The sequence below is a fragment of the Deinococcus taeanensis genome (assembly GCF_020229735.1).
Classification (GTDB): Bacteria; Deinococcota; Deinococci; order Deinococcales; family Deinococcaceae; genus Deinococcus; species Deinococcus taeanensis.
In genome coordinates this window covers 169,535-284,877 of the sequence record NZ_CP083457.1, presented here as the reverse complement: position 1 = coordinate 284,877, position 115,343 = coordinate 169,535, and the positions used below count along the sequence as shown (strand labels likewise).

Here is a 115,343-nt window from a genome sequence, read left to right as displayed (position 1 = left end):
CCGCAGCCACCACAGCGCCGGGTGGGGAAGCGTGGGGAAGGCGTCACCCGCCGACGAGGAACACCCAGGTGAGATCGCCCTGAAGCGGCGTGCACTGCCCACTGCGCGGCCCTCCAGGCCGCGCGCCCGTAAGCGGCTGAGCAGCGCCCGGCGCGGTGCTCAGCCGGTGCCTGCGGCCCTCTGGTGTGGTCCCCAGTGATCAGCGCGAACGCGAAACTGCGCCCGAACGTCCAGATGGACGTCGGCGCTTGCCACCACTCCGGGCAAGACCGACTCGGGGGAAGAACCAGGTGCAGGGCTCCAGGATCATGTGCGTATCTGGTGCGGTGAGTCATGTTCAACCTCATGCTGGAGACGCGCGTTGATTTGTGGCGGCAGAGCGTCTGCGCGTCTATGGCGCCGGACGAGCGCCGTCCATCGTTTCCCCGTCCGGGCGCCGGGGGAAGGCTCTGACGACCCTGCGGACCGAATCTGGAGAGGACGGCGGCCGTGACGGTTTCGGCCCCGATACCATGCACTTGAATTACGTCAACCCATGGCGTCCGCCTCGAAGCCGAGTGCGTCGAGCACCCGCTTGAACGCCTCCGGTGGGAGCTGGCCTCCCGAAGCCTGATCGTGGCCGTGCCCGTAGCTCTCCGTCGCCCCGCCCACGTCGACGCTCTGAAGAAGCGCAGAGAGGTTCAGGTCGGTGCGCGCAGTCCGCACCGCGAAAGCCACCTTGCCCGGCAGGTAGCCTGTGTTCGCAGCGATGACGGCGTACCCCGGCAGTCGCCCCCGCCACTGCTGCGCGATCAGCGGGTAAATCTGCGCGCCGGAGTGCAGCCGGACCAGCGCGAACGGCCCCGTGGCGCTGAACCGGGGAGCCGTCCGGCGAGCGACAGCGAGTGCTGCGTTCACTTCGGCGCGGGAGGCGCGCAGGCGGTCCGCCCCGCGCGCGTCATCGGTCGCCAGTTCTTTGGGGCCTGCGGCGTGCATCAGCAGCTCCAGCGCCGTGCCGATGTCGAAGGCGCCCGACCGCCTCGCGGCGTTCACCAGTGCGGCCGCCTCTTTCAGCCACCTGGCGGTGTACCGCTTCTTCAAGCCCGGCAGCGCGTCCCACGGGGCCCGTTTGCCCAGGTCGCTGATCGTCCCGACCGCCCCGATCCACCCCAGGTCCTCGGTGCTGGCGAGCGGCGCGAGAAGGTCGTGGGCAAGCCACGCGCTCGCGGGGATCGGGTCCCAGGCGTAGCCGCTGACGACCGTGACCGGTCCGGCAGGCAGGCCGTCCGGCTGGTGGTGGTCCACAAACAAGGTGGGCACCTCCGGCAGCACACCCGGCCCGGTTACCCCCAGGTCAGTGACGATCAGAGCTGCGGGTTCCAGGGCGCGCGGCCGCGTTCTGGCCAGCTCCGAAAAGGCCGACGCCCCGCGTCCGGAGGGCACCACCTGCACGTCCTGGAAGCCCAGGCGGGGGAGGGTGCGGCCGAACAGGGCCCCCGCGCAGAGGCCGTCGGCGTCGAAGTGGCAGAACACGATGACCCGGCCGCCCGGGTTGAGCCTCTCGAGAAACGCCCGGGTCTCCGCCCGCGCCGCGGGAAGGGCCGTCTGGAGGGGAATGCCGCGCATGACCGAGTTGATCCAGCCGGGCCATCTGGCTGGTGAAGGGCGCGCCCGCCAACGTTCATGGTCAGCCGACTCCCCATAACCTTACAGGCCTCAGTCCAGCGTCGCCGTGGGCGTCAGGACGTTCGGCTCGGGCGGGGTGGAGTGGTGAGGGCCGGCACCGAGGTGGGTGAGCGCGAGCAGGCCGTGCAGGCTGCCCAGGGCGGTGTGCAGGTGGGGGGCCGTGAGGACGGGCGGGGGAGAGGCGAATGGTACTTTGGCGCTCAGTGGAAAAGAGCGGAGCAGTCAGCGCTGTTCCCGCTCCAGCCGCTGAAGCAGCTGGGCGAGCTGGGCCTGTTCCTCAGGAGAAAGGACACTGAACCGCCCGACCAGCCAGTCCTCGTGGGCGGGAATCAGTGCGTCGAACAGGGCCTGGCCGCCGGGCGTCAGGTGCAGCTGCTTCTCCTTGCCTGCGGGGCGCCGCTCGATCAGCTGCCGTGCAGTGAGGTTGAGCAGCAGTTGGCTGGTGTTGCCCTGGGTGACCAGCAGCTTTTCGCTCACCTCGCGCTGGGTAAGGCCCGGTTGCCCCCCAATGGTCGCGATCACGTTGAACTGGGCAGGACTGAGGTGATGCGCTTTCAGGACCTCGCTCCAGGCTTTGCCAACGTGCTGGGTGATCCGCACCATCCTCAGCCACGCCAGGACCGCTGGGCGCCCGGTCATGGCCCGGCGGTGGGTGAGGCGAAGGGGTAAGTCAGGCACAGAGACACTTTAGAACTAAAGCGTATTCCTGTCAACGTCCCCGCGAACCCCAGCCGACAGGTGACTGCACGGCGGTTGAGTGGTCACCCTCCAGCCTCGCGCCCCCTGCCGTAAGGTTCATCGCCACCGCCGGACCACCCGGTCACCCACCAACCCCTGCTGCCAGGGAAGCGGATTAAGCTGCGAGCATGAGCAATGCTCGCCTTCCTGTTTCATTGGACCACTGCGTCATTCACGTCACTGACTGGGAACGGTCCAATGCCTTCTACGCGGCTGTGATGGGCGCTGAGCTGATTTCCATGCGCGGGGGGTATGCCTATCGCTTCGGCGCGCAGCAACTCAACGTGCACGGTCCTGGGGTGACGGTGAATCAGGTGGCGCGTCTTCCTGTACTCCCTGGTGGGTCTGATCTCTGTTTTCAGTGGAACGGCCCAATCGAAGACGCGGTGCAGCACCTGCAGCGCTACGGGGTGGCGGTGGAAACAGACGTCGTGCAGCGGCGAGGAGCGCAGGGACAGGGACAGAGCGTGTACTTCCGGGACCCAGACGGCTCACTGCTCGAATTCATCAGTTATGACTGAAGGTGCCTCGACCTGCCGCCTGGTCGACCCTGGCGTCCCCCACGGTCTGTCCGCTTGAGGCTGCGCCGCAGCTCTGAACTCTCACCAAAAACCGGATCAGGTCGGGTGGTCGTCGCTGAGAGGCGGCCGGCCGCGGACAACGCTCTGAGCGCAGGGATGGTCGGCCCGGAGTGCCGCCTGAGAGAGGGGGCCCCACCAATCGGTCCACTCCCAGGCCCGGCGAATGAAGGTGGCACTGCGTGTGCCGGTCCTCGTCCGTGTCGCCACCATTGAACGCCTTGAGATGAGCAGGGGCCTGCGGTCGCGCAGAGAGTGCAGGCGCAGGGCCCATTTCAGGCTGTGGGCAACCAGGCTGCCCTGGACGCCGCCGTCCTCCGAGCAAGACATGAGTGGACTGCTTTGTTGTCTCACAGGTTTTGGCAGGGAAGCTCAACAGCAAGACTCACCGGAGAGAAGGCGCTTCGTCAGGTGTGTCAACAAGGCGCCGGTGGTTCTCCGCTCAATCAGGTCGAAGGACAGGCTGAGGGGTCCTCGGGCGCAGCATCCCTGCGACGATTCGGGCGGTCAGGGCGCGCGGGAGGAAACGGTGAACCTGGGCCAGAAGAACGTTGGCCGTTCCCGGAATCACGTGACTCTGCCCACGTTCCAGGGCGCGTAACCCCACCCTGACCACGTTCTGCGGGGTGTCACGCCGGCCGACTGACGCCTCTGGCGCCCCCACCACGTCGAAGAACGCTGTGTCGGTGGCGCCCGGACAGAGCGCCGTGACCGTCACGCCGCGCCCGCGGGTTTCAGCCCACAGCGCCTCGCTGAAAGACAGCACGAAGGCTTTGGTCGCGCCGTAGACCGCCATATACGGGTCGGGTTGCAACCCGGCCGTTGAGGCCACATTGATGACGCCGCCCAGACCGCGCGCCAGCATCTCCGGCAACGTGGCGTGCGTCAGTTCGACGAGCGCAGTGATGTTGAGTGAGATCTCGTCCTGTTGCTGCGCCATGGGGAGTTGCTCAAAGCGGCCGTGGGTCGCAAACCCTGCGCTATTGATCAGCAGGTGAACGGAACGGCCGAGGTGGTGCACCTGCCTGGCAACCTGCGTTCCAGCGCCAGGGCGTGAAAGGTCCATGGGGACCACGTCAATCTGAACGTGGTGGAGTTGCTTCAACTCATGGGCAAGTTGCCGGAGCCGGCCTTCCGAGCGCGCAACGAGCACCAGGTTCATGCCCCTGGCGGCAAGCTGCCGGGCGAACATCTCACCAATGCCGCTGGACGCGCCAGTGATGAGGGCGGTTTGACCTGAGTACGTGAACATCTGGTTCTCCTTTGGGAGCATTTCTGCTCCTGAAGGCAGCCTACGATCCCAGACTTTCCTAAATCCAGCACATTTTTTGACAGGATTATCCTGAAAGCGCTACATAATCGTTATGGAGTTGCGTCAACTGAAGTATTTCGTGGCTGTGGCCGAGGAGCTGCATTTCGCCCGCGCCGCCGAACGGCTGCACCTGGCACAGCAGCCTCTGAGTGCCCAGATCAAGAAGCTTGAAGGGGACCTTGGGGTGCGACTCTTCGAGCGCACCACGCGCAAGGTGGAACTGACACCAGCAGGCGCAGCGCTCCTGCCTGAAGCGAAAGCCGCGCTGTCGCATGTGCAGCGCGGGACCCAGTCGGCCCGGCTTGCTGCTCAGGGCAGCCTCGGTCGCCTGACCGTCGGCTACGTCAGCACGACGGTGTACAACGTCATGCCAGCCACCATGCGGGTGTTCCGGGAGCGTTTTCCTGACGTCAAGGTCACCCTGCGCGAACTGTGCCCGCCGCACCTGGAGGCGGCCATCCTTGCCGGGGAGGTGCAGGCCGGCTTCTTAATTCCGCAGCAGGGCTATCCCGATCTCCTGATTGAACCCCTGGTCCGCGAACGCGTGATGGTGGCCCTGCCCAACGGCCATGCGCTGTCGCTGCCCGGGCAGGTTCCCCTGAGGAGCCTGGCGCAGGAAAGCTTCGTGAATTACGACCGGGACGTGGCGCCACATGTGCATGACGAAGTGATTGCCCTGTGCCGTGCCGGGGGATTCAGTCCACGGGTGGTGCAGTCCGCAGGATCGGACCAGGCGGTCCTTGGTCTCGTGGCCGCCGGGGTGGGCGTCGCCTTCGTCGCGGAGTGCCTGACGCGGGTTCGTGTGGACGAGGTGACTTACCGCGAGGTGGTGGACCCCTCCTCGTCCGTGACGTACGGCTTGGCGCTGCGGCGCGGGGACGCCTCACCGCTGGTGAAAGGCTTGCGGCAGGTGGCCCGTGCGGTCGCGAAGGCCAGCCCCACTCCCAGGTGAGGGTGCGGCCCGCCCTGCTGAGCCTCAGGCAAGGCCCGCCTGAACTCCCATGACCTGACGCCATGCCACTGGCCCGGGAGAGGCGGGGACGTGATGATGGTCACCGCCTGGGTGCTGGAGAAGAAACGCTGTGGTGAATCACAGAGGCGGACGCCAGCGGCGTCTCACAGACCCAGACCACGTGGGTGCGCCAGGGAAGAAGCGGAAATCGGTTGCGGGCTCGTGCCCCCTTGACCTGAGCAGGCTTCGGCGCCGTGAAGGACCAGACACGGCGCCGCCTCCCGCCTCGCCTGAGCCTCATCCGTACACATTCTGTCGCTGCGTGGCCGTTCCCCAACTCCGCCGGTGGAGTGACGAGGCACCTGTGGTTAAGCGCAGCGCTCAGCTGACGGACGAGGCGCTGTGGCAGGGACGCTGCGCACCCGTGCCCTGGCCCACTGAGGCGCGCCGCCATTGGGCACCGGGCGGGGCCCGCGGCAGCGGCCCGGACCTTCTCCACGCCCGTGTTCAGCGCAGACGAGCCTCACGGGTTCATCCACACCATCAACCTCAGGAAGTCACGGTCGACCCGTCCGGGGCCTTTCCGTGTTTCACAGCGTGGCGCCCGTCCAGGTGGCCTTGATTGCACGGCAGGACGACCGTCCCTGAGGGCGGATCTCTCTTCCAGAGAGCAGGCGCGGCATCACCTGGGCGGCGGCGACCGCAAACCCAGGAATGCCCCGGCATGTACGCTCGAATCTTCAGCCTCACCACGCAGTCCCCACGCCTGTTCGTCTCTGACGCCGTGACAGGAGGACGGCTGGCGTGAGGTGAGTCGGCCTGATGGCCTCTCCAGCGGTGAGGGGCCGGCCCCCCTCGTGGCCGCCGTTGCGACGTCAGTCCGCAGCAGGCAGGGTGAAATGAAAGGTGCTGCCCACGCCAGGCGTGGACGCCACCCAGATGCGCCCGCCATGATGCTCGACGATCTTGCGGCACAAGGCCAGCCCTATCCCCGTTCCGTCAAACCGGTCACGGGTGTGCAGGCGCTGAAAGATCACAAAAATCCGCTCGTAATACGGCTCTTCAATGCCAATGCCGTTGTCGTGTACGGAGAAGTGCCACATTTTTCCTTCAGGCGCGGCGCTCACATGCACCTGTGGCGTCACCCCGGCATGACGGAACTTCAGGGCATTACTCACCAGGTTCTGAAAGAGCTGGGTCAGGTGCCCCAGATCACCTGAGACGTTCGGAAGCGGATCATGCGTGACCGCTGCGCCGGTTTCGCTGATCACCAGCGCCAGCTGCGCCTGGGCTGTGCGCAGCGCCTCCTCGACTGGTACGGTGCGGCGGCGCTGCGGAACCGTGTTGAGCCGTGAGAAGCTCAGCAGGTCCTCAATCACGCGTTTCATGCGTTGCGCCCCCTGCGTGATATGGGCGATGTACTGATCGGCCTTCTCGTCAAGCTGGCCCTCATAGCGCCGTGCGAGAAGCTCCGCAAAACTTGACACCATCCGCAGAGGCTCCTGCAGATCGTGGGAGGCGACATAGGCGAACTGCTCGAGCTCTGCGTTGCTGCGGCGCAGCTCCTCATTGATCTGGCGCAGCGCTTCTTCAGCCTGCCTGCGTTCGGTGATGTCACGGAACATCACGACGGAACCTTCGATTTCGCCGTTTACCCCACACAGTGGTGTTGAAACGTACTCGACCGGGAAACTGGTTCCGTCCTTGCGCCAGAACACCTCATCGTCAACCCGGCGCACCTGACCGTCCCGCCCGGCGGTGTAGATCGGACACTCAGATGAAGGGTAAGGCTCACCGTTGGCTGTGGAGTGATGAACCAGGGCATGTTGCGGCTGGCCAATCAACTCCTCGTGTGTTCGCCCGATCATTCTCATGGCGGCCGGATTCACGAAGGTGGTCACGCCCTGTGCGTCCACGCCGAAAATCCCTTCACCCGCTGAATCAAGCAAAAGGCGGTTAAAGGCACTCACGCGCTCCAGTTCCGCATGCGCGGCGTCCAACCGGTCATGCGCGGCGCGTTGCTCCGTGATGTCATGCATGGCCACCACCGCTCCCAGCTTCTCGCCGCCCGAGCTGTAAATGGCGTTGCCGTTCGTCCGGAGGTACCGGCTTTTCTCCTGCCCGCTCCTGGGCACCACCACCATGTCCACGTTGCGCACCTGCTCGCCTGAAAAGGCACGAAACAGGGGGATTTCCTCTTTGGGCAGCGGGGTCACCCCATCTGGCCGGTACAGCTGGTAGTGCTCTGACCAGCGCTCGGGCGCCAGGGGTTCGGCAGGCAGGCCGTGGAACTGCTGCGTGGCGCGGTTGAAGACTGTCAGGAGACCGTTGGCGTCGCAGGCGACAATACCTTCGGTGAGGCTCTCCAGCAGGGCCTGCAGAAACTTGCGCTCCCGTTCCAGCTCATACGTGCGCTCCTGGACACGCCGCTCCAGGTCCTGGTTGAGCACCTGAACGGAGTCGTACAGGCGGGCGCGCTCCAGAGCCTGCGCGCACTGCGCGGCAAGCGTCATGAGAAAACGCCGGTCCTCATCCTTGAAGGCCCGGTCTTCCCTGAAGCCCAGAATGAGCGATCCGATCACGCGGTCGTGCAGCCGCAACGGCAGCAGCACCGAGCTGCGCAGGTCGCCGCGCTGACCCACCAGGTGCGGATACTGTTGATCAATCTCCTCGCCGGTCAGGAACCGCGGCACACCGTCCCGCACTACATCAGTGACGGGGGTGGGGAGAGAAAGCGGGATGCTGGAGAAACGCTGCACCATCTCTGGCGGGTACCCCCGGTGAGACAGCGCCTCAAGGGACTCCCCGTCCGCGCTGACGAGCATAACGCCACCCACGCTTGCGTGGAGTACCCCCCGGCCCTGACTCAGGATGATCTCGACCACCTCTTCCTGCGTCTGCGCGCCTGTCAGTGCGGCCGAAACCATCTGCCAGCGTTCCGCTTGTAATTCGCTGCGAACCCGGTCGGTAATGTCCCTCGAGACTACGAGAAACTGTTCCAACTGTCCGGTGACGCCGTACAGCGGGGACACCCGAACACTCCACCACTTTGGCGCACCAGCGAAGGTCGGGCAGAACCCCTCAAAGCGCCCGGTCCTGCCGGCGCGGGCCTCCGCCATGGCTGCTTCCACCTGCGGCCGCATGGCATTGTCCCAGAACTCCGTCCAGAAGGCGTGATCGCACACCCCGAAGTCCGGGATGTCCATTTCCGCCATTCCCCCGGCATTCATGTACACGAGGCGCCCCTGCAGATCAATGAACTTGATGCAGTCACGACTGGTCTCGATGATGTCTGCCGCATACTGCAGGCGCTGACGCTGCGCGTGAATGTCCGTGCAGGTCCCACACCACATGAAACCGGCGCGTTCTGCGCCGGGCACTGGCTGGTACTGACAGAGCATCCAACGGAAGAGCCCATCGTGCCGGCGCAGCCGGACCTCCACTGCGCTGGCCTGATTCGGTCGCCCCGCCTGCTGCCAGCTGTCCAGCACACGTTGCCGGTCATCCGGGTGAACGAATGAGACGAACTCTGAGCGGGTCAGGTCGGTGTGATGACCCGTAAAGTCTCGCAGGCGCCGGTTGGTATACACCCAGTTGCCGTTTCTGTCTGCCCCCCACACCAGCTGTGGCAAGGCTTCAAGAAGAACCTGCGGACCGGTGGTGAGTGCAGGGCCCACAAGACTGTCAGACGACATACATTTAGTATAAGAGATTGCCGGCTTCACTGGTCCTGAACGCCGTGAACGAGGGCCCTATAAAGGCCTCGGGAGGTTCGGGAAATGTTTATTAAACCTCTCCCCGGGGGCAGCTGCGAGCTTGGCAGCCTGGGGAAGCGCGTCCCGCGCCTCCGCTCAACGCGGCACTTTCCGCCCTGGTGTTCGCCGCTCCTCACGTCCTTCCGTTTGCAGACTCGAGGTTGTTGGCACCCGCGGACAGTCAAGGCATGCGGAGTCCGGCAGATCAGAGCAGCCGACCAAGTGGCCCCATTCTGAGTCTCCTTCAAAACGCAGCGGGAAGCCGACCAACGTCCGCCAGGAGTCCAACACTGGGGGAGCCGATGTTGCAGGTGGTCGGGGGCCTTCTGGAAGACAGGCGTCACATGATGTCTGTGTCCGAAGAGCTGCACCCCTGGCAGGCTTTCCTGGCGTTCACCCATGCCTCACACCCGGACAGACGCTGTGAAAATAACCGTCAGAAGCGGAAAGATGCGTTCGACCTGAGTCAGCTGGGCTTCAAGGCCCTCTGCGGCTCAGCGCTGCTGGCGGCTGTTATACCGGCCAGCGCAGAACGTAGGACCGAAGGGTGCTGCTGGCGTGTCCCGGTCAGGCCAGGCAGAACGGTTTTCTGCCCGGATTGGTGATCGCGGTGACCCGGAGGGTGACGCCGTCGATCGTCACCGGCCGGTCCCAAACACGCCCTTGACCGGGGTGCACTGTTGTACACGAGGTCCGGAGGGACCGGCAGACCGCGACGTAGCCGGCGCACCCTGGTGTGGGCGTCGCTTCCCTCTGCGCGACGAGGGGCAGCAAGGAGTCAAGCCGAGGGCGCACCAGTTTCCCCTGACCCACGAGGTCAAGGCGCACTTCGAATATGGCGCGGCGGTACTTGCGGCCTTGCACAGCACGGCGTGATGTCAGACTACAGTCGTCTGAGATGCGGTTCTCTTGGGTTCTGACTCCGTTTCGAGCGCCGGACGCGCGTCTCCGACAGCCTTTTGAACACGGAAAGAGGCCTGCTGATCCGCGAAGTTCGGGCCAGTCATCGTACAGCGTGCAGTTCTTCACCTTTGTCCTCGAGTCTTACGCTGGGTTGGTCAGGAGTTTCCCCATGACACTTGTTGCAAGTTGGCTGCTTTTCCTTCTGGGTATCGCTCATGTTCTTTTCGGGATGGCAAGGTATCGACCTCACTTTCAGGAGGCATTTTCAGAGGGATTTGTCGGTCGATTCAGTGGAGAGTACGGTCGCGCACTCGCCTTCTGGTTTACGATCATGGGCCTTCCCCTGGCTTTGATTGGCTTTTTGGCGGCCCACCTGGTATCGATTGGCGATCTCGGTACCGTTAAAATCATTGGATTCGCCCTTTTGATGACTGCCGTCACTGGCGTGTTGGCCTTTCCAAAGTCACCTCTCTGGCTCCTTGTTCTGCTCTCGCCCATTTTTGTTCTGGGCGGATATGAAGTGATTTCCTGAGCAGTGACATGGGAGTTCACCCACTGCCCACTCCGCCCCTCACTCCGCTGTGTGCACCGCCCGTGCCCAACTGAGGGCGTTGCGGCCTGACATTGATTCTCTGGGGCAGGCCCCGCTGGCAGCTCACCTGTCCCCCTGTGCTCAGCTCGAAGAGCGCCACTTTGCGGCGCTGGAATGAATGGCGCGCAGCGCGCACCGCTATCTCGAGAGGACCGGTCCCCAACGTCTACAGCTGGAAGGGCTGGCTCAACTGTGACGGCCGTCTCCAGGCACAGTGGCCAGAGGCCTGCCCCCTCCGGGATGGGGAGTTCCTGCTCCCTGTATCCTCTGCACTCTGCTCAGGCTCCCAGCCGGAGTTGAAGCGCCAGTGCTCCCGTGCAGCATGGCCCAGGGCAACCCGACCAGTGACCTAAAAAATGAAGAGGCGCGGCGAACCTGATTCGCCGCGCCTCTTGTGACTCTTCACTGCACTTGAACAGGCTGGAAATATAATCGATACACGTGCAGAGGTTTTCGTTGTGGCCGAGCTGATTCCGTGAAAGGGCCCGGGCTGCGTGAACGGGCGCCGCTCCGGAGTGGGTGGGGTGGCCTCTGTTCAGTGGCCGAGGATCTTGCTGAGAAAGGCCTTGGCGCGGTCATGCTGGGGGTTCTGGTAGAAGGCTTCCGGGGTGGTGTCCTCGACGATCGTGCCCTGATCGAAGAACAGGATGCGGTCGGCGACCTCCCGCGCGAAGCCCATCTCGTGCGTGACGACGAGCATGGTCATGCCGCTGCGGGCAAGTTCCTTCATGACGTCCAGAACCTCCTTGATCATCTCGGGGTCCAGGGCGGAGGTGGGCTCGTCGAACAGCATGACCTTGGGGTCCATGGCGAGCGCGCGGGCGATGGCGACGCGCTGCTGTTGGCCGCCGGAGAGCTGGGCGGGGTACTTGTGGGCCTGCTCCTCGATGCCGACCCGGCGCAGCAGCTCCAGGCCGCGCGCCTCGGCGTCGGCCTTGCTCTGGCGGCGCACCCGCATGGGCGCGAGCGTGATGTTGTCCAGCACCGTCAGGTGCGGAAACAGATTGAACGACTGGAACACCATCCCCACCTCCCGCCGGATCGCGTCCAGGTTCTGGCGTCCGTTGAGTGGAATGCCGTCAATGGTGATGCTGCCGCTGTCGTGGGCGTCCAGGGCATTGAGCGTGCGGATAAAGGTGCTTTTGCCACTGCCGGAGGGCCCGATCACCACGACGACTTCGCCGCTGCGAACCTCGAGACTCACCCCCCGCAGGGCGTGAAACGTGCCGAAATGCTTGTGAACGCCGCTCGCTTGAATAATGGATGCCGTCATGGTTCTTTTCCTTCCTTACCGGGACGCGATTTTCAGTCGCCGTTCAAGAACGTCAGTGAACAGGGTGAGCACCGTGGTCAGGGTCAGGTACACTGCCGCGATCGTGATCAGGACTGGCACCGGCTGAAAGCTCTCACTCGAGACCCGCGAGCCGGCCAGGGTCAGCTCCAGCAGGGCAATCGACGACGCCAGCGAAGAGTCCTTAAGAAGCGCGACTTTGTTGTTGACCAGCGGTGGCGTCACGATCCGCAGCGCCTGAGGCATCACGACCGTCATCATCGTCTGCGTTCCGCTGAGCCCCAGGGACCGGGCCGCTTCGTTCTGACCGCGCGGCACGGCCTGCAGCCCGGCGCGGATCACCTCTGCGTTGTAGGCGCCGACGTTCAGGGCCAGGGCCAGCACTGCCGAGGAAAACTCGTTGAGTTCAGCGCGGATGCCCACGGACTTCAGCATGATGGGCAGCGCGTTGTACACGAACAGCAGTTGCACCAGCAGCGGCGTCCCGCGAATCACCCAGATGTAGGCGGCGGCCGGTACGCTGAGCAGCCGCAGCGGCGAGGTCCGGGCCAGGCCGGCGAATGCACCCACCACGAGACCCAGCGCGCCGGAGATCAGGGTCAGGATCAGCGTGGTGCGCGCGCCCTCAACGAACAGCGACGCTCTTGACCCGATCGGATCCGGGATTCGCGTCAGCACCGCGCTGATCACGAGAAACAAGGCGAAAAAGGCCGCGATGCCCAGGGCCGTCCATCCGGTGGCCGTCAACGCTGCGTGGGGCGTTCCGGGCAGCACGCGGCGGTCGCTTCTTACTTGCACCGGACGTCCTCTCCGAAGTACTGCTTGGACAACCTGGCGTAACTGCCGTTGTTTTGAGCGGTCTTGAGGCTCCTGTTCACCGCTTGAAGCAGGGTGGTGTTGCCTTTCGCCACGGCCATGCCCAGCTGCTCCTGAAAGAGCAGTTCGCCCTGCTGGAGGCGGCCTCCCGATTGTTTGAGGGCCTCCAGAGCGTAGAACTTCTCATTGACCATGGCGTCTACCCGCCCGCTGGTGAGGGCCTGCAGCGCGTCGCTGTTGTTCGGGTACAGCCGCAGGTTGGTGCTTCCTGTTACCGTCCGGATCTGCTCGGCATAGGTTGTACCCACCTGCGTGGCAATGACCTTGCCTTTCAGGCTGGCTACGGTCCGGGGGCCACCCGGCAGCGAGACGATCAGGCCGCCGCTGCAGTAATGCGGCGCGGTAAAGTCCACCGCCCTGGCCCGTTCGGGGGTGATGCCGTGGCTGGAGATCACCAGATCGAAGCGGTCCTGGTTGAGCCCGATCAGCAGCGAGTCGAAACGCTGGTTGATCCACTGGGGTTTCAGGCCCATCTGCCGCGCCAGCAGGTTCCCCAGGTCGTACTCGAAGCCTTTCATGGTCTTGCCCTCAAAGTACGTAAACGGCTTGAATTCGGCGTTGGTCGCGATGCGCAGGACGCCGGAGGCCTGAATGTCCTTCAGGGTGCCGGCCTGGGCGTGTCCCAGGGCCAGAACGGCGCACAGCAGCAGTGACGGGGTGGCACGCAGCATAAACAACTCCAGAGGGGGCCCGCGCCGCTGGAACGGCTCGGGAAAGGAGGCGCCCTGAGGGTCGCCGGTGACGGGGTTGGATGGGCAGACAGCAGAACCTTGGTTGACGGAGGTTATAGCTGCGGACTGGTTGCCTCACAAGGCCAGTTTTGTGCGAAGTTCACCAACCAGTTTGCACCTGCGCCTGCGGTCCCCCTGAAGTGCCGGGGCCTCCGCGGGTCGGCGCAAAGCGGCGCCGCGCTGCGCCAGTGCGGGTGGCCGGCGAGCTGCACTGGCCCCGGCGCGGCCACCCGATCCAGGCCGGCAGAACGTGCGCGGCCCCCCAATGGGGGGGCCGCGCACGTCGCTGAAACCTAGTCGGTCAGGGCGCGCGGGTTTCGCCGGCCGCCTGGGCAATCGCAGCGCACAGCACGCCGGCGCTGCGCTGAATCTCCGGGACGGTCAGCCCGCCGTACCCGAGCAGCAGCCCGTTCCGGTCCGGCAGGCCCAGGTAGTACGGGGCCAGCGCCGGCACGATCACGCCCTGCCTGAGGGCCTCCTCGATCACCTGCTGGGCGCTGACATCCGGGTTCAGTTCAAGGTGGGCGTGCAGGCCGGCGTCCAGGCCCATCAGGCGGGCATACGGGCGGATGGGCTGCAGGGCCAGGTTGACGGTCGCCCGTTTCAGGGCATAGGTCTTGCGCATCCGCCGAATGTGTCGTTCCAGATGCCCCTGGGTGATCATCAGGGCCAGGGCCCGCTGCACCGGCCAGGAGGTGTGAAAGTCCGCCTTGCTCTTGATGCGGAGCAGCCGGTCTCGCAGGGCGCCAGGCGCTACCACATAGCCCACCCGGACCGCGGGGGACAGCACCTTGGAGAAGGTGCCGAGGTAAACGACGTGGCCGCTGGTGTCCAGCGAGGCCAGGGAGGGCAGCGGTGAGGCGCCGTAACGGAATTCGCTGTCGTAGTCATCTTCGAGAATCAGAACGTCGTGCTGCCGGGCCCATTCCAGCAGCGCCAGGCGCCGCGGAATGGACAGCCGCACCCCCAGCGGAAACTGATGTGAGGGGGTGGTGTACACCATGACCGGCGCCCCCGCGCCGCTCGGCAACGCACTGAGCTGCAGGCCATCCTTGTCGACAGGCAGGGGCAGAATCTGGGCGCCACTTTCCTGCAGGATCTGACGTGCGAGGCGGTAACCGGGTTCCTCGAAGCCCACCTGGTCGCCCGGCGCCAGGACTGCCTGAGCAATCAGGTTGACGCCCTGCACAGCGCCCGAGGTGATGATCACGTCGTCCGGTGAGCACACGAAGCCCCGGGCACGTTTCAGGTACTCAGCGACCGCCTCTCTCAGCAGGCTGTCGCCGGCCGGCGCTTCATAATCGGTCGGCAGGTCACTCTCGGCAACCTCCCGCCACACGCGGCGCCACTCACTGTGTCCCAGGGTGGAGGTGTCCGTCTGGCCGACCCGGAACTCCACCTGATCACGGGCGATGGCGTCTTCCACCTGCGGTTCAGGGACCTGGCGCTGCAGCCAGCGGGCGGTCGGTTTGGGCGCGGGCCGCGTGGCCCGCAGGTCCAGCACCTGTGGGGACAGTTCCTGAGCCACGAAGGTACCTGAGCGGTCCTTACCCACCAGGTAGCCTTCGGCCAGCAGGTCCTCGTACGCTTCAAACGCAATGTTGCGGCCGATGCCCAGGGCGCTGGCCAGCGCCCGCGTGGACGGCATGCGCTGGCGTGGTTCCAGCTGCCCCTGAGCGATGGCGGCGCGCAGTTGCCGGGCGAGCTGTTTGGTCAGGCCCACCTCGCTGGTGCGGTCGAGGACCAGCGGGAGGTCGCCGGGCGCCACAGCCACCTGCCGGCTTCGCCGCTGAACTGGCTGGTTTATTTGAGTCTGATCTGGCACTTTCGCTCCTCCCAGATCATGCTTACTCTTTGCGAGACAGGAGTCAACCAGCGTCCCACTCACCGTCCAGCGTCACCCCGCTCCGTGCGGGGTGAGGAGGCCCCATGCCCACCCCACGCCCACAGCCGGAGTGCTCTGCGCCCACGCCCCCGCCTTTCCCTGCCTGCGCCAGCCATCCGGCGCTCCGGTCCCTGCTGCCCCGGGCCCTCACGCACGTGTCGGTCTACCCGACCGTGGCGGCCGCCACGCGCGCAGCCCTGCACCACGCCCGGCGCAGCACCGGCCGGCGCGAACTGATCTCCACGGTCCCCGCCGACGGCCTGAGCGCCACGGCGCCGGACGGAAACCTCCGGCACCTCGCCTACGGTGACCTTCACGCCCTGGAAGCCGCTGCCGGTCCCGAGGTGGCCGCCGTGATGATCGAGCCGTTCTGCGGTGAACGCGGCCTGGCGCCGGGCAGTGAGGCGTTCATGCGGGCCGCCCGCGCCTTCTGCCGCCGCTCGGGCGCCCAGCTGATCATCGACGAACGACACACGGGGTTCGGTCAGACCGGCCGTGTTCTCGCGCTGGACCACGCAGCGGTCGCGCCTGACCTGCTGCTGCTGGCCCCCACCGGCCCGGCTGGCCCCGGTCTGCTCGTGAGTGGGAAAGCGGCCGGCAGCCCGCCGCCCGACGAACCGGCCGCGCAAGCTGTCCTTCAGGGCCTGAACACCCTGCGCCGCTATCAACGGAGCTGGACAGGCCCCGGCGGTTTCAGTGCCGGGGCCGCGCTGGCCCGCCAGCTGAGGGCGCTGCCTCACGGCGCGTGGGGCCGGGTCCAGCACATGGGCAGCCTCGTGAGCGCCGAGCTGCCCGACCCTCACCACGGGGCCGGTCGCCGCTCCATTCCGCCTGCCCTGGCCGCCCTCACCGCGGCGGGCATTCACACCACCCGCTGCGGCCGTGCGTTGAGATTCCACCTGCCGCCCGGCACCGACGTGCTCAACGAAGTGTTGCCGGCCCTCAGGCACGCGGGGGGCGCCTCATGAGCGCAGCGCGGCCCGCCCTGACCGGAGCAGGCGCCGAGCCACCCGTCACCATCGTGTATGGGCGCGGCCCACGGGCGGCGCGGCTCACCGCCCGCCTGCGCCGGCACCTGGCCGCCCTGGGCCTCACCCCCGACCACGGGCAGCAGCGCGTCCTGCTGGTCGACGAACGGGGCCTGGTGTTGCGTGACCGCCTTGGCCTCGAAGCGTACAAGGTGCCCGTGGCCCTGCCCGATTTCCCGCTGCGCGGCTGGCCAGCCGGTGGTCTCGGTCCCGGTCTGACGGAAGTGATCCCGGCCGCCCGGGCCACCTGCCTCATTCACGATACGCACCTGCCGCTGACGCCCGCCGCTCTCAACGCCCTGCGCGCGAACACCGGCGCGCCGCTGCTGCACGTGCTGCGCGGTGACCACTCCCTCTGGAAAGGACTCCACCCATGACCCTGACTGCCCCCACCCCACCCCCGCGCAGGACCGCCCCCGCCCCCCACACCCCGGACGCGGCGGCAGGCCCGCTGTCCTACCTGGACCCGCAGCATCCTGGGCCATACGCGATGTTCCTCGATCAGGTCGACCGGGTCGTGCCGTACCTGGGCCCACTGGCCGTCTGGGCCGAGACGTTGCGCCGGCCCAAGCGGATCCTCGTCGTGGACGTGCCCATTCACCTGGACGACGGGTCGGTGGCCCACTTCGAAGGCTACCGCGTGCAGCACAACACCTCCCGCGGCCCCGCCAAGGGGGGCGTGCGCTACCACCAGGACGTCACCCTCTCGGAAGTGATGGCGCTGTCGGCCTGGATGACGGTGAAGAACGCGGCCGTCAACCTGCCGTACGGCGGCGGGAAAGGCGGCATCCGCGTGGATCCCCGGACCCTGTCCCAGGGTGAACTGGAACGCATGACCCGGCGCTACACCAGCGAAATTGGCCTCATCATCGGCCCGGACAAGGACATCCCCGCGCCGGACGTCGGCACCGGCCCGCAGACCATGGCGTGGATGATGGACACGTACTCCATGAACGTGGGGCGCACCACCACCGGCGTCGTGACCGGCAAACCGGTGTCGCTGGGCGGCTCCCTGGGCCGCGCCGACGCCACCGGACGAGGGGTGTTCGTGACCGGTGCCGAGGCCATGAAGAAACTCGGCATGTCAATGGAAGGCGCACGTATCGCCGTCCAGGAGTTCGGGAACGTAGGAGAAGCCGCCGCCCGCATCTTCCACGCGCACGGCGCGAAGATCGTGGCCATTCAGGACGTCACCGGCACCATCGCCTGCGCCGCCGGAATTGATCCGGCCCTGGCCCTGACCCACCTGCAGCGCACCGGGGCGATCACCGGTCTGACCGGCACAGACACCCTGCAGCCCGATGAGTTCTGGGACGTGGCGTGCGACGTGCTGATTCCCGCCGCCCTGGAAAAGCAGATCACCCTGGAAAATGCCGGGCGCCTGAAGGCGAGGCTGATCGTCGAAGGCGCCAACGGTCCCACCCTGCCCGCCGCGGACGACCTGCTGGCCGACATGGGCGTGACCGTGGTGCCGGACGTCCTGGCCAACGCCGGCGGGGTCACGGTGTCCTACTTCGAGTGGGTCCAGGATTTCAGTTCGTTCTTCTGGTCCGAAGAAGAAATCAACCACCGGCTGGACCGCCTCATGCGCGAAGCGTTCCGCAGCCTGTGGGACGTCAAGGAACACTACAACGTGACGCTGCGCACCGCGGTGTACATCGTGGCCTGCACCCGGGTCCTCGAAGCCCGCGCGCTCCGGGGCCTCTACCCTTGACTGCGGCGCCCACGGAAGAGTCGCGGCCTGCTGCACGCGCCGGTGCCTGCCCGTTACACGACGTCCTGCTGAACCTGCCCCAAGCCGCGCAGCGCCTGAAGCTGCCCGTGCCCAGCGTCCGGGCCCTCCTGCACCAGGGCACGCTCCCGAGTGTTCAGATGAACGGCCAGCTGCACGTGACCGAAGGCGCACTGAAAGCCTACCTGAGCCGGCCAGGCCCGGACCCGACGGTCCGTGCACTGCAGACGTGGGCGCTGAATGTGCTGCATTTCCTGCGCGTCCTTGAGGACCACGACATGCGCCGCACGCTGCCAGAACGCCTGTACCGGGTGCGGCGGCGCCTGACCGGCCCGCTGCGGACCTGTGCGGAGGACCTCCTGCGCGGCGCTGCGGACCACGACGTCCTCAGGGTCGCCGACTGCGCCTGGGCGGCGTGGCTGCAGGTCAAGGCTTTTGAGAAGGAAAACGGTCCGTTCAGCGTCGAGTTGCGCGCCACACTGACCCCGCCCGACCCCCGGACGGGGGGATGGAGCCCGCAGCACCGCGCGACCAGGCCGTGGAGACAGAACCTTCTGACGTCTGAACGGTACATGACCGCGGTATAACCCCGCCGCAGGCCCGTGAGGTCCCCGCGCATCCCGCAAGGGGGGAGCTGACCTTGAGCTGCGCCTGTCCGGTTATCAGTGCGCGCCCCCCTGCTTCCCGGTGTGCCCAGGGGTGAGCGCATCGCTCACCCCATCCCCTCTTCCCGGCAGATCGGAACTGCGCGGTGATGGCCGTGCTGGCACACGCAGCGGAGAAGCAGAGCGCGTCTGCGCAGATGCACGGCAGTGCTTCAGACGGCAGGTCACCTGGTCCCGAGGACGCTGACGGTGATGGGCCGGGCGACCAGGTCCGCACTGTTCAGGTGGACGGGCGCATAGGGAGAGCTGGAGCCACACGGGCCTGGTGTCAGCCCGGGTTGGCCCACGGTGCATTGGCGGTGCGGTGAAGGTGCGGTGAAATGGTCTGGTGATGGGCCGACTTGCTGCGGAGCTGGAGGTCAAGTCTTGTGGAGCGGGAGCTTGAACACTGACCCGCACCGAACGAAGTTGAGGCCGCGACAGCAGGGGCGCGGGAACAGACGGTCAGCCTTTGCGCAGGCCAGGCTCGGTTCCCCGTTCGAGCAGCCGGGATGTGGAGGTGGAGCGGTGCCGGCCGCCATCCCGCAGACTGCGCGCCGCTGCCTTTATTCCCATAAATCCGAGCGGAATGGTTGACTTTACGGCAGGCCGTTTCATAAAGTGCAGGCCATGATTCGTCACGCCTTCCTTGCCGTCCTTGGCCTCGCCCTCACGAGTGGCGCCCTCGCCGCCCCCAAGGACCACGTCAAGTTCGCCGTCACCCTCGAACAGATGCGCGGCCACTACGATGCCAGCCTCCTGAACTACCGCAACGGTGACCTCGCCATGGCCGCCAAACATGCCAAGCACCCGGCGAACGAGCTGTACGCCGCCGTCCAGAGTGATCTCACGCCCGCACTGCGGCAGAAGTTCCAGGCGGACTACACCCGCATCAACCAGACGCTGGCCACGAAGAAGCCCTCCGCGGACTACCAGAAGGTCCTGAATACCTTCTATGCCGATGTCGACGCGGCGCTCGCCCTCCTCGGCGACCTGCGCAATGACCCGAAATTCGCGGCGCAGGTGATCGCGCAGATCCTCGAAAGTGCCGAGCACGAGTACGAAGAAGGCGTGCAGGGCAGCAAAGTCACCAATCTCGCCGAATACCAGGACGCCGTGTATTACGTCGCCCGCGCCCAGATGTGGTTCGACAGGAACGCGAAAAACTTCCCCCAGCACCAGCGCGAGGAGACCAGCGAGGCGCTCAAGGACGCCGTTGCCGTCATCGCCCGCAAGGGTGACATCAAAGCGCTGGAAAAGGCCATTGACCAGGCAAAGGAGGAACTCGCGGAGATCAGCGGCGTGCAGCAGGCCGCGAAGGGCAGCAACGCCACGTATTTCGCCGCCATCGACCGCCTCCTCGCCGCTGCGAAGAGCCACTACGCGGGCGGGATGGGTGGCGCCGCTGAGGAGGCCCTCATCGACGCGTACCTGGAGAACTTCGAGTACCTCGAAGGCCCCCTGGGCCAGAAGGACAAAGTCCTGGAAACAAAACTGGAGAAGACGCTGCGCGAGGACCTGCGGGCCCTCCTGAAAAGCAAACCCAGCGCGCAGAAGTTCAACGCCGCGGTTGACGCCGCCCTCGCGGACCTGAAAAAGGCCCGCGCGTTGCTGGGCGAGTAAGACGTGAGGCGCTTCCTCGTCCTGCTCCTGGCCCTGCTCGGTGTGGCCCTGGCCGCGCCCGGACAAGTCAACGTGCCCGGCGAACTCCGCACGGCGCATGATCTGGTGACCCGCAGCCTGCACGAGTACGCGGCCGGTCAGAGAGAGGCGGCCTACAGGACGGCCCGCGCGGCGTACCTCGATCACTTCGAGTACGCCGAGCCACCCCTGCGCGTCCTGAACCCGGATCTCATTCTGGAAATGGAGTACCGCTTCGCGGACCTTCGCAACGCCATGAAAAGCGGCGCGAATGTAAGCGAGTTGCGCGCCATCGCGGGCGATATCGACGACAGCCTGCGCAAGGCCGAGAGCATCGTGAATGGCACCGGCGTCCTGGCGCCCACCCTGGCCGCGACCGGAGGCTTCACCATCCTCTTTCGCGAGGGGCTGGAAGCGGCCCTGCTGATGGCCGCGATCCTGTCGTATCTCGCCAGCACCCGCAACGACCGCCTGCGGGGCGGTGTGTGGTGGGGGGCCGGGGCGGCCCTCGCGGCCACCGCCGCCACTTGGTTTGCAGCCACCTACCTGCTTTCCATCGCGCCCATCTCACGTGAGCTGATCAGCGCGGTCACCAGCGTCATCGCCGTGATGATCCTGTTCTACCTGTCGTTCTGGATGCTGCAGCAGAGTGACCGCAAGCAGAGCGCGGAGTTTATGCGGGCCCGCGTGTCACAGGCGGTGCAGAGCGGCAGCCTGGCGGCCGTCGCGCTCGTAACCTTCACGACCATCTACCGCGAGGGCTTCGAGACCGTGCTGTTCTACCAGGCGCTCGCGGTCGCCAGTGGTCCGGTCCTGGGGTATATGTACCTGGGGATTGCGCTGGCCGGTCTCGCGCTCGTGGCTGTGTTCGCGGTGATCTTCCGACTGGGGCGCCGGGTGCCCACCCAGCGCCTCTTCCCGGCACTGGTCACCGTCACGGCGCTCTTTGCGGTCGCTTTCGTGGGCAACGGCGTCCGGGCCTTTCAGGAGGCAGGCTGGCTGCCCGTGACCAATCTGTACGGAAAGATGCCGACGCTCGACCCCAACGTGGCGGCCCTCACCGGCCTGCATCCCACCGCCGAGACACTCGCGGCGCAGGGCCTGATGATCCTCGTGTACGTGGTGGGCTTCATCCTGTTCCGCGCCCGGGAGCAGCGCCGCCCGCAGCGTGAGGCACCGGTGTGACGCACCGGCCCCTGTCAGTCCGGATCGGCATCGACGTGGGCGGTACCTTCACCAAGGGTGTCGCCCTCGGTCCTGACGGACAGATCCTGGCCGTCTCCCACGTGCCCACCACCCACCGGCACAGGCTGGGGGTGGCTGCCGGCGTGCTGGATGCCCTGCGCACCCTGCTGGGTGATCTCCCCCCCGGCGCCGTCCCAGCCCTCGTCGCGCACTCCACCACGCAGGCCACGAACGCCCTGCTGGAGGGGGACACGGCCCTCGTCGGCATTCTCGCGCTCGGCGAGGCCCGCGACGAACGGCGGGTGCAGTCGGTCACCCGGCCGCCGGCGGGTCTGCAGGCGCGGCACGCCTTCATCGCGACGGACCTGCCGGAGTTCGGCGTCCGGGTGCAGGCCGTCCTGGCCCGCTGGCGCGCGGAGGAGGTGGGCGCCGTCGCCGTGTCGCAGGCCTTCAGCGTCGATGACGCGCACTTCGAGCAGCGCGCCGGGGACCTCGCGCGGCAGGCGGGCTTCCCGGTGAGCCTGGGAAGTGACCTCTCCGGCGCGTACGGGTTGGAGATGCGAACCCTGTCCGCCACCGTGAACGCCAGCATCCTGCCGACCATGGTCCGCACCGCCCGGCACGTCCGCGACGCGGTGAGTGAGCTGCTCCCGGGCACACCGCTGCTGATCGTCCGCGGGGACGGCGGCGCAGCCGACCTGCGCGCCTTTGAGGAAACGCCCCTGCACACCGTCGTGAGCGGACCGGCCGCGAGCCTCGGTGGAGCGATCCTCGCGCACGGCGTGATGGACGGCGTGTTCTTCGAGGTGGGGGGGACCAGCACGAACATCGGCGTCATCAAGGACGGGCAGCCCGCCCTGAAGTACATGACAGTGATGGACGTCCCCACCGGCCTGCGCGCAGCGGACATCCGCATTGCGGGCGTGGCGGGCGGCAGCCTGGTGAGGCTGCGGGGGCGGCGGATCGAGGACGTGGGGCCCAGAAGCGCGCACATCGCGGGCCTCCCGTACGCCAGTTTCGCCTCGCCGGACGCCCTGACCGGCACGCGGCTGGCATTGATCGCCCCCAGCCCCAGTGACCCCGCCGACTATGCGGTGTTGGAGACCCCGGCCGGCCAACGGTTTGCCATTACCCCCACCTGCGCCGCGAATGCCCTGGGCGCAATTCCCGAGGGCGGATACGCGCACGCCCACCCGCAGAGCGCCAGGCTCGCATTGGGGCTGCTCGGGCAGCACCTGGGGACGAGCCCGGAGGCGGCGGCGCAAGCGGTGCTGGAAGCCAGCGCGGAGAAGCTCACCCGGACGGTGCAGAGCCTGGTCCGCGCGTATGGCCTGCGCGGCACGCCGCTGTACGGTGGGGGCGGCGCGGCGAGCGTTCTCGGCCCGGTGGTGGCCCGGCGCCTGAAGGTGCCCTTCGTTCCGATTCCGCACAGCGACGTGATCTCGTCCATCGGCGCCGCCCTCGCCGTCATCCGGGTGGAACGCGAGCGCAGCGTCACCCGCCAGGACCCCACCATCGCGGACCTGCTTGAACGCGAGGTGGGCGACGAGGCGGTGCGGCTGGGCGCGGACCCCGCGTCGATGCGGGTCGAAACCCAGTACAGCGCCCGTGAAGGCCGCCTGCGGGCCGTGGCAACCGGCGCGCATCCCCTGAGTGCCCGGACCCGCCCGCTTGACGCGGATGAGTTGCAGCAGCAGGCCCGGCAGGTGCTGGGTGATCAGGCCCAGCTGGTGCTGGGCGGGACCCATCACACGCTGTTCGTCGCCTCACGGGTCCGGCGCAGCCTCCTTCGCCGGGCGGAGCAGCACGCGGCCCTCGTCCTCGACGGGCGAGGGGTGCGGCTGCTGCGCTTCGAGGACGCCCAGGTGCTCACCGGCCGCCCGCACGACGCCCTGGACCGCTTGAAAGCTCTGCTCGCCGGGCGGGCGGTCGCGCCGCATGTGGCGGCCCTGACCCCCTCCCGGCTGCGGGACTACGCGCACCTGCACGACCCGAACCTGTTGCTGCGGCAGCTCAGCGACAACCTGCGGCTGGAGAGCCAGGTCGCGCTCATTGTCGAGCAGTGAGCCTCCATAGGAGAATCCAGTCATGCTGTACCGCCGTCAACGCAACCTCTCTCCGCTGCTCGTGACCAGCGCGGCCGTTCTCGGTCTCGCGCTGGGCTTCTTCGCTGGCCGCGCCACCGCGCCGCAGCCGACCCTGGCGAGCCTGCTCACGCCCGGGGTGGAGCACGCGCGCAAAGCCTCCGGCGCGCTCGAAATTGCCGCCCTGGAGTACGCCCGCGCCCAGGAGGGCAATGCCAGCAGCCGCGACGCGGCCCGAAGTGCGGCCCGACAGGCGCACGCTGAACTTGACGCGGCCACGCTGCTCCGGCAACTGAATCCGGGCGGGTTCCGTGAGGCGCAGGCGGCGCTGGCGGCCCTCACCGGCGACATGGACGCCCACCGCAGCGCCGATGTGATCCAGGCCGACGCAGCGCGCGCGCAGGCCGCGCTGCGGGTGCTTCAGGGCGTCGCCAGCCCCTGAGCGCAGCAGGCCTCCTGACCTCTGCTGCCCGGGAACGCCTCTGACCTGCCCACACCCCAGGCGGCAGACAGACCGGGCGGAATGCATCTGAGCTGCCGGGCATGATCGTCCACCCGCGGACCCTCCAGGGGCAGTGCAGGGTGGGGGACACCTGTCCGGCGCCAGATGCAGACACTTACCGGTTCTGGTTCATTCCCCACCACGGCAGGTTCGCGAACGGGTAATGTCCGTCATTCCCTGCTTTCAGTGCGGCGTAGAACTGCGGGAAGTTGTACCGCGGCTGATACCCCAGTTCAGCCTTCGCCTCCTCCACAGACCAGAACGTGAACCCCCACATGGTCGACAGCTCAGCCAGACGCCCACGCCTCTGCGTAACAAGCTGAGAGAGCCCTGGACACTGTTATTCCAGGAATGCGGCTGGATCCTCACGCCAGCGGGACCACTGCTCCTGGGTGAAGGGCACTTCTGCCATGATGTTAAAGGCGTCGCAGACGACCGTGTCGTTGGCCAGACCAAGCAGGAACGCCTGGGCGACATCCCGGTCATCCACGCCGCCTTTGAGCAGCCGGAAGCCGTACCGGAGAAAGTCTTCCGGCACGAACATGCCCAGGCGGTAAGCAATCGTCCGGATGCCGTGGCAACGGGCGTAAAAGCAGGCGACTTCCTCTGAGAGCGTTTTGGTCAGTCCGTAAAAATCCATGGGTAACGTGGGCAGCTCTTCCGTCACGACTGCAACGCCGTGCTCGGGTGTGCGGACGCTCTCCCCGTACACGCCCATCGTGCTGCACAGCAGCACCTTCCTGATCCCGTGTTCCCGCGCCGCTTCATAGATGTGGTAGGTGCCTTCAACATTCAGACTCCAGAATTCATCCCGGGAATGGTGATTCAGGTGAACACCGTGCAGCGCGGCGCCGTGCACGATGACGTCAACGCCTTCGGCGGCCCGGAAGACGTCCGCCTTGCGTGTCGCGTCTCCCTGAATGAATGCAAACGGCGTGTCCAGCGGCCGGAAGTCCATCAGGACCGGCGTGTGTCCGCTGTGCTGTAAGGCTGGGGCCAACACCCGACCCAGATTGCCGCCCGCACCAGTAATCAAAACCTTCACCGCCGCCTCCATGACGCCGTGCCGGGTCGTTTTCTTTTCTCTGGACCGTGCGGGGAGCCCACCGTCACGGCCATCCCGCTTCATTGAGCGGCGTGACGATCACTTCGTTCAGCACCAGTTCGCCAGGCGCCGCACACATCCACACCAGAAGATCAGCGACGCGCTGCGGCGGCAGTGCATTGGTTGGAGGCGCAGCTTGCGTTTCCTGCTCGGTGCGTCGTTCCGGATCAAACGTGCCCCAGCTGGTGGCCATGCCGCCGGGGTACACCACACAGGCGCGGATCCCGTGAGGTTTTCCTTCTGCGGCCAGGGCCTGCGTGAAGCCGGTCAGCCCGAATTTTGAGGCGCAGTAGGCACTCGCGCTGGCCCAGCCCCGCTTCCCTGCCACGGACGACACGTTGATGATCGTCCCGCGTCCAGAGCGCTGCATGTGCGGGAACGCAGCTTTCGCCAGCAGGAACGGAGCGCGCAGATTCACATTCAGCACCCGGTCCCACTCCTCGGCAGTCAGCTCAACCACAGGTCCAGGAACGTCCGTCGCGGCATTGTTGATAAGAATGTCCAGTCGCCCGAGTGTGGTCACACCCCGCCTGACCGCGTCCGTCAGGGCCGCACTGTCTGACAGGTCGACCGGACAGACCAGCGCCCGGCGTCCAGTCGCTTCGATCTCAGTCGCGATCAGCTGCAGGTCACCCGCGCTGCGGGCCATGAGCATGACGTCCGCCCCCGCCTGGGCAAGACCAAACGCAGTGGCGCGGCCCAGTCCGCTGCTGGCGCCCGTCACCAGGGCCACCTGCCCGGCGAGGGCATCCGGACGCATCTGTTGGCGTTCACGCGTCATGTGGGCTTCCTGGCGGTGACGGACTCGATCAGCTGAAGGTCGTCGTCCGTGAGAAGTGTCCGCGTGGACGCCCTGACGTTCTGCTCCACTTGTTCAGGCGTCTTCCCGCCGGGGATGGCGACCGAGACCGCCGGGTGATTCAGCACGAACCGCAAGGCCACCTCACCCAGGGGGCGGTCAGGCGAGGCCAGGCTGCGCAACTGCTGCACCTGATCAAGCTGCGCCCGGTACCAGTCTTCCTGCGGCCAGTTGTGCCGCACGTCGCCTTCCGGGAACCGGGTGTCTGCGGTAAATTTCCCGGTCAGCATGCCCATGCGCAGCGGGCCGCGGACGACCACGCCGATGCCCCGGTCGAGGCAGTACGGCAGGATGTGCTGCTCGGCCGTCCGGTTGAGCAGGCTGTAATCCAGCTGCACCACGTCCAGCGTGCCGCCTTGGTTGAACGCCTGAACATACGCGAAGTCATCGGTGGACACACCGACAGCCCGCACCCGGCCTTCCTGCTTCAGCTGGGCGAAGGCGGTCAGGAACGCTTCTGTTTCGCGTGGTGTGTTCCACCAGATATGGTCGAAATAAACGTCAATATAGTCGGTCCCCAGCCGGCGCAGGCTGTCCCCGAAGGCGGAGATGATCTTCTCGGGCCGGTCATACACGGGTTCCCCGTTCGGGTCCCGGTGGTGGCCCATCAGGCCCCCCTTGGTGGCCACGATTATCTGATCGCGGCGGTTCTTGATGACCTGGGCGACCAGCGTTTCACTGTGCCCGTTCCCGTACACGTCGGCGGTGTCGATGAAGTTAACCCCCAGTTCCAGCGCCCGTTCCATCGCGCGGAGCGAGGCGGCGTCCTCGACCGGACCCCAGGCGTCGCCGCCGATGGCCCAGGCGCCGAACCCGATCTCAGAAACCTGAATGCCAGACTTTCCCAGTGCACGCTGTTCCATCCGTCGCTCCTTTCCATCCTGACCGTTCAGCTTGTGTCGCTTCACCTTAAAGGCCCTGGGCAACCGAACCTCAGGGCTGGGTTGAGGCCACCTTTATCCAACCCGCCACACCCATTTCATTGGATTGATGCCCCGAGGAAGCGGGAGCACGTCAGCACCTGTTACAGCCGGGACGTGAAAGCACCTGTGCGCCAGACTGACCCACACCCGCCTGCACGACCACATGAACGTGCTGGATGACGGCGCCCACGGCCCACGCTCCGGCGATGACCTGCGCCGTGAATGCCCGGGTCGCCGGTGTGCTGGAGGCGAACGTCGCCCCTGACCGTACCGGTGAAGCCCGAACAGGGGGCCCCGACACTCCCGAACGGCGTGCCTGACGCGCACGCGCCGGAACCGGTTCCCGGAGGGGAGGCGAAAAGCTTGCCCGTGGCCCTGAATGGGTTCGTGCTGCCTGAGGCCAGGGTCCGGCTCCCGCTGGGGGACGCGCTCGTCACACGGGCAAGGCTTCCATCGGGCGCGCTCCATACGGTGGAGGCCGGCGCGCGTCCGGCAACGGGGTGGTGATCGGTTGCGGGCACGCTGACCGGATCGGGCGTGAGGCGCTGGTGGACGCGTGCCGCAGCGGGGTCACGCGAGGCCTTCGCGGCACTCAAGACCCGGGGGTTGAGCCTGGACGCCACCCACATCACAGCATCCGAGCAGTTCTCCCAGCTGTTCGGGTTGCGCTGCATCACTTTGGTCTGGAAGGGTCAGCGCGCAGACCGTGCAGCAGACCCCAGAACGGCACGCTGCCCGGGAGCGGGCGTGATTTTGGCCCGCACCGGGTGACTGGTGCGGTGTCAGGCCGTGAGGGGAAGCGTTCTGGAGTCTGCCGTCAACGGCTCAGCACGCCATTTTCGACCATGGCCCCGTCACATCTTCATCATGTGAGGGGCAGGGGCTGAGCAGGGGCGGAGGTGCGGCTGGGGGTGGAGCGCGGGGCGGGTGCCCAGGTCTCGCTCATCTTATGCCATGCACCGCCGGCTGTGACATCAGCGATTGCCACTTCGCTGGAGCTGATCCAGGCGAATGTGTTGCTGTTATGCGGCCCCTCAATATTCGGCGCGGCCTGCCCCCTCTCGTGTCTGGCACGACGGAGTGGACGGTGCAGACAAGCCAGATGACGGCCCTGGACTCAGTAATTCACGGTCATGGTGACGCTGTCGGCATACTCTCCAGGAACGAGATTCTGATTGGGAAGAATGGTGCCTTGCACGGTGAGCACCTGTACACCACTCTTGCCTATGCCGGATACACTGCCGTCCGCAACGGCCCCACTTAACCCGAGCTGGTAAGTCAGCTTGCTGGCCGGACTCCCGATCAGGCTCATGGTTCGCAAAGCCGTGCCGTTGTCCAGACTGACGTTGTAGGCCATGCCCTTGGTGCAGCTCACCTGGGCCGACGTCGAGCCCGATGTCGATGATCCTTTGTACGTTCCGAAGTCCAGGGCGGCGGCCCTGATGTTGCACGTCCCAACCACTTTGACGCGCACCGCGAAGCTGGCTGACTTGCTTGCAGCCGATACTGGAGAGGAGCCGAATAACACAGCACAGGTAAGAAAAAGGGTAAGGCGGGATTTCATATGTCTCCTGGGGACCCGCTCGGTCTGCACTGCGACCAGGGGGAGAAGGGAGAAGGCACTGTTATGGTGCATGGGTGGGTTTGGTGCCCTCAAATTGATAGGTAGTGGCTCTCCTATTTAAGTATCTGTCTCAAGTCTGACAAATTAATTGCACTTAAATTCATTTAAACAACGGTAGCAATATATTTTATTTTCCTATTGATTTATATTAAAGTAGGCATAAATATAAAAGTTAGTAATCAATTACTAGGTTTAATGTGTCTGTGTAGTTTCCTGGCTTGATGTACTGACCACTAAAGATGCGGCCATAGCCTGTAAGTGAAGAGGTATTGCTGATATTTCCGCCGACGGTGAAAGTTCCTGCAGTGCCGTTGCCCCAGATTGAGCTCCCTCCATTGATGGTGTAGATGTTGTAATTTAATACCTGAGCACTCCCCACTAAACGCATTGTTCTAGGGTTTGAGATTGGCGATGTTGATGTAACGGTAGCCCCACCTGACCCACCAAGCCAGGCTGTGAAGTTCCCGCCCCCGGACCCTGACGTACAGGATATGTTCGCTGTAAAAGTAAACGCAGTATCACCCGGGGTTGCCGGGCTGTAACTCACAGGACTGGACGTAATGGTGCCAATACTAATGGTCGTACAGGCGGCAAATGCCGATGACCCAATACAAACAACAGTAATGGCCCCCAGATAGACGGATGGACGTGAACTCAAGAATAGACGCACGTTATTACCCCCAGCTCTGCAAATGGATCCTGTGTTTGCGGATACACGATTTCAGCCTCACACTGCCCCTCCTCCCAGGTCACGCGCAGGCGACTCCGTTCGGCAAGACCCTCAACATACGTCTCTCCGCCACCCACCACCGGATACTCCATGGCGTCTGAATCCACCCGCACGGTCGCCCCAAGCGGGACCGCCTCACCGGTAGGCAGCATCAGGGTCAGCAGCGCGCTCCGCTGAATCCGCACTGTAAAGTTCACCACCGTTCCACTACCCGCGTAAGGGACGACGGTTTGCTCTGCCTGCGTGGCTGTCACATTCAGCGGCAAGTCACGGGTATCGATGGAGAGAACGTTGCGGGCGTAAGGCGTCAAGGCCGGTACGATCAGGGCGCCGTGTGCATCGGTACGCCCCACCAGCTGACCACCCCGGTAAACCCGCACGCCCCCGAAGGCCCCGACCTTCACAAGTGCGTATGCGTCCTGTATCCGCTGGCCCAGTTGCACTTGACCGCCGAGCAGCGACACACTTCCCTGCACCCGTCCGTGGAGATTCAACCCATCCGGCCCGAGCCTTCCAGCCAGCAGGGCGGTCCCATTGCGGCCCTGCGACGACAGTTGCCCGCTCCCGCTGAACTGTCCTGCCGCGAATCCAGCGTTGGCGGAATAACCGAGGCCCCCTTGGGCCGGTGTGTTGCGCCCCACGCTCCCCTGCGCGCCGTGAAGATCACTGCCAACCCCAACGGTGACGTCCCGGCCCAGCTTGATGCTGGTGCTCAGGGAGACCGCGGTGCGCCCCTCAGGCGCGAATTGCCGGGTCACTCCGACACTCAGAGGATTGCCGAACACGGGAACGCTGTAGGTCCCGGTCAGTGAAGACACTTGGCTTCCGTCACTGCGGCGCTGAAAGTTCAGACTGGCGCTCACGTCGCCCCCTTTGCCCAGGCCCACGCCTACGCCTGCTCCCATCACCAGTTGAACCGCATCCTCCACGCCAACCTGCCGGAACGTAGGGGTGCGGTAGGTGACATTCCCGCCGTACGACAGCCTGCCCTGCTGTCCACTCACGCTCAGGCCAACCAAGGCGCCTGACCCAGCGGCACTCCGGCTGCCTGCGAGCGTGGCTCGCACGACACCAGCGCCAGGCTGAGCCCAGATCAGGTTGCCGCCCAGCGCAGCGACTCCCGAGGACCCCTCACCGTGGAGTTCGCCAGTCAGCCGTTCAGTCAGCCCGCGGCGGTACAGGACGCTGGCGAAGGGCACGCCGTAATCCCAACTTGTGACCCCATAGTTCTGCCGCAGTACTCCTGCATCGACAGCGAAGGCCACGAGGCCAGGCTGCAGGAGAGAGGCGTCACTCAGGAAAGCCTGGCGTATTTCCCGAACGTTGCCAGCCGCGTCGCGGACGGTGACGCGAACGACCCCAGTGACCACCGACGCGGGAATGCCGCTGATGGTGAACGGACCCGCCGGCACCTCGCGGGTCAGGACCAGGCTGCCATTGACGTACACACTGGCCGTTCCTGGCACAGGGGTCTCGCCCTGCACGCTCAACTGCGGGGCAGTCGACTCGTCGGGGCGCAGAGCGAAATTGGTGGCCCACTGAACGCCGCCATACAACAGTGACGCCCCCCAGGCCCCCCCCTGACTGAAGTTGTCCCCTATCCGCACGCTCGCGGGTCCTTGCGGTAGATCAACACTCCAGGTCGTCAGGCCACGCACCAGAGAGAGCCCATCGGGCCCGCGAACGAGGAACGCGTTGCTGCGGCCGACCCCGAACGGGGTGGAAACCCCCGCATCCACCGCGCCGTCCAGCGACCAGTTCTCCGCGTACGTGACACCGAAATCATAGTTCAGGTACGCGCTGTAGCCGCTGCGGGTGGGCGTGGCGCCGCCCGAGTCGGGCCGCAATTCAGTCCCTTCGAAACTGCTGGGCACTACCGTCATGGTCAGCGTGAGGGCACCCTCATCCAGTTGAACTGGGCCACTGGCAATGCCCGTCAATGAAGCGAATTCCTCTCCCAGGTAGGAAAGACGTGCATCCGCCGGCAGACGCAACCGCCAGCGGGCGAAGTCCGCCACCGTCACCCACAACTGTCCACCCTGGCGCAACACCATGGTGGTTCCAAACGACTGGCCGTTGATGGTGACGTCCAGCAGAAGTTCCTGCACGTCGGCTGGGGCTGCCTGCGCGGCTTGCCCCACGGTCAGAGGGGTCTCGGCTGCAGCGCCGCCCAGCAGCGCCCCTACCAGGACCGCAGCCTTAGCGGTCCAGTGTGAGGTCCACACTGAAGTCTCCGGCGTCCGTCCCGGCCTGCAAACGGAACTTCGCGCCAGGGCTGAGGGCCTGCCTGGGTTTGTAGCTCCATGAGCGGGTTTGGCCGGGGAGAAGGTAAGCGGACATATCCTCATCCAACAGGACGACGGTGCCCGTGCCTAAGGCGCCGAGATGGGTCACCTGGACATGCGTGGTTCCGGTGTTCTGGGCTGTCAGGTGAAGCAGGCCGTCACTGCCCAGCCTGGCCTGCCATGAGAGTGAGGAGACGGGGGCCGCCGCCGGCTGCACAAAGATGGGCACGCCAACGCGCAGCAGCACCTGAACACTCACCCCATTGCCGGCACTTTTTCCCGGGACCTCCTGCAGGTACAGGCGGTAACTCAGCTCCTTGCGGGGGTCTACAGCGCGTCGCAATGCCACCCGTACCACCTGGGTTGAACGTGGCGCCAGGGTGAAGATCGGGGGCACCACCAGCAGGTCGGTGGTTGGGGTATAGATGTCCTGCCCGTCCTGTTGCGTCCACGCAACCACTTCCAGCTTGATGACCAGCGGCTGGTCGCTGGGATTGCTGAGAGTGATGGCGGCGGTGCGCGCCTGCTGGGCGAATTCCAACCTCACCGGAGCAACGTTGAAGGTTGCGGCGCGAGCCGTCATGTGCAAGCCGGCCATAAGGGCGGCAGTACCCAGGAGGAGCTGCCGGAGCAGGGTGGGCTGTGGTGCGGGCATAGAGGTCTCCAGATAATAAAGCAGGGGCTCCAGATAACAAGTCAGGACCAGCACTTATCGCGCGTGGCCCTGAGGAGATTAAGCACTTAATAGTCGATGGTCAGGTTGACCGTAGCGGAATACGCACCCTGCATCACGTCTTGTAGAGCGGGGATACTACCCGTGATGGTGTACGTCTGCTCGGCAGAACTGGTGCTCGTTATCGGGACGCCAGGCGCTCCGTTCGTACCGTCACCCCACAGCACCGTGGTGTTTCCGTTTGTGTAAGACAGGGAGTACTTCAACTGGCTGGTACTGCCCTGCGGGACGGTTGTGAAGGTGCGCAGCCCGTTGGTCATGGGGCCGGCCAGCTTTATGGTGTACGCTGCCCCCATGGTGCACTTCACCCCGAAGGTTGCTGTGCCTGACGTGGCGGTCGTGGCGTAGACGTTGTAACTGCCAAAATTCAGGGTTGTCGGAGGCGTTGAGATACTGCACGCACTGAGCACCGTGGTGTTGATGGTTACGGTACTGGCCGGCGTCGTGGTTGCGGAGGCCCCAGAGCTGATCAGCGTAACGAGCGCCACTATCATGCTTTTCGTCAAATTCATTTGTTCCCTCTCGGAAGCAGATGGCGCTCGAAGCGGCCGGAAAACGACTTTAGTAGTCTACCGTCAGGTAGACGGTGTCGGTGTAGCTGCCCTGCGTGGCGTCCTGCCCGGCGGCAATGCTTCCGTTGATGGTGTAGGTTGCTTCAGCCATTCCGGCGCTGGTCATATCAACAGGCGCAGCGTGTCCGGTTGCTCCGTCACCCCATGGGGTCGTGGAGTACGCGAGAGAGTATTTCAGAGTACCGGGTCCGCTGAAGGCACGAACGCCGCTGGTGTCGCCACCCGAAAGCTTCATGGTGTAGGCGGTCCCCTTGCTGCACTTCACGCCAAAAGTTGACGTGCCTGTGGTCGCGGCCGTGGCATACACGTCGTAGTTGCTAAAGGCCAGTGCGGTGGGCGCGGTCGAAATGCTGCACGTTTTGTTGACGGTCGTACTAACCGAGAGAGTGCTGCTGGGAGTGGTGGCTGCCAGCGCCATGGTGCCTGCCATCAGACCGAGTGCTGCCACAATCTTCATGTTCTTCATGATTCTCCTTGCGCAGGAACACGCTTCCCACCGTCTCACGATGGAATTCTGAAAAACGTGCACTTCTGCTTAACTGTATCTATACGATACTTCACAAATCGTTCTCACGTAAAGAGGTTTAACGCTCCGCATCGCAACACCTCATGCACAACGGTCATTCACCACCGGTCACGTGAACCCCGGACTCAGTTTCCGACAGTTTCCAGGGTGGTTGAAAAAGCGCGAGTGACACGCGAAAGCAGTGCGCGTTTCGTGAGGTTCTGGTCACGCTGATCCGCTGCTTCACTGGGAACCAGGGCTGAACAAGACCCCAGACCCACGGGCGGCCAAAGCGGTGGGTGGGGTGTTGAACGAACGCTGAACACCGGTTGGGCTGAACATGCTTATGCACCCCGAAGAAAGAGTTTGGAGAGAGGAGCGCCAACATCATTAAAACAAGCCAATGGTGGCTTGAACTGCCAACCTGACTGCTTCAGATGAACCCCCGCAGGAGACCGTCTCTATGTCCCCAGGCTCAATCAATCTGACTGACCCTCTGGACTACCAGTGGATCTTCGAAGCCGCCGGTGTTGGACTCCTGGAAATTGACTTTCACGGTTGTATCCGCCGGATCAACCCGGACGGCGCCGCATTTTTCGGGTCCACGGTCGACGTTCTGACCGGGCAGAGTGTCATGAACCTGACCTACGCGGAGGATATTCCGCGGACGGTCGAGGCACTCGGGCGGGTCATCGATGGAACCGTCCCCCTGGTCGTCGTGGAGAAACGGTACGTCCGCGCCGACGGTGAAATCGTGTGGTCCCGCTCGCGTGTCTCACTGCTCCGAAAAACGTCAGGTCCACCCGACTCGGTGCTGGCCGTCGTCGCTGACATTACCGAACTCAAGCGGGCGCAACAGGACCTCGAGGCACTGAACCTCAGCCTGCGGGCCACCCTGGACGGCGGGCTTCTCGGCCTGGGGATTGCCCTGGAAGCCCGGGACCTGGAAACCTCCGGGCATACCGTGCGGGTGATCCACTACAGCAGGCGACTGGGTGAAGCGCTGGGCCTGAGTGACGAGCAACTCACTGAACTCAAGCATGGCGCGAGTCTGCACGACCTCGGCAAACTGACCATCCCGGACGGCGTTCTGCTGAAGCCGGGCCGGCTGGACGCGACCGAATGGGCCATCATGCAAACGCACGCCCTTAAAGGGTATGAGATTGCCACGCGCATTCCCACGCTCCCTTGCGCCGCTCTGGCCGTGATCCGGTCTCACCACGAGCGGTGGGACGGCACGGGGTACCCGGACCGCCTGTCAGGCGAGGCGATTCCCCTGCTCGCCCGCATCTTCGCCGTGTGTGACGTGTTCGACGCCCTTCTCAGCGACCGGCCCTACAAACAGGCCTGGACGCAGGAGGCGGCTCTGCATGAACTCCGTCAGCAGCGCGGTCGGCACTTCGACCCGCGGGTCGTGGACGCCTTCGTGTCCACCTTTGAAGCGGACGATGCGGATGGCGCCTGAGCTCAGTGGGTTCACGAACGGCCTGTCACGGCCCGGCCATGCTGAATGCACCTGCTGGGTTGCCGCGCGGCGCTGCTGACCGCGCTCTGCCGGGAGTAGTGCAGGGTTCAAGCTGGATCGTCTGCGCGGTTCAGGCAGTTTCAGGCAGTGACCGTACGGTTGCGCCCGTGCGCTTTGGCGCGGTAGAGACGCTCGTCGGCAACAGCGAGGGCGTCCACCTCCGGCGCCACCAGGACCAGTCCGCCGGAGACCGTGAAGGTCTCGCCGGGCAGCCCGGCGCGGGCCGCCAGGGTGCCCTGCACGTTCGCGCGGATCCGCTCGGCGACGTCGGCGGCCGTCTCGGGCGGGCAGTGGTGCAGAAGCACGGCGAATTCTTCCCCGCCCAGCCGGTACACGCGGTCTCTGGCACGAGTGCTGTGCTGCGTGATGGCCGTGAACGCCTGTAACACCCGGTCCCCGCCGTCATGGCCGTACGTGTCATTGACGCGTTTGAAATGATCCAGGTCGAGCAGCAGCAGGTAAGTGTCGTCTGGCACGGCTGCAAGGTCCTGCTCGAACTGCCGCCGGTTCAGCACGCCGGTTAAGGCGTCCGTGGAGGCCAGGGTCTGATAGTGCTGCGTGCGCGCGAGGCTGCGCAGGCGGGTGTTGCCGGCCACCTGCCCCAGCAGCAGCCCGACCGTACTGAGCACGGTCAGGGCCGTATAGGCGCCGACGGCGGTGGTCCAGGGCTCTCTCCCCAACGCGAACGCAATGAACAGCGGGAGATTCGCCAGGGCAAACAACCGCAGGGCCACCCAGGGGGTCCGTGTCAGCGCCGTGCGTTCGCTGGCGGTCAGGCGGAGCCACGCGCCGTCAGGCGCGGCGAGCCAGGCCACCAGCAGCAGTTGGAGGAGGGAGGGGACCGCCCCGACGCCTCCGAGCAGGAAGCGGCAGGTGCCGACCGGGAGGGCCACGGCCAGGCCGGCGAGGCGGCCGTGACGGCGGGCGACCAGCGCGACGGGCACCATGCGGAAGTCGAACAGGATGCCCGGGACCAGCTGAACGGTATTGGCCAGCGCGAACAGTGAGGTGGCAACCAGCGCGACGTACCGGGCCAGCAGGGCGGCGGGGCGGTCCGGTTGACCGACCCGGAAGAACGTCAGGCTGACGAGGAAAACGCCAGCGATCAGGACAGCCAGGTTGAGTACCACACCATTGACGAGGGACAGGGCACTCACGCCGGTATTGTACCGGCCCGGTCTGCCAGTCACGGTCCCCGGCTGGGCGGCGTTGGCTGGTGACTGTCGGGCCTGCCGGCCAGGCCGGTCAGCTGTTTCCTCCTGAGACAACCACCAGCAGTGTGGCCGGCCAGTAAGTTGCCTGGGGGCTGATGGATGACGGCACGGGTTTGCCCTGGGACGGCCGCGCCTTGAATTCAGCGCGAGTACGGCGATCGCGCGTGATGCGCTGGCTGCTGCGCTGGTGAGCCAGCACCTGCCGGGTCGGCATTGGAGCGGCATCAGGCCGGCGCCCATCATGTCCGCTGGGGGAAAGGCTAAATCACTGCCGACAGACAGGAGTGGACGCCCAGACCGACTGCTCAGGCGGGGTGTGCCGCTCTTGCCCGCGCCAGGGGCCGCAGGGTTCAGTGCCCGGGTCCACGGTGCACCGCGCCCAGTTTGTCCTTGACCACGACGCGGTCGGTCAGGGTCGCGGACGCCTCAGTCAGACCGATTCCTGAACGGTCGCGAACTTCGTGCAGAGCTTGTTCTTCCGCAGTGACGCGCTGCTCAGACAGGATGAGTGGCCGGTCAAGGGTGCGCTCATTTTCTCGGACAGTCTTGCCCTCACGGTGGACGCCGAGCAGCTGACCGTCGACCTGGGCTGTCGTCCTGCGTTCGTGACGCGCGTCAGTTCCGCCCTTCCCGGCGACCGGTCAGCGACTGGCCTGACGGAGCGAGACCAACCGGCGATCCCGGTTGCTGCTGGCGTTGCTCGCGCCGGACGCCCTGGCGTCCGGCGACCACCAGCTGAGCGGGGCAACTCTGGCCAGCCGGTGGGTCCGGTGCAGGTCTGTGCCCGGCGCACCGTCACCTTGATCATCAGGATCGCCTGTGGAGCCTGGCGCCTCCTGGCCGCCGCAGTGAGCGGTGCGGGCACCAGCGGGACCTCGAGCAGACCGGAGGACCGGCGTCCCGTCCCTCGGGGGATCGGGCTTTCACCCGGGTTCTGTTCAAGCCGGGTCAGCGCCGCCATTTGATGAGCCACCGGTACACTTCGCTGGTTCGATACGCAGTTTCCCAGCCGGCCTGATGGTCACCGTATTCCACCTCGGTGTACCTCAGGAACCGGGTTTCCCCACCAGCGTGGAAGATGGCGTCCACCATATTCCGGGTGTACTCCACTTTTGTTGTGCGGTCGTCCTGCGCATGGAAGGCCCATATGGCGAGGTTCTTCAGCGGCGCGGCGTGTGCCGGGCTGCCTGAGGCACTGATCGGCACGGCGGCGGCGAAGAGACCCGGGTGCCGCATCAGTGCGTTCCATACCCCCTGCCCGCCCCGGGAGAGTCCGGCGAGATACACCCGGTCCGGGTCGATGTCTGGGTGGGTATGCAGGAGTTCGGCAATCAGGGCGATCAGCGCGGTCATGGAAACTGTTTCCGGGGTGGTGTCCAGGTTGTATTCGGGAATCCCGGTGCTGGCCCAGCGAATCTCGACCGGCGTCTGGGGCGCCAGAACGTACGCCGCCTGCACCTGCTGGTGTTCAGGGAGGGTGAAGTACTGTGGTCCGTACCGGGTGCCTGCAAGCAGTTGTTTTTCGTTGTCAATGCCGGCTTCGCCTGAGCCGTGAAGGTGAATGATCAGCGGCAGTTTGCCCGCTGCCAGCGCTGTGGTGGGGGTGTACAGCTGGTATGGCAGGGAGAAGCCGCTTACCGTGATGCTGCGTTTTGTCCACTGACCGCCTGTGCCCGGCACGGCCGTGGCAGTGGTGGGATCAATCAGCCGGCTGGCGTGGGTGGGGGCCGCCACGAGGAGCGTCGAGAGGAGGGTGGTTAACACGGGGTTCCGCATGCAGGGCTCCAGTGGTCGGGTGGCGGCGTGGGTTCAGGGGAGGGACGAGCGCAGCAACCTGGCGGCGTTGCCCTGCGGGATCAGCTCGTACGGGGGAGATGAAGCGGGAATCAGGAGGGTGTCAAACGGGTGAAGGCGCGCCGTGGTGTCGCTGCGCACTTCCACGGTGCCTTCCGTCACCGTCAGGGCGTGGAAGGTTTCTCCTTCGGTGCGCCCGGTCACGGCGCTGTCCAGGTGCAGGAGTTCCGTCGTGAAGTAGGCGCAGGTCACCAGGGGGTAAACGCCTGTCTCCCGGGCGGTGGGACCAGCGTGGAGGGTGCCTCGCCCCTCTGCCTGGGTGACCAGCGCTGCTTCCCTGAGATGCAACGCCCGCCCCGCGTCCTGTGGTCGGTCCCAGTCGTACATGCGGTAGGTGAGGTCACTGGACTGCTGCACCTCATACGTGAGGAGGCCGGGCCCAAGGGCGTGGAGGGTACCCGCCGGAATGAAGAGCGTGTCGCCGGCGTGAACCTCCTGGTATTGAGCCAGCGCCATCACCTGTTCACTGAGAATGTGGGTGTGCAGTTCCGCTGGCGTCGTCTCCTCTTGCACGCCTGAAATCACCCGAGCACCGGGCTCAGCCTGCAGAACATGCCACGCTTCCGTTTTTCCCACATGCCCCGGTCCGTGAAGGTTCAGGGCCTGCTCGTCGTTGGGGTGGACCTGGACGCTCAGCCAGGCCTGGCAGTCCAGCAGCTTGATCAGTACCGGAAAGTCCGTGAACTGTTCACCACGCCTTCCCAGCAGCCACCGGGGTTGTTCATGAACAAGGTCGCGGAGGGTTCTGCCGGCATGGGGACCGCCGTCAATGCGGTTGCCGGCGAAGACCACCCAGGCTTCCCCCACAGGTTCCGGCCCTGGGCTGAGCCGGCGCCCCCCCCAGACGCGGGGGTGGTAGTGCGGCGTGAGTCGAATCATAAGCCTCCTGTTCCGGGCGTGGCGTGCAGGGCGCCGCCGCCGAGCAGCGCCGCGTCCTCGAGCAGTTGAGAAGCCGACACCTGCACGTTGGGCAGGCCAGCTTGCAGGGAGGAACCGAAGTGAGTCCAGGCGCGTGACACATTGCCGCCCACCACCACTGCCGCCGCGCCGAACGACACGGTGAAGGGCCGGAGAATGTGAGCAAGATGTTCACCCAGCATCAGGAACGCGCGTTGGGCGTGAGGGTCTGCGCGGTCAGCGCGCCGACTGATTTCACGGGCTGTGCAGCGCTCGCCGCTCAGCGCCTGGTAGGACCGGGTTACTGCCTCACCGCACGCGAACGCCTCTGCGGTGCTGTCCGCATAGGGGGTGTTCCAGAGCTCACCTGCGGGGGGAATCTCGGGGCCGCTGGTGACGACGTGACCCCGCGCCACGAAGCCACTGCCGAGTCCGGTGCCCAGGGTAATGCCAATCAGGCGCTCGGCCCCTTGTCCCGCGCCTGCCCAGTGTTCGCCCAGGGCAAACAGGTCCGCGTCATTGCCCAGCAGGATGGGAAGCTGCGCCAGAGGTCCGCCCCGCAGCTGGGTCCGCAGGACGTCCCGCACATTGACCCCCAGCAGCTGCTCGTACTTGTGGGTCATGTGTGAGACGCCGCTCTGGTAATCGAAGGGAGCAGGGAGCGCCAGAGCGAGGTGGGTCACCGTCCCGGCCGGGCAGAGCAGCGAGGCCCGGGTCAAAGCGGAGTGCCAGGTCTGCACAGTGTCCTGAACGGAAGCGGTATGAAGGATGCTTTCCCGGACCCGTCCTGCGGGCAGAAGGGTCCGGGTGGCGAGGTCGACAGGCGCGGCCGTCACGTGACTGCCGCCCACATCCAGGCACAGCGCGTATCGCGAATGGGTCTTCACGTTGGGCGTCACCGGGTGCTGGAGCGCACCACGATCCTGGTCGGAACGGTGACCTGCGTGGGCTCTGCAGGCCGGGCGATCAGCAGTTCCACGCCGCGGCGCCCCAGGCCTTCTTTGTCGATGCGCATGGTCGTCAGGGGCGGGAAGGACGTCCTGGCGGTGGGCAGGTCGTCGAAACCGACCACCGCGATGTCCTCAGGGACTTTCAGTCCGAGGGTGTAGCAGGTCTGAATGGCCTGGATGGCCGTGCTGTCGTTCCAGCAGAAGATGGCGTCAGGGCGCTCTTTGAGGTTCAGGAGCTCCCTGACGGCATGGTCCGTTCCCTCGACTTCCTGCAGGATCGGCTCCCGGAAGACTTCCAGGGTTGGGTCGTGTTCGATGTGGTGGGTCAGCAGGGCATACCGGTAGCCCTGGCGCCGCTGGGTGATGGAGTAATGGGATTCCGGCCCGCAGATAAAGGCGATGCGCCGGTACCCGCGTGTGATCAGAAATTGCGTCAGCAGGTACGCGCCTCCGAAGTTGTCTGAGTTGACGCAGTTCATCTCGGGGTGCCACAGGTCCACCAGGGCGACAGGAATGCCGAGTTCCGTGATCTCCTGCAACTGCTCCCGCTCAAATGCGCCCACGCACAGCAGAGCGTCCGTGTCTGACCGGTGGGCGCGTTCACTGATGGACTCTCCACTGTCGGTGGACGTGAAGGTGAGGGAAATCTTCTCCTGATTGCAGGCGTCTTCAACCCCATGCAGCACCGTGGAGTAGAACGGATTATTGGCGAGGGTGTTGTGCTGGCGGTCGTAGATAAAGGTGAGGCGTCTGATGCTCCGTCCCTGGCGGAGGTTGCTGAAGTCATAGCCGAGCTGTTCTGCGGCGGCGTGGACCCGGGTTCTCAGGTCGGCATTGATGCCGTGGTGGTTGTTCAGGGCGCGCGAGGTGGTGCCAAGCGAGACACCAGCGGCGCGGGCAATGTCGCGGATGGTGGGATGACTGCGGGCTTTGATGGCCATGTTCCAAGAATAACCTTATTCTGTTCATTCGTACACTTGCCTCTGCTGGGCGGTGGCAGGAGGCATCGTTGCCCGAACTGCAGCGTCTGGAGCCTGGCATGACGTGACTGGTTGCGTTTGAATCGCGCCGCGAAGCCACAAGCAAGCGGCGAGACGCGGGTCGGACGGCATGATCGGGCACCATAAAGTTCTTGGAACATATAGAGTCAGTTTCGAGAACAGGGTTGACAGCCGTCAGGCCCAAATGTAAGCTTGGTTCATGTTCACAACTTAAGCGCTGGAGAGCTCTAAACCGTCTTGCACGTGCCCCAGAAGACGCTCAGCCCGACTTTGGGCTGACCTGACATGGTCGCTCACCGTCAGAACTGGGGTTCCTCGCCGGTGAACATCAGTGAACAACTACTTTTGGAGGAAGTCATGAAACGACGCGCCCTGCTCACCCTCACCCTGGCTGCCCTGAGCAGCCCTGCCCTCGCCAAAGACACCATCACCATCTGGTACCCGTGGGGCGACGCCGACGGACAGACCATTCTGGACGCCGCCGCCGAATACAACAAAGCCCAGGACAACGTCACCGTGAAAGCAATTCTCGTCAGTGGCGCCGGCATTCAGGGCACCTCGCAGGGGAAGTTCCTCACCGCCGTTGCGAGCGGTCAGGCCCCCGACGCCGTGCTGTACTGGGGCCAGGACGTGCTCCCCGGCCTGGCCAACCTGGGTGCCCTGACGCCCCTCAATGACCTGCTGAGCAAAGCCGGCCTCAAGGGCAGCAGCTTCAACCCCACCGCCTGGAAAGCCATGCAGTTCGGCGGCCAAACCTACGGCATTCCCGAGATGAGCAACGTCATGATGTTGTACTACAACAAAGACCTGTTCAAGGCTGCCGGGCTTGATCCGAACAAACCTCCCAAGACCATCGAGGAGCTCGACGCCTACGCGGGCCAGCTCACCGTCCGGAAGGGCAAAGACATCGATGTGCTCGGCTTCGCTCCCTGGATTGCTCAGGGCACAGCCGCCCTGTGGACCGGCGCGTTCGGCGGCAATCTCCTGAACGCCGACACCCGGAAATCTGACCTCACCAACGCCGGCACGCTCAAGGCGCTGCAGTGGCAGGCCACGTATGTCAAGAAGTACGGCGCAGAAGACCTCAACCGCTTCCAGGGAAGCCTCGGCAATCTCACGGCGTCCAGCGGCAACGACCCGTTTATTGCCGGGAAGATCGCGATGGAAGTCAACGGCCAGTGGCACGCAGGATTTATCAAACGCTACGGCCCCAAGCTCAATTACGGCGTGGCGCCTGTGCCCATGCCCAAAGGCAGAACCTTCCCCAACTCCTTTACGGTCGGCAACACCTGGATGGTGCCCAAAGGCAGCAAAAATCCGTTGGAGGCCCTGAAATTCATCGCCTGGTTCAGCGACGCCACGCGCAGCGCCGCAGTTGCAGACAAGGTGTTCAATATCTCGCCGGTCAGAAGCGGACCGGCCCTCCAGAAGACCGCGGGCGAGCCCGTCATGAAACTCGCGGCCGAACTGCTCTCCAAGGGCCGCACCTATACCCTGCCGCCCCTGGTCGATCTGCTCGCCGTGAACAACGAACTCTCCAGCGCCTTCCAGACGGTGCAGCTTGGCAAGGCTGATGCCAGGACCGCCCTGGACACCGCTCAGAAGAACCTCGTGAAGGCCGCAGCCCAGGGCCGATGACATGAAGTGTCACCAGCTGATCCTCTCGGTTCTCCTCGCGAGCAGCTGGGGTCAGGCCGCCACGTACGCTGTGACCTTTCCCCACAGTCCCGCCCCAGGCTGGACTGTGGACTGGTTGAGCACCGATACCGGAAGCGTTCTCCACTCTCAACCGTGGCCGGAAACCGGCGGCGTCCTGACCTCCCCGGACGTCAAACTCGACGTCTTTGCCCGCGCCCGCGCCCCCGGGATCAGTGCGGCGCCCACCGTGACAGACTGTCCAGGCGTCCAGCTGCGCAACCAGGGGTGGTGCAAAGATGGAAGAGCCTTCCTCCCCATCGGCATGAACCGCCGCCAGTTGTACTATCCACCGGCCAACCGCAACCAGTGGCGCGCCGAGACGTACATGAAGGAACTGCACAAGCGCGGCGGCAACACCTTCCGCGTTTTCAGCATGCCCGAATTCGAGAGTCCGGCCGGCACCTATGACGAATTTGCCCTCTCCGCCTACGACCAGATGCTCAGCGCGGCAGATCAGCTGGGCATCAACATCATCTTCAGCCTGATCGACCTGGCAGCGATGTCCGCCGACTTCTCAGGAGATCCCTATAACGTTCTCAACGGTGGGCCGTTCGAGAACCACCAGGACATCTACGGCAGCGAAGAGGGCCTGACCCTCCTGAAACGGCGCGTCACGTTTCTGGTGAACAAACTGCACCACCACAGCAGCCTCATTGCCTGGGAGATCGGCAACGAAGCGGACATTATTTCCGACAGGACGGCCAGCGGACACCAACAGACCGAGCGGGTGACGCTGGCCCTGGCGCGTCACATCAAAGCGGTCGACCCGTCGCACAAACCGGTCACGGCCTCGCTGCTGGCCGAGGCGGTCTGGCCGAACGTGTTTGCCAGTCCTGACATTGATTTCATTCAGTATCACAGCTACGCCACGAGCAACCCGGCCGCCTTACCAGGCGTCCTGCGCAATGACGCGGAACAAAGCGCGCGGTTCGGAAAGCATGTCCTGATTGGTGAGTATGGGGCGTTCCGTGCAGACCCCGAACGCTCTACGTTCCTGAAGACCGGCCTGTGGGCGGCCATGAGCCAGGGCATGAGCATCCTCCCCTGGGTGTCCGCCTCGGATGCGTTTGGAGAACTGTTTGATGAAGACCTTGATCTCTACGCCCCGCTCGCCACAGTGGCCGCCCAGGTGAACTGGACCCGCCCTCTGAGGCTGCGCAGCGCTGACTTCTCGGCGTCTGGCGCGGCGGTGCTGGCGTCACAACTGGGCAACGAGGAGGTGCTGGTGTATGTCCATCCTCAACGCTAACGCCCTCCGCCCAAAAGGAAGAAGTCGTAAAAAGACCTGGCAGTCCCTGTTTCTGGGGCTGGCGTTCATCTCGCCCTGGATCATCGGCTTCCTCTCGCTGGTGCTGTACCCGTTTGGCGCCTCGCTGTACTTTTCCTTCACCAGCTACAACATCCTCAGTGAGCCCCAATGGATTGGCCTGCAGAATTACCAGACCCTCTTCGCGGATCCCCGCTGGGTCACGTCCATCAAAAACACCATGTATTACGTGTTGGTCTGCGTGCCTGTCGGCGTGGTGCTCGCGGTCGCGCTCGCCATGGTCTACCACCAGCGCATGCCTGGACGCAATCTGATGCGCACCTTGATGTACGTGCCGCTTATTGTGCCTCCCGTCGCGACCGGCATCCTGTGGCTGTGGATGTTCAAGCCCATCGGCGGGCTGTTCAACACCGTGCTCGCCTGGTGCGGCATTCAGGGTCCGACCTGGCTCGGCGACCCCGACTGGGCGAAAATCTCACTGGTCATGATTGCCCAGTGGGCTGTGGGCGGCAACGTCCTGCTGCTGCTCGCCTCGCTGGCCGACGTTCCCAAACAACTGTATGAAGCGGCCGAGATTGACGGCGCCACCCTGTGGCACCGTTTCTGGCACATCACGCTCCCGATGATCAGCCCCGTCGTCCTGTTCATCACCATCACCGGCCTGATCGGTGCGTTCCAGGCGTTCACTGAGGCGTTCATCGTCAGTGGAGGGCAGGGTGGACCGGCAGACTCGACCCTCTTCGCCTCCCTGTACATCTACCAGAAGGCCTTTCGCGATTTCGACATGGGGTACGCCTCGGCGCTCTCCTGGGTGTTGTTCCTGGGGATTCTGGCGTTCACCGGCCTGACCTTTCGCCTGAGCAGGAAATGGGTGGTTTATGATCGCAGCTAAAGGCCGTCCTTCACACACCCAGTCCACCGCCCCTGTGAACAAGAGGCGCGCCGCGGGCACTGTGCTTGCGTTTCTCGTCGCCAGCCTGATCACCCTGAGTTTCGCGGTGCCCCTGTACTGGATGCTGATCACTTCGGTAAAGGGGGACACGGAGGTCTTTCTCACCCCCCCGACCCTCTACCCGCACGCCGTGGTCTGGGAGAACTACACCAAAGCGCTCACGAACATCCCCTTCTTCGAGTATCTGCGCAACACCCTGGTGTACGCCATTTTTTCCAGTATCGGAAGCAGTCTGTCGAGTGCCCTGGTGGCGTATGGCTTCGCGAAGATCCGCTGGGTGGGCAGAGAATGGGTGTTCAACATTCTGCTCGGCACCATGCTGCTGCCAGGCGTCGTCACCATGATTCCCACCTACCTGATCTTCCGTGACCTCGGCTGGACCGGAACCCTCCTGCCGCTGATCGTTCCCGCCTTCTTCGGCGGCGCCTACTACATCTTCCTGATGCGGCAATTCATCCAGACCATGCCGGATGAGCTTGCAGAAGCGGCCCGCATCGACGGCTGTTCTGAATTTGGAATTTTCAGGCGGATTATCCTCCCTCTGATCCAGCCGGCCCTGGCGGTGGTGTTTCTTCAGCAGTTCCTGCTGGCATTCAAGGATTTCCTGGGCCCCCTGATCTACCTGAACGACCCGTCGCAGTACACGTTGTCTCTGGGGCTCCAGCAATTCCAGGGGGCCAACGGTCAGGAGTGGGGACCCCTGATGGCCTGCGCGACCATTTTCACGGTGCCTCTGTTCGTGTTGTTCTTTTTCACCCAGCGGTACTTCGTGGAGGGTGTGACCTTCTCCGGCATCAAGGGCTAGACCCGGCCGTCGCCCCAGCAGACCGCTTTCAGCCCTCACGCCTGCGTTGCTGCGCGGCGGGCGGCGGCCGGTCATTGCCGGCCCGAAGAGCGGCCTGCAACCGCACCCACTGTCTCACAGGAGCCGACCATGAACTACGCGCAGCGCATGACCATCACGTTTCTGCTGACCACGCCGTGCCTGACCACCGCCTGCGCGCCTGCGCTCCGCCCGCCCGCCAGTTTCACCGCTGCGGGAACCGGCAACGCGGCGCCTGCGGCCGGGCAGGCGCCCACCACCAGCGGGGGGAGCCGCGGTGCCACCGGGGCCACTGGCGCTTCGCCCGTCATGACCCAGACGTCCAGTCCGGGCGCCGCAGTCCGCGCCGGCACCACCCTGCAAGCCGCGGCTCCAGCCACCTGGACCGCGGGCCTGACAGGACTGGGCTACAACAGCACCCTGGGGGTCACCGCCGTGCCTGCCAGTGCCCCGGAAGCGGCAGCGGCCCTGCGCACCTCCCCCAGCCCGGAGGCGCCCACTTACCTCCTGCGCATTGATTTTGACAACACCAAAGCCGACCCCGACCAGGACCTCAAGAAAGCCTATGCGCTGGTGGATTTCAGGGTCCCCCTGAATTTCAGCGGAGTAAACACAGTCAGCTTCGTCATCTTCAACCCGACCGCCATCACGCTGGACGCGGCCCTGACCGTCCGCACGACGGCCGCCAGAGAGTGGCAGGAATCCAGGTTGGTGGCCTTCGGGCCTGGCTGGTCGCACCTTCACTTCCCCCTGACCGAGCCCACCTTCAAAGCGGAACGCTCCGGCTGGGCAAACACCGCCCTTGTCCGCGACCTGAATGATGTGCGCGGCCTCGCCCTGATGGTTTATCCCCATCAGGGCATCAAAAATTACGTGCTGGTCACTTCGCCCATCACCGATGCGGCAGTGGGTGAGTGAATGCCGACTCATGCCCACGTCTCTGTGTGCGCCCCTGACGCCCCAAGGAAGCCTTCCATGCGTACGCCTGTCGCCCTGCCGGTCAGTCCCCTGCGGCCCGGTCCCTCTGATCGAGAGGTCACCCGGTGACGGGCTTCGCGTCAGCGTCTCGTTTCGTCCGGCTTGTGCTGGGCACCCTCGTGCTGGGCGGCGCAGCGCTGGCGGACGGGTTCGTTACCCGCTCGAGCGCCCAGCCCTGGACGCTGGAAATCGACGGCATCCCTTGTGTTCCCTACGGACTCAACCGTTTTGCCGTCATGAAGCCGGGAAACAACCGGGAGGACTGGTCCACCGAGCAGTACATGCGTCACGCGGCCACCAGGGGCGTTAATACCATCCGTCTCTTCGTGCCTGAGCCGGAATTCGAAAGTACTCGTGGCGCCTACGACCCGGAGCAGGTGAGGCGCCTCGACCAGACCATCGAGCTTGCCGGGACGTACACCGTGAAGCTGATCGTGTGCCTGTTTGATCACTGGGTGTTCCGTCACGTGCTGGACACCAGCGCCTATGGCGCAAAGAGCGGCGGACCACTCACCACCGGCAAGGCGTTCTATACGAGCAGTGTGGCCCGTTCCGCCCAGGCCAGGCGCATCGCATTTCTTGTCTCCCGGTATCAGGACAGTCTCGCCATTCTCGCGTGGGAACCCATCAATGAACTCAATGGCGTCTGCGCGGACTACCCCGGTCAACGCGAGGAGGCGCTGGACTGGCTGCACTTTGCGGTCGCCACGATCAAGAAGAGCGACCAGAGGCACCTGATCACGCAAAGCCTGACCGGTGACGTGCGCTGGGAGGAACTGTGGAGCGACCCCACCATCGATCTGGTGCAGCTTCACACCTACCGGGAGGTGCGCAACCCGGACCGGGCCGCCGCGGTGGCCCGCAACGCCATCCGCTGGGCGCAGGAGACCTTCCAAAAGCCGGCACTGGTCGGAGAGTACGCCCCCACTGGGCGTGGTCGCCCCGGAAACCCGCGCGGATTTCGTGACCGCCGCCACGCTGGCCTCGTTCGCCACTGGAGGAAGCAGCCTGCTGTGGACACACAAGAACGATGAGTTCGGCGATGTGACCGACGCTGAGTGGGCGGCGTACGAGCGGCTGGCTTTTCTTCCCAGGCTCCTGGGCCAGGCCGGACGGCGAGGGAACGTCCCTGCAGAAGGCAGGTCCGCCTACCAGTACGGTCCTGTGGTGGTGGCCTCCGCCGCCGGAGGACCACTGAACGTGGAGCTGCCCTTCCAGAACTTCACCGTGCGCCTGTACCGGCCGGATCTCCGCCAGTGGACCACGCTGCCGGCCAGCGCCGAAATGAACGCTCCGCAGGGCAGCTTTGTGCTGTTCGAAGCCGCACCTTGACCGCCCGTTCCTTGTCCTTGCGCACTCACTCGTTCGGGCCGACACCCCTGGCCCTGGAGGCATTCCTATGACCATCCTGACGTTCCATCAAAACTGGGAATTCAAGCCGCGTGAGGCGACCCAGGCCCTCCACGATGATTTCCGTTCCTCTTCAGGCTGGCGGTCCGCCACGGTCCCCGGGACCGTGCAGCAGGACCTGCTGCGCCACGGGGTGATTCAGGATCCGTACTACGGGCTTAACGAGCGGGAGGTGCAGTGGGTTGGAACCACCGACTGGCTCTACCGCGGTACGTTGACTGTTGAGGCCGGCGTCCTGGCGGCGCCGCACCTGCAGCTGACGTTCGAAGGGCTCGATACCGTCAGCACGGTGTTCCTGAACGGCGAGCGGGTGCTGCAGGGCGACAACATGTTCACGGCCCACACTGTGGATGTCAAAGGTCTGCTTCAGCCGGGCGAGAACACGGTCTGGGTCCTGTTCGAAAGTCCACTGACCGTGGGGCGTGGGCGTGAGGCGCAAGGTGGCGTGCGGGCCGCCTGGAACGGGGACACCAGCCGGCTCTACCTGAGAAAAGCCCAGTACCACTACGGCTGGGATTGGGGGCCGGTGATCCTCACGGCGGGCATCTGGAAAGCGGTGAGGCTCAACGCCTATTCCGTGCACCTCAGCGAGGTGCACGTTCCTGCGGAAGTCACGCCGGATCTCCTTCAGGCGTTCATTCCCGTGCACGTCACCCTCACGGGCGAGCTGGGCGACGTCGAAGTGCGCGTGACCCTGCGCGACCCGCAGGGCCGGGCGATGAACGCGGCGTCCGTGACCGGGACCCGTGTGTCCTCCGCGCTGTTCGAAGTGGCGGCTCCTGAACTGTGGCACCCCAGCGGCCGGGGCGCTCAGCCGCTGTACACCGTGCACGTCGAAGTGCGCCAGCGCGGCCAGCGGCTGGAGGAGAAAGCCGTACGTGTCGGTCTGCGGCGCGTCAGGGTGGTGCAGGAGAACGTCCGGGGCGAGCCGGGCAGCAGTTTCACCTTCGAGGTGAACAACGAGCCTTTCTTTGTCGGCGGCGCGAACTGGATTCCTGAACATCTCCTGCTCAATACGGTCTCTGAAGCGCAGTACCGGACGCGCCTCACGCAGGCCAAAGACGCGAACATGACCATGATCCGGGTGTGGGGCGGAGGCATCTACGAAACCGACGCGTTCTACGACATCTGCGATGAACTGGGCCTGCTGGTGTGGCAGGACTTCATGTTTGCCTGCGGAATGTACCCCGGGGACGAGACCTTCACCCAGAGCGTCAGGCGGGAAGCCCGCCAGCAGGTGAAACGCCTGAGAAATCACGCTTCCATCGCGTTGTGGTGCGGCAACAACGAGGACTATCAGATTGCCCAGGCGGTCGGCGCGTATGGGCCCGGCGGCGACGACAGCAAGTTCGATGCCCAGCACCTCTATGAGGTGGTGCTCCGCGCGGTGTGCGACGACCTCGATCCGACGCGGCTGTACTGGCCCGGCAGTCCGTACGGAGGGGCGGATGTCTTCGACCAGACCGTTGGGGACCGGCACACCTGGGAGGTCTGGCATGGGCCCATGGCGCCCTACCAGGAGTACAAGCAGTACGAGGGGCGTTTTGTCAGTGAGTTCGGGCTGATGTCTGCTCCGTCTCTGGACGTGATTGAGCAGTCAATGCCGCAGGAGGAGTGGTACCCCGAAAGCGAAACCTTCGTGCACCACACCCGTGCGCTGGGCCCCAACTTCAAACCCGACGGGGCCCGCCGGCTCGCCGTGTATCAGGCCGAGAACCTGCGGGGTCACCGGAACCTCGAGGAGTACATCTACAACACGCAGCTGATTCAGGCCGAAGCCATGCGGTATGCCTACCGGGATTACCGGCGGCGGTTTGAAGGGCCAGGAAAGCACGCCGTATCGGGGGCGCTGGTGTGGCAGCTCAACGACTGCTGGCCCGTCTCTTCGTGGGCCATCATCGATTCCCTGGGGACCGCGAAGCCCGCCTACTACTCGATTAAACGCGAACTTGCCCCACTGACCGCCGGGATTCACCTCGCAGGGGAGGCGCTGGAAACGTGGGTGTGCAGCAGTCTGCGGGAGAGCCGTTCGGTGGAACTCAGACGCTACGCGTACAGTGTCAGCGGTGAACTTCTCGGCGAGGACGTGTCTGTCCTGACGGCGCTGCCGGCGCGGCGGACCGATGTGCCGGCATGGCCGGTGGGCGGCGAGCCCAGGATCTATTTCGCGGAACTGGTGGAAGGCGGCGAGGTGGTCGCCAGGGCCAGCCATTTTCCAGAGCCGTATAAATATCATGATTTTGGCCCTGTCCCGCTGAAGGTGGAGGTCCAGCCCGAAGGCAGCGTTCGGCTGGTTTCTGATCGCCCTGCCAAGGGGGTCTGGCTGAGTGCGGGCCCTGGAACGGCCTGGTCGGATAACTTCCTGGATCTGCGTCCAGGGGAGGTCAGAACGGTCCGTCTGTGCGCCCCTGATGTTCAGACGGTGCGGGTGCGTGCGTTGGGGATGATGAACCCGCTGGAATTTGGTCTTCTGGCGCCCGTTTCAGGACAATGAAACCGGCGGCAAGGTGATGGCGTTGCTCTCGCCCTGTTCATGAACGAGATTTGCTCCCTCCCGGGAACTCAGCCTGCTCCTGTTCGGTACACCACAGAACAGAGCTTCCCGCACACCATTGAGAGAAAGGTGCAGAACGGACCGCTAGAAAATCGCCCCCGGGCGGTCCTGTGGTCCTGACACACCACCTCTCCGGCCCTGCCAGACCCTCCGAAGAACAACGGAGCAGTTGACAAGGAGAACCATGAGACACCCCTGGCCTGCCCTGCTCCTCCCGCTCACGCTCGCTGCCTGCACCGCCCCAGGAACGGTACCCACGCCGGAGAGCTTCAGGGCACAGGCCCTGTCTCCAGGTCAGTCCAGCGTGCTGGATTACATCAAGAGCATTTCCGGCAAGTACACGGTCGCCGGCCAGCACAACAAAGAACCCAACAGTGACCCCACCAGATGGACACGGTACGTGCAAAGTACGACGGGCAGGACGCCCGGGTTGTGGGGCGGAGACTTCCTGTTCCGCCAGGCGGACATTGACCACCGCTCGACCATGATCAACGAAGCCAAAAACCAGTTCAGGAGTGGCGCCGTGGTTGCTCTGACCTGGCATGCGTGCCCGCCCACGGTGGCGGAACCCTGCGACTGGAACACCGACGGTGTTCTGGCGAAACTGACGGACACCCAATGGAATCAGCTCGTCACGCCAGGCACCGCTCTGCACAATGCCTGGCTCGCCCGACTGGATAAACTCGTGCCTTACCTGCAGGACCTCAGGAACAGCGGCGTACAGGCGCTGTTCCGGCCCGTCCATGAGATGAACGATGGCTGGTCCTGGTGGGGGGGCCGGCCGGGCGTCAGCGGCAGCAGAAAGCTCTACCAGATCACGTATGACCACCTGGTGAACACCAGGGGCATCACCAACCTGATCTGGGTGTGGAACGTCAAGGACGTGGGCATGGATCGACTGTCGGACTACTGGCCCGGAGCAGCGTACGTGGACGTCGTCTCCGTGGACATGTGGTACAAGGACTTTCCCACCACCACGGAGTACAACCAGATGCTGACCCTTGCCGGGACCAAGCCGATCGCTCTGGCGGAAGTGGGCAAGGTGCCGACGCCCGCTCAACTTGCCTCACAGCCACGGTGGGCGTGGTTCATGACCTGGGCCGAGTACGTGCAGGACGACAACACACCGTCGGCCCTCACCTGGGTTGCGCTGGTGTCACGGCGCGCCCTCGCGTTCGTTCCTGCGCACCTCGCGGACGGCCCGGCCCGGGCCGCATCGTGGCCGCGGAAAGGCCGGGTCCAGCAGGGTCAGTCCAGCTGCCACACCCAGAGCCGTGAGCAGGCACAGGGACACGCTGTACGCGCCTGTCCAGGTCAGCAGCAGCCCTACCCCGAACGGCGTGAGGGCCTGGGCGAGGTTGACCGGCCGCGCCATGCGCCCGTTCGCTGCCCCGAACACCGCGGCCGGGTACCCCCGCGCCAGGAGTTCTGCGCGTGCCAGCGTCAGGGCGCCACTGGCCAGGCCGAACGCCACGATGCCCAGCACGAGGACAGGCGGGTGCTGGGGCCAGAGCAGCAGCGCGGTGCCGGCCGCCAGTTGCATGAACAGACCGGTGGTCAGGCGCAGGGCGCCGAGCCGGGTCAGCAGGGGCACGAACGCCACCCGGCCCGGCAGCGCGGCCAGGCCCAGCAGGCCGGTGAGTCCCGCCGCCAGGGCCGCTGAGTACCCTGAGGCCAGCAGCAGCGGCGCGAGTTGCAGGCCGACACCGACGGTCACGACGCGCGCCAGGGTGAAAGCCAGCGTGAGCCGCCGGAAGGAAGGGTCAGGGCGGAACGACGCGGGCGGCGCACCTGCCGGCGGCCGCGCCGGTCGAGGAGGCAGGGCGGCCCAGGTCAGTCCGGCGACCAGCATCAGCCCGGTTGCCAGGCCCAGCAGCGTGCCCTGCAGGCCCCACGCGCCCAGCAGCGCGGTCGTGAGCGGGACGAACATGGTGCTGGCCAGGCCGGCGACCAGGGTGATGGTCAGGGTCGCGCGTGTGCGCGCCTCGCCCTGCACCTGCTGTCCAAGGACGGTGAAGGCCGCCTCGTAGAACGTCAGGGCCATCGCGGCGCCCGCCAGCAGCCACCCGAGGACAAAGAGTGGATAGCTGGCGGTGAGGGCCAGCAGGGTGAAGGCCGCGGCGGCGCAGAGGGCCCCCAGGCTCAGCAGGCTCCGGCCGCCGCGCGCATCGAGCGCGCGGCCGACCGCCGGGGCGGTGAAGGCCGTGACCAGCAGCGCGAGAGTGAAGGCGAAGTTCGTCTGGGCGCGCGTCCAGCCGCGCTCGTGTTCCGTTGCCAGGGCCAGGAGGGGCTGGGCGTAATACAGGGCCCCGTACCCGACGGTCGTCAATGCGGCCAGCGCCCACACGAAGGGACGCTGGCCAGCGGGGCGGTGGGTCATCAGCCCAGCGAGATGGGGGCCTGCGGGGTGCAGCAGCCGCTTTCCGGCGCGCAGCCTTCGTCCGTACCGGCCGCGGGGGCGCCGCAGCTGTCCCCGGCCTTGCACTGCACGCCTGGGGTCCGCAGGTGCACGATGATCCGGTCGGGCTGGGTTTCGACGTGCGTGACGTGGTACTGCATGGCTGGGGTGCTGGCGTTTCCGTACTCGAAGCGGACCTCAGCGTCCTCGCGTACTGGGATGTGCTTGACCACGCGGTCGTAGATGGCCAGGAACTTCCGGTTGGTCATGAACCCGGCCGCCGCTTCTTCAGCGCTGCCGTCCATCAGTTGAATCACTGTCTCGCGCCAGGCGCTGGCTTTGCCGCCGCAGTCCATGGCTTCGATGGTGACGGCCTTGACCTCAGTGACGTGGTACCCGGGGGGCACCAGGGTTTCGCCGTGCAGTTGGAACACCAGGGGCCGCTGGGGCAGTGCACGCAGGTTGGCAAGCAGGGCGGCGGTGATGGTCTGGTCGGTGAGGCCGGGAATCGTCTGGGTCATGGCAGTCTCCTGATTGAAGAACTTGGATGCGTGTGGGCAGAAAATCAGCAGGTGGAACAGCGGGTCTGCGTCGCCGGAAGCTGGAGCGTCACCGGTGGGCGGGGGAGAGGCGCCGACGGCCGGGCGAGGCGGGCAGCGCGCTGTTGCTCGGCTGCGCGCCGCAGGTCCTGGTGATGGGCGAGGGTCAGGAAATGAAGGGTCATGGGGTTCATACAGCCTCCTTGTTAACCTGGGGCACGGCGGCCAGCAGGCGGTTCAGTGCGGTCTGAGCGATGAGTAGACCCTGAGCGCTCAGGGTGTAGTAGGTCCATTTACTGCGTTTCTCACTCAGCACCAGGCCGGCATCAACCAGGAGTTTCATGTGGTGGCTGGTGGTGGGCTGGCTGAGGCCAAGTCGTTCCTGAACGTCGCAGGTGCAGACGCCCTGCCCGGTCGAGCAGCAGCCGGCGTCCGCAGTGGCCAGGAAGTGCAGGGCCTTGAGGCGGTGCACGTCACCCAGGGCTTTGAACACCGCTGCTGTTCCATCGAAATCCATGGATGGATCATAGGCTTCCCATCGAGAAATGTCAATGGATCTTCCGGTTCTCTTCTGCGGGAGCCCGTCGTGTTCACGGTGAAGACACAGAGCGGTGAATGAGGGGCCGGTGATCACGCCGAGGGGCCACGCCGCCTGCCACGACAGAGCGGCGCTCTCCTGGGGGCCAGTCCGGCTTTTTGTTCCTGCGCTTGGGAAGCTGGGACCTCCAGTTGCTTGAGGAAGACCGCGGGCTTCCACAGGCGCCACAGGTTCTGCCCCTGACCTCCGACCCCCGAACAAAGTGCAGATGACGCACCCGAATGGTGCGCCCCCGTGGCGAGCAACCCCCGGAATGGTCCCTGATGGATGCCAGTCATCACGGGGTTCACGTCAACCCCGTCCCCTTATGCAAGCAGGGGCTCAAATTCAAAGTGCAGCTCAGGCAACGCGGTGCGCAGCGTGGGCATCACGGCATTGAGGTGAGAAGGCCATCCGGTATTGTGCCGGCACACAGCGCTTTATTGTCTGTGTCACTGCCCAGTCTCGCCGATGGCTTGACGGCCCACGGCGCGGGAGTCCCCCATGCGCCGAGACCACCTCCCCGACTTGCCTGCCGATCTGCCTGTCCATGCGGATGACGGCGCCGCCCAGCACTTGACCGGGACGGGTCCTCCCCCAAGCGCCCTGCACGTCACTGACGGCCGGAAGGTGCGCGCTGGCCAGATCGGCAGGCCACGCACGGTCATGTCCGCCTCCCCACCGACAGGCTGTCCCCATGACGACGCCGTGGAGGGGACAACGGCCTGAGGTGCGGGAGTTGGGAGTGGCGCTCGACGGTCTGAGCACGCAGGACCCGGTGTATCCGCAGGAGATGAAACCGCGTTCGCCTCTGCCGTTTCCGGTGCCGAGTGACGACCACCAGGACCTCACCCAAGCACTGTCCCTGCCGAACTTCAGCGTGCAGGGCGTGACGTTGCTCAGGCGCTTGACACTCTTCGTGCGAGACGGGCAGGGCGAACACACCATGCAGCCGGTTTTTTCACCACACCGACCTGTGCGTCAGGGGGTGGCGCAACACAAGGCGGAACACAGGGGACCCAATAAACTCGCGGGCACGCTGCACACTGAAACGGAAAGTCAAGGTCTGAGGGGTGCCCGCGGCTTTCAAGCCCAGCGTTTATGAACGTCAGCCCGGAGGTGCGTCCGTGCCCAGTCAGCGCCGTGAGATGGACCGTCAGGCCCCGGCAGCAGTGGGGTGTGGAGGACTGGCGTGACGTCCTTCGACAATTTCCATGCGGTTCCCCCAAGGGTCCGAGAGGTAGATGCGGCGCAGAGGGAGGCGGACATCCAGGCTCCACACCACCCCGAACTCTTCTGCGCGAGCAAGGACGACGTCCAGATCGTCGCAGAACAGGCACACATGGCCCTTCTCACTGGGGATGAACGCCTCTGCCACACCGGTATGAATCTGCCGGCCATCGGGCAGACCGAACCAGACTCCGCCATTCGCCCGCAGGACGTCCGGTTTCTGCACCTCAGGCAGCCCCAGAAAAGCGCTGAAGAAAGCGCGGGCTTGCTGCTCATGTCCCTGAGGAGCATTTACCTGCACATGGTCGATCCCCCGAATCATGGGTCGATCTTAGGCGCGTCCTGGGCGTGAATACGCTTCTCCCTCAGGGACACTCCCTGCGGAGGGGAGAACAGTGTCTGGAGCCGGACCCACGACGTGACCAACAGGTCCTCAAGACGTGGGCCCAGACGCGGGTTCCGGCGGCGCTGACCGGGGCGCAGGCCCCCGGGCACCTGGGGTGCTGCGCAGCGGCCCCCATCGCGCGGCGATGTCAGCAGGGCAGGGTCCTTGCTCGACTGTGGGGGCCGGCTCCTGAGGGCGCCTCTCAAAAGCCCGGGCAGGCAGACAGTCGTACAGGCCGCGGGATGGGGAAGCGCTTCCTCTGCCCTGAGGGCTGCGGGTGGGGCGGCGCCTGAACGGTGGGAAAACGGTCAGCCAGGACAATGAAAGCTGTCAAGACCGGACAGCGTCTGCTGCCCTGGAGCATGGATGTGTCTGAGGAAAAGATAAAAACCTCACATCTGTACCCATTGGGCGTGAGAACTATCATTCCGGGGTGAGTGCCTGCACCGCCATATGCGGTGGCAGGTGATTTTTTGGCCTTTCATCTTCTCAGGAGTTGTCATGAACCTGTTCCCCCATTCGTTTTCCCGGACCGCCTGTCTGCTGCTGCCTCTGGCGCTGGGAGCCTGTAGCGCGCCCCGGACGCCGACCAACCAAACCAGCCTGGAACTCCCCGCCGTGACGCCGGCCGATGGACTGGCCGCCTATACCCTTACCCTGACCAATCCGGGGCGCGGCGCCCTGAGCGCCCAATCGACGCCCAGCGTCGCCCTGCAGTCCGCCGGGCCGTCGGTGGGCGCCCAGAGCGCCGTGCGACTGCGCAGCAGCGCCGCCGGATTTCACGACGACATCGCCGCCAACCGCCGCTATCTCTGGACCACCTTTGAAGTGGTCAACGAGACCCGCGCCGCGCTGGACAACCTCACCCTCGTGGCGTACGCCCGTGCCGGCCAGAGTATCGGTGGCACTGCCCTGACCGCCCTGACCGGAACACAGGGTGAACCGGCGGCGCGTGAACTGGTGGCCCGCAACATCCGGCCCGGCGATTTCCTGCCGTCGCTGCCCGCCCCGGTCAACAGCTTCGGCTTTGCCGGTCTGCGCCCGGAGGAAGCCCAGGGGCTGGAACGGGCCGCGCAGCGCCGAGGCCTGCTGGAGCCTGGAGACGACGTCCTGGAGTACGGCTTCAGTGTGAGCACTCCCGCCACCGGGTCCCAGACCCTGCGTCCTGGTGCGCGGGGCACGGTCACGGTCGTGTTGAAACTCCCGTTGATTGATGCGCGCGCACCGGAGCAGTTCAGTCTCAGCCTGTTGCTGGCCACTGCCGGCACCGAACGGGTGACCCGGCTGATCGGCGAACCCACCGCGCAGGCGGCCGAGCGGGCCCGTGCCAGTGGCGCTCAGGAGCTGGCCCTGATTGGTCCCGACCGTGACCTGGCGCCCCGGAAGCTACGGACGGTGCGGCTGTCCAACATTCGCCTCAGCGGTGGCGCCACCCCCATCCACCTGCTGGATCCACTGGAGCCGCTCACCGGTTGTCTGCAGAATCTCTCCCCCCAGGCCGCCAATCCCCAGGGCACGGCCGGGCCACTGGTCACCTTCCTGAGTGACGACGGCACGGCCGCCGACCTGGAACGACTGCTGCCCCTGTTTCAGGAGAAGGGCGCGGTCATGACGGCGGCCGTCGCCAGTCAGAACATGATGTCGGGTGACGCCTACTTCGCTTCGGCTGAGCAGATCCGCGCCCTGCAACGTGCCGGTTGGGAAATTGCCAACCACAGCCGCACCCACGCGGACCTGACCACGCTGACGGACACAGAACTGGACGCCGAAATTGAAGGGGCGCGGCGCGAACTGGAAGCGCAGGGCCTGAAGGTCACCAACTTCGTCTACCCCTATGGTCAGCAGGATCAGCGCGTGCGGAAAATCGTGTGCAAGAGCCACCGGACGGCGTTTGTGGACCGGGGCGGGGTCAACCCCCTGCCCATGAACACCAACTACCGGATCACCCGCGTGGCGTTGGGCTCCTGGACCGACGCCGGCCAGAACACCCTGGAGGCCTACAAGACCGCCGTGGACGCTGCCCAGGCCAAAGGGGGCTGGCTGGTCTTTATGCTGCATCCCGGCAACCACGAGCAGCATGACGCCACCCAGCAGGCCTACCTCGCGCAGACCATCGACTACATCAAAGGCAGGAACATCCCGATTGTGACGGCGGCCGAGGCCGTCCGCCGCTTGAGCTCGCCCTAACACGGTCAGCTCACTTGAGCTTCTAACTACGGTTCCCTTTCAGAGCCCCCAGGTCGCGATGATCTCTATAAGAAATGGTTCTGACGAGTTGTTGAGGTAGGGTAGCGCGGGGTTGAGTGGTCAGAAGCTTCCCGGCTCCCGGTTCCCCCTTGCAGTCATCGGCTATGCCGTGTGGCTCTCCCACCGCTTCACTCTCAGTGACCGTGATGTCGAAGAACTCCTGCTTGAGCGGGGCATCGCTGTCACCCGTGAGTCGATCCGGACCTGGTGGATCAATTTCAGCGACGTTTTCGCTCAGGAACGCCGCCACCGGGAACCCCGCCGGGATTCCCGGTGGCACCTCGACGAAATGCACGTGGACATTTGTGGGGTCAACGCTGGCGGTGGCGGGCGATTGATGAACACGGCGCCGTGTTGGACGTCTTCTTGCCACAATACCGTGATACCGAGGCTGCCCGCTCGTTCTTTCAGCGGTTGTTAGAAAAGGACGACGTGCCGGAGGTCATTCACACTGACAAGTTGTGGAGCGACGGTGCGGCGAAACGGGAACGCCCCGTGCTCCACTCCGTGGAGCACGTACAAGTTGTTTCGACCGCTCGCTGGAACAACCTCGTCGAGCAGTCTCCTCGTCCTCCCCGACGACAGGAACGACAACAACGCGGATTCCGCTCCCGAAAACGAGCTCAAGGGTGTCTCGACCTGCACGCTCGGATCGCGAATCTTCATCATCCTGCCCGCTCCACCGTTCCCGCCCGTTCCCGTCACCAGCATCACCAAGCTGCCTTCACCACCGGGCGAGAGACCGTGCAGCAAGCGGCCTGAACTTCAGGCCGCTTGCCTTCATGACGCTCCGCTGCTCTCGTAACAACTAACAACTTGCCACAACCGGGTGAGACGCACGCGAGGGTGATGATCCGGTACAGGCCGGACGCGGCGACGGGCCGCGCGAACAGCCGGACGTGAATGCCGATGACCACCACCCGCTCACCGGGCGCGGCGTCCGCGAAGAGACGGGCGAGGTCCTCGCGGTCCTTGACCGGGTTCCGCTGGCGCAGCAGCGTCGCCTGACGGGACGGCAGCGTGCGGTCCCCCGCAGCGTGAACGCCAGCACGCACGTTACGTCCGTCCGGGGACAGGCCATGACGACCTCCACCGCCTCGCGGGCCCTGAGGGTCTCACGTTCAGCGCCTGGAGTTCCAGGTGCGCGCGGCGCAACTGCGTGACCGGCACGACGTGCCGCAACCCGGCGCCCGCCAGGAAGTACGGCGTCAGCGCGACCGAGGCGAAGGTGAACGCGGCTTCGGGGCGAGGTTCGGACCGTCGGCTGAAGTCGATCATGCCCGCCTGTGGCCGCCCGGCGCGGTGACCGTGCGGTGTGCGGTGGAGTGAGCCGAACGCGACGCGGCGAAGGGGGACGTGACCGGCCCGCCGTCACGCCTCCCAACCCTCACTCCGGGGGGCTGCCCTCCGCGTCCCGCGCGCCCCGCGCGCGGCCCCGTTCGGCGCCCACCTTCAACTGTTCACGCAGCACCTGCGACAGTGCCAGCTGCGCCCCCGCCGCCCCGTCGTCCGGCGCGGCCCGCGTGAAGTCCGGCAGCGAAAAATCCTCGTCCGTTGGCGCCGCCCGCGGGCCGGATCCACACCAGTTGCAGGGGCAGCGGAATGCGGAACCGCAGGTGCGGTCGGGTCAGGGGGCGGGGCCCGCCGCGTCTCCGGTCGGGGCGCTGTCAGCGGACGCGTCTCGTCCTGCGCAGCCCACGTGTCCTGACCGGCCAGCTGGTCGAGCAGGTCATCCGGCACGCCCGCGTCCGACCACGGGTCCGCGTCGATGGGCGTGCCGTCCACCGGCGGGAGATCCCGAGCAACACCCGGCGGCAGGGGGGAGGCGGGTATCGAGACCGGAGCGGGCGCGAAGCTCGCCCCACGCCTGGCCTGAACCTGCAGCGCCGCGGCGCGCAGGGTCATCAGGTCACGGACATCCACACTGGCTTTCATGTCTCCCTCCCCCCGCCCTCCGGCGGGTGTGCGGTCGGGTTACTCCGCCGCGTCCTCCGCTTCAGGGTGCCGGCCCCCGACCAACCATAGCGTGTCCTTTCCGCGCGTCACGGCCACGAACGCCACCGCCGCGTCCCCATCCTCCTCGCCCGCCTCCCCGGCGCCCAGCACCTCATCCGCCTCCAGCAGCGCCACCCGCCGCGCCTCCAGGCCCTTGGCCTTGTGCACCGTGCACAGCCGCACCGCAGGACCACGCGTAACAGGGCGCGCACGTGCGCCATGACCTCCTCCCCCGACGCCCGCGCGCCGCGCCGCTCGGCGAGCCCCCCGACCTCCGCGGCGAACGACGCGACGCACGACAGCAGGTCCACGTCCGCCTCCACCGCCCGGCGCAGCACCTTCCCGCGCAGGCCCGACTCGTAGTGCGCCTGCAGCAGACTCATGCCATACTCGTGCAGGCGACCCTCGACGTCATCCGGCGCGAACGAGTACGCGAAGCAGCGCCGCACGTGCCCCTCCATCGCCCTCACGATGTCATGCCCCAGCACTTCCACCGGCACGCCCTCCTGCGCGAGCCTCATGGCCATGCTCAGCATCGGCGCGTTCTTCCGGCAGATCACCAGGTCCCCGGGACGCAACTCGGGCAGCACCTCGTCCTCCGTCACGCGCAACACCGCACCCGCCGCCGAGCCCGGCGCCGCCTCGATCCCGTCACTGAAGCGCGCAGCCAACGCCACGTGCGAGGACGGGCAACGGAACGTCACGGTCAGCGGCAACGTCACCGCGTCGAAGATTTCAGCGGCGCGGCCCAGGCCGCCCTTGTCCGCGCCGCTGAAGCCGTAGATCGCCTGACTGTCATCACCCACGAAGATCACGCGGCCCCGGCAGCCCACGACGTGCCGGACCAGGCGGTGCTGCAGGCGCGAGAAGTCCTGCGCTTCATCCACGAGCGCCACGTCCAGCGACTCGAACCTGTACCCCAACTTCAGGGGCAGGTACAGCATGTCGTCATAGTCAAAGTGTCCGCGCGTCCGGAAGTCCGACAGCGCCCGTTCCTGCACCGCGCGCACCGCACCCACCACGTCCAACCGTTCTGGGAATTTGAGCTCCTGCTCCGCCGCCAGTGAGAGGACCGCGTCGGCCGAGTTCGCGATGTGCACCATCGACAGACGCACCAGGGACATCAGCGACTTCGCCACGCCCTGCGAGTACGCCCCCGCTTCCTTCAGGATCGCCTTGACGATGTTCAGTCGCTTCCACTCCACGAACACCGCATGCACCGGGCAGTGCTCCTCCACCAGCCGCCGACCGAACGCGTGGAAGGTCGACACGAGCACGTCACCCGGAAGGGCCGCGCGCAACTCCTGCGCGATGGACTTGTTCAGCGCGAACGCCCCGATCGTCAGACCACCCGGCAGCACCTGCGCGAACGTACGCAGCACCGTCGACTTCCCACTCCCCGCCGTCGCCACGACCATCACGTTCCGCGCCGAATTCACCACGTGATGCACCACGTTCAACTGCTGCGGCGTGAAGCGCTCCAGCGCCGCGCGCACCTGACCCGCCTCCACCCCCGGCCGCAACGAACGCAGCACCGCCGACGCGTCGAACGGCACGCCGCCCAACACCCCCGCGTGCACGTCACCCGCCGCGAACAACACGCCCTGCTCCGCTGTCACTGTCATGCCTCCCTGGGCCACGCGCCAGCGCGGTGAGGCATTGGGTCATCGCCCGCGTCCCGGACCGGTACCCGAGGGTGAGCGAGCGTCGAGTGACCCACGCGGTCGTCACGTGCAGACCACTCCGGTGAAGGTCACTGACCCGCGCTCCGGTTGAGTGACCCGAGTCGTCACTGCACGGCTGATGACCTGACCCGGACACTCCAGGGAACGTCCATCCGCCGCGCCTCCCGACCCGTGCTCCCTGCTCGCAGATCCCAGTCGTGATCGCCCCGCCGATGACCCCACCCGAGGCACAGAGACGTGACGATCACCCGACCATCCCAGGCCGCAGACCCGAGTCGTCACTGCACAGCCGACGACCTGGCCCGGACACTCCGGGGAGCGTCTGCCGTCCCCCCTGACCCGCGCGCCCCGCTCGCAGATCTGAACCGTCATCGTCCCGCCGATGACTCCACCCGCACGCCCTGGCGAAGAGCCACCGCCCGATATGCCCAGGGCGCAGACCAGCGCCGCTCACGCGCCCCCTGCCCACCCCATCACGACCCGCCGCCGGCACCCACGACCCGCACCGCCTCAGCCCCTGGTGAAGCCCTTACAGACCCACGCAGGACGCGGCAAGATGCCCTGGCTCCCCCCGGGAGCGCCTGAACTCCCTGAGAGTCTGGCGTGTACACTCTAATTGCCGACATGTCTGGGGGTTTGCGCGGGTGGGCAATTTTCTATTCGCCCATCTGTTGCGGGTAAGGGAAAGTATTCGCCAGGATGTGAACGGCCTGTCTGCGACTATTTGCCAACGTATGGGGGAGCAATCTCAGGACTGGTCTGCCCGTGAGCGCGCCCTGCCGCCACGGTCGCCCCCTACATCGGGTGGCAGATCTGTACCCCGGCCGCACGGAGGCGAGGCGCCGGACCGGGCTGGTAAGGACGTCCTCCGTGCGGCACGTGACGGGACAATCAGGCTCATCCCAACCACGACACCGGCCTCCCACATTCGCTGCAAACCGGGCCAACAACCGGCTGAACGAGGCCCCATTCTCACCCTGCTTGCCCGTGTGAGTTTGCCTGGGATTCGGCCTCCTCTGAGCCTCCCCTGGCGGTGAACCGGAGGGGGTGTTCGGTCCTCTGGCCTCTGCTGAATCAACCGGGTTTCAGTGCTGCGCAGGCCCTCTCCACTCCACTTGAAAACGGTGCACCGCCGGGAGGTGTTCACCTCACTCGAACCCTGCGGCGCACGCCTATCCGCGCCCTCGCGTCCCGCGCTCAGGGGTCGTCCTCGGAGCGTTCCGTCTCCCACGTTCCGTAGGTCAGACCGATCGTCCGGCAGGGCCCGCGCCACCCTTGTGCCGGTTGTCTCTGATTCGTTTCAGCGACCCGGCTCACCCCGCTTTCGCGCCTTCATCGTGAGGTGCGGTGGGTCAGTGAACCCCCTTCAGAGGGGTCGCCCCGCGCCCCACGAGACGCGGCCGTGCACCGCTGGGCACGGGCCGTTCGGGACTTCCGGATCACCGGTCCGCAGCGCCCAGGGTCGCTGGTCGTGGCCCACAGGCAGCGGGCCTGACCGGCGAATGAACGGTGCCCGGCGAGGGCGAACGGCATGCGAGCGCCCCTCTCACCACGAGCAGAAGGCGCCTCCAGATGAGACGCCTCCCGATCACATGGCAGTGGTTTACGGGGTGGGCATGCCGCGCCACCATTCGCTCAGAATGACCTGCCCTTTGGCTCCAGGTTCAGCCTGCATGATCCCCTCGACCTTGGCGATCCGCTGGCGGTTGGCCGTGCCCCAGATGGTCTGCAGGTACCCCTGTTGCGCGAAACTTTCGAGCTTCGACTGCACCGTCCGGAGCTTGTACACCCCCGTGTCGTATTCGAAGGCGATTGGCCCGTACAGGCTATGGAAGATGGCGTCCGGCGTGTCCCGCGCCAGCCGCCGCCGGGTGTCCAGCTTGAACGATTCGTTGGCCGGAACGTTCATGACGCGGCGCATCTCCCCGACCCCCGCGTAGTGTCCGAGGACGTTGTCGTCCTGGTACTGCAAGGCGGCGGACGTGAGGTAAAAACGCGTCCTGACTTCCAGGCCCGCCCGGCTGTGCACGGGGTGCATGATCGCCTCGACGTACGGCACATTCTTGAGGTCATCCGGGTGCAGCATGTAATGCCGGTACAGCTGCTCGGCGCTGATGACCCGGTCGGTCTCCAGGTCAGTTCTGAACCGGTCGATGCGGTCCGCGCGCCGCTCCCGGAGGACTTCCAGCGTCTGCTCCGGGAAGAGGTCCGGATGCTTACGCACCACCAGATCTTCCAGCAGGGCTGTGCTGGCCGGACCGGCGTACGCGTCATCGAATGTGGGTCTGAACGCCGTGCGTTTGAGCCGCTCGCCCGTGCCTCCGGGCACGTGGTGCAGCAGCGTGAACATGGAGGCGTGCTTCTGCGCGAGGCCGCGCCCCCGGGTCGGAGAGGGGGTGAACAGAATGACCCGGAAGTGGTGGGCGAGGGCGGAGGATTTCAGGCGGGTGATCGTCCGGTCAATCGTCGTTCGGGTGACCCCACCGCCCGACATGGTCCCGCCGACCAGCGCCACGCCCTGTGGCGTGAGCCGTTCAAAGAGTTCCATCTTTCCGGCGTACTGTTCAAGACCTCGGGTGGTTCGCTCGTCCGTCTGCTCGAACCCGTAGTCCTCCATGCACAGGCGGATGTACGCCCGGTCGAGGTTGCGCTGCGGGGCGATGTGGGTGCTTGAAGCGTCTCTCAGGACGAGCCGGCGGCCGGTGACGGAGAGCATGTGAAGGGGGCCGATGACGGTGTGGACCGGAAGGAGCAGGCCCGCTTTGAGGATCGCGCCCTGCCTCGGACACTTCGCCTTGAGTTCCTTGTCCGTCCACGCGCCGTCGTACTCGTAGAGCTCCCGGAGGGGGGCTTTCTCGGCTTCAGAGAGCGCGAGTTCGGTGCGGATCTTCTGGATGATGGCGGGGGGTCGGCCCATGGGTACTGGCCTCCTTGCGGCGGCAGGGGAGACCCGTGACTGGATCTCCCGTATGCGCTCAGGGGTGGTTTTACTTGGTGGCGTCGAGCGTGGTCGTGGCCTTGGCCTGCGGCGCTGGGGGTTTCGTGCCGGCCTTCGACTTGCTGGCGGTAGGCTTGGTGCCCTTGGCCTGAGGTGCGGCCGGGGTCTGGACGCGCTGCCCGGCGACCGTCTTGCGGATGGCGGAGAGGCGCGCGAAATCCAGTTCTCCGTTTTCGATCTGCTGCTGCGTGATCTGGATGGGTGCGCCGTTCTGGATGAGTAGGTACCGGCTCTCGTTGACCTGCGTCGCCAGCCAGGCGCGCAGTTCCGGCGTGTCGAGCAGCAGGTCGTCCTGGCCTTCGTGCGTGGCGTTCTGACCCTGCGCGTCGAGGTAATGGAGGGTGAAGGTGTCGCGGAGTGTGGCGGCTGCGATCACCCCCTTATGCACGGCCCGCTCGAACTCCTGCAGGGGCTTGATGCGGTCCTCCTTGGCGAGCGATTCAAGTAGGGCGCTCCAGCGGATGAGGGCGGGCGCCGGTGCCGGTGCTGGTCCGAGGTGCTCAAGCGCGGACGTGATGTCACCTGCTTTCAGAGTGAGCGGCTGCTGATCGGTCGGTGGGTTCGCGAGCGGTTGCTGATCGGTTGGTGGGTTGATGTCGTTCATGCTGATGACCTCCTGGCACTGAGCGGCGGCCTTCCGGTGGGGGCTGCGCGGGTCTCGCCGAGTGTCCGTGCAGGTTGGGTTTGGAGGCAACCCGTGTCGGCGTGGGACGCGGGCGTGGGCGGAAAACGAAACAAGCCGGGCGGGTGCGCCGGCTTGTTCAGCGGGGTGTCGTGTGCCGTGCTCAGCTGGCGTGACTCAATCCGGAGGTCTGGAATTCCGGCCAGTTGCCTACCCTCGTGCTCTCGGCAGGTTCACCGTTCAGGAGTCTGCGGACCTGCTCGTCCAGGTTCGTGATGACCTTGTATTTCCCTTTGCCGTGCACCTCGATGGCCGTGTCGAAACACGCGGTGCTGCGTTTGCGGTACTCGCCGGTCCGCTGGTCCTCGGTGACGCCCAGCAGGGGGCACAGGTCGAGGTTGTTCTTCACGTCTTCGAGGACGGAGCCGTGCACGGTGGCGATCGCGGTGACCCCGGCGCGCGAGGCGTTCATGAGCAGCTGCACGTCGCCGTTGTAGCCCACTTCGTCCATCAGCACTTCGGACGGGCCCTGGTTGCGGATTCCGCGCTTGAGTTTCGGGGCCTGCTCCAGCGGGTCACCCACCTTCACCCGCCGGGAGTGGCGCATCATGCGGTGCGGCACGTCCCCGTCCCCGGTGATTTCGTTGGAGCTGTCGATGATGTACAGGCCCGCGCCCAGGACCTCGCCCCGGATGCGGCCGATGTCCCGCAGCAAGGTCGTCTTCCCGACCGCGGGCGGGCCGATCACGAGGATGCCTTTGGCCTGCTCGATGTACTCCCGCAGGGGTTCGGCGACGCCCATGATGACCCGCGCGACGCGAATGATGATCTTGTCCACGAGGCCTTCTTCGTTGAATTCACCGGACACGCGGTGCAGGGTGCCGTTGATGCCGCGGCGCCCGTCGTCCCGGAAGTTCCCCACCTGGTTCGTCACGAACCGCGGGTTGCGGCCGGTGATCGGGACGGGGTACTCGATGCGCAGGCCGTCCATTTTCACCATGAGGTGCTGGCCCCGGTCGAGGGCGATCTCCTCCAGGACGTCAATGCGGGATTCGACGATGTCCCGGATGTGGATGGGCAGGACGTTGAGGGCCGCTTCGTACTCTTCGGGTGAGGTGATGTCGGTGGGCAGCATGGGGTCTCCTGTGACGTTCAGGGCCGCCTCGGCGCGCGGGTCACGGCGCGCCGGGCGGCCTCCGGTGGGGCTCAGGTGCTGGGGCGGATGACGGTGATGCCATTGCCACTGCCCGCGTCGGCTCTGCGGATCACCAGGGTGGTGACCTGGCTCGACCAGCAGGGCCACGCTGACCGGTCCGTCATCAGTGTCAAAGGGCAGGTCAACTCCCGCACCCGCACCGCCGCCCTGCCCTGGGCCGACCTGACCGATCAACCGCTTGAAGCCGAACTCAGCGCCGCCCTCGGCCGACCGGTCATCGTCGAGAACGACGCCAACCTCGCGGCGTGGCAAGCCTGGCACCCCCTGAACCTCACGCCGGATGACCCCCTGGTGTTCCTGAATTCCGAGTTCGGACTCGGCCTGGGCCTGATGCTCGGCGGTCAGCTCTACCACTGCGCCACCGGCGAACTCAGCTACGCCGCCGACCCGGCCAAACGCCGCCGCCACGACCTCGCGCTCCACCGCCTGCTCGGCCACCTGCGCGGCGTCGACCCGGAGACCGACATCATCACCGTCGCGGCCCTGGCCGCGGGCGGCCACACCCCAGTCAAACGCGCCCTGCGCGCCTACACGACCGACCTGGCCAACCACCTCACCTCGGCCGTAACGATCCTCAACCCCGCCGCGCTGGTCCTCCAGGACCTTCCCCCCGCGTCAGAACGGCTGCGCAGGGAAGTCACGCGTGCCCTTACGGAACTCGGCCTGCCCACCCGGGCCGTCATCAGCCCGCTCGGTCTGCTGGGTGGCCTCGACAGCGCCGCCCGCTACGGCGTCGCCTGGCTGGAGCGGGCCCACCTCTCGGCGGCCAGTGACTTTCCCGCCCCCCGCTGACGCCGGCGCCCTCCCAGGACCCGCCGGCGCGCCCTTAAAACACCGCCGGGAAGCCGCGCCCGCACTGACCCGGACCCCATGCCCGACCCCTCCGGCATTCCCCCCGCCACCGCACCGTAGAGGTTCTGGACGTCCTGGAGGAGATCGACCGGCAGGTTCCATCGGAACTCGCAGTGCACCACACCTGGTTCCTGATCGTCTCTGTCGCCCGCCGTCCCGTGCACACAGCCCCCGGCGGCCTGCTAACGCCCGCATAACTGGACAGCTCCTGTGCCGACCCGGCGCCAACAGCTACACTGACCCGCACAGTACATTCATAAATCCTCCGTTCGCGTTCCTGTCAAGGAGACCACCATGCGTAAGTTCGTGTTATTTACCCTGTCCATGGCGCTTGCCGCCGGTGCACAGGCCCAGGGCACCATCAAGATCGGGGCCATCACCTCCGTCACCGGCCGCTTCGCCGAGTTCGGAAAAATGCAGCTGGCCGGGTTTAAAGTCGGGGTGGCCGAAGTCAACCGCAAAGGCGGCATCGGCGGGCGCAAGATCGAACTGGTTATTGAGGACAATGCCTCGGACGTGAACAAGGGGCTGGCCGCTGCCGAGCGCCTGGTCAATGCAGGCGTGCCCCTGGTCATCAACGAATACAGCAGCTCGCTCGTCAAGGCCCAGGCGCAGTACCTGGCCCGGCAGAAGGTGCCGAACCTCGTCGTGACGTCCAGTGGTGACGACATCACCCAGCCGGGGAGCGAGTACACCTTCCGCCTCAACCAGCCCGCCACCGAATACGCCCGCGTCATTCTGAGCATCTTCCGTGACAAGAAGTTCAAGACCATGGCCGTCATCGCCGGCACGGGAGCCTTTGAGAAGAGCGTTGCGGACGCGGCCCAGACGCTGGCCAAGCAGTACGGGATCACCATCGTCGAGGACCAGCGCTACGATAAGGGCCTGACGGACTTCCGCCCGGTCCTCAACCGCATCAAGGCCAAGAACCCCGACGGCCTCCTGATGGTGTCCTACGCTGAAGACAGCGTGGCCCTGATGCGGCAGGCCCGCGAAGTCGGCGTCAAGCCGCGGCTGTTTGCCGGAGGGGCCGCCGGTTTCGCCCTGCCCGAGTTCATCAAGGACAGCGGCAGCGCGGCGGAGAACGTCATCACGGCGACCGCCTGGATTCCGCAGCTGCGCTACCCGGGCGTTCAGAAGCTGAACGTGGAACTCAAAAAAGCGCTGGGTGGTGCGGACCCCAGTTATCACGCCGCCCAGGCCTACGCCGGCGTGATCGTGGCGGCCGAAGCCATCAGCCGCGCCGGCAGCACCGACCGGGAGAAGGTTAAAGCGGCCCTCAACAGCCTGAACATGCAGACTGCGTTCGGGCCCATCCAGTTCAAGGACTTTGACGGCTTCCGCAATCAGAACCCGCTGGCCATGGTGGCGCAGCAGGTGCAGGGCGGCAAGTTCGTGCCGGTCTACCCCAAGAGCGTGGTGCCGCAGCCCATCAAGTTCGAGCGTTGAGTTTCCTGGGGACCAGCAGGTCCCACCGGCGGCGCCACTCTTGCTGGCACGAGCTCACAGGCACGCAGCGCAGGTCGACCACCCCCGGGGAGCGCAACATTGGCGCTCCCTGTTCCTCACTCCGAAGGAGCCCACATGGACCCAGTTGCCGTCACGGCTTTTTTTCAGACCCTGGTACAGGGCCTGCTGACCGGGGGGCTGTACGCCCTGATCGGTACAGGTCTGAGCCTGATTTTCGGCGTCATGAAGGTCATCAATTTCGCCCACGGCGACTTTCTGGCCATCGGGATGTTCATCAGTCTCGCGCTGTTCAAGACCTTCAACATCGACCCCTACCTGAGCCTGCTGGTCGCCGCGCCCGCGGGTTTTGCCCTGGGCTACGTGCTTCAGCGCTTCGTGCTGACCCGGCTGGGCGACCGTCTGGGTGAGGGCAGCATGCTGGCCACCCTGGGCCTGGGCCTGATTATCAGCAACACCCTGCTGCTGGGGTTCGGGGCGCAGCCGCAGAGCATCAACGTGCCGTACGCCAGCAGCACGTTCTCCTTTGCCGGCGTGCAGGTGAGCATTTCGCTGCTGATCGCGGGCCTCGGAACGCTGGCAGTGATTGCCGGTCTGAATCTGCTGCTCTACCGCACGGAGCTCGGACGGGCCATCCGGGCCACCGCCCAGAACCCACTGGGTGCCGAACTGCAGGGCGTCAAGACGGCCAACATCCAGGCCATCGTGTTTGGTCTGGGCGTGGCCTTTGCCGCCATCGCCGGCGTCCTGCTGATGCCCCTGCTGTATGCCTTTCCAACGGTGGGCGAGAACTACACCACCAAGGCCTTTATCGTGACGGTCCTGGGCGGGCTGGGCAACCTGCCCGGCGCCCTGGTCGGCGGCCTGGTGCTCGGCGTGATCGAGTCGCTGGGAGCGTTCTACGTCAACAACAACTACCGCGACGCCTACGGCCTGGTGGCCTTCCTGCTGGTGTTGCTGCTGCGCCCTGAAGGCCTGTTCGGGAAGACGGTGAAGCGGGTATGACCGCAGCGCCTGTGACGCTCAAACGGCCCCGCGCCCTGACCTTCGGCAACCTGTGGCTCAGCGCCGCCGTCCTGGCCGTGCTGTTCTTGTATCCCTTTGTGTTCGGCAAGACCATGAATTTCGGCATCTCCACCGTGATCTTTGCCGGACTCGCCATGAGCTGGAACATCCTGGGAGGCTGGGCGGGCCAGACCAGCCTGGGCCACGCGGCGCTGCTGGGCATCGGGGCCTACACCATGACGCTGCTGGCCACGCCGGAGCGCGTCCCGGCGTTTTTCGGCGGGCCCGTGGCCCCCTGGTGGGGCGCCCTGATCGGCATGGTCCTGGCGGTCGTTCTGGCGGCGGTCTGGGGTGGACTGACGTTCCGGCTGCGCGGCAGCTACTTCACCCTGTCCACGATCGCGGTGGCCCTGGTGATCCGCCTGGTGGCCATCAACAGTGAATGGACCGGCAGCAGCGAGGGCCTGTTTATGCCCGAACTGCCCACAGTCTTCGGGCTGGACCTGTTCGACCGCCGGACCGAGTACTGGCTGGCGTTCGGTTTCGTGACGCTGACCCTGCTGGTGACGCACCTCATCCGCCGCTCGCGCCTGGGGTACGCCCTGCAGGCCGTCAGGGAAGATGAGGACGGGGCCCGGGCCCTGGGCATTGACCCAACCCGGATGAAGATGATCGCCTTTATGATCTCCGCTGCCCTGACCGCTCTGGGGGGCTCGCTGTACGCGATCTATCTGCAGGCCTTCGAGCCCCATACGCTGCTGGAACTGCCGATCAGTGTCCAGATCGCCCTGATGGCCATCATTGGCGGGCGGACCAGCATTCAGGGACCGCTGATTGGTGCGGTGCTCCTCGCGACCTTTGGGGAGATGTTCCGCAACGTCTTTAGCAATGCGAACCTGTTGATCTACGGGGTACTGATCCTGCTCGTAACCCTGTTCGCCCCCAACGGCATCATGGGCCTGTTCTCGCGCGAGGGCCGGAAATTGGGGACCGCAAGATGACCGGCCAGCCTGTCTCGCCGGAACTCACCACCTTTCCCGGTGAGGTAATTCATGCGCCCCAAGGCCCCCCTCTGCTGCTGGCGGAGGGCGTCACCGTGCGCTTCGGGGGCGTCACGGCCGTCAAGAACATCAGCCTCGCGGTGCGACCCGGGGAGATTCTCGGGCTGATCGGTCCGAACGGTGCGGGCAAAACGACCCTGTTCAACGCGCTGACCGGATTTGTGCGGCCCAGCCAGGGCCGGGTCTCGTTTGACGGACGGGACATTACCCGGGTGCAGCCCCAGGTGCGTGCGCGGCTGGGCATGGCCCGGACCTTTCAGGTCGAGCGCCCCTTCGAGGACCTGAGTGTGCTGGAAAACGTGCTGGTGGCCGCCTTCCTGAAGTACCGGGGCCGCGCGGCGGAAGATCACGCCTACTCGGTGCTTGACCGGGTTGGCCTGGCGGACCGCGCCGCCCAGCCGGCCGCGCAGCTTAACCTCGCCCGGCGCCGCCGCCTGGAACTCGCCAAAGCCCTCGCCATGGAGCCGCGGCTGCTGTTTCTTGATGAGAGCATCGCTGGTCTGAACCCGCCGGCCCAGCAGGAGATGGTGGCCCTGATCCGCGAACTGGCCAAGTCGGGCATCGGCATCGTGATGGTCGAACACATCATGCACGTGATCATGAGCCTGTCGGACCACGTGATCTGCATGGCCTTCGGCGAGTTGCTGGCCGAAGGCGAACCGAAGGCGGTGGCCGCCCATCCAGACGTCATTCGCGCCTACCTCGGAGACGACCATGAGTAATCAGCAAGCTTCACGTGCCGCCTCCGACCGGGTCCTGGAGGCCAGCGGCATTGAGGTCGCCTACGGTGAAGTGCAGGTGGTGTTCGGCGTGTCGCTGCACGTGGACAAAGGCGAGCTGGTGGGACTGGTGGGCGGCAACGGCAGTGGAAAAAGCACCATCCTGCGCGTGCTGTCCGGCATGCTGAAGGCCCGCGCCGGGACCGCCACCTACCGGGGGCAGAACCTTAACGGCGTGCCGCCTCACCGCATTACGGACATGGGCGTGGCCCACGTGCCGATGGGCCGGCAGCTGTTTGGTCAGATGACGGTGGAGGAGAACCTCCTGATGGGGGCTTACCTGCCCCGGACCAAGGGCAACCGGACCGCCAACCTTCAGAAGGTCTACGACTTCTTCCCGAGCCTGACTGGGAAGCGCCTGAGTCCCGCTGCCGCGCTTTCGGGGGGCGAGCAGCAGATGGTGGCCATCGGCCGCGCGCTGATGAGCGAGCCTGAAGTGCTGCTGATGGATGAGCCCAGTCTGGGGCTGGCGCCGCTGGTGGTGTCGGAAGTCATGCGGGTGATCGGCAGTTTGCGTGAACTGGGCCTGACCGTGCTGTTGGTCGAGCAGAATGTCCGGCAGGTATTGCGGGTGACGGACCGCACTTACGTGCTGGAACTGGGACAACTGGTCAAGGAAGGCCCCAGCCGTGATTTAATGGGCGATCCGGACATCATCAAAGCGTACCTGGGCGTCTAAACCACAACTGCACCCATGAGGGATGCAGGTCTGTTTCCGGACAGAGGCAGATTGGGCCCGGCGCCGGCACCGCCCAGACCGTCGCCCCTGAGTACCCCTTCTACGTCACGGAGCGCTCGGACACCCAGCCCCGGCCCAGGCCGGAAGGGCATGGGGAGCTCAGCGACAAGTGGGTCGGCGCAGGCCACCTCAAGATCGGGGACAAGGTCAAACAGGCGGACGGCACGGTTGGCCTCGTTGCCAACGTCATTATTGATAACGGCATAAGTTAAAGTCCATCAAATGTTGAGGCAGGTCGATGTACCGAACCCGTTGCCAGGCCGTCGTCAGCTTCGCTTTCAGCACGCCCACTGAGCGGGCACAGAAGTTCCCCAGCACATTGCGCTTCACGTACGCCCACACCAGCTCGATGGGATTCAACTCCGGAGCGTACGGCGGCAAAAACACCAGCGACAGGCGTTCGTGGATCTCCACGAACGCCTGAGTTGCCTTCGCTCGGTGAATGCCCGCGTTGTCCAGCACCACCACGATCTCCCCCTGCACATGGCGCATCAGATGCTGGAAGAACCGGATGACGTCCCCACCCCGGATCGCCCCATGCTTCGTGTGCTGGAAGAATCGACCGTCCGAAGTGATCGCCCCGATAGTCGAGCGTTTTTCCCAGTTGGCCGGGAGTGTGACCAGGAGCGTGACGCCCCTGGTCGACCACGTTCGTCTTCGCACACCGTTCAGCGAGAAGCCAACCTCATCCAGGTCCACCAGGGTTGCGCCCTGCGCGACCTTTTTTTCCCAATTCCGGCGCCACCTGTTCTTTCCAGGACGCGATCCGGAGTTCATTGCGTTCTGCTGCCCGTCCATCCGGCATCTGGGGCGTGAACCCCAGCTGACGAAGAATTCTCCGGACGTGATCGGGGTGGTACCACACGTCGAAGTGCCGCCCGATCAGGTCTGCGACTCGTCTGGTGCTCCAGGTCGGGTCAGGGAAGCCATGGTGCAGCGCACCCTCCCTCAGGAGGGTGCGGACTTGTTCGAGCTGGGCGGTGGTGAGTCGGGAGGGGCGTCCTGTCGTCACCGTGGCCTGGAGACTGCCGGTGCGCTTCAGGCGTTTCTTCCAGTTGCTGACGGTGTGTACGGACACGCCGAAGTGCTGGGCAATCACCTGCTGTGAATGCTGGCCCCCTTGAAGCCAGGGGGTCGCCGCCAGTCGACGTTCCTCCAGCTGCGCTCGGGAGTATTTGGATGGATGCCATTCAGCCACACCTCCAGCATACCAGCTCGTATTTACGTCGTTATCAATAATGTCCAGAAGACCCAGGAGATGTTCAACCTCACCGTCAGCTAGGCTCACACCTACTACGTGGGGAATGACGGCTGGCTGGTGCATAATTGTGGTCCAGACTTTAGCTCACTACCCACCGCGTTGCGAGGCAAAGCGCAGAAATTTAATGACCTCGAGTGAAATGGGATTGATGGAAATGCCCAGGTCCGGATTGAGGTAAACTCCGAAACGGAGGCCTTAGAATTGTACCGGGCTGTTCTTTTAGGTAGAGGTCTGCCACCGTTTAGGAATACAACTGGAATGCAACCAAACGAAGCGCAGGCCGTCCTTATGCCGAATGATATGAACGTTCATTGGGATACAACAGTTGATCCTAGGACTGGCCTGCTAGTGGGTCACCCGGCGAAAGACCCTTTTGCAGCAGTGCCTCATCTGCAAGTTCACTTACCGGGGGATAAAAATGGGCGTATATATATTACTTGGCCAAAAAAATAATCGTATATATATGTATAACCCTAAATTGGTTTCTCCGGTAAATCAATTGAATGCGAAATATGGTGGAAGAATATGCAAAGAATTAAGGAGCGCATCTAGTGGTATAAGATATTGGATTTGCATTCATAGAATCAGGATGACGGATCGTTATGTCCTGAGAAGCTTTTCTGTTGATGAAGAACTATGTACCGGTGAGTTTGATCTAAGCGATGAAGTCCTAGAGCATATTGAAGAAGCGGAGTTTGATTCATTAGCTCACTTGATGCTGTATATAAGCAATAATCACAACGAGCGTATACATGAATTCACCTCTCCATCGTCTGCAGGTGTACCACTTTAGCGCCTGAATTTTGGCAAGGTGATTCCATAGTATTTGGGGTATGTGATTAGCGACGCAGGCTGATCAGGACGTCAACGGGGTCCTGACCACGCAACCGCGCGGTCTCCACGGTGGACTTGATGCGCATGTACGTCTGCGCGCCCAGTGCATTCTTGCTGCACTGCGAGACTTTCCGGGCGATCACCACCGACCGCAGGCTCCGTTCCGCCGCATTGTTCGTCGGCGGGATATCCGGGTCGACCAGAAATCTCAGCAACCGTCCCTGTCGATGCTGCTTCAGCAGGCCCAGCCGCAGGCGTTCGTTCCCCGGGGTCTTCAGTGGGCGCCGATACAGCAGCGCCTCCAGGCGCAGGGTGAGTGCCTCACCCTGCACTCGGTACTCGTCCCGGTTGCATCCTCCACGACGGTGATGGGCATGCAGCGCCATCAACGCCCGACACACCTCCGCCAGACGCTGCCCATAGTCCCGGCCGCGTCCCCGTTTCCCCTGAACCTGCTCGCTGGTGGTCTGTGCATTGCGCAGGACATGGGCCAGGCACTTCTGTTGCTGGACACCTGCCAGCGTGTGACTGTCATACACTGTGAAGCGGTCACACACCAGCACGCCCCCGAAGTCGTTGCCGATCACCGCGCGCAGCTCCGCATTCGTGTGCTGGAGGTTCGCCCGGAAGACGACGGTATCTGCCGACCGGAAGGTGCTCACCCAGGCCTGAGTCGCGTCCATTCGCCAGCCGGTGTCGTCGTGGTGTACGTAGGGTGCTGCCCGCAGCGCCCGTTCCAGCGCCGTGACGTGCGTCGCCAGTGGGCTCCCATCACGCGCCAGACGCTGTGCCGCCTGGGTGATGGCGCCCTGAGTCACCTGAAACCCGGTCGTCAGACGCAACACCCGGGCGATGCGGCGCTGCGGGAGACCGACCTCGTGATGCAGCGCCTGGATGGTGGCCGCCAGACGGGGGCCGCACCGGTGGGCCGTGGCCCCGCGTTGGTCCGGTCGGAGATCGGCATGCGCGCCACGCACGGCCTGCCCGCACTGCGGGCAGGCCATCACCGGCACGTGATACGCGGTGATCTGCACGGTCTGAGCGGGCAGATCACTGATCCAGGCGCGGTCATGGCGCGTGAAGATCAACTCACCGACATATCCGCAGGCGGTGCACGTATTGGGCACGGGGACGTCGATGACGCGGTCCTCCTGCTCCCGAGCAGGAGGACGCTTGTATGTGAACACCCCCTCACCCGCACGACGACCGGCGGTCTTCGGGTGAGCCTTTCGGCTGCCACGACTGTGCGGCGCGGCATACTTGCGTTGCAGACGCTCCAACTGCTCGATGCGCTTCTGGAGCTGTTCGATCTGCTCGGCCTGCCGACGGATGATCTCGTGGAGATCCTGTTCCGTCAGCGGCGCGGTCATGCCGATCATCCTATTCGATGCGCTGTTGCGACCCGACGCCTGGAGGCGCTAATCAGATACTATTTGGGTTTGCGCGCCGCTAAAAACATTGGCGCCTCCTCTCGCAACTGACCCTCAACTGCCAGCCGCTCCACCCTCCCTTCTGGGACGTGGGGCGGCTTCACTCTTGAGCCCGATCCAAGCACCCGCAGAGTAGACAGCAAGCACCAGAGCGTGAGCCTCGGCTGTGGCTGCCTCTTCCATGAGCCTCTGTAACCCTCGCTCCGGCACCTCTGGCGGCCCAGGCAACTGATGCGGCCAGCAGCGTAAATCCTGCTCCAGCCAGCTACGTAGAGCGCCCCATAGCCACGCCTATAACTCCGGCGCGCTTTCCCACCATTTGGCCAGTACGGCCCCTCGCGCCAGGAAGGCGGCCTCGTCTCCATCTCGCACACTCGCTGTTCATTCTTGGTACAGCGGTTGGAAGACCTCGTTATGTCGTTGCTTGGCTTGCGGGTCAATTCGGCTCCACTCGCGCAGTGCAGTGCCGTTGCCCGGCTCACTCGACACGCGGTACCAGCGGCTGCGCCGGTTTGTCCGCTTCGAGTTTCCTGACCAGCTCTTTGTCCGCTTCGCGTTGTCCTTCCTCCCGGACGGCGAACTGCACCTGATCCTGGACCAGACCAATTGGAAACTGGGCCAACAGGACATCAATATTCTCTTGCTCTCTGCCGTCTGGGACGGCTTCAGCCTGCCCCTGATTTGGACCCTGCTCCCCATGGGGGGAGCAGCTCACAACAGGGGCGCGAAGCCCTCCTGACCCGATTCCTTCGGTGTCGTCCAAGCGGCTTCCTATTCCCCAAGTATGCCGTGCAGTCCCGGGAGGCGGTTCCCCGACGTTGGCATCCGTGATTTCCATCGGTGGGAGCGGTAAAAATTTTCCGGCGGTCATTGAAATCCCCCGAGTATGTCGCGCGGTGACAATCAGGCCCGTGGTGGGGGAGAAGGCAGGACTGGAGCGCAGATCGGGGGCCTCTCAGTCGCCAGAAGTCGCGGTTGCCTCGGGGTATGGCGACGCGACCGGCACTCGTGACCCGCATGGCTCCGGAGCACACCGATCTGGCGGGCTTGCCGTTCGAGGCGGCGTGCGGAGCGATCGCGGCGCGGCATCGGCTGAAGGAGCCGCACGCGTTCCAACTGGCGCCGGGCGGGGCGGTGCACTTGGTGCGGCTGTCGGACGGTGAAGCGCTGTGTGGTCGGGGGCCGCAGGTGTACGCGGGGGCGGCGCAGGTGACAGGACCGCTGACGTGCCGGGCGTGCGTGAAGGCGGCGGCACGTCGACTGCGGAGCAGTGCGGGTCGGCGAGGGTAACGCCGACCCGTTGAACGTGAAGCCACCCGGTTCGTTCTGAGGCATCCGTGGTGTGAATAGACGATGGACGCCAGGCGTGTCCTGGCGTCTGATGCCCTGCCGGGAGATTGAGTGAAGTCTGGTCACTTTAAGCTGACCGCCCGTCCGGTTGCTCGTAGACTGCTAGGCCGGGAGGCCCGACATGACGTTCGCTCACCGCCCCACCACCCGTAAGCGCGCCCAGCCGGTCGCGAAGCTGCCCTTGATCCCCGCCCTGTCTCCGGCAGAGCGGCAGCGCTCGGACGCCCGTCAGGCGCTGGCGCGTCACACGGCGCGTCCCGTCGCGGCGCAGCGGCAGGCGGTGCAGGCTCCCCTGAGGGCGGCCACGCTCGACCGTCAGGAAGCCCAGCGTCTTCAGCGGGAACGGCAGGTAGTGCAGGCACAGCTGAGGGTCCTGCCCGCCGTATCTGAACGGCCGCCTGTTTCGGTGGTCCGTCCCGTTCCGGCGAAACCCACAACCCCGGCCGAGTGGGTGACGGTGCTGCGTCACCGGGCCGCAGCCGTCGAGGGGCAGCGACTCGAATTGCAGGCGTTCGGTGAGTTTCAGGCCCTCCAACGGCAGGTGGCGCAGACCCTCGCACAGGGCTTCCGGGCAGACCGGGGCGATGCCCAGGCCCGCTACGCCAGCTACGGGGAGCAGCTCGCCACCCTGCAGCGCCATGCGCTCAGTGCTCCAGTCGCCCGCGTGGTGCTGGGGATGGTGCCACCAGTCGAACGGCTTCCACTTCAACGGGCCACCGACGAGGCCCTGCAGCGCCTTCAGGCCCAGGAGCAGACCGCTTTGATCCTCGAGAAGGCACAGGCTCTGCAACGGCAGCTGGCGGAACTCGACGCGGAGACTACGCAGCCCGTGCTGGCCCGTATCCAGGCCCGACGGGGCGCGGGCAATCCGTTACCCGAGGCGATCCGGCGGCACTTGGAGCGGGGCCTGAACCATGACCTGAGCCGCGTGCGGATTCACGACGACGCTGAAGCGGACAAGCTGGCCAAGGGCGTGAATGCGCTGGCGTTCACCACGGGGGCGGACATCTTCTTCCGCTCAGGTCACTTCAACCCGAACACGCAGTCGGGCCTGGAGCTCCTGGCACACGAGGTCACGCACACCGTGCAGCAGAGCCAGGGCCGCGTGGGCAGCGGCGTCGACCCGGACGCCGGGCTGGAACACGAAGCCCGCGCCATGGGAGCGAAACTCGCGCAGGTGATGCCCAGCCCGAAGAGTCTCCTGCCTCCGGTCGCGCACCGCAGTGGGCCGCACGTGCCCGGCGTCTACTCGACGGCCGCTGCGCTGGGCCGCGTGCGGGCTGGAGCGGCTGGGCACACCCTGCTCACGCCTTTACGGGCCCTGCAGCGGCACCCGGACATGACCATCCAGCGCAGCATGGTGAGCGACAAGCTCAGCGAACTGGCGGGCAACATTCCCGGCTACCAGCCCCTGACGATGGTCCTCGGCTTCGATCCCGTGGCCGGCAAGGCGGTCAAGACCGACCCGAACGCCCTCCTGACCGCCCTGGGGCGGTTCGTGCCTGGGCCCTTCAAGGACATGGTCAAGGTCGTGCGCGAGCAGAACCTGCTCGGCCAGGCCTGGACGTGGTTCAAGGGTGAACTGGGTCGACTTCAACTGGGCCGGGTGATCACAGACCTCAAGGCGGCCCTGACTGGCCTGCCGAACCTGGTCAAGGCCAGAGGCATTCTGGTGGCAGCCACCAATAACGTCAGGGTCCTGGTGGTGCAGTCCGCCCGCAAGCTGGCCGACATTGCCTTGACCGCCATCACCGCTGGGCTGGGTCCAGCGGGCAAGCACATCATGGCGCAGCTGCGACAGGCGGGGGACGTCATCACCCAGGTGCTGAAGAACCCCGGCCAGTTCGCCAAAAACTTGATGGGCGCCCTGAAGCAGGGCTTCATGGGCTTCGTGGGCCGGTCCGAACAGTGGATTCAGAAGGGGCTGGGTGACTGGTTGCTGGGCAGCGCCGACATCCAGTTCCCCAGGAACTTGAATGTCCAGGGCGTGTTGATGACGGCCCTGAGCATCATGGACCTGGGCTATGACGCGCTGCGCGCCCGTCTGGTCAAAGAGCTGGGCCCAGGCGCGGAGAAGAAGATCGCCTTCCTGAAGAAGGGCGGAGAGGCGCTGGGCCAGCTCAAAGGCAACGTCGGCAAGGCCCCGGAATTCAAGGCCGTGACCGGCCAGCTGGGCGGTCAGGTCATCGGCGACATCACGACCGAGGTGACCGAAACGCTGGTGAAAAAGGGTGTCCAGCGCGTGGCCTTGATGTTCAATCCGGCAGGCGCGGCGATCGGGGCCATCATGACGGCCTGGAGCACCATCCAGACCGTCATCGACAAGGGTAAGCAGATCATGGGCGTCATCATGGATGCCCTGAGCAGCGTCCGGGAGATCGCAGCCGGAAACGTGGCGGGCGCAGCCCGGTACGTGGAGCAGACGGTCGGCAAGGCGCTCCCTGTGATGTTCAGCTTCGCGGCGAACTTCCTGGGCATCGGCAATATCGGGGCGCGCCTCAAGCAGCTTGTGAGGGGCATGCGCCGGAAGCTGGGGATCGACCGGCTCATCGACAGCGTCATGGCGCGCCTGAAGAAGCTCGTGGGTGCCGGTCGGCAGGTGGCCGGACAGGCTGTCCATGCCGCTCAGGGCATGATCAGGGGCATCTTCAGCCGGAAGACCTTCAAGGCCGGCAAGGAGAACCACAGCATCTGGTTCGATACGAAGTCAGGCAAGCCTCAACTGTGGGTGGCCAGCACGCCCAGGGAAGCGCGCGTGCAGCTCCACTATGCCCACCGCGAAGCGGGCGTCAACGTCAGGAACTCGGGGGGCACGGTGGCATTGGGGGGTAGAAACTATACCGAAGCCGTCATCGATCATGAACGCGACCAGGGTGAGGCCAAGATTGCTGCCGCGTTGAACGCGCTCAGTGGCGGGAACTTCAGAACGCTGAGCACCAGGGAAAAATTGAACTCGTATTTCAAACAGCTCTCTGGTACCCACTTCAATGGCATCGAGCAGCACTTCAAAGTGCTCTTCAGCGTCGCCGATGCCCATCAGATGAGTAGATCGAAGCTGGACAAGAAGACATTCTACTTCAACCGGAAGCCCAGCCTGAACAAGAAAGAGTACGAGAGACAGGTCGGTTTCGCCAACACGGAACTGAAGGGCATGAGTGTGGAACTGTTCCTCAAGCGGCGCACGCAGACGCTGCTCACCAACAACATTGAGCGCGGCGAAATGGGTGTGGTCGAGAACGGCCGGGACTACAAGGAGAACGCGGCCATGAGCGGCATCCGGAAAGAAGCGGTGGGTCGCCTTCAGGTGCTCATTACCGCGACGAAAGATGGGACGGTCACCCCGGCTGAACAGACGGAGCTGGGGAAAACAGTCAAGTTGCTCAGAGACTCCCTGCGGAGTCTCAGGAAATACCGGAACGAGCTGGCAGCCAAGCCCAATCCGGGTGCGGAGGCCCGCAAGAAGATCATCTCGCTGGGTGACGCCATCACCAAGATCGAGGGGAATCTCTCGAGACTCGATCCGGCAAAAATCAGCAAGCTGGGGAAAGTGGCGGTGCGCCAGGTCTCGGCTTCCATGGTCGGCGCACTCGCGCTGCTGCACTCTCTGGACCAGATCGGCGGCGGTTCGGGACTGGTGTTTCCTGGCACTGGTCTGGACGCCTACGGCATCGCGCGGGTGAATTCCTCCATCGGCGCGACCTGGAAAACCCTGGCCGTCGAAATTGAGAATTACGTTCGCCAGAAGGTGTCGCCTGGCCACTACGCGGCGGTCAGCATGTCGCCCATCACCCTCTCTGTTCGCTGAGGTCCAGCATGTCACGCGCATTCCTTTCGAGAAACTTCGACAAACCGAACGGGGACATGACGGCCCCACACTTGAAGATCAATCATCCGGTGATCCAGAAGATGTACCAGAAGTATGGAATTTGCCGCTCGAAAGATCACTTCTTTCGAATTGTGGATCCGGAGGAATGGCAGGCGCACTATATGCCCTGGTTTCTCCTGATGCGCGACCAGGAGGAAGTCTTCGAAGGGCCGGAACTGTATCCATTCATGACCACGGCCTTCGGTTCCGTCTATGTCTTTGCGAATTTGCCCGATGAAGACCTGGTGGGTTATATCGATATCACCAGCAACTTCCACAGCATGGGCGACGCGGACTCCGTATTTTCGGGCAATCTGCTTGATCCGATCTTCCGTAGGTTCAATCTGAACGGCGACCTTTACGAACCGCTGTTGAAAACGGAAGGCGAGCCTGATGCGGACGAGTGTTTCGGATTTTTCCCGCCGATCTCACTGGGTGGGGAGAGGGAGCTCAAAAGTGCCAGGCGCGTCAAACTGCGTGAGCACCTGGGTTTCCTGGCCCAGGCATCAGGTCTACCAGACGTTTAGCGCGCGATGCGACGTTCCCAGCGCGCGCCCGCCGCATGGACAATCCTGTGCAAAGACGTGAAGATCGCTCGGCACAGCGCGGACCGCACGAGGCTGGTGGTGCTGGCCCGGCGAACCCTGAAGCCGAAGCTCCGGCTGCCTCCCGACTATGGCGTCTTCTGCCGATTCTGCCGGGGCGTGACCACCGGGTCGTTCGCACTCCTGAGGAGATTTTCTATGACGTCTACGAATTTCACTCGCCCCACCGATCACCTGGACAGCCACGCCAGGGCGCGGAAGTTCGCCGTGGCTCTGGGCATCACGGCGGGCCTGGGGCTGACGGCCTGCGCGCCCAAGGACATCACGGTGAATGCCTGGCACGACTTCCCGGGCCGGAAGTACTGCGAGGTTCCGGGAGGCACGCTGGCACTGGGCACGTCGGTCAGCGATAAGGCCCTCACCAAGATCTTCAACACTGGGTGCTGGCTATATGACCGGCAGGACTTCACGTTCATGTCCGACAAGGACGTGTCCCGGATGTACAGGATGTTCGGTGGGAAGGTGGAAAATGCAGGCAGCATCACGGGGATCAGTGGCCTGAGCCTGATGACTCGCAAACTCTCCCTTGCACAGTCGACCATCACCCTGTCGCCGGACGTCCAGGAACAGGACATGGGGTTCTACTACACTGGCTCGGTCATGCGCGCCCTGTTTAGGGACGGTGGAACGCTGTCGGCTGCAACGACCATGACGGGCGTGCAGCCGGTGGAACTGAACGATGCGGGGCGGCGCGTCGTGATCACTGGTGAAGGCCCGACCCTGGTCCGTGACCTGTACTCGGCGCCGGTTGAGGCGGCCCTGCGGGGGCTACAGACTTTTGTGTGGGAGAATTTGCAGGGCGGCGCGCAGACGCCCGGGCGTCACCGGGTGCAGACTGGCCTCCCGGCCGGCAGTGTGGTGGCGCTGATCATGCGCTTGAAGGACACGAAGATCATGGGCAGGACTGATCCTGTCTTCGCCTTCGAGGTGGCTGTCGTACAGCCCAACGGCTGGACCGAGTTCAGCGCAAGCTTCAGTCACCGTGTGCGAGTCAAACCTGGGCCTGAATTCACCGTCAAGCGCCTGCATCTCAAGGCAAGCGTGAACGCCCTAAGGACCGCCAAGTCTGAAACGCCCCAGGACGTGGACGCCGCCGTCATACCGGTCAGTGGCGTGCCGCTCGGTGAGATCGGCCAGACAGCCATCGCCCCGGTCAACCCGGAGTCCACGGTCCCCTGAGAGGGTTCTGATAACTTCACTTCAGTGGGACAGGAGGAGGGCAGTAGGCGGCTTAATTATCAAGCCGCGTGCTGCAGAGCCTCGCTCCAGAGGCGGAGTGTCTCGGTGTGGTTGCGTCGTCGAAGGTCGGCGGAAACGGTTGTTCGGGTGTGGCGGTGAAGATTCGAGACTCGGGCATGCAGGGCAAGGAATTCTTGCGTTCGCTGCCGTCGTTTGAAGACCGATTGCGCATCTGTGTACTGATGGTTCTGGCAACTTAATCTCAATGGGAGTGGAGTAGGGCAGCAGGCAGCTTGAGAATCAAGCTGCCTGCTGCATCGCCTCTCGCCAGAGGCGCAGGGCTACGGTTTGGTTGCTTCTTCTCCTGGCGGCGGAAACGGTTGTTCGGGTGTGGCGGTGAAGGTTCGAGACTCGGGCGTGCAGGGCCAGGAATTCCTGCGTTCGCTGTCGTCGTTTGAAGCCGATGTGACTCCGTTCCTGCTGCCGTGTGGGTCGATGGGATTGCGCAATCAGGGTGTTGCAGCGCGCAGTGGAGACGACCTGAACGTGCTCCACGGTGTGGAGCACGGGAAGCTGACGCAGCGCTGCCCCGTCGCTCCAGAGCTTATCGGTGTGAATGGCCTCAGGAACGCGATATTCACCGAGCAGGCGGATGAAAAAGGACCTGGCTGCCTCGGTCTCTCGGTGTTCCTGAAGGAGGATGTCGAGTACGGCCCCGTATTCGTCGACCGCGCGCCACAACCAATGCTTGACCCCACCGACCTTGACGCAGACCTCGTCGAGATGCCACCGAGAACCCCGCCGGGGTTCTCGGTGGCGCAATTCTTCGGTGAGGAGCGGCGCGAACTTGATGTTCCACTGGCGGAGGGTCTCGTGGCTGACCTGAACACCGCGCTCGTGGAGCAGCTCCTGCACGTCACGCTGGCTGAGCGGGAAGCGGTGGTCGAGCCACAGGGCATAGCCGATGATGCTCAGGGGAAAACGATGGCGATACGGCTTCCGGTCACTCACCGCCCAATAGCCTACCGAGCTTAAGTTGCCAGAACCTGTAGGGATGAGAACAGAACAGCTTGCCTGTAGCCTATGAGCGTGCCTCCTGCCTCATTGGCGACATGCGAAATTGAGCGCCACTCTTGGTCGCGGTTCCGCACCGTTCGCGGCCCTGGTCACGAGGTTCCCAGAGCGCTACACGACCTCCTTGGTGCATCAAGCCCGGAAGAGGTTGATCTCGCGTATTGGAAGCTCGAAAACGGGGTGGTCGTTCAGGGCCAGCTTTTCGAAGCGGCAGAACCCGTCGTCTCCGTGCTGCTTGCCGCGCTCCAGGATCCCCTGCCAAGTTTCGTGAAGTTTGGTATCGGGGAATTGCTTTTTCAGATCGTTGCAGGCGAGGCCGACGAGAGCGAAGTCGCCCTAGGAAATGGCGAGCTCGGATCGCGCTGCCGCGAGCAGGCGCGACAGGGCTTATGGACCTTGTACCGCGAGTTGTGGAGTGGTGGGCTCGGCGGATTGGCGCGTGAAATCCTGGAACGGATTGAGCTGGATGCTGTTCGGCTCGACACCATTATTGCCCACCTTAAAGAGTGACAAAGTCCTGCTAGTGGTCTGATCGAGAAAAATCTTGACACTTGCTGTGCCAGTCAAACAGAGGGCTCAGGCGCAGAAACTGATGAGCCCTGTTTGACGCTGTGCTGCATCCCTGATTACCTGATAAATATTGCTATAGGCGGCATTGCGCTGGTAGGGAGTCTGGCGACCAAAATCATCAAAAATACGGACCAACTGCTGGACTTGAACGGTTGTGGCAAGTTGTTGAGGTAGGGTGACGCGGTGCTGAGCGGTCAGAAACTCCCTGGTTACCGATTCCCCCTTGCGGTGATCAGTTACGCCGTCTGGCTCTACCACCGCTTTACCCTGAGCTACCGGGACGTCGAGGAACTCTTGCTGGAACGGGGCATCGCCGTCACCCGCGAGTCCATTCGGACCTGGTGTATCAAGTTCAGCGACCCCTTTGCCCAGGGTCTACGCCATCGAGAACCCCGACGGGGTTCCCGGTGGCACCTTGACGAGATGTGCGTGGACGTGGGCGGTGTCAAACACTGGCTGTGGCGGGCCGTCGACGAACACGGAGCCGTGCTGGACGTCCTCCTTCAGGAACAACGCGACACCGAGGCCGCCAGATCGTTCTTCCACCGATTGCTGGAGGAATACGACGTGCCGGAGGTCATCCATACCGACAAGCTTCGGAGTGACGGCGCAGCTCTTCGGGAATTTCCTGTGCTCCACAGCGTGGAGCACGTCCAGATCGTCTCCACGGCCCGCTGTAACAACCTGATCGAACAATCCCACCGCCCGACACGACGCCAGGAACATCAGCAGCGAGGTTTCCGGTCACGGCAGCGGGCACAAGGTTTTCTCAACCTGCACGCCCGCATCACGAATCTTCACCATCCTGCTCGCTCCACCGTTCCCGCTCGCCACCGGCGTCACCACCAACAGACCGCCTTCAAGACGTGGCAAGAAACCGTGCGGCAGGCGGCCTGAACTTCAAGCCGCCTGCCTTCCCGCAGCCCTCTGCTTCCGTGAAGCACAACCACCTCAACAACTTGCCACAACCCTGGGGAACTGGCCCATAGATATTGAGCCAGTCGTCCGGCGCCATACCTCTGCCCTCATTCCATGTACTGAGCTCAGGAAGGACGGCCAATAGACGTTGACTGGAGAGGAATGACATGTGGTCAGCTTATTCTCGCCAACCTGGTCTACACGCCTGAGTCAACGGTCAACTTGAGCCTCTCTATCCGTGAGTTTGATACGCATTACTGAAGTCAAAGGAGGTGGGAGACTGTTTTTGTTCCTATGAGCCACTTGGATGACAACCTTGCGATTGTGGAGCTTCTACTCGAAGCCGTAGAAGCTGAGCCTGACCAGCGGTTCGGCCAAATTTTGTGGAATTTCGGCGTCCTGCTATCCGGTGAACAAGGAGGGCTCAAGGACCCGTACAACGATGAGTCCACGGCCATCCTACGGCGTGTAGAGAAGCGCATGCTGGAGCTCCGGCAACGTCGTGCCCGCTAAGATGCGATGAACAGATGTCAGAGGCAGACGGCACACCATTGCACGATAGATACGATGTGGAAGCAGAGGTCTCATACCTCCCGACCAATCACGGTGGCCGGAAATCTGGAGTGTCTACCGGCGCTTGGACGCACTTTCACTACCAGAACGAGAATTGGCACGTTTGGCAAAATTTTAAGGACGTGCCCTGGGCATTTCCCGGAGAAATCCACACGGTTTACCGGTAGTGCTCCAAGGATGACTTTCAGCACCTGACCCTCTCGATGCGAGGGACGAGCACACTGGAGATCATCATGGGGAAACAGCGAAAAACCTGGAGCACCGACGTCAAAGAAGCCATCGTCCTCAGCGTGCTGCGGGGCGAACTCGGAGTCGCGGAGGCAGCCCGTCAGCATGGAGCCAACGAGAGCCTGATCCACACCTGGAAAACACAGTTTCTGGAGGCGGGCCGTGCCCGCCTCTCTGGTGACCGACCAGACCAGGGCGTGACCATCCTGGAACGGGAGAATGACCGTCTCAAACGCATCGTGGCCGAAAAGGAACTGGAGCTCGATATTGCGCGAAAAGTGCGACGGCTCTGACGCTGGACGAGCTGATCGTTCTCTGGCAGAGCCGGCCGCACCTCAGCCTGCGGCGTTTTGCCCAGTACGCCAGCGTGCCGTACTGGCGGATGCGGGACCATCAGCACAGCGCGCCCGCGCGCTGTGCCAAGCAGCAGCACCGTGACGCACTGTACGAGAAGGTACGCCAGGCGGCGTTGCAGCATCCAACGTCTGGATACCGGCTGCTGTATCAGGAACTCAAAGCTCAGGGCGAAGAGATTGGCCTGCACAAGATCCGTGTCGCACTCGGCGAATTGCACCTTCACCCACCGCTGCCTCGAAAGACCCGGAAACCTTCCCCGAAGGTTTCCGCACCACAAGACTGGCCGGAAGGTCGACGGGTGCAGATTGACGCGACACGGCTGTCGCTGCCCGACGGGGTCTGTTGGATTTACTTCGTGCTGGACGTTACCTCGCGGGTGGTGCTGGCCAGCCGGGTGGTACGGAGCCTGTCGATGCACCTCGCCAAACTGACGCTCGACGAGGCGGTCGCCGTGCTGCGTGCTCAGGGCCACCACAAGCGCATCCTGGTCCAGAGTGATGGAGGCAGTGATTTCACCAGTGACCTCTTTCAACAGGGCTGTTTGATGTACGGCAACTGGGTGCGCTGCAAAGTGTCTCAGCCGGGAGGAACCGGTATCCTCGAACGCCTCAACCGGACCTACAAATACCAGTTCGCCTTCCGCCAGGACTGGCAGTCCATGGCCGATGTCCGGGCCGCCATGCCGGACTTTCACCGCTGGTACAACCACGAGCGCCGTCATTCGGCGCTCGGCTACGCCACGCCTTGGTCTACACTCACCTTATCGGCGAATGCTCGCAACGCCGCTTGAAGTCAAACCTGGAGCATTACCACCTGACGTTCCAGGCGCCTCTATGGCAGATGGGTCGTTTGCGGGTTGGCACTACATTCGTGTTCGTTGAAGGCCCTAGGACAGTTGCCTATGGCAAGGTGACGGAGATTCTTCACTTGAACGCAAATGCCAAAGCCCAACGCACATCGGGGTAGATTGACTAGCTCCTACCACTACTTAAATAACGATGTCCTTAGGTTCTGAACCGCCGGCACCGCGGATCCCGGATTTCCCGGTACCGGAAGCTCGGCTCTCGGGCCTGGACCGGCCAGCGGGCCACCCGGACTGCGGGCGCCTGCGCGTCCCGTTCCAGGACCGCGCTCAAGACGTCATACCCATCGGCGCATTGATTGGCCTGAGCCGGCACCAGTCCGTTGCGCTCCGCGGCGACTTGCAAGTGGAGGGCCAGGACGTACTTCTCCGCGAAGACGTAGCCCCTTTCGGCGGTGCGACAAAAGCGCACGTACCGCTTCAAGGCGTCCAGAAGTGCCGCCTCGCCGCTCAGTGCGTACCGGTGGCGGAACGGAGGCAAGAAATCTGCCAGGGCCGCCCGGGAGAGATGCGTCTGCACCACATCGATGACGGGTTGGAATTCCGCTTCCATGGTCCGCAGTGGCTTTAGGGGCCCGCCGCGTTCTATCAACCGGCGGCGGAGCAGTTCGAGCATCAACCGCCTCGCCATGAACGTGACGAACTCATGGATGAATGAGGTGGGCGGCTGGGTCTCGACCGGCGTCAGGGGTTCGATGGCGATCTTGCGGTCCAGCCACACGTCCCCGATGGGAAAGACGTTGTCGTGGACGAGCAGCTCCGGCACGTGCCGCTGGATGAACGTGGCGTACGTGAGGGTACCTTCCGTCTGCACCGCACCGTTGACGCCTTCAGGGTGCAGGGTCACGTTCATGCGCCGATCCCTCCGCCCGGAATGGGGGCCGCCGGCGTCCAGGCGTCACACGTCATGTGTGAAGTCTAGCGTGGCACGCTGGACGACGCTCAGCTGTTGAACGCCGGGGCCGGGTGGCATGCCCCCACCCGGACCGGCAGCGACTCACCACGGGATCCTCTCGCCCGAACTGACGGCACTGCACCAGAGTGCAGCGGGGCGAGTGAGCGGACTGATCGCGCCGTGCCCCGAGGAGCCGGCACGTGGGGACAGCTTTCACCGCGGTGCGGTGCAGGTTCCAGCGCGACCTGCCGCCCTGCCCGTGCCACACTCCATCCCCATCCGTGCTCGCCACACAGACGATGTGCTCACGCCAGGCCTGGGTGACCGCCTCTCGGACCTGCCCCTTTATGCGTGTCAGCGCCATCCGGCTGCCCCTCCAGGGGCCCAGATCGACCGCGCCCTCACCCCCCACGGAGCCCACCTGTGAACCACACCTTTCCCCCGCAGGACGTGACCTTCCACCTGGACACCGGTTCGCCCCGCCTGGTCAGCGTCACCGAAAAAGAAACGCTGATCCACCGCGGCGAATCCTGTGGCACCTTGCTCGTACCGGAGGAGGCGCCCGTCTGGGGTGAGCATTTCGACCGGACACTCCAGACTTTCGCCCCCCGCACGGCCGGGCTCGTCGCGGGCGTCACTCGGCAGATCATGGAACATCACGCGGCCCCGGTGCTGGTCTCCCTCGCCCGAGGGGGCACGCCCGCTGTGGTCCTGATTCGCCGCGAAGCGCGCCGACTGGGCCTGGACTGGCCATACCACAGTGTCAGCATCATGCGCGGGGAGGGACTCGACGTGCACGCGTACCGTGAGGTGCTCGGCGCCCACCCGGAGCGGGAGGTCGTCTTCGTGGACGGGTGGACCGGCCAGGGCAGCATCCAGGCCGCCCTGAACGCCAGCGTGAGTGGCGTGCGGCTGGCGGTCTTGAGCGACCCGGCGGGTGTCAGCACGTACGCAGGCACCTACGAGGACGTGCTGATTCCGCACGCGCTGCTGAACGCCACCGTGTGCGGGCTGCTCTCGCGCACTTTCCTGCAGGGCAGGGGCCGTCACGCCGTGATCCTCGAGAAGCGCTTGAAGGAACACGACCGCACCGCCGCTTACCTGGACGCAGTCAGTCACGCCACGCCCGTTCCGCAGGAGCGCGGCCGCCGCCCGGGTAACCCCGTCGCGTACACCCTGGCGATCGCCGGAATGTACGGGGTCACCGACTCGCACCGCATCACACCCAGTGTCGGCGAGGCGTCCCGCGCCCTGCTGCGCCGCGCGCCCTGCGAACTCCTGCTGCGCCAGTGGGGTCACCCGGACACCCAGCACCTCGAAGACGTCGCCCGCCGTCGCGGCGTCGCGGTGTACGTTCATTCTGACTTGCCGTACCAAGCCTGCATCCTGATGCAGTAAGCGCCCCAAGGAGTGACATGTACCCCCCCAATATCACCATCAACAGTCCGGCCCCGCGCTCCGACCCGGGACAAGCTCCGCCCCTCGCGCCCGCCTGCGCCGCCGGCTGACGCTCTTGAACGTCCTCACGGCACTGGAAACCCTCGACGCGCAGTACCGCGATCACCCCCAGGCGCTCGATCCGGCCTTCCAGGCAGCGGTGGTCTGGCCAGCCCTGCGGGCCGCTGATCCCGAGATGCCTCTCGCCCTGAACATCCGCGGCCGACCAGGCGAGGAGCACGAATGGCCGCTGCTGTTCTGGGCTGTGCTCACCCAACGCATCGCCGCCCACCGTCAGGCTGAAGCGTGGAGCGCAGGCCAGAGTCCCCAGCAGGTGGTGCTCGCCTGGGTGGACGAACGGCAGGCAGCCGCAGCCCAGCTGCACACGGACTGGGCAGCCGAGCAAGCCCTGGAGCGAAGGATGTGGGGTGAACCGGACGCCGATGTGTACACCCCGCTGCACGACCGGCTGGACCACGGCACCCAGGCATTACGTGCATTTGCGCAGGCGGTGAGACAAGGCGCGTTTCGCCCGACCCTCGCGCGGTTGCTGGTCTGGGAGAGCACGACCGGCCGCCCCAGCCGCCCACTTGCCCAACCCACCGCGCAACTCCAGAGGTGGCTGAACGAGACCCAGCGCGTGATCCTGGGCATTCAAGCGTGGAGAGAGTGTGGGGAGTGCGGCCTGTAATATTCAGCGCGAGGGAACGTTGGGGCACAGTCTCACCAAGGCGTCACTGTTGGGCGCAGTGTTGAACTACACGTTGCCGGCTGCGCGACACGCCATACAGGTGCTCCAGTGCACCGCAAGATCGCGCTCCATCTGCCCGGCAAGCGAGTCTTGAATCCAAGACTCGCCCGGTCGCCAAGGTCTTTCACGATGCGCAGCCCACCGAGGATGAACCGCTGCACGTGGTGGCCGTCAAGTTTACCGGCGTCCTGGGCTGAGTTGCGGCCAGCGGCGAACGCGCGGCGGGGAAAGCCTTTCACCCTCAGGGGGTGAGGGCAGGGTCGTTTCGGGTTCGCACCCACTGTGAACCCCAAAGGAGCCTGATGACTGCATCCCCCGCACCTTCCGTCACCCCTCGCCTCAGCAGCGGCCTGCTGCGTCAACTGCCCACGCGTTTTTTCGGGGGGCTGCCCGCCACCATTCAGGAACTGCTGCAAAACGCGCTGCGCGCCGGCGCGATCACTGTCGACTTCACGCTGGACGGCCTGGTGCTGCGCGTACGCGACAACGGCCAGGGCCTTCACGACCCGCAACTCCTGATGACCGCCGGGGAGAGCGGCTGGGGCGCCGAGGTCATCAACCCGGCCGGTCTGGGCGTGGCGGTTGCTGGGGTCGGGCGGGAGGCGGAGCAGGCTCTGAAGGGAGAGACCCTGGAGTGTGGAGCGCTGTTCGGATGTCCAGGCTTGTTCGCGTGTCACCGCCCAGAGGCTGAGGCCGCCCAGGCCTACGATGGCGAGGCCGGCGGTGACGTGGCGGGTGAGCGGCGTGATCTGCATGGGAGGGCCTCAGCGGAGCAGCAGGTTGAACCGGGCGGTATCCACCCGGTTCTTGACGGTCACCTGGGTTGTGGCAAGTTGTCGACCTCAAAGAAGCAGAGGGGACCCGAGCACGCAGGCGGCCTGACCTTCAAGCCGCCTGTTGCACGACCTGCTGCCACGTCTTGAAGGCCTCTTCTTGGAGAGAACGGCGTTGGGAAGCCGGGAGGGTGGAGCGAGCGGAATGGTGAAGGTTCGAGACTCGAGCGTGCAGGTCGAGGAAGCCCTGCGCTCGTGGTCGTGATCTGAACCCCCACTGCTGACGTTCCTGCCGTCGTGTGGGGCGGTGGGATTGCTCGATCAAATTGTTGCAACGGGCGGTGGAGATCACTTGGATGTGCTCCACAGCGTGGAGCACGGGGAGTTCCCGGATGGCCGCACCATAGCTCCAGAGCTTGTCGGTGTGAATGATCTCCGGCACGTCGTACTCCCTCAGAAGCCGGGAGAAGAACACTTTGGCGGCCTCCGTGTCACGGTGTTGCTGCAACAAGACGTCCAACACGGCTCCGTGTTCTTCGACCGCCCGCCACAGCCAGTGTTTGACACCGCCGACGTCCACGCACATTTCATCAAGGTGCCACCGGGAACCACGTCGTGGTTCCCGGTGACGGAGGCCCTGGGCGAAGAGATCGCTGAACTTGATGCACCACGAGCGGATGGATTCACGGGTCACGCAGATGCCCCGCTCCAGCAGCAGTTCTTCGACATCTCGGTAACTCAGGGTGAAGCGGTGGTACATCCACACCGCGTAGCCGATGACCGCCAGGGGGAACCGGTAGCCGGGGAGCTTCTGACCGCTCAACACCGCGTCACACTACCCCAACAACTTGCCACAACCCTCACTCACTCCTGGTCGTTTTTGACAGCAGGTGCGCGAGCGCACCGTACAACTGCGCCCGGTCCGCCCGTTCCGGCAAGCCCGCCACCTGACCATCGCCGAGCTCCACGACCAGCCACTCCCCGTCCTCGCGCTGCGCCACGTCCATCGTGAACAGGCGGCTGTTCACACGGCGCGCGACCTCTACAAAACGCTCCAGGGGGAGGGCTGCTTCGGGGTAATCGCCTTCTTCCCAGTACATGTCGCTGCTGATCACCTCCCCGTCATGGACAAACAGGCGGTATTCCTGGGTGAGGGGCATGCCGCTGCGGGAATGCGTGCCGAGCGCCTTGAAGGGCTCGAAGGCGCGCAGGACCACTCCGCCCTGGAACTGCTCGCCCTGCCGGCTGAGGAAGGTTTCGATCACCTGCATCGCCGGTTCAATGTCCGTGGCATCTGGGATGAAGCAGGCTTCGTCCCATTCATGTTTGCGGGACTTCACGTAATCCTTGACGATGAGTGGCTGCGGGCCGAACGATTCGAGGATGGCCTTCACCTCCTCACGATCGACCTCGGCGGGTGTCGCTGCGGCCACCCAGTCGGTGGCAGGCGTCACATCCGCGATGTCGCCGTACGACCGAGGAAGGTGATGCGCGTACACGTACTGCTCGGGCGTGTTCACGAGGTGCCACCCGCGTGCCTTCAGCGCGTCATACAGGGTGGCGTACGTTTCAGGCTTCATCATCCAGCCCCGGAACACCGCCACGCCAGGTTCGGCCGCGGCCGGCACCCAGCGCAGCGCCTGCTTGACGTCTCCGCTTTCGAGTGCCTCGAAATCCAGCAGCGCGGCGCTCAGGTCATGACGTTCGGCTTCCTGGAGCTCGTCGGCGTAGGCCTCGTCCGGGACACGCCCGGCAAAGGGTTCAGCGGGGAACAGCAGCATGGCGCCAGTGTAGGCGAGCCATGCTCCGTCATCTCATGACCCTCTGCCATTGCACAGAGGCGCTCCCGGCGACGCCATGCGACGATGACTCGCATGCTGACCTACCGCACCGGCGATGCCACGCAACCTGAAGGCACGGACCCCAGGGTGCTGGTCCACGTCTGCAACGATCAGGGCCATTGGGGCGCCGGCTTTGTCCTGGCCCTGTCCCGACGCTTTAAGGCCCCCGAGGCCACCTACCGTGCTTGGGCGAAGGGGCAGGCCACGGGCGAGGAGCCGTTCGAACTGGGCCGCGTGCAGTTCGTGGAAGTGGAACCCACCTTCTGGGTTGCGAACCTGATCGGGCCGCACGACATCGCCCGTCAGGCGCGCCCGACCCGCGTGCCGCCAGTCCGGTACGACGCGATCCGGGAGGGGCTCAACCGGGTCCGTGCCTTCGCCCAGGAGCATCAGGCGAGCGTGCACATGCCCCGCATCGGTGCCGGCCTTGCAGGCGGGAACTGGACGGTGATCGAGGGCATCGTGCAGGAAGAACTGACGGGCCAGGGCGTAAGGGTCACGGTGTACGACCTCCCACCGCGTCCGTGAGCGACCTGACCTTTGCCCGCCTGCACGAACACCTCGTCCAGGCTCTCCCGGAGCTTTCACGGCCCATGGCTCTGATGTGCGAGGACGATATAGTCAGTGAGAATGGCGTTCCGCTCCAGTACCTCGGGACCAGCTGGGTGCTGGAGGTCTACCTGGACGTCCTGCTGGCGCTGCGCCCCAGTCCCCTCCGGGACGCAGCACTGACGCGGGCCTTCGTGTTCGTGGATGCGATGTTCGCGGCTGAGGACCAGGGCGTGGTGGGCTTTGCAGACATCCAACTCATCGAAGGTCAACGGGCGTGGTGGTTTCAACGGGCCCAGCCCTTTTTGGGTGCTCACTTTCTGGCGATCTTGCAACGGTGGAAGGAGGCGGGCTGGACGCAGGCGACGGCCCCTGATGCCCCCGTATACCCACCCGTGGTGAGGTTGCATGACCTGTACGAGGTCCGGCCCACCATTGCCGGAATGCTGGCCGCCGAAGGCATCACCCTCGCCGATCTTCTGGCTGTCGAACACACGCCATGAGTAAGTCCTGCCACGGCACCATTGAGGCCGTGATGCCACCTGGCGTCAGACCCGGTTGGACGGGTTGTGGCAAGTTGTTGGGGTAGTGTGACGCGGTGTTGAGCGGTCAGAAGCTCCCCGGCTACCGGTTCCCCCTGGCGGTCATCGGCTACGCGGTGTGGATGTACCACCGCTTCACCCTGAGTTACCGAGATGTCGAAGAACTGCTGCTGGAGCGGGGCATCTGCGTGACCCGTGAATCCATCCGCTCGTGGTGCATCAAGTTCAGCGATCTCTTCGCCCAGGGCCTCCGTCACCGGGAACCACGACGTGGTTCCCGGTGGCACCTTGATGAAATGTGCGTGGACGTCGGCGGTGTCAAACACTGGCTGTGGCGGGCGGTCGAAGAACACGGAGCCGTGTTGGACGTCTTGTTGCAGCAACACCGTGACACGGAGGCCGCCAAAGTGTTCTTCTCCCGGCTTCTGAGGGAGTACGACGTGCCGGAGATCATTCACACCGACAAGCTCTGGAGCTATGGTGCGGCCATCCGGGAACTCCCCGTGCTCCACGCTGTGGAGCACATCCAAGTGATCTCCACCGCCCGTTGCAACAATTTGATCGAGCAATCCCACCGCCCCACACGACGGCAGGAACGTCAGCAGTGGGGGTTCAGATCACGACCACGAGCGCAGGGCTTCCTCGACCTGCACGCTCGAGTCTCGAACCTTCACCATTCCGCTCGCTCCACCCTCCCGGCTTCCCAACGCCGTTCTCTCCAAGAAGAGGCCTTCAAGACGTGGCAGCAGGTCGTGCAACAGGCGGCTTGAAGGTCAGGCCGCCTGCGTGCTCGGGTCCCCTCTGCTTCTTTGAGGTCGACAACTTGCCACAACCGTTCATCGGCAAGTCGTGGTTCACATTTTTGGATCAGCACGGCATTGCGCCCTGTATTCGCCTCCCGGCAACAGCCACCATCGGGACCGGAAAACTGCCGGTCTGGGCGTGCTTCAAAAAGCTCCAGACGGGCAAGATTCGCCGCTGGCACCGCCGGATGGTCGTTTACGGCGTGTCCTTGCGCCTGTGTGCCACCAAGAATGCCGCTGGCGAAGTCTTGTACCTCGCGTACCGGGGCCACGCTTCCGTGAATCTCCGCCGTTATGCGCAGCGCTGGCAGGCAGAAAACCTGCACTCAGCCTTAAAAACCGGGGGTTCAATCTGGAAGACACCGGCCTGACGCAGGCCGAGCGCGTGTCAACCTTGCTCACGTGCGTGTCCGCCGCCTTTATCTGGGCCTGTGTGACGGGCCAGCTCCTGGCCACCAGGCAGCCCGTGAAACGCAAGAAACACGGACACCGCATGGTGTCCGTGTTCCGACTGGGCCTCGATCATCTCCAGGATCTCCTGCTCCACCCGTCACCTGCGTCCTGGCGGGCACTTCAGGCCCTCATGCCCAGTTTTGACGGGTAGTCAGGCCTCAACTACCAGCCGCTTCACCCTCCCTTCTGGGACGTGGGGCGGCTTCTCTCTTGCGCCCGCACCAAGCAGCCGCCGAGCAGGCAGCAAGAGCATGATCCTCGGCTGTGGCTGCCTCTCCCACGAGTGGCTTCGCGCACGCCTTGGCAACCGTACTCCGCCGTACCCGACGCTGCTGTGCCCCTATCCTCAGATGTGGGGCGGTTCTGTTCTGGTTCTGATGGATTTGCAAAATCTATGCAAATCACCTGAAATGACCTAGATTTCGCAAAGAGATGATCATGTGACTGACCCGCAACAAGCCCTTCTCCAACTCTTCCAGGCCCATGGTGGCTACCTCACCAGCCAGGACGTCCGTCAGGCCAGCATTCCCACCATGTACCTCACCCTCTTGGAACGGCAAGGCGTGATCGAACGACTCCAACGAGGCGTCTACCGCCACCCGGAAGCACACACCGGACCGACCAACAGCACCGCCGTCGATTTACTCGAGGTGCAACTCCGTGTACCCTTTGCCCGTCCCTGCCTGGCCACAGCCCTCAACCTGCACGGACTCACGACCACCCGACCCGCTGCCCTCCAGTTCGCGATTCCCGCCAACAAGCACTTCCCGGACCTCGATTCCCCGCAAGTGGACGTGTTCTACTTCCGACCCAAGGCGTATCAGACCGGTGTGGTGAGCGTAGACGTCGCCGGACGGGCGCTTCAGACGTACTCCCCGGAAAAAACTCTGGTGGACCTGCTCCGTTACGCGCCGAAGTACGGACGGGAACTGTACCTGGAAGGTCTGAAAAAATACCTGCAGCGGCGCCTGGGCAGTCCCACGGCCCTCCTTCAGATGGCAAAGACCCTCGGACAGGATCAACACCTTCGGCGTGACCTGGAGGTGCTGCTCCATGACCAGGACCACTGAAGAACACCTCCAGGCCCGCCGCCGCGCGGAAAGCATCCGGGCCAGACTGAAGAATCTGGGAAAAAACGTGTACATGCACCACCCAAGCAGCAGCATGCTGCTGCTCTACACCCAGCAGGGGTTCCTCGCACGGCTGATGGCCAGTCCATACGCCCATCAATTCGTCCTGAAAGGCGCCCTCAGCCTGTTTGCCCGGTACGGCCAGGTCGCCAGACCCACGGAGGACATTGACCTGGCCGCCCGGGGAACGCCCAATACCCCGGAGCGGCTCCTGTCTGTTCTGAAGGCCATCTGTGCCGTGGACATGGATGACGGTCTGACCTTCGACGCAGACAGCATCCAGGTGCAGCCCATCAACGAAGGGCTGGAATACCCTGGTGTAGGCGTTCGTCTCACCGGGCAGCTTGATACCTCCCGCATCGTGTTGCAGATCGACGTGTCCTTTGGCAACGTCATCACCCCAGCGCCCGTGAAACTTGAGTTCCCGGCGCTGCTGCTGCCTGAAGCGGTGACGATCAACGCCTATTCGTTGAAACCGTCATCACCGAGAAGTTCGCTGCGTTGGTCGAGCGGGGCGCGGCCACAACGCGCATGAAGGATCTCTACGATCTCCAGATCATCCTCAACCAAGAACCCTTTGAGGCTGGTGTGGTCAGCCAGGCACTCCAGTCCAGTTTCAAGGCACGGGGAACGCCCGTGCAGGACATTCCCGCCGTGCTCAGCCCTGAGTTCGCGGAAGATGCGGGCCTGACCCGTCAGTGGGCGCACTACCTGCGGCGCACCCGGTTTACTGCGCCGGCCCTGCCTGACATCTGGATCCTGTTGCAGGCGTTCTACGTTCCAGTCCTGCTCTCTGGGCTGTCGGAGGGGCACTGGAATCCAGAACAGCGAAGCTGGCGGTAGGCTGCCAGATCGGCTTTCCCTTCGCCAGACGAAGGGAAAGCGAGGGCCACATGCCCAAGAGAGGAAACGGAACAGGCAGCATCCAGCAGCGCGCAGGCAGATTCGTCGCCGTGTATTCACTTCCGGTAGACCGGCAGGGAAAACGGCGCAGAATCTCAGCGCGGTTTGGCACCCACCCACAAGCAGAAGAGTGGCTCAGGCTCCAGACCACCCCACTGCTGCAACCGGACGTGTCGGGTGCCGCGGACGAACTGGTGCCCAGCATGACGTACGGCTCGTTCCTGCAGCAGTGGCTGGAATTGCGCAAGCCCCACGTACGGGAGAAAACCTGGCTGGAATACCAGCGGCTCATCCGCAAGTACCTGGAACCATCCGCCATCATCCAGATGCCCATTCACCTACTGGCGCCCCTGCACGTAGAACGGCTGGTCCTTCAGTGGCTTACAGACGGGGCCACGCGCACCCAGGCATTTTTGATCACGGCACAGGTTCGCCTTGCTCCCGTCCAGCCCCGTCGGCGATCAAGCTCACCCAGACACCTGAAGTCCGGCGGCAACCGAGACAAAGCAACGCCGTGATCAATATGGCCCTTCGACTGGTGAAGTTGACGTTGGGGCAGGCTGTGGACTGGGGGTTACGCCCATACAATCCAGCGGCCCGCGTGAAAGCACCGAAGCGGACCAGACATGAAATGAAGGTCTGGACGCCAGTCCAGGCACGACACTTCTTATTGATCACGGCGTAGCTTTGTATTGGTTGCCGCCGGACTTCAGGTGTCTGGGTGAGCTTGATCGCCGACGGGGCTGGACGGGAGCAAGGCGAACCTGTGCCGTGATCAATAGATCACTGCAAGAAGACGCATCCCCGTTGGTACGCGCTGTTCTACCTGGCCCTGACGACAGGCATGCGCCGTGGAGAGCTCCTGGGGCTGCGCTGGCAGGACCTTGGGCTGGAATCAGGCGAGGTGCGGATCCGGCAGAGCCTCGTGCAGAGCGGGTCTCGTGCTGTCCTGAACGAACCGAAAACCTCTGCCAGTCGGCGGCGCATCCTGCTGTCTGCCGATACAATCGACGTGTTGAGAGCCCACCAGACCAGACAGGGGCAGGAACTGTCCAGGTGGAAGGCGCGGTCTCCAATAGAGATGGATCTCGTGTTTCCGTCCACTGTGGGGCGGTTCCAGTTGCCGTCGATTCTGGTCAAGATCTTCCACCGCCTGGTCCGGGAGGCGGGACTGCCCGACATCCGGATTCATGACCTACGACACACATGTGCTTCGCTGCTGGTGCGGCAGGGTGTCCCCATCAAGGCGGTGGCGGAGCGACTGGGTCATCAGGATGCGAGTCTGACCATGCGGGTGTACACGCACGTGTATGACGATCAGAGGAGGGCGGCAGCGCTGTCCCTGGATGACTTGCTGAGTCTGTAAAAGGGTGCAACGAATGGTGCAACAGAGGTGCAACCCACAGGCGGTTGCACCTCTTGATGTGATTTTCGCCCTGGAGGATGGCTTCAATTTTTGAGCACTCCACCTACGTCACGGAGCGCTCGGACACCCAGCCTCGGCCCAAGCCGGAGGGGCATGAGGACCTCAGTGACAAGTGGGTTGGCGCTGGACACCTCAAGATTGGGGATAAGGTCAAGCAGGCGGATGGGACCATTGGCCTGGTCGCTAACGTCATCAACGTTCAGAAGGCCAAGGAGATGTTCAACCTTACCATCAGTGAAGCTCACACCTACTACGTTGGGCAGGCTGGATGGTTGGTGCACAATGCCAATGGGCCGGATTGCGGAAGCTTGGTGCCGAAGATTCTTGATGGTTTGCAGCCTTATACCGCGCGGATGAGCAAGGGCCTCTCTCAGTATGAGAAGCTCGGCGGCTTTAACGCAGCGAAGGCGGATTTTGCGACTCTTCTTGAAAAGTATGGAATTGATGCTTCTAAGGTCTCGGTAAAAGCGGATGGAGACGTGATGGTAGTTCGTGTAAACAATCGAGGGGACGTACTGATTGTTCGTAATAGGAGCGGAAGCTTGACCGGGGGCCTTCCTATTCTCGAGCATCAAGTCAATGGCGAAAGCATTCTAAAGATTAGGTATAGGTGATTATTTATGATTTTAAGACAAGAAACTGGTATATACCTTAATGGAAGCCTTGTGATTCCCGTTAACGTAGACTGGAGAGTTATACCGGTGAGATCGGATTATGGATGCCTAACTGAATATATAGAAGGACTAATTAACTATATTAGAGCGAACAATATTCTATTACGGGTCGAACAGTACTTTCCAGGACACTCACAATCTGAGGCTGCTTTCGAAATCAATGCATTGCAAATAAGCAATGAGGAGGCCATTTCTCTAATTATGACAGAAGGCTACATATGTGATACATTGATGGTAACTAGCGACCAGGACACAGTGTTGATAAGTACGCATGAAATGACATCAATTTTTATTGCTAAAGAGGCGACCATTAATGAAATAACCGGAAAATCGATTCTCCAAATGCAACACGAGTATGCAGAATATATTAACGACTGGAGTGGTATTCCAGGTAAAAATGCTAATAGCTTGCTCAATTTATCCTCAGACTACCCCAAATTGTTTATAGGTAGTCCATCGATTGAGATTAAGTTTGACACGCTTGTGTGACTTGCACATATAAGACAGGTGTAACTTCTTTCGGCAACTGAGCCTCAACCACCAGCCACTCCATCTTCCCTCCGGGGACGTGGGGCGGCTTCTCTTGCGCCCGCTCCAAGCACCCACCGAGCAGATGGCAAGCAGCAGCGTGTAATCCTCAGCCGCTCCTGCCTCTTCCGCCAGTCTCTGTAACGCCCTCTCCGGCACTTCCGGCGGCACGGGCAACTGGTGCGGCCTCTTCCGTAGGTCGTGTGCCAGCCAGCCCCGCAGCACCCGCCACAGCCATGTCCACAGACTGAGCGCGCTTTTCCCCCATTTGCCAAGGGGAGTGCCTCGTGCGAGGAAGGCAGCCTCGTCTCCATCCCGCATGCTTGCTGCCCATTCTTGGTACAGCGGTTGGAATAGCTCGTCGTGCTTGCGCTTCCACTCCGGGTCAAGCCGTTGCCACTCGTGCAAGGCAGTTACGCCCCAGCTTTTCCTGGATGGCCACTGCGGCGCAACAGTTCATTCAGCGTTCAGTGAAGGGGCCGCATGGCAAGTTTTCTGGGGTATTCCACCCCTCAAAAATGTTTGAATGGGCCTTCCTGGCCCTCCTGTGAGGAGATCTCCTTTTGAGTCGTCCTGGACGGCTTTTTTTTGGCTGGTCGTGACCGGTCGGCGTCAGGCTGACGAAGACTGCCTTTCCGCATCCTCATACCAGATGTTTGACGCTAATGTGTGTTGGTGTCAAAACGGGACGACAGGGTCCTTCCCACCCCCTCCATGGCGCGACCAATTTTCCTCCGCAACAGCGTGCGCCAGCAGCCGTTCATCGCCTCCGTCATCCTACGGGCAGCGTTTCTCCTTCACAGCGGTCCGGTCCGGCGCACCACAGACGTCCCGAAATGGATCAGCTTCTGTCGCACCCGCCCAGCGCAGCGCTGCACACAGGTTCTGCTCACCTGCCAAGAAGGTCCGTTGATCACGGCACAGGTTCGCCTTGCTCCCGTCCACCCCCGTCGGCGATCAAGCTCACCCAGACACCTGAAGTCCGGCGGCAACCGAGACAAATCAACGCCGTGATCAACGGTTGGTGCTGGCGGGATGGCGTTGTGCTGCGCCCGGCCGGCGCACTCTGTCATGCCCATGTTCAACCTTTCGATGCGGACGCAGGCGCCGCGGCGCCCATGATGTGGCAGGTATCCCTCCAGCACGGTCCACAACACATGCATGCCGTCCTGTGCCGCCCGCGCTGCCAGGCAACGCTGGAGGTCCGCTGTGCCCGCTGGGTCAGGTCCGCGCAAGGACACCATGACCGCCAGGCTGCTCCTAGGTTCCTCGTACCAGGGCTGCTGTGGGGAAATCCCTGGGGCCTGCCTCATGCACCTTCTTTAGCCTTTCCCTTCCTGCTCCCTCACCACTTCGTATAACTCAGAGGAGCAAGTTTGAAACCCGAATAGTCGACTTCGCATAAAAACGTGTTTCATTAGTTTGAAACATCTGTTACACTAAAACATGACTTGGCTGGTGCTTCTCTGCACATTGCCCGCACGAGGGTCCTCCACGCCTCGGGTGACCCTCTGGCGGCGCCTCAAACGCCTCGGGGCCATCACCCTGCCCGGCGGCGGCGCGGTCCTGCCCCACCAGCCGGACCCCCACGAACAGCTCCAATGGCTCCTCCAGGAATTGAATCAGGCCGGAGGAGAGGCAGTGATTCTGCACGTGAAGCGCGTTGAGGGGGTGACCAACACCGCCCTTGAATCCAGCTTCAATGCCGCCCGCGCAGAAGACTACGCCGAACTCACCCCCCTGCTCGACGAACTGAACACCTACGCCAGAGCGCCTGAGTCCGTGCCCAAAGCCCGCACCCTGCTGGACCGGCTCCGGAGACGCCACGCCGAACTTCAGCGCATCGACTTCTTCCAGTCACCTGCTGGAGTTCAGTTCAACCAGCTGCTCACAGGCGTGGAACGGCATCTCCGGGGCGATCCAGCGGTCCCACCCATTCCGCACGTGGACCCTCAGCAGTATCAGCGCCGGACGTGGAGTACCCGTCCAGGGCCACAAGTGGACCGGCTCGCCAGTGGCTGGCTGATCCGCCGGTTCATTGACCCTCACGCCACGCTGCGGTACGCCGCTGACCCTCAACCGGGCGACGTGACCTTCGACCGGACCGACGGGGACTTTACGCATGTTGGCCCCCTCTGTACTTTCGAAGTGTTGCTGCACGCCTTCAGGCTGGAACACCCTGCCTTGACTGCACTGGCGGACATCGTGCACGAACTGGACCTCAATGACGGCCGAAATGTCCGGCCTGAAACACCGGGGGTTGACGCTGTCCTGCGGGGCCTGATCGCCTCCTCGCCCGACGACAACCGCCTCGAGACGCAGGCTCACGCTCTGTTCGAGGGGCTCTACCACACGCTGACCCTGGAGGGTTCCCATGACCCAGCCACTTGATGTGCCTGCCCCCCACCCTCATGACGTGACCTTCGCTGAGGCCATTGCCACCTGGGCCCGCATCGCCGCACAGAGTTTCGGTGGCCCCGCCGGGCAGATTGCCGTAATGCACCGCATTCTGGTCGACGAGAAACGCTGGATCAGTGAGGAACGCTTTCTGCACGCCCTGAACTACTGCATGCTCCTCCCAGGGCCGGAAGCCCAGCAACTCGCCATTTACATCGGCTGGCTGCTGCACGGCACAAAGGGAGGCATCGTCGCAGGGAGCCTGTTCGTCCTGCCGGGCTTTGTGTCCATCCTGGTTCTCAGCATCATCTACGCGCTGTCTCAGGAGTCCACCTTCGTGCAGGCCGTCTTTTTTGGTCTGAAAGCCGCCGTGTTGGTTATCGTGCTCGACGCGGTCATCCGGATTGGGAAGCGGGCCCTCAAGCACCCGCTGCTGGTCGTGCTCGCCGGACTGGCCTTCGTGGCGATCTTCTTCTTCAATATTCCGTTTCCCCTGGTCGTTCTCGGCGCCGGCCTGATCGGATTTTTCGGGAGCCGCGTCCGGCCGGAGGTGTTCCAGGCGGGTGGGGGCCACGGCAGCAGCTCGCACGGCCATGAGGTCAGGGACGCGGTCATCACTGCACAAACTGCTGCCCGCGTGACTCCAAGCTGGAACCGGTTCTTCCGGATCACCGCCATCGGGCTCGTCTCCTGGTTCGGTCCCTTGTTGCTGGTGGGCGCGCTGTTTGGGTTCGGCAGTGTCTTCTGGGAGATGGCGAAGTTTTTCAGTCAGATGGCCGTGGTGACCTTCGGCGGCGCATACGCCGTCCTGGCTTACGTGGCGCAGCAGGCGGTGCAGGTCTTCGGGTGGCTCCGGCCCGGCGAGATGCTCAACGGCCTGGGGATGGCCGAGACCACCCCGGGGCCACTCATTCAGGTGGTGCAGTACGTGGGCTTCCTGGGTGCCTTCCGGAACCCTGAAGGACTCACGCCGCTTGCCGCGGGCATCCTGGCGTCCTTCGTCGTCACCTGGGCGACGTACGCCCCCTGCTTTCTGTGGATTTTTCTGGGTGCCCCGTACATCGAGCAACTGCGGGGCAACAAGGCCCTGTCGGGGGCGCTCACCGCGATCACCGCGGCTGTTGTTGGCGTCATTCTCAATCTCAGTGTCTGGTTCGCCCTGAATACACTGTTCTCGAAGGTCGGGGAAATGCACCTGGGTCCCCTGCGGCTGTACACGCCAGACTGGAGGACCCTGAGCATTCCGTCACTTGTCCTGGCTGGTATTGCAGGCACCGCCCTGTTCCGCTTCAGACTGGGCACCATGCCCACCCTGGCCCTGACCACCGTACTTGGCGCGGTCTACGTCTTGCTGACCCGCTTGACAGGCTGACCAGGAGAAGCAGGTGAACGCAGATACCCGCAGCTATCGGATCGGTTCGGGCGGCCAGGAGAGCATTCCGAACCGGACCTGTCCAGGTCCGTGGGCAGCTGGCCCTCAGCTCCACCTGCGGGGGACTGATGACCACCCAGGTGATCCTCCCACTCCTTCTGCTTGGGCTGCCGAACGGACGGTCCTCGCTGAGGACCTGCGTCGGTTTCCACAAGGGCTGCGAAGCGAACTCAGGGAACGTGGGAAGAGTGTGTCCGGGGGAGAGCGGCAACGGACTGCCCTGCCGTGAGCCTTGGCTGGTCACGGGCGCTGGACGATCTCGTCGTCGTTGAAGGGCCGCGGGCTGAACCTGGAGGCGACCCACATGACGGCCTCCGAGCGGATCTCGCGGCTGTTCGGACGGCCCGGGTGGGCTCGCACACCGTACAGGAGAGCCCATCGCGTCGGGACAACCAGGGCCGGGCCGTGGTCAGCCAGGTGCGAATTGGGTGGCAGGTGCTGAGTCAGGCCGTGCGGTGGGGCGGGCATGCCTTCTGGGTCTGCTTGAGCTGTTCAGTACGCCTTTTCCGCCCACCCACACGTCAAGCTCGCGAAGTGGTCAGGTGGTGAGGTTGCTGACTTAAGCGCAGCTCAGTAGCACGTCACTCATCCCAGGACAGCACTCTCAGCGGGAATGAGCGACCATAAATCATGTAAGAATTCTGGTGCCCTGACTTCCGTTTGTTGAGTCGCCGTTAATTTTACCTGTAGCGTTCACCATGATTGAGAAAAAGAATTCTACACTCATGACTAAGTCAGCCTGATGTGCTCTCAGGCTTAAAGAAGCCACACGGATCACTGCACTCTCTGCCTGAGCATCCTGCAGGAGGTGATTTCACAGGCCAACGTCGTGAAGACAGCAAATGAAAGCTGCCGCATACGGTCAAGGTATGCCGCAGCTCCCCACTCGTGCAGGACCGCTTCGAAAACATTCCTGCCACGCCTCCCAGCAAGGAGGTGCAGTGAGTCTACTGTGTTTTCCTGTTGCAAAAAGTGGATCACTACACCTCGCAGATTCCCTCCTGCTTCAGGGCGGGACCCGTTCCATGCGAGGACCTTATGCGTGCACCTCTTCATTCCTGTAGTTTTGCCCTGACCCTCGTTTTGCTTGCAGCCTGTAACAGCACCGCACCAGGGCCGACATCCGCCACCACCGGACGTGACGCGACCCCCCGCCTTTACTCCTCAGCGCCCGTCCTCCGCGCTCAGGCCGGAAACTTCCTGATTACCGACCTGACCGGCGGCGTGTCGCCTGCTGATCTGGCCAACGCTCTGGTGGGCGCCGGCGTGTTGGTTTCGGACATCAACTACACTGGCGCCGGCATCGCCGCAGGGACATTCACGGGTGGTTCAGGCATCATCGATTTCGACTCCGGCGTGGTCCTGAGCTCCGGCCGCGCCAAGGACATCCAGGGACCCAACAGCTCCGGCAACAAAAGCACCAGCCTGGGAACAGCGGGAGACGCCGCACTCTCTTCACTTGCTGGGAAACCGACGTATGACGCCGCCATTCTGAGTTTCAATTTCAAGGCAGACGCCGACAAAGTGTACTTTCAGTATGTCTTCGGCTCTGAGGAGTACGACGAGTATGCTGGCTCTCAATACAACGACGTCTTCGGTTTCTACATCAACGGACAGAACTGCGCCACGGTCGGACCTTCGGCTCAACCCGTCTCAATCAACACCATCAACCTTTCGACAAACCCTTCCCTGTACATCAAAAATAACAGTCCAAGCACGCTCAACACCCAGATGGATGGCCTGACCGTTACCCTGACCTGCGCAGTCACCGTCACGCCCAATGCAGTGAACACCATGACGCTGAAGATTGCAGACGCGTCAGACACGATATTGGACTCGGTCGTGCTGCTCAAAACCGGTAGTTTCTCGACCACTCCTCCCATCAACCTCCCGCCCGTCGCGAAGGCAGGCGGCCCGTACAGCGGTCCGGAAGGCTCGCCGATCATCCTGGATGCCAGCGGCTCCAGTGATCCGAACGCCGATACGCTGACCTACGAGTGGGACCTGGACAACGACGGAACGTATGACGTCAGCGGTGCGCAGTACACCCTGACCCCAGCGGACAACGGTGCCTCCACGGTCGGTCTGAAAGTAACCGATTCCAGTGGCGCCTCCTCCACCGACACCGCCACGGTCACCGTCAGTAACGTGAACCCGGTCGTGGGCGCACTGTCCGTCACGCCTGCCACTCCGGTTGCGGTTGGAAGCAGCGTTTCCCTCTCCACCACCTTCACCGACCCGAGTTCGGCCGACACGCACACGGCCCAGGTCAGCTGGGGTGACGGCGCGACCTCCAGCTCGAACATCCCTGCTGCCGGTCCCCGCGCCGTGAATGCGGGTCATGCCTACACCACCCCCGGCATCTACACCGTCACGACTACGGTCACCGACGATGACGGCGGGGTCGGCACATCCAGCTACGAGTACGTGGTCGTCTACGACCCCGCCGGGGGCTTCGTGACAGGCGGCGGCACCATCCAGTCCCCCCTGGGCGCCTATATGGCTGATCCTGCGCTTACGGGCAAAGCGACGTTTGGATTCGTATCGAAGTACCAGAAAGGCGCGACCGTCCCCACGGGCAACACGGAATTCCAGTTCCATGCGGGAAATTTCAACTTCAAGAGCGCCGCGTACGAGTGGCTGACCATTGCGGGCGCCCGCGCGCAGTACAAAGGCACAGGGACCGTGAACGGTGCGGGCAGTTACGGCTTCCTGCTGACCGCAGTGGATGGCCAGGTAAGCGGTGGAGGCGGCACAGACAAGTTCCGCCTGAAGGTCTGGGACCGGACGACCAACGCCACCGTGTACGACAACCAGGTTGGGGCCAGCGACACGGCCACGCCCAGCACTCCCCTGGCGGGTGGCAGCATCGTCATCCACAGCAAATAGGTCCAGTCGTACCAACTCTGGACATCGGCCCTCCACGACCAGCAGGGGAAGGATGGTTTAGATGTCCGCCTGAACGGCTGAGGGTTTCGCTCAGCCGTTCAGGCCGGTGGCGGCTGTGAGGCGGCGCTCGTCAACACCCAGTGCCCCTCCTGGCAGTCCGACACCCCGCAACGGAAGGCTCCGGATGTCCTGAGGACGCCACCAGGCGCGGATGATGGCGGGTACCCGGCCGCTGCGCCGGTGAACTGCAGGGACGTCCCTCACGATCCCTGGCGTCCCGTCGGCATCGCGGGCCCGGTACGGCGCTGGGTCGACCAGAACCAGGAAGGGCCGAGTGGGGTTCGCTTTGATTTTCTGGCCTCCTGTCCTGGTCACGGAGTGGGTCAGGGGCACAGCCACCGCTCCCTCTGGAACGGGGCGGTCATCTCCGGGTACACCTGGCCGGGCGGTGGTCGCGCTGCGCTCAGGGTGCCGCGCTCGGTGCCTGAGTTCCTGAGCGGGGTCCGCAGGCGCCTTCGTAGCGGCCTGAGCACGTCAAGACAGGTGGCGCCCGGCCTGCACTGAGCTTCAGGCGCCGTGTTCCTGAGGCCGGCGTGGGCCAGAACAGGCTCAGGCCATGCGCCGGGCGCAGAAACGTAGAGACCTCAGCGTGCTGGGTGAGCTCCAGATTACCGCGGGTGGCCGGGCGGACCAGAGCCGGTGCGGTCGCCGGGCACGGACGGTGTGCAGGCCGTTGTGGTGGGCAGGCCGGTTGGGGGACCCACTGGGGGTTCATCGGGAGGCGGCGCCCCCCTACCATGGGCACGTGCCACCTCCATCCGCCACCCAGCACCTGCTTCTGGCTGCCGCCGTGCTGGCCCTGAGCCTGGCATTCATCCCGGCCACGAAGCTCATCGCGCTGCCCGTTGTCCTGGGGCTGATGGCTGCCTGTTGCGCTGTGCAGGTGAGGGCAGAGTGGCGGGCCCAGCTGACGGCCGCTGCGGCGTTTTTTGCAGGACTGGCGCTCGTCCTGAGCGGCCTCGCCCTGTGGTGGTTGACGCGGACCACTGGCGGCTGAGCCGTCCTTTCACCCCTGACGCCTGCACCTCAGGGGCGTGGCAGTGGCGCAGTTGGCCCGTGCGTCACGAGGGCTCCTTTCAGCAAACGTCACGCCTGAAGAACGGGTTGATCGCGCAGCACCGCTGCTGCCAGGCGGCCTGGGGCGCCTGCGCCAGAGGGAGCCGGTGGGCAGGCCCGGCCGTCAACCCAGGCCCACCATCATCAAGGATGACGGCGTGGTCAGCCGGTCGTGATCGGGCCGGACCTCAGTGTGATGCCGGCCCTGCCCGTCGCCACCGGGTCTGAACTTCGCGCGTCCCGTGTGCGTCCTGTACGGGATCACGGGGCGCGCGCCCATGGCGTTCGCCGTGGGTGACCAGGCGTTCTTCACGCTGCTGGGCCCGCTGGAACGCCGCTGCTGCCACCGGCCAGCAGGTCAGGACTGCTCACTTCCTGGGTCTTCCCACGCCTGCGCCGCACGGCGAGCGTGCGGCGGGGCGCAGCGGAGCCAACGCGCCTCGCCTGTTTTTTCGGGCGCCATGTCAGCTGTTCGGCGTTCCGGCCCCGGCGTCAGGAGAGAGGCAGCGGATCAGGCGTGGTTCTTCGTTTGTGCGCGTACATGCGGGCGTCCGCCTTGCTGATCAGCATCTCTCCGGCGCCGTCGTCCGGGAAGTACGCCACGCCGACGCTCACACTCACGCCCGGGAAGCCGCGGTCCTGAACGTCCCGGACGACGCGCGCCATCCGGTCCCAGATGGCGCTTTCGCCGTGCGGTGGGCTGTCGGCCAGCAGCACCGCGTACTCGTCGCCTCCCAGGCGGTACACGCCGTCTTCAGGCCGGAAGCCGCTCAGGAGCGCCTGGCCGAACGCGGCGAGCAGCGCGTCGCCGGACGCGTGCCCGAGTTGATCGTTCACCTGTTTGAGACCGTTCAGGTCGAGCAGAACCAGACCCATGGGGAGTGCGTGGCGCGCGGCGCGGGCCTGTTCGCGCTCCAGGTCCCGCTCGAAGGCGCGGCGGTTCCCGAGGCCGGTGAGGGCGTCCTCGTGCGCGAGCTGCTGAACGCGGTCATGCTCCTGCGCCCGGGCGGTGATGTCGCGGGCGACCACCGTCTGCCCGATTTCGGCTCCCCCGGCATCACGCACGGTGGACCGCTGCACCTCCCAGACCTGGCCGGCGTGACGCCACTCCACAGGGGCTCCGCCGGGTTCGTCCGGCCAGGCGGGCAGCACCTCGTGCAGGCGCCGCCCAGGCAGGACGTGGTGGGCCTGCCCGGCCAGGTCCGCGGCGCGGACATTCGCGTCGACGATCCGGCCGCGGGTGTCCAGGACGAACACGGCGTCAGGGAGATGCTGCACCACCTGGGAGTGGGCCACGGGGGCCACATGCAGGAGGCCGTAGCGGGCCATGCCCCACGCGATGGGCAGCAGGCTGAGCGCAGAACTGACCGGCGTCGGGTTCAGTCCGGGCAGGACGTTGAGGCCCAGCAGGTACAGCGTGTTGACGACGGTCGGCATCACGACGGCCAGCAGCATGAGGGTGACCTGCGCGCGGTCCGCGCCGCGCGCAGAGCGGCGCGCCTGAAGCAGTTGCACGACTCCCCACGCGAGCAGCACGTTGGCGTACCCCACCACGCCAGCCCAGTACGCCCAGCCGCGCTGCACGGTGGTCCAGTCCGGGGCCGGCCCGGCGTACGACCACACCAGCCGGTGGGTGCCGTTCGTCCAGATCAGCAGGAGGGTCAGCGCCGGCACGGCCAGAAGCTTCAGAAGACGGCGCGGAGGCACCGGTTCCGGGTGCGGACTCAGGTAACGCTGGACCAGCGCGATCCAGGCGACGGGCAGGGTGAGGACGCCGAAAAACTCCATGAGGCCCCAGGTCCACTTCAACGTTGCGGCGTCCGCCCGGACGTACCCCAGTTCCCCAAGCAGCCAGACGCAGTTGGTGAGCAGCACCGCCAGGAAGGCCCGCTGGACCGGCTGCCTGACCCGTTGCAGGCCATGCCCGATCATCAGCAGAAGCAGCCCGAGTGCAAGCAGCAGGGGCACAGTGGGAGACACGCGCAGGGATTCAAGCATGGGCGGGACGACGCTGAAACGAGCGTAGAGCGCGGGCTCTGTCGGAAGCCTGACAGGACGGCGGTGCCAGGCGGTCCAGGCGTGCGGCCACCCCAAAACAGCGGACTCGCAGGCCACGCCCGTCGTGATCATGAAGGCGGCGCAGGTGGGGGCGTCACCTGGGCCCAGGTGAACTTGTCCGGCCTGGACATGTTCTTTGAAGTAGGGTGGACGCCGAGGCGTCGGTGACCCCCACGCGGCCAGCGTCGCGTAACGCTGGCCGCGCAGACCGCTGCCTGCCGGAGTGGGTCCGCGGCCGTCTCCATGGGTGCTTCCGGTGTCCGGCCTCCCAGTGGCCAGCACGATTCACGCTGGATGGTCCATACGCCGCCCTCGTCCTCGTCAGGGGCTTCCCCGCGGGTGGGCCGACTCCACCCACGGACTGCGGGCTTCTTGAATCCGTGGTCTTGAATCCGCAGTCGCGGCCCACCGGGCGGGACGGCCGGGCTGAGCCTGAACCCCAGCTGGCCGTCCCGCCCCCCGGTACGCCAACGGCCGGCTGAGCCCCTACCGCGCCGCTGGTGCCCAGCGCCACCCTGCGAGGTTGGTGCGTGGTGTTGGGCTTGGGGTGTGCGGGGCCGCTGAATTCGTGTGCCCTGACCGGGGAGGGGGTGGGCTCGGGGATGACGTCCCGATCCGGCCCCGAGGTCCGCGCCGCCCGGATTGGCCGGGTCAGTCGGCGTGTTCCAGCACGCGAAACCGGGGGTGGAGCCCTTCCGGGTGCAGGTGCTGCAGGTCCTGGATGAGGGACAGCAGCGCGCCGGCCCCCGGCACCAGGGCGTGCCACTGGTCATCGGTCAGATTTCTGACCACGAAATGTTGAGCCGCCCGCTGGGCTTCGAGCACCATCAGGTACTCCACATGAACCCGTTTCAGGGGGGTCAGCACCAGCCCGGAGGCAGGTTGCAGGGCCGCCCCGGTGTTCAGGTCGTACTCGTGTCCGGTGTCGACCGTCAGGATGTTGCCGCGGATGGCCGTGATGCGGTTGAGCCGCCAGGGTCGTCCCTGTCGCAGCACGCACGCCACCTCGCCGCACTTCAGGCTGGTCTGGTCAAGTACCGTATCAAGCAGGGTTAGCAGGTCCTGCTGGCCTTTGTACCGCATTTTCTTCGTCATGAGGGACTCCAGGAACATCACCGCACTGATCCGTGGCTGCCGAAGCCACGGCGTTCCCGCGACCGGGAAACACCTCACTGTGTCATCAGGCTAATCACCTGTCTCTGACAGCCGCCGGGGATGGCGCCTGGGGTTCGGGCTTCATTTTTGGGGATGCAAGGATGGACCTGTGAGCGGTGTTCAGCGCCTGAGGGAGCTGAGTGAGCGCCGCTGGTGAACAGGCTGATGGTGATCGACGGGGGAACTTGCCGCCGACGCTCGGGGACTGATCCAGTGTGGGTGGCGGTGCGTGGACCGCGCGGTTGCACCGGCGCACCCAGCCGGCCAGGCCAAGGCCGCTTCCTGAGCCGGCAGCCACAGTTCTGTCCGTCCGCTCCGGGTGGGCACTACTGTGCCAACGTCCGCGCGGCCTTCCAGGTGGGGGTTGTGGGCGGTGGCAACGGTGGCAGCGTCGTCGCTTCTTGAAAATACTCGTCACAACGATTATCGTCATCACGTAAGAGGCACCAAAGGACGCACGATGACCACAGACCTCCCCCACCCTCCACTGGAACACCCCACCTACCTCGCCTTGCAGGTGCTGGCCCTGCGTCTGGAAGATGACGTGGCCGATCTGCTCAAGCAGGGCGGCCTGAGTGTGACTCAGTTCAACGTGCTGCGCATTCTGCGCGGCGCGGGAGAGCGGGCCCTCACCTGCGGGGACATCGCCGCGCAGCTGCTCAACAAGGACCCGGATGTCACCCGCCTGCTGGACCGGATGGACAAGCTGGGGCTGGTGGAACGTTTCCGCAGTGAGCACGACCGCCGCGTGCTGTTGACCCCGCCTGACCCCTCAGGGCCGCGCCACCGTGGACCGCTTCGACGCGCCCATTCAGGCGCTGCACCGCCAGCAGTTCCAGACCCTCCCACCGGAGCGGCTCGCCCTGTTGCTCAAGCTCTCCTCCGGGAAGTTCTGGCGGTGGACGCTGTCTGACCTTTCGCCCGCTGACCGAACAAATATCCGTTATCACGTCTATCGTCCTAACGAACAGGAGATCCCATGACCACCACCGCAACCACCACTGCCCGCACCGCCACCACCCTTCAGCGCGTCGACCTCGCCCTCACGATCCTGCGGGTCATCATCGGCGTCATCTTCATCGCCCACGGCTACCAGAAGATCTTCATGTTCACCCTGCCCGGCACCACCGGCGCTTTCACCCAGATGGGCGTGCCCCTCCCCGCCCTCGCCGCACCCGCCATCGCGTTCCTCGAGCTTCTCGGCGGCGCAGCCCTGATCGCCGGACTCGGCACCCGCATCGTTGCCGCCCTCCTCTCCCTGAACATGCTCGGTGCCATCGCCCTGGTCCACCTCAAAGCCGGCTTCTTCAACCCGAACGGCGTGGAATTCCCCCTCGCCCTGCTCGCGGCCACTGCCGCCCTCGTCCTCACCGGCGCCGGCGCCTCCGCCCTCGATGCCCGCCTCCTCGGTAGCTCAGGAGTTGCCGCACCAGCCGGACATCTCGGGCGATCCGCAGAGCACCGTCTGACCGGTCCGGCCCCCGGATCGTCGGGGTTGATCCGCCGGGGGCGAGGGCAATTGAGTTCCCCCGGGCGGGAGCCCGAACATGACGGGGTCCTGCGTACGTAGCGGCGGACCCTGGAGTGGATTCACCTTGAATCGGACCAGGGACACCGCGCGGCGCTGGTGTTTCTCCTGCTGGGGCGTTTTCGCACCGAGCAGTGCGCCATGAACGCGGCCGGGCCAGCGGTGAGCAGAGTGGAGGGGCGTCCTACCGGCGATCGCCTGGGGTCTGTCGCCGCCTCTGCGGTCGGGTGGAGCTGTTCCGTCTGTCACAGATGCACCGGTCGGCGCAGTGTGGTTTGCGCTTGCCCCCGGCGGAAAGGTCTCCTTGAAGTGGCGCAACGATCAAGGGGAGGCGTGCCTCTGGTCGAGAGAGTGGAGAGTCCACGCCCTGGTGTGAATGCGGCACTGGTCCTCCTGTTGACATTACGTGTTGGAACACCTATAACAGAGGTATGGGTTCGCCGCTGCGAAACAAGATTCACCAGGGTCGCCCCATCAAGAGCCTGAAAAAAGAAGCCACACGCAACCTGCACCGCCCCATCCCCTTCCTGAATCACGTGAGCAAAATCCGCGGGCGCCTGGTTGGCCAGACGCTGGGCGTGACCGGCCCGCTGGACAAGGTGGAGGAAGCCGACCTGGTGAGACGTGAACGAAGCGCCACGAACCGCCGCTGCGTGCCCACCCTCCTGACCCCCAAAGCCCGGGTCTTATTCAACCGGCGGGACGGACCTGCTGCGGATCTTCAACCCCGGCAGTCAGGGTACCTGCCCCCAGGACAGCGGCGTCCCCTGGTTGAAACGCCCACCCGGATTCACGCTCACCTGCACCACAGCTGAATGGCGCTCTTCGTTTTTAATAGGTGTTTCACCACCTGACCGTACCACAAGGAGTTCACGATGAACCTGCCCCCGACCCGCCCCTACCCTGACGTTCCTCCCGGCCGCATCGGCGTCACGCCGCCCCACCACACCCTGCCCGCCGGGCTCCGCCTCGGGCCGGTCGTCCTTCAGATCGCCGACCTCCACACTTCCCTCGCCTTCTACACCCGCGTCATCGGCCTGCACGTGCATCAGCAGCACGGTCAGACGGCCACACTGGGGACCCCTGACGGTCAGGTGCTCCTTGAACTCCGCGAGAAAAGAGGCGTCAAGCGCGCCCCACACCGGGGCCGGCTGGGCCTGTACCACTTCGCTCTGCTGCTGCCCACCCGCGCCGACCTGGGCCGGTTCATCCGGAACGCACTCGACCAGGGCGTCCACGTGGGTCAGTCTGACCACCACTACAGCGAGGCCACCTACCTTCAGGATCCCGACGGCCTGAGCATCGAGGTCTACCGCGACCGGCCACGCGAGGCGTGGCGCGTCAGCGACGACGGTCAACTTATCGGCGGCGGCGACCCCCTCGACCTCCCGGGCCTTCTCGCCACGGCCGGCGAGGCCGCCTGGACCGGAATCCCCAACGGCACCATCCTCGGCCACCTGCACTTCTACGTCGGTGACCTCGATCAGGCCGCGCGCTTCTACCACGCTGGCCTGGGCTTCCCCAAAACCGCCTGGACCTTCCCCAGTGCCCTGTTCCTCGGCGCGGGCGGCTACCATCACCACCTCGGCCTGAACACCTGGGCCGCGGGCAGCGCTCCCTCCGGTGACGACGATGCCCGCCTCCTGACCTGGGATCTGCTCCTGCCGGACCAGACCACCATCGACCGCACCGCCGCCAGCCTGCAGACCGAAGGCTTCCACGTCACCCACACTCCGGACGGCCTGCTGGCCAGCGACCCCTGGGGCATTACCGTCCGCCTCCGCTTGCCCTGATCCCGACCTTTCGCCCTCAATTCCAAGGAGCTCACCATGACCACGACAACTGCCCCCGTTCGCCCCAGCCCCGCTCTGCACATCACCCTCTGGGTGCTTCAGGCCCTGCTCGGCGCCCTGTTCCTCGCCGCTGGCCTGATGAAGCTCGCCGCCCCCATCGCGCAACTCGCCACCTCGCTGCCCTGGGTGACCGACGTGCCCGCCGCCCTCGTGCGCTTCGTCGGCCTGGCGGAAGTGGCCGGCGCCCTCGGTCTCCTGCTGCCCAGCCTGACCCGCGTTCGCCCGAACCTGACGCCCCTGGCCGCGCTCGGCCTGGTTGCCGTGATGGTCCTGGCTATCCCGTTTCATCTCTCCCGCGGGGAAGGCATGATGCTCCCAATGAACCTGCTCCTCGCCGCGCTGGCCGGCGTCATCGCCTGGGGCCGCAGTCGCCAGGCGCCCATCCAGGCCCGCTGAACCTGACCCCGGAGGCTTGATCATGACTGCATCTGTCCCATCCGCTGCCCTGGCCGCCCGTATTGACCCGAACCTGACCCTGGGAGAAGTTGCCCTGACCGTGCGCGACCTGGACCTGACGGCCCGTTTTTACACGGCCGCGCTCGGCCTGACCCTCCTCGCCCGGGACGGTGCCCGCGCCGCCTTGGGGACCGAAGACGGCCATCCACTGGTCACCCTGCGCCATGACCCTCACGCGCCCACGCCACCTGCCGACGCCACCGGGCTGTACCACATCGCCGTCGCCTTCCCTACCCGGCCGGACCTGGCCCGCTGGCTGCGTCACGCGGCGGCCCTGGGCCTGCCACTCGGTCAGTCGGA

The 115,343-nt window shown here is 64.7% G+C and carries 100 protein-coding genes and 7 pseudogenes (1 of these 107 cut by a window edge); 63 read left to right on the top strand and 44 right to left on the bottom strand.

Features of this window, described 5'->3' with window-relative positions; translation table 11 throughout:
• Positions 1-528 precede the first annotated feature (528 nt).
• Positions 529-1,605, bottom strand: a complete 1,077-nt coding sequence (locus tag LAJ19_RS17070; protein WP_225523698.1) for a DHH family phosphoesterase — start codon at positions 1,603-1,605, stop codon at positions 529-531.
• Between the two features lie 282 nt (positions 1,606-1,887).
• Complete coding sequence (locus tag LAJ19_RS17065; RefSeq protein WP_225523697.1) at positions 1,888-2,343, bottom strand: MarR family winged helix-turn-helix transcriptional regulator; 456 nt, start codon at positions 2,341-2,343, stop codon at positions 1,888-1,890.
• 188 nt (positions 2,344-2,531) lie between these two features.
• Between LAJ19_RS17065 and LAJ19_RS17060 the strand changes: the two genes are divergently transcribed.
• On the top strand, positions 2,532-2,924 hold the full coding sequence (locus LAJ19_RS17060; RefSeq protein ID WP_225523696.1) for a VOC family protein: 393 nt from the start codon (positions 2,532-2,534) through the stop codon (positions 2,922-2,924).
• A gap of 499 nt (positions 2,925-3,423) precedes the next feature.
• On the opposite strand, the gene LAJ19_RS17055 is transcribed toward LAJ19_RS17060, so the two are convergent.
• Positions 3,424-4,254, bottom strand: a complete 831-nt coding sequence (locus LAJ19_RS17055) for an SDR family NAD(P)-dependent oxidoreductase (protein ID WP_349774845.1) — start codon at positions 4,252-4,254, stop codon at positions 3,424-3,426.
• Between the two features lie 91 nt (positions 4,255-4,345).
• On the opposite strand from LAJ19_RS17055, the gene LAJ19_RS17050 reads away from it, so the two are divergent.
• Positions 4,346-5,245: a LysR family transcriptional regulator gene (locus tag LAJ19_RS17050; RefSeq protein ID WP_225523695.1), complete on the top strand. Its 900-nt coding sequence runs from the start codon at positions 4,346-4,348 to the stop codon at positions 5,243-5,245.
• Between the two features lie 875 nt (positions 5,246-6,120).
• Here the strand turns inward: LAJ19_RS17050 and LAJ19_RS17045 are convergent.
• Positions 6,121-8,970 (bottom strand): PAS domain S-box protein, encoded by a 2,850-nt coding sequence (locus tag LAJ19_RS17045; protein WP_225523694.1) that lies wholly within the window; start codon positions 8,968-8,970, stop codon positions 6,121-6,123.
• 1,102 nt (positions 8,971-10,072) lie between these two features.
• Here LAJ19_RS17045 and LAJ19_RS17040 point away from each other — a divergent pair.
• Positions 10,073-10,435 (top strand): DUF6463 family protein, encoded by a 363-nt coding sequence (locus LAJ19_RS17040; RefSeq protein WP_225523693.1) that lies wholly within the window; start codon positions 10,073-10,075, stop codon positions 10,433-10,435.
• Positions 10,436-11,030: 595 nt separating this feature from the next.
• Here the strand turns inward: LAJ19_RS17040 and LAJ19_RS17035 are convergent.
• From LAJ19_RS17035 to pdxR, 4 genes are all read right to left on the bottom strand, one after another.
• Positions 11,031-11,768 (bottom strand): amino acid ABC transporter ATP-binding protein, encoded by a 738-nt coding sequence (locus LAJ19_RS17035; RefSeq protein ID WP_225523692.1) that lies wholly within the window; start codon positions 11,766-11,768, stop codon positions 11,031-11,033.
• A 15-nt stretch (positions 11,769-11,783) separates the two neighbouring features.
• Positions 11,784-12,557 (bottom strand): amino acid ABC transporter permease, encoded by a 774-nt coding sequence (locus LAJ19_RS17030; RefSeq protein WP_432804256.1) that lies wholly within the window; start codon positions 12,555-12,557, stop codon positions 11,784-11,786.
• Between the two features lie 17 nt (positions 12,558-12,574).
• Positions 12,575-13,333, bottom strand: a complete 759-nt coding sequence (locus LAJ19_RS17025) for an ABC transporter substrate-binding protein (protein WP_225523691.1) — start codon at positions 13,331-13,333, stop codon at positions 12,575-12,577.
• Positions 13,334-13,694: 361 nt separating this feature from the next.
• Entirely contained in the window at positions 13,695-15,161 is a 1,467-nt protein-coding gene (gene pdxR, locus LAJ19_RS17020) for a MocR-like pyridoxine biosynthesis transcription factor PdxR (RefSeq protein WP_225523690.1), read from the bottom strand.
• Between the two features lie 161 nt (positions 15,162-15,322).
• Here pdxR and LAJ19_RS17015 point away from each other — a divergent pair, with 161 nt between their 5' ends.
• The 8 genes from LAJ19_RS17015 to LAJ19_RS16980 all read left to right on the top strand — a co-directional run bounded on the left by LAJ19_RS17015 (position 15,323) and on the right by LAJ19_RS16980 (position 24,034).
• Entirely contained in the window at positions 15,323-16,246 is a 924-nt protein-coding gene (locus LAJ19_RS17015) for an aminotransferase class III-fold pyridoxal phosphate-dependent enzyme (RefSeq protein ID WP_225523689.1), read from the top strand.
• The gene (locus tag LAJ19_RS17010) at positions 16,243-16,683 is read left to right on the top strand and encodes a malic enzyme-like NAD(P)-binding protein (RefSeq protein ID WP_225523688.1); all 441 of its coding nucleotides are present in this window, start codon (positions 16,243-16,245) and stop codon (positions 16,681-16,683) included. The genes LAJ19_RS17015 and LAJ19_RS17010 overlap by 4 nt, the downstream gene beginning before the upstream one ends.
• On the top strand, positions 16,680-18,020 hold the full coding sequence (locus LAJ19_RS17005; RefSeq protein ID WP_225523687.1) for a Glu/Leu/Phe/Val family dehydrogenase: 1,341 nt from the start codon (positions 16,680-16,682) through the stop codon (positions 18,018-18,020). The genes LAJ19_RS17010 and LAJ19_RS17005 overlap by 4 nt, the downstream gene beginning before the upstream one ends.
• Positions 18,021-18,127: 107 nt before the next feature.
• Positions 18,128-18,625 (top strand): hypothetical protein, encoded by a 498-nt coding sequence (locus tag LAJ19_RS17000; protein ID WP_225523686.1) that lies wholly within the window; start codon positions 18,128-18,130, stop codon positions 18,623-18,625.
• Positions 18,626-19,312: 687 nt separating this feature from the next.
• A complete protein-coding gene (locus tag LAJ19_RS16995; RefSeq protein ID WP_225523685.1) occupies positions 19,313-20,305 on the top strand; it encodes a 4-helix bundle domain-containing protein in 993 nt (330 codons plus the stop codon).
• 3 nt (positions 20,306-20,308) lie between these two features.
• Entirely contained in the window at positions 20,309-21,508 is a 1,200-nt protein-coding gene (locus LAJ19_RS16990; protein ID WP_225523684.1) for an FTR1 family iron permease, read from the top strand.
• On the top strand, positions 21,505-23,574 hold the full coding sequence (locus tag LAJ19_RS16985; RefSeq protein WP_225523683.1) for a hydantoinase/oxoprolinase family protein: 2,070 nt from the start codon (positions 21,505-21,507) through the stop codon (positions 23,572-23,574). The genes LAJ19_RS16990 and LAJ19_RS16985 overlap by 4 nt, the downstream gene beginning before the upstream one ends.
• A gap of 22 nt (positions 23,575-23,596) precedes the next feature.
• Positions 23,597-24,034, top strand: a complete 438-nt coding sequence (locus tag LAJ19_RS16980) for a hypothetical protein (protein ID WP_225523682.1) — start codon at positions 23,597-23,599, stop codon at positions 24,032-24,034.
• 175 nt (positions 24,035-24,209) lie between these two features.
• Here LAJ19_RS16980 and LAJ19_RS16975 read toward each other — a convergent pair whose 3' ends face one another.
• From LAJ19_RS16975 to LAJ19_RS16925, 10 genes are all read right to left on the bottom strand, one after another.
• Positions 24,210-24,371: a hypothetical protein gene (locus LAJ19_RS16975; RefSeq protein ID WP_225523681.1), complete on the bottom strand. Its 162-nt coding sequence runs from the start codon at positions 24,369-24,371 to the stop codon at positions 24,210-24,212.
• Between the two features lie 63 nt (positions 24,372-24,434).
• Positions 24,435-25,139 carry an NAD-dependent epimerase/dehydratase family protein gene (locus LAJ19_RS16970; RefSeq protein WP_225523680.1) on the bottom strand — a complete coding sequence of 235 codons (705 nt, stop codon included), beginning with the start codon at positions 25,137-25,139 and terminating at the stop codon, positions 24,435-24,437.
• 64 nt (positions 25,140-25,203) lie between these two features.
• On the bottom strand, positions 25,204-25,980 hold the full coding sequence (locus LAJ19_RS16965; protein ID WP_225523679.1) for an SDR family oxidoreductase: 777 nt from the start codon (positions 25,978-25,980) through the stop codon (positions 25,204-25,206).
• Entirely contained in the window at positions 25,977-26,921 is a 945-nt protein-coding gene (locus tag LAJ19_RS16960; RefSeq protein WP_225523678.1) for an aldo/keto reductase, read from the bottom strand. Before LAJ19_RS16960 ends, LAJ19_RS16965 begins: the two co-directional genes overlap by 4 nt.
• A 1,177-nt stretch (positions 26,922-28,098) precedes the next feature.
• The gene (locus LAJ19_RS16950; protein ID WP_225523677.1) at positions 28,099-28,545 is read right to left on the bottom strand and encodes a Csu type fimbrial protein; all 447 of its coding nucleotides are present in this window, start codon (positions 28,543-28,545) and stop codon (positions 28,099-28,101) included.
• Between the two features lie 232 nt (positions 28,546-28,777).
• Positions 28,778-29,275 carry a spore coat protein U domain-containing protein gene (locus LAJ19_RS22165; protein ID WP_225523676.1) on the bottom strand — a complete coding sequence of 166 codons (498 nt, stop codon included), beginning with the start codon at positions 29,273-29,275 and terminating at the stop codon, positions 28,778-28,780.
• Positions 29,260-31,560 (bottom strand): fimbria/pilus outer membrane usher protein, encoded by a 2,301-nt coding sequence (locus LAJ19_RS16940; protein ID WP_225523675.1) that lies wholly within the window; start codon positions 31,558-31,560, stop codon positions 29,260-29,262. The genes LAJ19_RS22165 and LAJ19_RS16940 overlap by 16 nt, the downstream gene beginning before the upstream one ends.
• Positions 31,535-32,275 (bottom strand): fimbrial biogenesis chaperone, encoded by a 741-nt coding sequence (locus tag LAJ19_RS16935; protein ID WP_225523674.1) that lies wholly within the window; start codon positions 32,273-32,275, stop codon positions 31,535-31,537. The genes LAJ19_RS16940 and LAJ19_RS16935 overlap by 26 nt, the downstream gene beginning before the upstream one ends.
• 86 nt (positions 32,276-32,361) lie before the next feature.
• A complete protein-coding gene (locus tag LAJ19_RS16930; RefSeq protein ID WP_225523673.1) occupies positions 32,362-32,865 on the bottom strand; it encodes a spore coat protein U domain-containing protein in 504 nt (167 codons plus the stop codon).
• A gap of 49 nt (positions 32,866-32,914) precedes the next feature.
• Positions 32,915-33,391 carry a Csu type fimbrial protein gene (locus LAJ19_RS16925; RefSeq protein WP_225523672.1) on the bottom strand — a complete coding sequence of 159 codons (477 nt, stop codon included), beginning with the start codon at positions 33,389-33,391 and terminating at the stop codon, positions 32,915-32,917.
• Between the two features lie 502 nt (positions 33,392-33,893).
• On the opposite strand from LAJ19_RS16925, the gene LAJ19_RS16920 reads away from it, so the two are divergent.
• The gene (locus tag LAJ19_RS16920; protein ID WP_225523671.1) at positions 33,894-34,895 is read left to right on the top strand and encodes an HD domain-containing phosphohydrolase; all 1,002 of its coding nucleotides are present in this window, start codon (positions 33,894-33,896) and stop codon (positions 34,893-34,895) included.
• A gap of 140 nt (positions 34,896-35,035) precedes the next feature.
• On the opposite strand, the gene LAJ19_RS16915 is transcribed toward LAJ19_RS16920, so the two are convergent.
• From LAJ19_RS16915 to LAJ19_RS16895, 5 genes are all read right to left on the bottom strand, one after another.
• Entirely contained in the window at positions 35,036-36,112 is a 1,077-nt protein-coding gene (locus LAJ19_RS16915; RefSeq protein ID WP_225523670.1) for a GGDEF domain-containing protein, read from the bottom strand.
• A gap of 1,005 nt (positions 36,113-37,117) precedes the next feature.
• Positions 37,118-37,945, bottom strand: a complete 828-nt coding sequence (locus LAJ19_RS16910; RefSeq protein ID WP_225523669.1) for a carboxylesterase family protein — start codon at positions 37,943-37,945, stop codon at positions 37,118-37,120.
• 33 nt (positions 37,946-37,978) lie between these two features.
• The gene (locus tag LAJ19_RS16905) at positions 37,979-38,902 is read right to left on the bottom strand and encodes a type I phosphomannose isomerase catalytic subunit (protein ID WP_225523668.1); all 924 of its coding nucleotides are present in this window, start codon (positions 38,900-38,902) and stop codon (positions 37,979-37,981) included.
• Positions 38,899-39,807: an ROK family protein gene (locus tag LAJ19_RS16900; RefSeq protein ID WP_225523667.1), complete on the bottom strand. Its 909-nt coding sequence runs from the start codon at positions 39,805-39,807 to the stop codon at positions 38,899-38,901. The genes LAJ19_RS16905 and LAJ19_RS16900 overlap by 4 nt, the downstream gene beginning before the upstream one ends.
• 8 nt (positions 39,808-39,815) lie before the next feature.
• Positions 39,816-40,811, bottom strand: a complete 996-nt coding sequence (locus LAJ19_RS16895) for a LacI family DNA-binding transcriptional regulator (protein WP_225523666.1) — start codon at positions 40,809-40,811, stop codon at positions 39,816-39,818.
• A gap of 417 nt (positions 40,812-41,228) precedes the next feature.
• Here LAJ19_RS16895 and LAJ19_RS16890 point away from each other — a divergent pair, with 417 nt between their 5' ends.
• The 9 genes and pseudogenes from LAJ19_RS16890 to LAJ19_RS16850 form a co-directional block, all read left to right on the top strand.
• Positions 41,229-42,509: an ABC transporter substrate-binding protein gene (locus LAJ19_RS16890; protein WP_225523665.1), complete on the top strand. Its 1,281-nt coding sequence runs from the start codon at positions 41,229-41,231 to the stop codon at positions 42,507-42,509.
• A 1-nt stretch (position 42,510) separates the two neighbouring features.
• Complete coding sequence (locus tag LAJ19_RS16885; RefSeq protein WP_225523664.1) at positions 42,511-43,818, top strand: cellulase family glycosylhydrolase; 1,308 nt, start codon at positions 42,511-42,513, stop codon at positions 43,816-43,818.
• Positions 43,799-44,728, top strand: coding sequence for a carbohydrate ABC transporter permease (locus LAJ19_RS16880; protein WP_225523663.1), 930 nt, complete (start codon positions 43,799-43,801; stop codon positions 44,726-44,728). Before LAJ19_RS16885 ends, LAJ19_RS16880 begins: the two co-directional genes overlap by 20 nt.
• A complete protein-coding gene (locus LAJ19_RS16875) occupies positions 44,715-45,593 on the top strand; it encodes a carbohydrate ABC transporter permease (protein WP_225523662.1) in 879 nt (292 codons plus the stop codon). The genes LAJ19_RS16880 and LAJ19_RS16875 overlap by 14 nt, the downstream gene beginning before the upstream one ends.
• Before the next feature lie 129 nt (positions 45,594-45,722).
• Positions 45,723-46,529 (top strand): hypothetical protein, encoded by an 807-nt coding sequence (locus LAJ19_RS16870; RefSeq protein WP_225523661.1) that lies wholly within the window; start codon positions 45,723-45,725, stop codon positions 46,527-46,529.
• Positions 46,530-46,693: 164 nt separating this feature from the next.
• Entirely contained in the window at positions 46,694-47,623 is a 930-nt protein-coding gene (locus LAJ19_RS16865) for a cellulase family glycosylhydrolase (RefSeq protein ID WP_225523660.1), read from the top strand.
• A 10-nt stretch (positions 47,624-47,633) separates the two neighbouring features.
• On the top strand, positions 47,634-47,921 hold the full coding sequence (locus LAJ19_RS16860; RefSeq protein WP_225523659.1) for a hypothetical protein: 288 nt from the start codon (positions 47,634-47,636) through the stop codon (positions 47,919-47,921).
• A 67-nt stretch (positions 47,922-47,988) separates the two neighbouring features.
• Positions 47,989-50,493: a beta-mannosidase gene (locus LAJ19_RS16855; RefSeq protein WP_225523658.1), complete on the top strand. Its 2,505-nt coding sequence runs from the start codon at positions 47,989-47,991 to the stop codon at positions 50,491-50,493.
• A 244-nt stretch (positions 50,494-50,737) separates the two neighbouring features.
• A pseudogene (locus LAJ19_RS16850) lies at positions 50,738-51,661 on the top strand (glycoside hydrolase family 26 protein); the annotation flags it as partial.
• Positions 51,662-51,709: 48 nt separating this feature from the next.
• Here the strand turns inward: LAJ19_RS16850 and LAJ19_RS16845 are convergent.
• Genes LAJ19_RS16845 through LAJ19_RS16830 form a run of 4 tightly spaced genes read right to left on the bottom strand, consistent with a single transcriptional unit; the run spans position 51,710 to position 54,007 of the window.
• Positions 51,710-52,933: an MFS transporter gene (locus LAJ19_RS16845; protein ID WP_225523657.1), complete on the bottom strand. Its 1,224-nt coding sequence runs from the start codon at positions 52,931-52,933 to the stop codon at positions 51,710-51,712.
• Positions 52,933-53,472 (bottom strand): DUF6428 family protein, encoded by a 540-nt coding sequence (locus LAJ19_RS16840; protein ID WP_225523656.1) that lies wholly within the window; start codon positions 53,470-53,472, stop codon positions 52,933-52,935. The genes LAJ19_RS16845 and LAJ19_RS16840 overlap by 1 nt, the downstream gene beginning before the upstream one ends.
• A gap of 44 nt (positions 53,473-53,516) precedes the next feature.
• Entirely contained in the window at positions 53,517-53,675 is a 159-nt protein-coding gene (locus LAJ19_RS16835; protein ID WP_225523655.1) for a hypothetical protein, read from the bottom strand.
• A 5-nt stretch (positions 53,676-53,680) separates the two neighbouring features.
• Positions 53,681-54,007: an ArsR/SmtB family transcription factor gene (locus LAJ19_RS16830; RefSeq protein ID WP_225523654.1), complete on the bottom strand. Its 327-nt coding sequence runs from the start codon at positions 54,005-54,007 to the stop codon at positions 53,681-53,683.
• A 757-nt stretch (positions 54,008-54,764) separates the two neighbouring features.
• Here LAJ19_RS16830 and LAJ19_RS16825 point away from each other — a divergent pair.
• The gene (locus LAJ19_RS16825) at positions 54,765-55,172 is read left to right on the top strand and encodes a thioredoxin domain-containing protein (protein ID WP_225523653.1); all 408 of its coding nucleotides are present in this window, start codon (positions 54,765-54,767) and stop codon (positions 55,170-55,172) included.
• A gap of 51 nt (positions 55,173-55,223) precedes the next feature.
• Here the strand turns inward: LAJ19_RS16825 and LAJ19_RS16820 are convergent, their stop codons facing one another.
• The gene (locus LAJ19_RS16820) at positions 55,224-55,619 is read right to left on the bottom strand and encodes a VOC family protein (RefSeq protein WP_225523652.1); all 396 of its coding nucleotides are present in this window, start codon (positions 55,617-55,619) and stop codon (positions 55,224-55,226) included.
• Positions 55,620-56,183: 564 nt separating this feature from the next.
• On the opposite strand from LAJ19_RS16820, the gene LAJ19_RS16815 reads away from it, so the two are divergent.
• Positions 56,184-57,869: a polysaccharide deacetylase family protein gene (locus LAJ19_RS16815; RefSeq protein WP_225523651.1), complete on the top strand. Its 1,686-nt coding sequence runs from the start codon at positions 56,184-56,186 to the stop codon at positions 57,867-57,869.
• A 112-nt stretch (positions 57,870-57,981) separates the two neighbouring features.
• A pseudogene (locus LAJ19_RS16810) lies at positions 57,982-58,691 on the top strand (IS6 family transposase).
• On the opposite strand, the gene LAJ19_RS16805 reads toward LAJ19_RS16810, so the two are convergent.
• The 7 genes and pseudogenes from LAJ19_RS16805 to LAJ19_RS16775 form a co-directional block, all read right to left on the bottom strand.
• A complete protein-coding gene (locus LAJ19_RS16805; RefSeq protein ID WP_225523650.1) occupies positions 58,640-58,984 on the bottom strand; it encodes a hypothetical protein in 345 nt (114 codons plus the stop codon). The pseudogene LAJ19_RS16810 and the gene LAJ19_RS16805 sit on opposite strands and share 52 nt — an antisense overlap.
• Before the next feature lies 1 nt (position 58,985).
• Positions 58,986-59,207 (bottom strand): hypothetical protein, encoded by a 222-nt coding sequence (locus LAJ19_RS16800; protein ID WP_225523649.1) that lies wholly within the window; start codon positions 59,205-59,207, stop codon positions 58,986-58,988.
• 696 nt (positions 59,208-59,903) lie between these two features.
• Positions 59,904-60,059: a hypothetical protein gene (locus LAJ19_RS16795; RefSeq protein WP_255639870.1), complete on the bottom strand. Its 156-nt coding sequence runs from the start codon at positions 60,057-60,059 to the stop codon at positions 59,904-59,906.
• 674 nt (positions 60,060-60,733) lie between these two features.
• Positions 60,734-61,342, bottom strand: a pseudogene (locus tag LAJ19_RS16790) (UvrD-helicase domain-containing protein); the annotation flags it as partial.
• 1,870 nt (positions 61,343-63,212) lie between these two features.
• On the bottom strand, positions 63,213-64,526 hold the full coding sequence (locus tag LAJ19_RS16785; RefSeq protein ID WP_225523647.1) for a hypothetical protein: 1,314 nt from the start codon (positions 64,524-64,526) through the stop codon (positions 63,213-63,215).
• Between the two features lie 70 nt (positions 64,527-64,596).
• A complete protein-coding gene (locus LAJ19_RS16780) occupies positions 64,597-65,211 on the bottom strand; it encodes a hypothetical protein (protein WP_225523646.1) in 615 nt (204 codons plus the stop codon).
• Positions 65,212-65,392: 181 nt separating this feature from the next.
• Complete coding sequence (locus LAJ19_RS16775) at positions 65,393-66,364, bottom strand: AAA family ATPase (protein WP_225523645.1); 972 nt, start codon at positions 66,362-66,364, stop codon at positions 65,393-65,395.
• Between the two features lie 96 nt (positions 66,365-66,460).
• On the opposite strand from LAJ19_RS16775, the gene LAJ19_RS16770 reads away from it, so the two are divergent.
• The 6 genes from LAJ19_RS16770 (at position 66,461) to LAJ19_RS16745 (ending at position 72,288) form a co-directional block, all read left to right on the top strand.
• Positions 66,461-67,237 carry an ROK family protein gene (locus LAJ19_RS16770; protein WP_225523644.1) on the top strand — a complete coding sequence of 259 codons (777 nt, stop codon included), beginning with the start codon at positions 66,461-66,463 and terminating at the stop codon, positions 67,235-67,237.
• A gap of 354 nt (positions 67,238-67,591) precedes the next feature.
• The gene (locus LAJ19_RS16765; RefSeq protein ID WP_225523643.1) at positions 67,592-68,746 is read left to right on the top strand and encodes an ABC transporter substrate-binding protein; all 1,155 of its coding nucleotides are present in this window, start codon (positions 67,592-67,594) and stop codon (positions 68,744-68,746) included.
• Positions 68,747-68,881: 135 nt separating this feature from the next.
• Positions 68,882-69,769, top strand: coding sequence for a branched-chain amino acid ABC transporter permease (locus LAJ19_RS16760; protein WP_225523988.1), 888 nt, complete (start codon positions 68,882-68,884; stop codon positions 69,767-69,769).
• A complete protein-coding gene (locus LAJ19_RS16755; RefSeq protein WP_225523987.1) occupies positions 69,766-70,770 on the top strand; it encodes a branched-chain amino acid ABC transporter permease in 1,005 nt (334 codons plus the stop codon). Before LAJ19_RS16760 ends, LAJ19_RS16755 begins: the two co-directional genes overlap by 4 nt.
• A complete protein-coding gene (locus LAJ19_RS16750) occupies positions 70,767-71,552 on the top strand; it encodes an ABC transporter ATP-binding protein (RefSeq protein ID WP_225523986.1) in 786 nt (261 codons plus the stop codon). Before LAJ19_RS16755 ends, LAJ19_RS16750 begins: the two co-directional genes overlap by 4 nt.
• Complete coding sequence (locus LAJ19_RS16745) at positions 71,545-72,288, top strand: ABC transporter ATP-binding protein (RefSeq protein WP_225523985.1); 744 nt, start codon at positions 71,545-71,547, stop codon at positions 72,286-72,288. Before LAJ19_RS16750 ends, LAJ19_RS16745 begins: the two co-directional genes overlap by 8 nt.
• Before the next feature lie 249 nt (positions 72,289-72,537).
• Here LAJ19_RS16745 and LAJ19_RS16740 read toward each other — a convergent pair.
• Positions 72,538-73,546, bottom strand: a protein-coding gene (locus LAJ19_RS16740; RefSeq protein WP_225523984.1) for an IS630 family transposase whose coding sequence is annotated in 2 segments (ribosomal slippage) — positions 72,538-73,077 and positions 73,079-73,546 — 1,008 coding nt in all. Because the reading frame shifts where the segments join, the coding sequence is not laid out codon by codon here.
• Between the two features lie 526 nt (positions 73,547-74,072).
• Here LAJ19_RS16740 and LAJ19_RS16735 point away from each other — a divergent pair.
• Entirely contained in the window at positions 74,073-74,402 is a 330-nt protein-coding gene (locus tag LAJ19_RS16735; RefSeq protein ID WP_225523983.1) for a hypothetical protein, read from the top strand.
• A 46-nt stretch (positions 74,403-74,448) separates the two neighbouring features.
• On the opposite strand, the gene tnpC is transcribed toward LAJ19_RS16735, so the two are convergent.
• Positions 74,449-75,813: an IS66 family transposase gene (gene tnpC, locus LAJ19_RS16730; RefSeq protein ID WP_225475167.1), complete on the bottom strand. Its 1,365-nt coding sequence runs from the start codon at positions 75,811-75,813 to the stop codon at positions 74,449-74,451.
• A 514-nt stretch (positions 75,814-76,327) separates the two neighbouring features.
• Between tnpC and LAJ19_RS16725 the strand changes: the two are divergent.
• The 4 genes and pseudogenes from LAJ19_RS16725 to LAJ19_RS16710 form a co-directional block, all read left to right on the top strand.
• Positions 76,328-76,629: pseudogene (locus LAJ19_RS16725) on the top strand (IS4 family transposase); the annotation flags it as partial.
• A 715-nt stretch (positions 76,630-77,344) separates the two neighbouring features.
• Positions 77,345-81,028, top strand: a complete 3,684-nt coding sequence (locus tag LAJ19_RS16720; protein ID WP_225523982.1) for an eCIS core domain-containing protein — start codon at positions 77,345-77,347, stop codon at positions 81,026-81,028.
• A gap of 8 nt (positions 81,029-81,036) precedes the next feature.
• Positions 81,037-81,615 carry a T6SS immunity protein Tdi1 domain-containing protein gene (locus tag LAJ19_RS16715; RefSeq protein WP_225523981.1) on the top strand — a complete coding sequence of 193 codons (579 nt, stop codon included), beginning with the start codon at positions 81,037-81,039 and terminating at the stop codon, positions 81,613-81,615.
• A 216-nt stretch (positions 81,616-81,831) separates the two neighbouring features.
• Positions 81,832-82,872: a hypothetical protein gene (locus tag LAJ19_RS16710; protein WP_225523980.1), complete on the top strand. Its 1,041-nt coding sequence runs from the start codon at positions 81,832-81,834 to the stop codon at positions 82,870-82,872.
• Positions 82,873-82,931: 59 nt separating this feature from the next.
• Here the strand turns inward: LAJ19_RS16710 and LAJ19_RS16705 are convergent.
• Together LAJ19_RS16705 and LAJ19_RS16700 are read right to left on the bottom strand one after the other, a co-directional pair.
• Positions 82,932-83,114 (bottom strand): annotated as a pseudogene (locus LAJ19_RS16705) (IS6 family transposase); the annotation flags it as partial.
• A 58-nt stretch (positions 83,115-83,172) separates the two neighbouring features.
• Positions 83,173-83,883 (bottom strand): IS6 family transposase, encoded by a 711-nt coding sequence (locus LAJ19_RS16700; RefSeq protein WP_225523979.1) that lies wholly within the window; start codon positions 83,881-83,883, stop codon positions 83,173-83,175.
• A gap of 72 nt (positions 83,884-83,955) precedes the next feature.
• On the opposite strand from LAJ19_RS16700, the gene LAJ19_RS16695 reads away from it, so the two are divergent.
• From LAJ19_RS16695 to LAJ19_RS16675, 5 genes are all read left to right on the top strand, one after another.
• Entirely contained in the window at positions 83,956-84,456 is a 501-nt protein-coding gene (locus LAJ19_RS16695; protein WP_225523978.1) for a hypothetical protein, read from the top strand.
• A gap of 246 nt (positions 84,457-84,702) precedes the next feature.
• Entirely contained in the window at positions 84,703-85,413 is a 711-nt protein-coding gene (locus LAJ19_RS16690; RefSeq protein ID WP_225524003.1) for an IS6 family transposase, read from the top strand.
• Positions 85,414-85,737: 324 nt separating this feature from the next.
• Positions 85,738-85,947 carry a hypothetical protein gene (locus LAJ19_RS16685; protein WP_225523977.1) on the top strand — a complete coding sequence of 70 codons (210 nt, stop codon included), beginning with the start codon at positions 85,738-85,740 and terminating at the stop codon, positions 85,945-85,947.
• A gap of 293 nt (positions 85,948-86,240) precedes the next feature.
• Complete coding sequence (locus LAJ19_RS16680; protein ID WP_225475745.1) at positions 86,241-86,528, top strand: transposase; 288 nt, start codon at positions 86,241-86,243, stop codon at positions 86,526-86,528.
• 89 nt (positions 86,529-86,617) lie between these two features.
• Positions 86,618-87,382: an integrase core domain-containing protein gene (locus tag LAJ19_RS16675; RefSeq protein ID WP_225475746.1), complete on the top strand. Its 765-nt coding sequence runs from the start codon at positions 86,618-86,620 to the stop codon at positions 87,380-87,382.
• Between the two features lie 214 nt (positions 87,383-87,596).
• Here the strand turns inward: LAJ19_RS16675 and LAJ19_RS16670 are convergent, their stop codons facing one another.
• Positions 87,597-88,307, bottom strand: a complete 711-nt coding sequence (locus LAJ19_RS16670; protein ID WP_225523976.1) for a hypothetical protein — start codon at positions 88,305-88,307, stop codon at positions 87,597-87,599.
• A gap of 465 nt (positions 88,308-88,772) precedes the next feature.
• Between LAJ19_RS16670 and LAJ19_RS16665 the strand changes: the two genes are divergently transcribed.
• The 3 genes from LAJ19_RS16665 (at position 88,773) to LAJ19_RS16655 (ending at position 91,460) form a co-directional block, all read left to right on the top strand.
• The gene (locus tag LAJ19_RS16665) at positions 88,773-89,747 is read left to right on the top strand and encodes a cysteine protease StiP domain-containing protein (RefSeq protein ID WP_225523975.1); all 975 of its coding nucleotides are present in this window, start codon (positions 88,773-88,775) and stop codon (positions 89,745-89,747) included.
• Between the two features lie 115 nt (positions 89,748-89,862).
• Positions 89,863-90,477 carry a hypothetical protein gene (locus LAJ19_RS16660; protein WP_225523974.1) on the top strand — a complete coding sequence of 205 codons (615 nt, stop codon included), beginning with the start codon at positions 89,863-89,865 and terminating at the stop codon, positions 90,475-90,477.
• Positions 90,478-90,839: 362 nt separating this feature from the next.
• Positions 90,840-91,460, top strand: a complete 621-nt coding sequence (locus tag LAJ19_RS16655; protein WP_225523973.1) for an ATP-binding protein — start codon at positions 90,840-90,842, stop codon at positions 91,458-91,460.
• Here the strand turns inward: LAJ19_RS16655 and LAJ19_RS16650 are convergent.
• Both LAJ19_RS16650 and LAJ19_RS16645 read right to left on the bottom strand, forming a co-directional pair.
• Positions 91,423-92,133, bottom strand: a complete 711-nt coding sequence (locus tag LAJ19_RS16650; protein WP_225524002.1) for an IS6 family transposase — start codon at positions 92,131-92,133, stop codon at positions 91,423-91,425. The two genes, LAJ19_RS16655 and LAJ19_RS16650, sit on opposite strands and share 38 nt — an antisense overlap.
• A gap of 37 nt (positions 92,134-92,170) precedes the next feature.
• Entirely contained in the window at positions 92,171-93,091 is a 921-nt protein-coding gene (locus LAJ19_RS16645) for an ATP-grasp domain-containing protein (protein ID WP_225523972.1), read from the bottom strand.
• A gap of 84 nt (positions 93,092-93,175) precedes the next feature.
• Between LAJ19_RS16645 and LAJ19_RS16640 the strand changes: the two genes are divergently transcribed.
• The 14 genes and pseudogenes from LAJ19_RS16640 (at position 93,176) to LAJ19_RS16575 (ending at position 107,934) form a co-directional block, all read left to right on the top strand.
• Complete coding sequence (locus LAJ19_RS16640) at positions 93,176-93,679, top strand: macro domain-containing protein (RefSeq protein ID WP_225523971.1); 504 nt, start codon at positions 93,176-93,178, stop codon at positions 93,677-93,679.
• Positions 93,676-94,203 carry a hypothetical protein gene (locus tag LAJ19_RS16635; RefSeq protein ID WP_225523970.1) on the top strand — a complete coding sequence of 176 codons (528 nt, stop codon included), beginning with the start codon at positions 93,676-93,678 and terminating at the stop codon, positions 94,201-94,203. Before LAJ19_RS16640 ends, LAJ19_RS16635 begins: the two co-directional genes overlap by 4 nt.
• 98 nt (positions 94,204-94,301) lie before the next feature.
• Positions 94,302-95,012 carry an IS6 family transposase gene (locus LAJ19_RS16630; RefSeq protein WP_225524002.1) on the top strand — a complete coding sequence of 237 codons (711 nt, stop codon included), beginning with the start codon at positions 94,302-94,304 and terminating at the stop codon, positions 95,010-95,012.
• A 65-nt stretch (positions 95,013-95,077) separates the two neighbouring features.
• Positions 95,078-95,649, top strand: a pseudogene (locus tag LAJ19_RS16625) (transposase family protein); the annotation flags it as partial.
• Between the two features lie 289 nt (positions 95,650-95,938).
• Positions 95,939-96,568 (top strand): type IV toxin-antitoxin system AbiEi family antitoxin domain-containing protein, encoded by a 630-nt coding sequence (locus LAJ19_RS16620; protein WP_225523969.1) that lies wholly within the window; start codon positions 95,939-95,941, stop codon positions 96,566-96,568.
• Positions 96,552-97,471: pseudogene (locus LAJ19_RS21755) on the top strand (nucleotidyl transferase AbiEii/AbiGii toxin family protein). Before LAJ19_RS16620 ends, LAJ19_RS21755 begins: the two are co-directional and overlap by 17 nt.
• Before the next feature lie 50 nt (positions 97,472-97,521).
• Positions 97,522-98,049, top strand: a complete 528-nt coding sequence (locus tag LAJ19_RS16610; RefSeq protein WP_225523968.1) for a tyrosine-type recombinase/integrase — start codon at positions 97,522-97,524, stop codon at positions 98,047-98,049.
• Positions 98,050-98,309: 260 nt separating this feature from the next.
• On the top strand, positions 98,310-98,897 hold the full coding sequence (locus tag LAJ19_RS16605) for a site-specific integrase (RefSeq protein ID WP_225524001.1): 588 nt from the start codon (positions 98,310-98,312) through the stop codon (positions 98,895-98,897).
• Positions 98,898-98,974: 77 nt separating this feature from the next.
• On the top strand, positions 98,975-99,571 hold the full coding sequence (locus tag LAJ19_RS16600; RefSeq protein ID WP_225523967.1) for a polymorphic toxin-type HINT domain-containing protein: 597 nt from the start codon (positions 98,975-98,977) through the stop codon (positions 99,569-99,571).
• Positions 99,572-99,622: 51 nt separating this feature from the next.
• On the top strand, positions 99,623-100,120 hold the full coding sequence (locus LAJ19_RS16595) for a hypothetical protein (RefSeq protein ID WP_225523966.1): 498 nt from the start codon (positions 99,623-99,625) through the stop codon (positions 100,118-100,120).
• Between the two features lie 1,542 nt (positions 100,121-101,662).
• Complete coding sequence (locus LAJ19_RS16590) at positions 101,663-102,550, top strand: chromate resistance protein ChrB domain-containing protein (RefSeq protein WP_225523965.1); 888 nt, start codon at positions 101,663-101,665, stop codon at positions 102,548-102,550.
• Entirely contained in the window at positions 102,534-103,928 is a 1,395-nt protein-coding gene (chrA, locus tag LAJ19_RS16585; RefSeq protein ID WP_225523964.1) for a chromate efflux transporter, read from the top strand. The genes LAJ19_RS16590 and chrA overlap by 17 nt, the downstream gene beginning before the upstream one ends.
• 1,032 nt (positions 103,929-104,960) lie before the next feature.
• Positions 104,961-106,877, top strand: coding sequence for a choice-of-anchor L domain-containing protein (locus tag LAJ19_RS16580; RefSeq protein WP_225523963.1), 1,917 nt, complete (start codon positions 104,961-104,963; stop codon positions 106,875-106,877).
• Positions 106,878-107,682: 805 nt separating this feature from the next.
• Positions 107,683-107,934 carry a hypothetical protein gene (locus LAJ19_RS16575; protein ID WP_225523962.1) on the top strand — a complete coding sequence of 84 codons (252 nt, stop codon included), beginning with the start codon at positions 107,683-107,685 and terminating at the stop codon, positions 107,932-107,934.
• Positions 107,935-108,485: 551 nt separating this feature from the next.
• Here the strand turns inward: LAJ19_RS16575 and LAJ19_RS16570 are convergent.
• The gene (locus LAJ19_RS16570; RefSeq protein WP_225523961.1) at positions 108,486-109,991 is read right to left on the bottom strand and encodes a histidine kinase N-terminal 7TM domain-containing diguanylate cyclase; all 1,506 of its coding nucleotides are present in this window, start codon (positions 109,989-109,991) and stop codon (positions 108,486-108,488) included.
• A gap of 711 nt (positions 109,992-110,702) precedes the next feature.
• A complete protein-coding gene (locus LAJ19_RS16565) occupies positions 110,703-111,146 on the bottom strand; it encodes a hypothetical protein (RefSeq protein ID WP_225523960.1) in 444 nt (147 codons plus the stop codon).
• Between the two features lie 520 nt (positions 111,147-111,666).
• Here LAJ19_RS16565 and LAJ19_RS16560 point away from each other — a divergent pair.
• From LAJ19_RS16560 to LAJ19_RS16535, 6 genes are all read left to right on the top strand, one after another.
• Positions 111,667-112,119, top strand: coding sequence for a MarR family winged helix-turn-helix transcriptional regulator (locus LAJ19_RS16560; protein ID WP_225523959.1), 453 nt, complete (start codon positions 111,667-111,669; stop codon positions 112,117-112,119).
• A 66-nt stretch (positions 112,120-112,185) separates the two neighbouring features.
• Positions 112,186-112,776: a DoxX family protein gene (locus LAJ19_RS16555; RefSeq protein ID WP_349774854.1), complete on the top strand. Its 591-nt coding sequence runs from the start codon at positions 112,186-112,188 to the stop codon at positions 112,774-112,776.
• Between the two features lie 389 nt (positions 112,777-113,165).
• Positions 113,166-113,549 carry a helix-turn-helix domain-containing protein gene (locus LAJ19_RS16550; RefSeq protein WP_225523958.1) on the top strand — a complete coding sequence of 128 codons (384 nt, stop codon included), beginning with the start codon at positions 113,166-113,168 and terminating at the stop codon, positions 113,547-113,549.
• 60 nt (positions 113,550-113,609) lie between these two features.
• Positions 113,610-114,527 (top strand): VOC family protein, encoded by a 918-nt coding sequence (locus LAJ19_RS16545; RefSeq protein WP_225523957.1) that lies wholly within the window; start codon positions 113,610-113,612, stop codon positions 114,525-114,527.
• 36 nt (positions 114,528-114,563) lie between these two features.
• Positions 114,564-114,983 carry a DoxX family protein gene (locus LAJ19_RS16540; protein ID WP_225523956.1) on the top strand — a complete coding sequence of 140 codons (420 nt, stop codon included), beginning with the start codon at positions 114,564-114,566 and terminating at the stop codon, positions 114,981-114,983.
• Between the two features lie 22 nt (positions 114,984-115,005).
• Positions 115,006-115,343: the beginning of a VOC family protein gene (locus LAJ19_RS16535; RefSeq protein ID WP_225523955.1), read on the top strand. It continues 595 nt past the right edge of the window; the window shows 338 of its 933 coding nt (coding positions 1-338); it begins with the start codon at positions 115,006-115,008; its stop codon lies beyond the right edge, outside the window.

Excerpts from the sequence above, each read along its gene's own strand:
- LAJ19_RS17070 (WP_225523698.1), bottom strand. The coding sequence starts at position 1,605 with ATGCGCGGCATTCCCCTCCAGACGGCCCTTCCCGCGGCGCGGGCGGAG.
- LAJ19_RS17060 (WP_225523696.1), top strand. The coding sequence starts at position 2,532 with ATGAGCAATGCTCGCCTTCCTGTTTCATTGGACCACTGCGTCATTCAC.
- LAJ19_RS17055 (WP_349774845.1), bottom strand. The coding sequence starts at position 4,254 with ATGCTCCCAAAGGAGAACCAGATGTTCACGTACTCAGGTCAAACCGCC.
- LAJ19_RS17050 (WP_225523695.1), top strand. The coding sequence starts at position 4,346 with ATGGAGTTGCGTCAACTGAAGTATTTCGTGGCTGTGGCCGAGGAGCTG.
- LAJ19_RS17040 (WP_225523693.1), top strand. The coding sequence starts at position 10,073 with ATGACACTTGTTGCAAGTTGGCTGCTTTTCCTTCTGGGTATCGCTCAT.
- LAJ19_RS17035 (WP_225523692.1), bottom strand. The coding sequence starts at position 11,768 with ATGACGGCATCCATTATTCAAGCGAGCGGCGTTCACAAGCATTTCGGC.
- LAJ19_RS17025 (WP_225523691.1), bottom strand. The coding sequence starts at position 13,333 with ATGCTGCGTGCCACCCCGTCACTGCTGCTGTGCGCCGTTCTGGCCCTG.
- LAJ19_RS17015 (WP_225523689.1), top strand. The coding sequence starts at position 15,323 with ATGCCCACCCCACGCCCACAGCCGGAGTGCTCTGCGCCCACGCCCCCG.
- LAJ19_RS17010 (WP_225523688.1), top strand. The coding sequence starts at position 16,243 with ATGAGCGCAGCGCGGCCCGCCCTGACCGGAGCAGGCGCCGAGCCACCC.
- LAJ19_RS17005 (WP_225523687.1), top strand. The coding sequence starts at position 16,680 with ATGACCCTGACTGCCCCCACCCCACCCCCGCGCAGGACCGCCCCCGCC.
- LAJ19_RS16995 (WP_225523685.1), top strand. The coding sequence starts at position 19,313 with ATGATTCGTCACGCCTTCCTTGCCGTCCTTGGCCTCGCCCTCACGAGT.
- LAJ19_RS16980 (WP_225523682.1), top strand. The coding sequence starts at position 23,597 with ATGCTGTACCGCCGTCAACGCAACCTCTCTCCGCTGCTCGTGACCAGC.
- LAJ19_RS16975 (WP_225523681.1), bottom strand. The coding sequence starts at position 24,371 with ATGTGGGGGTTCACGTTCTGGTCTGTGGAGGAGGCGAAGGCTGAACTG.
- LAJ19_RS16965 (WP_225523679.1), bottom strand. The coding sequence starts at position 25,980 with ATGACGCGTGAACGCCAACAGATGCGTCCGGATGCCCTCGCCGGGCAG.
- LAJ19_RS16960 (WP_225523678.1), bottom strand. The coding sequence starts at position 26,921 with ATGGAACAGCGTGCACTGGGAAAGTCTGGCATTCAGGTTTCTGAGATC.
- LAJ19_RS16950 (WP_225523677.1), bottom strand. The coding sequence starts at position 28,545 with ATGAAATCCCGCCTTACCCTTTTTCTTACCTGTGCTGTGTTATTCGGC.
- LAJ19_RS16935 (WP_225523674.1), bottom strand. The coding sequence starts at position 32,275 with ATGCCCGCACCACAGCCCACCCTGCTCCGGCAGCTCCTCCTGGGTACT.
- LAJ19_RS16930 (WP_225523673.1), bottom strand. The coding sequence starts at position 32,865 with ATGAATTTGACGAAAAGCATGATAGTGGCGCTCGTTACGCTGATCAGC.
- LAJ19_RS16925 (WP_225523672.1), bottom strand. The coding sequence starts at position 33,391 with ATGAAGAACATGAAGATTGTGGCAGCACTCGGTCTGATGGCAGGCACC.
- LAJ19_RS16920 (WP_225523671.1), top strand. The coding sequence starts at position 33,894 with ATGTCCCCAGGCTCAATCAATCTGACTGACCCTCTGGACTACCAGTGG.
- LAJ19_RS16910 (WP_225523669.1), bottom strand. The coding sequence starts at position 37,945 with ATGCGGAACCCCGTGTTAACCACCCTCCTCTCGACGCTCCTCGTGGCG.
- LAJ19_RS16905 (WP_225523668.1), bottom strand. The coding sequence starts at position 38,902 with ATGATTCGACTCACGCCGCACTACCACCCCCGCGTCTGGGGGGGGCGC.
- LAJ19_RS16895 (WP_225523666.1), bottom strand. The coding sequence starts at position 40,811 with ATGGCCATCAAAGCCCGCAGTCATCCCACCATCCGCGACATTGCCCGC.
- LAJ19_RS16890 (WP_225523665.1), top strand. The coding sequence starts at position 41,229 with ATGAAACGACGCGCCCTGCTCACCCTCACCCTGGCTGCCCTGAGCAGC.
- LAJ19_RS16885 (WP_225523664.1), top strand. The coding sequence starts at position 42,511 with ATGAAGTGTCACCAGCTGATCCTCTCGGTTCTCCTCGCGAGCAGCTGG.
- LAJ19_RS16880 (WP_225523663.1), top strand. The coding sequence starts at position 43,799 with ATGTCCATCCTCAACGCTAACGCCCTCCGCCCAAAAGGAAGAAGTCGT.
- LAJ19_RS16875 (WP_225523662.1), top strand. The coding sequence starts at position 44,715 with ATGATCGCAGCTAAAGGCCGTCCTTCACACACCCAGTCCACCGCCCCT.
- LAJ19_RS16870 (WP_225523661.1), top strand. The coding sequence starts at position 45,723 with ATGAACTACGCGCAGCGCATGACCATCACGTTTCTGCTGACCACGCCG.
- LAJ19_RS16855 (WP_225523658.1), top strand. The coding sequence starts at position 47,989 with ATGACCATCCTGACGTTCCATCAAAACTGGGAATTCAAGCCGCGTGAG.
- LAJ19_RS16845 (WP_225523657.1), bottom strand. The coding sequence starts at position 52,933 with ATGACCCACCGCCCCGCTGGCCAGCGTCCCTTCGTGTGGGCGCTGGCC.
- LAJ19_RS16840 (WP_225523656.1), bottom strand. The coding sequence starts at position 53,472 with ATGACCCAGACGATTCCCGGCCTCACCGACCAGACCATCACCGCCGCC.
- LAJ19_RS16835 (WP_225523655.1), bottom strand. The coding sequence starts at position 53,675 with ATGACCCTTCATTTCCTGACCCTCGCCCATCACCAGGACCTGCGGCGC.
- LAJ19_RS16830 (WP_225523654.1), bottom strand. The coding sequence starts at position 54,007 with ATGGATTTCGATGGAACAGCAGCGGTGTTCAAAGCCCTGGGTGACGTG.
- LAJ19_RS16825 (WP_225523653.1), top strand. The coding sequence starts at position 54,765 with ATGACGACGCCGTGGAGGGGACAACGGCCTGAGGTGCGGGAGTTGGGA.
- LAJ19_RS16820 (WP_225523652.1), bottom strand. The coding sequence starts at position 55,619 with ATGATTCGGGGGATCGACCATGTGCAGGTAAATGCTCCTCAGGGACAT.
- LAJ19_RS16815 (WP_225523651.1), top strand. The coding sequence starts at position 56,184 with ATGAACCTGTTCCCCCATTCGTTTTCCCGGACCGCCTGTCTGCTGCTG.
- LAJ19_RS16800 (WP_225523649.1), bottom strand. The coding sequence starts at position 59,207 with ATGATCGACTTCAGCCGACGGTCCGAACCTCGCCCCGAAGCCGCGTTC.
- LAJ19_RS16785 (WP_225523647.1), bottom strand. The coding sequence starts at position 64,526 with ATGGGCCGACCCCCCGCCATCATCCAGAAGATCCGCACCGAACTCGCG.
- LAJ19_RS16780 (WP_225523646.1), bottom strand. The coding sequence starts at position 65,211 with ATGAACGACATCAACCCACCAACCGATCAGCAACCGCTCGCGAACCCA.
- LAJ19_RS16775 (WP_225523645.1), bottom strand. The coding sequence starts at position 66,364 with ATGCTGCCCACCGACATCACCTCACCCGAAGAGTACGAAGCGGCCCTC.
- LAJ19_RS16770 (WP_225523644.1), top strand. The coding sequence starts at position 66,461 with ATGCCATTGCCACTGCCCGCGTCGGCTCTGCGGATCACCAGGGTGGTG.
- LAJ19_RS16765 (WP_225523643.1), top strand. The coding sequence starts at position 67,592 with ATGCGTAAGTTCGTGTTATTTACCCTGTCCATGGCGCTTGCCGCCGGT.
- LAJ19_RS16760 (WP_225523988.1), top strand. The coding sequence starts at position 68,882 with ATGGACCCAGTTGCCGTCACGGCTTTTTTTCAGACCCTGGTACAGGGC.
- LAJ19_RS16755 (WP_225523987.1), top strand. The coding sequence starts at position 69,766 with ATGACCGCAGCGCCTGTGACGCTCAAACGGCCCCGCGCCCTGACCTTC.
- LAJ19_RS16750 (WP_225523986.1), top strand. The coding sequence starts at position 70,767 with ATGACCGGCCAGCCTGTCTCGCCGGAACTCACCACCTTTCCCGGTGAG.
- LAJ19_RS16745 (WP_225523985.1), top strand. The coding sequence starts at position 71,545 with ATGAGTAATCAGCAAGCTTCACGTGCCGCCTCCGACCGGGTCCTGGAG.
- LAJ19_RS16735 (WP_225523983.1), top strand. The coding sequence starts at position 74,073 with ATGTATAACCCTAAATTGGTTTCTCCGGTAAATCAATTGAATGCGAAA.
- tnpC (WP_225475167.1), bottom strand. The coding sequence starts at position 75,813 with ATGACCGCGCCGCTGACGGAACAGGATCTCCACGAGATCATCCGTCGG.
- LAJ19_RS16720 (WP_225523982.1), top strand. The coding sequence starts at position 77,345 with ATGACGTTCGCTCACCGCCCCACCACCCGTAAGCGCGCCCAGCCGGTC.
- LAJ19_RS16715 (WP_225523981.1), top strand. The coding sequence starts at position 81,037 with ATGTCACGCGCATTCCTTTCGAGAAACTTCGACAAACCGAACGGGGAC.
- LAJ19_RS16710 (WP_225523980.1), top strand. The coding sequence starts at position 81,832 with ATGACGTCTACGAATTTCACTCGCCCCACCGATCACCTGGACAGCCAC.
- LAJ19_RS16695 (WP_225523978.1), top strand. The coding sequence starts at position 83,956 with ATGAGCGTGCCTCCTGCCTCATTGGCGACATGCGAAATTGAGCGCCAC.
- LAJ19_RS16680 (WP_225475745.1), top strand. The coding sequence starts at position 86,241 with ATGGGGAAACAGCGAAAAACCTGGAGCACCGACGTCAAAGAAGCCATC.
- LAJ19_RS16675 (WP_225475746.1), top strand. The coding sequence starts at position 86,618 with ATGCGGGACCATCAGCACAGCGCGCCCGCGCGCTGTGCCAAGCAGCAG.
- LAJ19_RS16670 (WP_225523976.1), bottom strand. The coding sequence starts at position 88,307 with ATGAACGTGACCCTGCACCCTGAAGGCGTCAACGGTGCGGTGCAGACG.
- LAJ19_RS16655 (WP_225523973.1), top strand. The coding sequence starts at position 90,840 with ATGACTGCATCCCCCGCACCTTCCGTCACCCCTCGCCTCAGCAGCGGC.
- LAJ19_RS16645 (WP_225523972.1), bottom strand. The coding sequence starts at position 93,091 with ATGCTGCTGTTCCCCGCTGAACCCTTTGCCGGGCGTGTCCCGGACGAG.
- LAJ19_RS16640 (WP_225523971.1), top strand. The coding sequence starts at position 93,176 with ATGACTCGCATGCTGACCTACCGCACCGGCGATGCCACGCAACCTGAA.
- LAJ19_RS16610 (WP_225523968.1), top strand. The coding sequence starts at position 97,522 with ATGCCCAAGAGAGGAAACGGAACAGGCAGCATCCAGCAGCGCGCAGGC.
- LAJ19_RS16600 (WP_225523967.1), top strand. The coding sequence starts at position 98,975 with ATGGCTTCAATTTTTGAGCACTCCACCTACGTCACGGAGCGCTCGGAC.
- chrA (WP_225523964.1), top strand. The coding sequence starts at position 102,534 with ATGACCCAGCCACTTGATGTGCCTGCCCCCCACCCTCATGACGTGACC.
- LAJ19_RS16570 (WP_225523961.1), bottom strand. The coding sequence starts at position 109,991 with ATGCTTGAATCCCTGCGCGTGTCTCCCACTGTGCCCCTGCTGCTTGCA.
- LAJ19_RS16565 (WP_225523960.1), bottom strand. The coding sequence starts at position 111,146 with ATGACGAAGAAAATGCGGTACAAAGGCCAGCAGGACCTGCTAACCCTG.
- LAJ19_RS16560 (WP_225523959.1), top strand. The coding sequence starts at position 111,667 with ATGACCACAGACCTCCCCCACCCTCCACTGGAACACCCCACCTACCTC.
- LAJ19_RS16555 (WP_349774854.1), top strand. The coding sequence starts at position 112,186 with ATGACCACCACCGCAACCACCACTGCCCGCACCGCCACCACCCTTCAG.
- LAJ19_RS16550 (WP_225523958.1), top strand. The coding sequence starts at position 113,166 with ATGGGTTCGCCGCTGCGAAACAAGATTCACCAGGGTCGCCCCATCAAG.
- LAJ19_RS16545 (WP_225523957.1), top strand. The coding sequence starts at position 113,610 with ATGAACCTGCCCCCGACCCGCCCCTACCCTGACGTTCCTCCCGGCCGC.
- LAJ19_RS16540 (WP_225523956.1), top strand. The coding sequence starts at position 114,564 with ATGACCACGACAACTGCCCCCGTTCGCCCCAGCCCCGCTCTGCACATC.